The organism is Alcaligenes sp., from assembly GCF_050255915.1.
GTDB lineage: Bacteria > Pseudomonadota > Gammaproteobacteria > Burkholderiales > Burkholderiaceae_B > Alcaligenes > Alcaligenes aquatilis.
Genome location: NZ_JBFWIQ010000001.1, coordinates 124,089 through 239,431, shown reverse-complemented (window position 1 = coordinate 239,431; position 115,343 = coordinate 124,089). Strand labels below are relative to the sequence as shown.

Below are 115,343 nucleotides of genomic sequence, written 5' to 3'. Positions count from 1 at the left end.
ACAGGCAGGTGACCGTATCGCCATTTTTTTGGCGCAGGGGCTGGAAACCGCTCTAGCCCATTTGGCAACCTACAAGATTGGCGCTATTGCCATGCCCTTGTTCACCCTGTTCGGCACGGATGCGCTGCGCTATCGCCTGAATGACTCCGGCGCCAGCACCTTGATTACCGATCAACAAGGACTGGGGACGCTGCTGCCACTGCGTGAGCATCTGCCGCAACTCAAATATCTTTATCAAAGTGACAGCCAGCAGGATCAGGAACAGGCGCTGTCCCTGTGGCAAGCCATTGCCGCCCACCCGGAACCGGCACCACGCACCCTGAACACCCGAGCAGACGACCCCGCCGTGCTGATCTATACCTCTGGCACCACCGGCTCGGCCAAAGGCGCGCTGCATGCCCACCGTGTGCTGCTGGGGCACCTGCCGGGCGTGGAGATGTCGCACAACTTTCTGCCCACCGGCGAAGGCCTGATGTGGACCCCTGCCGATTGGGCCTGGATTGGCGGCCTGCTGGATGTACTGCTACCCGCCTGGCATCACGGCATTCCCGTACTGGCCTACCGCTTTCCCAAATTCGATGCCCAAGCCACCTGGAAGCTGATGTCTGAACACGGCGTCACGCATACCTTCCTGCCCCCCACCGCGCTGAAAATGCTGCGTCGCAGCCAATGGTCACGCGAGCAATGGCCCCTGAAGCTGCAATCCATTGCCAGTGGCGGGGAATCTTTGGGTGCGCAGCTACTGGATTGGGCAAAACAGGAACTGGGCATCACCATCAACGAGTTCTACGGACAAACCGAGTGCAATATGATCGTGTCCTCTTGCTCGGCCTGGTTTCCCGGTCAGGCCGGCAAAATCGGCAAGGCCGTACCCGGCCACAAAGTGGCCATTGTGGATGATCAGGGGCAGATTCAGAGAACCGGTGTTGAAGGCCATATTGCTGTTCAAGCTCCCGATCCGGTCATGTTTCTGGGCTATTGGCAAAAACCGGACGCCACCCGCGAAAAGTTTGTGGGAGACTGGCTGCTGACCGGCGATAAAGGCATGCAGGACGAGGACGGCTATATCCAGTTCGTAGGCCGGGATGATGATGTGATCACCAGCTCCGGCTACCGGATTGGCCCCGGCCCGATTGAAGATGGCCTGATGGGGCATTCCTCTGTGGCGATGGCAGCAGTCATAGGGGTGCCCGATCCGGAACGCACTGAAGTGGTGAAAGCCTTTATTGTGCTCAAAGAAGGGGTCGAACCCTCCCAAGCGCTGGTCAAAGAGATTCAGGAGCACATCAAGCGCCGGGTCGCGGCACATGAATACCCACGGCAGATTGAGTTTGTGGATGCCCTGCCCATGACCACCACGGGCAAAGTCATACGTCATGCTTTGCGCAAGTTAAGTCAGTAGCGATTCAGCTATCGCCCAACGAAGAGGTGGGATCAGCGCGGCAATCAGCCCAGATGCTGAACGTAGGAGTGTATGGTGCTTCAGTGAGCGCCATACTCCCATCGACCAAGTACAGAGCAAGGTTCAAGCACTGCTTGTCCGTGCAGCCCCCCATCACGCGGCACATGAGTAAACCCGTACGGATTGGAGCAATCTTGTTTTTGACTATCCCGGACAACAAAACACCCTAATCCTTAGATTTCTGTCCAAGGATTAGGGTGTTGTCATACGGAGACGGTAATTCCGTACCAGGGTCTAGCTGGCTACCAGACTCCAGACAAAGCCCCATAAGACAGCTTTGCCTGCATCCGTCTGATTAACCGAAACGACCGGTAATGTAGTCTTCGGTTTCTTTGCGAGCCGGTTTCACGAAAATCTGGTCAGTTTCACCAAACTCCATCAGCTCGCCCAGATACATATAGGCGGTGTAATCCGAGCAACGTGCTGCTTGCTGCATGTTGTGGGTCACGATCACCACGGTGTAGTCCGCTTTCAGCTCAGCAATCAGCTCTTCGATCTTGGCGGTGGAAATCGGATCCAGCGCCGAGCAAGGCTCGTCCAGCAGCAGAACTTCAGGTTTGATCGCCACACCACGGGCAATACACAGACGCTGTTGCTGACCACCGGACAAGCCGTTACCGCTTTGGTGCAGCTTGTCTTTCACTTCATTCCACAGCGCGGCTTTGGACAGGGCCCATTCCACACGCTCGTCCATTTCACCTTTACTCAGGCGCTCGAACAAACGCACGCCAAAGGCCACGTTGTCGTAAATACTCATGGGAAACGGTGTCGGTTTCTGAAACACCATACCCACTTTGGCGCGGATCAAGGAAATGTCCTGCTTGGACGTCAGCAGGTTTTCATTGTCCAGCAGGATTTCACCCTCAGCACGTTGGCCGGGGTACAGCTCGTACATGCGGTTCAGCGTGCGCAGCAAGGTGGATTTACCGCAACCGGAAGGTCCGATAAAGGCCGTAACCTTCTTTTCCTTGATAGACATGTTCACATTGCGCAGGGCATGGAATTTGCCATAGAAGAAATTCAGGTTACGGATTTCAATCTTGGTCGATTCGTCGGAGGTAATAATTTGACTCATAGCGTTGGCCGACTAGGGCGCTCCGTGAAAACGTTATTTTTGGCGGAAAAGGCTGCGAGCCAGGATATTGATACCCAAGACCAGCAAGGTAATCAGCACCGCACCTGCCCAGGCCAGGCGGTTCCAGTCCTCAAAGGGGCTGGCAGCATATTGGAAAATCACCACAGGCAAGTTGGCCAGCGGCGCGTTCATGTTCAGGGACATGAACTGGTTGTTCAAGGCGGTGAACAACAAGGGAGCCGTTTCACCAGCAATACGAGCCACGGCCAGCAGAACACCCGTCACGATACCGGGCAAGGCTGCACGGTAGGAGATGGACATCACAATCTTCCACTTGGGGCAGCCCAATGCGGCCGCTGCTTCACGCAGGCCATTGGGGACCAACATCAGCATATTGTCGGTAGAACGCACGACCACCGGGATCACCAAAATGGCCAGAGCCAGCGCACCGGCCCAACCCGAATAGTGTCCCACCTGGGCCACATACACGGCGTAGATAAACAGACCAATAATGATGGACGGGGCCGACAGCAGCACGTCATTCAGAAAGCGGGTTGCTGGTGCCAGCCAGCCGCGCTGACCGTACTCGGCCAGATAGGTCCCGGCCAGAATGCCGATAGGCGTACCAATCAGGGTACCAACGCCCGCCATCATGACACTGCCAACGATGGCGTTCAACAAACCACCCTGGCCACCTGGAGGCGGTGTGCTTTCAAACAGCAAGGACCAGGCCATGGCACTACTGCCCTTTTCAATCAAGGTCCAGATGATCCAGAACAGCCAGAACAGGCCAAAGATCAAAGCAGCAAAAGACACCCCCAGCATCAGGCGGTTGAACACCTGCCTGCGTTTGTAGATCGGGTTGCTCAGACTAATTGCGGATTTTTTATCAAACATGGTAGGTGATCCTTAGCGCGACGTGCCTTCGTTCTTGGCCAGACGCAACAAGAGCAACTTGGAGATCGCCAATACAACCGTGGTGATCAGGAACAGGATCAGACCCAGCTCCAGCAAGGCGGATTTCTGCATGCCACCGGCCTCGTTAAACTCGTTGGCCAGGGCCGACGCAATCGAGTTCGACGGCGAGAACAGCGAACTGGGCAAGTTAAAGGAGTTACCAATCACAAAAGTGACGGCCATGGTTTCACCCAAGGCACGCCCCAAACCCAGCATGATCCCGCCAATGACCCCGTTCTTGGTGAAAGGCAGAACCACACGCCACATCACTTCCCAGGTCGTGCTGCCCAAACCGTAGGCAGACTCTTTGAGCATGGGAGGGACCAGCTCGAACACGTCGCGCATCACAGCCGTAATGAAGGGGATCACCATGATGGACAGAATCAGACCGGCGGTAAACACACCAATCCCGAAGGGAGGGCCCGCAAAGATCTGACCCAGCACGGGCACCCCATCAAAAAAGGAGATCAGGCTGGGCTGCACATAGCGCTGGAACAGGGGCACGAAAACAAACAAGCCCCACATACCGTAAATAATGGAGGGAATCGCGGCCAGCATTTCAATGGCCGTACCCAGAGGGCGACGCAGCCAGGCAGGCGAGAGCTCCGTCAGGAACATGGCAATCCCGAAAGAGACCGGCACTGCAATACAGAGCGCAATCAGCGAGGTGAGCAAGGTACCGGCAATGGGCACCAATGCGCCATATTCGTTATTGACCGGATCCCAGTTATTCGTCCAGAGAAAAGAGAAACCGTATTCGGCAATGGATTCCCGGCTTCCATAGATCAGGGAAATAGAGATGGCAGCCAGCAATATGAACACGAGAAACGCAAACGAGCGCGTCATGTTCTTGAAAATGCCGTCCATAAAGGCGTTCTGATTTGATTTCATGTAGACAGATGAAGGGTCAGGCCGGAATGGGACAAACGCACTGCAATCGATTTATGGATTCTGTAACAGCCAAGGCACGTTCAGGTCCAGCAAAACGATCGGGGCACGCGCGGTGCGTCCAAGACAAAACCGTAATTTTTACATAATAAAGACGGCACCACCTAGTGGTGGGCCGTCTCGCAAGATCAATTTACAACTGACCTGTATTTGAACACGAATCTTACTTCCAGACCGCAGCGCCGTCTTTGGACTTGATCTCAGCAGCCCAGACCGCTTTGATCTTGTCGGTCACGTCTTTAGGCAAAGCCACGTAATCGAGCTCTTCAGCAGATTTGGCACCGTTCTCGAAGGCCCAGTTAAAGAAGTTCAGCACTTCTTTACCGCTCTCAGGCTTGTCCTGCACCTTGTGCATCAAGATAAAGGTCGCTGCTGTGATAGGCCAGGATTGAGCACCAGGCTCTTCGGTCAAAATCACACCCATGCCAGGCGTACCCGCCCAGTCTGCGTTCGCAGCGGCGGCGGCAAAGCTTTCCTGACCTGGCTGGACGAACTGACCGTCCTTGTTCTTCAACTGAGTCCAGGACAGCTTGTTTTGCTTGGCGTAAGCGTACTCAACATAACCGATCGAGTTCTGCAGTTGACGGACGTAAGCGGCCACGCCTTCATTACCCTTGCCACCTTGACCAGTAGGCCACTTCACCGCCTTGCCTTCACCAACCTGGGATTTCCAGTCTGGAGACACTTTGGACAGGTAGTTGGTCCAACCAAAGGTGGTGCCCGAACCGTCGGAGCGGTGAACCACCACGATGTCCTTGTTAGGCAGGGTCAGCTCGGGGTTCAGCTCTTTGATCGCTGCGTCATCCCACTTGGTGATCTTGGCCAGGTAGATATCGCCCAGTACTTTACCGGACAGTTTCAGTTGGCCAGGCTCAATGCCTTCCACGTTGATCACAGGCACCACACCACCGATCACGGCGGGGAACTGCAAAAGGTTTTCTTTTTCCAGCGTCTCGACCTTCATTGGATCGTCCGAAGCGCCGAAATCCACGGTCTTGGCAATAATCTGCTGTTGACCACCACCCGAACCGATCGACTGGTAGTTAACACGGTTGTTCGTTTGTTTGGCGTATTCAGCCGCCCACTTGGCATAAATAGGGTAAGGGAACGACGCACCCGCACCGGTTACGTCTGCAGCTGTGGCAGTGGCCGCAAAAGCGCTGAACGCCAAAGCAATGCTTACCTTGTTGAATACACGTTTTAACATCGAGAAATCCTCTTGATGATAGTCAGATGACAGGCCCACCCTGTATGTGAAGACATAGTAAACAGGCTATGTGACATGTTCATGACAGTCTTATTTTTCACACACCACCGAGGCGCTGCATCAAATGCTGATGCAAATTGAACGGTGCACCACGACTTCGGATGCGATTATACGTACCATCCGGACTGGCTTTCCAGGACAACTGGTTATCCCGCAAGGCATAGGTAAAGGCTTCGGCAATGACCCGCCTTTTCAGGCTGCGATCCAGTACCGGCACTCCCAACTCCACCCGACGAAAGAAGTTGCGATCCATCCAGTCTGCCGAGGAGATAAAAACCTCTTCCTGGCCACCATTGTAGAAATAGAAAACACGCGAGTGTTCCAGAAAGCGCCCGATAATCGAACGAACCTGAATATTTTCCGATAGGCCCGGCACTCCGGCACGCAAGGCGCAAGCACCACGCACAATCAGATCCACCCTGACCCCGGCCTGGCTGGCATCGTACAAGGCCTGAATAATCTTGGGCTCGAGCAAGGAGTTCATCTTGGCCATGATCCGGGCCTTTTGACCCGCTAAAGCACGCTCGGTCTCGGCCTGAATCCGATCCATCATGCTGTCATGCAAAGTAAAGGGTGATTGCAATAGTTGCTTTAACGGTCGCCAGGCTCCCAGGCCCGTCAACATGGAAAACACCTTATCCATGTCCTCGCATACTTCCTGATTAGCAGTCAGCAGCCCGAAATCCGTATACAAGCGGGCCGTGCGTGGATGATAGTTACCAGTGCCCAAATGTCCATAACGGCGAATGACACCGGCTTCACGGCGCAGGACCAACACCATTTTCGCGTGAGTCTTGTGGCCAACCACCCCATAACTGACATGAGCGCCCACCTCTTCCAGCTTGGCCGCCCAGTTGATATTGGTCTGCTCATCAAAACGGGCCATCAGCTCGACAACGACCGTCACTTCCTTGCCAGCCCGCGCTGCCGACAAAAGAATATTCATCAACTCCGAATCCTCACCGGTGCGATAAATGGTCTGTTTGATACCCACCACCGCTGGATCGGCCGCCGCTGCACGCAAAAAGCTCAAGACCGGTTGAAAAGACTGATAAGGGTGATGCAGCAATTGGTCCTTGCGTGCAATCGTGTCAAAAAACTGAGCAGGTGATTCAAAGGACGAATCAAAAGGGGCAGGAATGGGGGCTCGGTAATCCGCAAACAGCAAGTCAGGGCGATCGGGAACATTGCACAACTGCATCAAACGCGACAAATTCACTGGGCCACTCACCCGATAGGTGTCGGGTGCCTCCAGCGAAAACTCACTTTGCAAAAAGCGTTCCAGACGCTCGGGCATGGAATGGTCGATTTCCAGACGGACAGCGGCACCAAAATTACGTTGAGACAACTCGCCTTGCAAGGCGGCACGCAAATTAGTGACCTCTTCCTCGTCCACAAACAAATCGCTGTTGCGGGTAACACGCCACTGGTAGCACCCCTTCACATCCATACCAGGGAACAACTCCTGCACGAAAACACTGATCAATGAGGTCAGTAGCATGTAACCCTGGGGAATGCCGGCAATATCGTCAGGTACCCGGATCACACGCGGCAAGGCACGCGGCGCCTGCACAATAGCAATCGTGCCGGTACGACCAAAAGCGTCCTCGCCACTGAGTTCAACAATGTAATTCAGGCTTTTGTTGTAGACACGAGGAAAAGGATGGGCCGGGTCCAGGCCAATGGGCGTGAGCAAAGGCATGACATCACGCATAAAGGTTTGGTACGCCCACTCCCGTTGAGCCTGCGTCCAGTGCGCCGTCAACAACAGCCCGATCCCTTCATCCATCAACTTGGGCAATACATCGGCCATCAAGAGCTCGTTCTGTCTATCGATCAACTGATGTGTCGCAGCCTGAACTTTGTCAAAAGCCTGTTGAGGCAAAAACCCATCATCTCCCACCTGATGAGGATTTTGCAAAATCTGTTCTTTCAGGCTGGAAATACGAATTTCAAAAAATTCGTCCAGATTAGAGCTAACAATACAGATATAGCGCAAACGTTCCAGCAAAGGCGTAGTGGAATTTTCGGCCATGGCCAGCACTCGCTCATTGAATTTGAGCAAGGACAACTCACGGTTTAGCAAGGTCGAATCGGGAGAAGGCAGCATGGTGAGATCGTTAAAAAGCCAAAAAAGAAGGATCGTGAGACTTTTACTACATGAATATTACAGTGCGATGACCTGGACGCATGGCTACCCCCCCTCACAAGCAGACAGAGCACTTGCACACATCACACCATCGCTGTGGCGAGGTTTTTGATCTAACTTTTCTTAATTTTGCGGTTTATGAAACAAAACCCATGATTAATGTCCTTATAATCGCACAGTAATCATCCCGAGCAATGCCTCATGGAACAACTTCTTGCCGCTGTGGACCTGGGCTCCAACAGCTTTCGTTTATCCATTGGACGAGTCGTTCAGCACAACGGTCATGCCCAGATCTACACCATTGACCGCCTTAATGAATCTGTCCGACTTGCCGCCGGCATGGGCCCGGACAAGTACATCAGTCCCGACGCCATTGAACGCGCTGTCGTCATCCTGAAACGCTTTAACGAACGTCTGGCCGGTTTTCACCCCAATCGCGTTCGTGCCGTGGCCACCAACACCTTTCGAGTGGCACGCAATTTAAGCGAGGTTTTGCCGGCTGCCGAGGCAGCCTTTGGCTTTCCCATCGAGGTCATCTCCGGCCACGAGGAAGCCCGTCTGATTTTCTCCGGCATCAGCAACGAACTGCCCCCCTCCCCCAACCGCCGCTTGATGATTGATATTGGTGGCGGTTCGACTGAAGTGATTATTGGCAAGGGCTTAAAACCCTTGCTGCTGTCCTCTTTGTACATGGGCTGTGTCAGCTATACCGACAAATTCTTTGCCGATGGCGTAATTACCGAAGAGCGCATGAACAATGCAATTCTGACCGCCCGTCGCGAGCTGGAGGGCATTACGCGCCAGTACCGCAAGACAGGCTGGCAAGAAGCCTATGGCTCCTCCGGTACCGCCAAGGGTCTGGTTGCTATCTTGCAAGAGAATGGCATGTCCAAAAAGGGCATTACCCTGGAAGGCATGGAGCTTTTGCGCAAACGCCTGGTACACGATGGCAAGGTAGACATGCGCAACCTGAGCGGTATCAAGCCTCATCGCGCGCCGGTGCTGGCAGCCGGTCTGGCCATTATGATGGCCGCCTTCCAGGAGCTGAAAATTCGCCAGATGTTGCCCGGTGAAGGCGCTTTGCGAGTAGGGGTGCTCTACGACATGCTGGGTCGAGAGTCCGAGCACGATCAGCGCGACCAGACGGTGCAGCAAATGATGAAACGCTATCAGGTCGATACGCGCCAGTCGCATCGTGTGCACGACGCTGCCATGCAGTTCTTCGGACAACTGAAGCTGCCCGACACGCCAGAGGTACAGGAGTTGCAACGTCAACTGGGTTGGGCCGCTGATCTGCACGAAGTAGGCCTGAGCATTGCCCATGCGGATTACCACAAGCACACCGCTTATGTGCTGGAACATGCCGATATGCCCGGCTTTTCCAATGACGATCAGATGTTGCTCAGCTTCCTTAGCCTGGGTCATCAAGGCAAGCTGGGCAAGCTCAAACGCTTTGAAAGCAATAACACCTGGTGGCTGACATTATTGAGCCTGCGCTTGGCGGTCATGTTGATGCGCCGCCGTGAAGACAGAGAAACCTTACCGCTAAGCCTGCGGACTCGTGGAAAAACCGTCCAGATTCAGCTGGACCATGAGTGGATGGCCAGCCATCCCCTGACCCAGGCCTCTTTGCTGGCCGAAGTACAGGCCTGGCAAAGTGATATCAATGATCTGAGCCTGGAGCTGGTCTGAACAGGACGCGCTAAGAGTGTAGAGGCTGGGTGGGCTGTCGAACAACAATACACCCGGCCTGTAGCTGCTCTGGCCCAGGCTGACAGACGCTCGGACGGGCGTGTGACTCACACTGACTGGCCAAGCAATAAATGGGCTGAGCGATACCCAGCAAAGCCACAAGCCAAGCCAAACCAAGCAGATCATCAAAACCTAAAAAACCCCCGAAAGTTGGATTGCTATCCAACTTTCGGGGGTTCTTTTTATTCACAGGCCCTATTCAGGCCCGACTTGATCCGGCCTGAGCAGTACGCAATCAGACCAGGCCAAAGTGGCGTTTATAGCGTTCGTCCATGGCCTCCAGATCCAGCAAGACAGGAAAGTCTGCCGTATTGAAATCCGGATCCCAGGCTGGCGCTCCACAAATCGTGGCACCCAGCTTCAGGTAGCCTTTGATCAACGGCGGGATACGCGCTGGCAAATCGCTGTTCAGTCGTTCAACCGGATAGCGATTCAAAGGCTGCACATGCGGGATATGCTTGTTGTCCTGCATGGACTTTTGGGCCACACGCCAGACCTCGGCGGCTGTGACCCCATCATCGCGCAGGCTGACGCTGGCGCAACCCAGAAGGTAGCGATAACCACCGACACGCGTCAGAGCAGCAATACCGCCCCACAGCATCATGATGGCTGAACCAGTACGATAGTCGGGATGGATGCAGGAACGCCCCACTTCGACCATGCTGGGACGCAGCACATCCAGGGCACTGATATCAAACTCAGATTCCGAATAATAACCACCCGCTTTACTTGCGTTTTCAGGGGTCAGCAAGCGATAGGTCCCTACAACCCGGTTCTCCCCGGGCTCGGTAACCATGAAATGCTCGCACCAGGGGTCAAAGCGGTCTATATCCAGACCATTATGCTGGTCTGGAAAGACGGCGTTCATTTCCTGGGTGAAAACCTGAAAACGCAAGCGCTGAAGGCATTCGAGTTCTGCCTGGGTACGAGCCAGACGCAAGGCTAAGCCTCCAACAGTATGCCCTGCCCAAGTATTTCCCCAATCCACTTCAGTACGTTCGCGCTCAAGATTTAGCATCGTGATGACTCCAAACACTTTTATGCATCATGCACAAACAATGTTTCAGGTATTTGATAGCCACATTACTATTTCATTAAATCCACTGCAAGCAAGGTATCAATACCGGCTTGAGCCAGATCGGCTTGCTCGGCCTCTACCATCAAGCGCAGCTTGGGTTCAGTCCCCGATGCGCGAATAAGCACCCGGCCACGGTCACCCAACATTTTCTCCACGTCACGGGTTGCCTGTTGCAAACCTGCATGGTTTTTCCAGTCCTGGCCCGGCTGCAACGGCACGTTGACCATAATTTGTGGGTACATCTTCAAGCCTTCCGTCAGTTCTGGCAGGCTTTTACCGCTATGGCACAGGGCGGTCAGCACTTGCAGGGCGGCAATAATGCCGTCGCCTGTCGTGTGCCAATCCAGGCACAGCAGGTGACCCGAGCTTTCACCACCAAAGACCCAGCCTTTTTGCTGCATCAATTCCAGCACGTAGCGATCACCCACTTTGGCACGCGCAAATTCCACGCCCAATTCCTGCATTTTCTTCTCAAAGCCCAGGTTGGTCATCAAGGTGCCAACCACGCCTTTGACAGGCTGAGACTGCAGATGATCCGCAACAATTAGATACAATAGTTCGTCGCCATTGTAGATGCGTCCCTGGGCATCAACCATTTGCAGGCGGTCCGCATCCCCATCCAGAGCGATACCCAAATCGGCACTGTGCTTGCGCACTTCCTCAGCCAACTTCTCCGGATAGGTCGCACCGACTTCCTGATTGATGTTGAAACCATCAGGCTGAACACCCACGGCAATGACCTCTGCACCCAGCTCACGGAACACATGTGGGGCAATATTGTAGGCAGCGCCATGAGCCGCATCCACCACGATCTTGAGCCCATTCAGGTTCAGGTCGTTCGGGAAGGCACTCTTGCAAAACTCAATGTAACGACCAGCCGAGTCGGCCAGGCGACGGGCACGGCCCAGGGACTCAGACTTCACCCAATGCATGGGCTGGTCAATGGCCTGCTCAATTTTCAGCTCAATCTCGTCAGGCAGCTTGGTGCCCTGTGCGGAGAAAAACTTGATACCGTTGTCGTAATACGGGTTGTGCGAGGCAGAGATCACGATACCGGCCGTCAGGCGCAAGGTACGCGTCAGATATGCCACAGCAGGCGTAGGCACAGGGCCAGCCAGCAACACGTCAATCCCCGCAGCCGACAAGCCGGCTTCCAGCGCCGATTCCAGCATATAGCCGGAAATACGGGTGTCCTTGCCAATCACTACGGTAGGACGGCCCGTTCCTTCATATTGGGCAGCCAGAACTTGACCGGCAGCGTACCCTAAGCGCAGGGCGAATTCGGGGTTAATGGTCGGGCCACCTACTTCACCACGGACACCATCGGTGCCGAAATATTTACGATCGCTCATTCAGAGACTCCACATTCAACCGCGTTCCACACATCCAGCGCTTCGCGCGTGGCGGCGACATCATGGACGCGCACAATTTTTGCTCCCCGTGCCACACAGGCAAGGGCTGCCGATAGACTGCCAATCAAACGCTCACTGGCGGGTTTTCCCGTGACATGGCCAATCATGGATTTACGCGACAAACCAATAAGCCAGGGGTAACCGGGCACTGCCGCCTGCTGCAAATCCCGTAGTAACTGATAGTTATGTGCCGCTGTTTTACCGAAGCCAAAACCGGGATCCAGCATGATACGCTCGGATTGAATGCCTGCGCTGACTATGGCCTCACATCGTTGTTGCAAAAAATGACGTACATCAACGACCACGTTGTCATAGTGAACCTGTTCTTGCATGGTTTTGGGCTCGCCTTGCATATGCATGATACACAGGCCGCAATCGGAGTCCTTGACCGCTTCTATGGCGCCGGGCATGCGCAAAGCATAAATGTCATTGATCATGTCCGCGCCGGCCGCCAGGCTGGCACGCATGACGTCGGGCTTGAATGTATCCACCGACAAGGCCACACCACTGTCGCGCAAGCCTTCAATCAGAGGAATAACGCGCTCGAGCTCTTGTTCCAGGGAAACGGGTTCGGCACCAGGGCGAGTCGATTCGCCACCAATGTCCAGAATGTCTGCGCCCTCGGCGATTAACTGACGGGCGTGGTCCAGCGCCCGAGGCAAGTCATTATGAGCATTGCCGTCATAAAAGGAGTCTGGGGTGACATTCACAATCCCCATAACCAAAGGGCGCTCCAGCCCAAACTGGAAGCGCCCACAAGACCACTCAGGGTAATTCATGAAATAGGCTTGGCCTACGTAAGTTAAGCAACTGGCGTTGTCGCCGCGGCACCCTCGTCATCGGCTGGTTTAGGACCAGCGGCTGGCGGCGTAGAACCGTCGGAGGAATTGCTGTCATTGCTGTTGGGCACATGAGGAGCCCGTGGTGGCAAACCTTTCATGATGTCGTCGATCTGGTCGGCATCAATGGTTTCCCACTCCAGCAAGGCCTTGGCCATAGCATGCATCTTGTCGCTATTGTCCTCGATCAGCTTGCGGGCAACGGCGTACTGCTCGTCGATAATCTTGCGAATCTCGGAGTCCACTTTCTGCATGGTGGCTTCGGACACGTGCGTTGTCTTGGTAACGCTGCGGCCCAGAAAGACCTCGCCTTCATTCTCGGCGTAGACAACTGGACCCAGGGAGTCTGTCATGCCGTAGCGAGTCACGATGTCACGAGCAATTTGCGTTGCACGTTCAAAGTCGTTCGATGCGCCTGTGGTCATCTGATTCATGAACACTTCTTCAGCGATACGGCCACCGAACAGAACCGCAATCATGTTCAGCAAGCGCTCTTTGTCCATGCTGTAGCGATCGCCTTCGGGCAATTGCATGGTGACACCCAAAGCACGACCACGAGGGATGATAGTGACTTTGTGAACCGGATCCGTCTTGGGCAGCATGCAAGCTACCAAGGCGTGACCGGCTTCGTGGTAAGCAGTGTTGCGACGCTCTTCCTCGGGCATGATCATGGTGCGGCGTTCTGCACCCATGATGATCTTGTCCTTGGCACGCTCAAAGTCTTGCATATCCACAGTGCGACCATTACGACGCGCTGCGAACAAGGCAGCTTCGTTAACCAGGTTGGCCAGATCAGCGCCAGAGAAACCCGGTGTACCACGAGCCAGCACCACGGCGTCCACGTTGGAGGCCAAAGGCACTTTGCGCATGTGTACTTTCAAAATCTGCTCGCGACCACGAATGTCAGGCAAGCCAACAACGACTTGACGGTCGAAACGGCCAGGACGCAGCAAAGCGGGATCCAGTACGTCAGGACGGTTGGTAGCAGCAATAACCAATACCCCTTGGCCGGTTTCAAAACCGTCCATTTCGACCAGCAACTGGTTCAGGGTCTGTTCGCGTTCGTCGTTACCACCGCCCAGACCTGCGCCACGCTGACGGCCCACAGCATCGATTTCGTCGATAAAGATGATGCAAGGCGATTGCTTCTTGGCTGTCTCGAACATGTCACGCACACGCGATGCGCCCACACCTACAAACATTTCCACGAAGTCAGAACCGGAAATACTGAAGAAAGGCACTTTGGCCTCGCCTGCAATGGCACGTGCCAGCAAGGTTTTACCAGTACCAGGCGAACCGACCATCAAGATGCCACGCGGGATACGACCACCCAGACGCTGGAAGCGGGTGGGATCACGCAGAAAATCCACCAGCTCCTGCACATCTTCCTTGGCTTCATCGCAGCCAGCCACATCCGCAAAAGTAACAGGATTGGTATTTTCGTCCAGCAAGCGCGCACGCGATTTGCCAAAACTGAATGCCCCACCCTTACCACCACCTTGCATCTGACGCATGAAGAACACCCAAACGCCAATCAAAAGCAGCATGGGGAACCAGGAGATGAACAGACTGGTCAGAAAAGAGGGCTCTTCGCGGGCTTTGCCCGATACCTGCACACCGGATTTCACCAGCTCAGGCACCATCCACAGGTCACCGGGGGACGTCAGCGTGTAGCTGCGGCCAGAGTCCGGCGTGACATGCAGGGTATCGCCCTGAATATCTACCTTGCTGATGCGACCAGAACGGGCATCATTCATGAATTGCGTATAAGTGACGCCATCAGTGGCTGGTGGCCGGCCGTCAAACTGCTTGAAAACAGTAAACAGCACCAGCGCAATAACCATCCAGATCACGACTTTGGAAAACGAATTGTTCAAAGCCAATCTCCTGCGATTGCGATAACTTGCCAAATACGCTTACACGTACCTGAACAAGCGCCATACATAGTTCATTCTACCCGATTCGAAGGCCAGCAAGTCATAAATTACCTGCCCTTCAAGCCTCGGGCAACGAGAAAGGTTTCGGCGGATTTATCGCGCGAAGCCTTGGGTTTACGCTCGACGACTCTGACAAAATTCTGCTTGAAAGATTCCACGATCTGGGAAAACCCGCTGCCATGGAAGGCTTTGACGATCAGCACACCTTCATCGGTCAGATGCTGCAGGGCAAATTCCTGTGCCAGCTCGCATAAATGCTGGATGCGGGCGGAATCGGCCGATGCCACACCCGACAAGTTGGGGGCCATATCTGAAATCACAAGGTCTACGGCTGCACCCTTCAAGGAATCTTGCAATTGCTCCAGTACCGAGTCCTCGCGAAAATCGCCTTGCATGAACTCTACCCCGGCAATTGGTTCCATTTCCAATATATCCAGTGCGATAATGCGACCATTAAGCACGCCACCGGGGCCGACCATGCGCTCACGTATCAGTTGCGACCAACTGCCCGGTGTAGACCCCAAGTCCACCACCACCTTGCCCTGAACCTGAATCTTCTCCAGATCCAATATTTCACTGAGTTTGAAGGCCGCGCGCGCGCGATACCCCTTTTGTTGCGCCAATTTGACGTAAGGGTCATTTATATGCTGCTGAACCCACTCTTTAGAGAATTTTTTCTTGGCCATTCCCGTACAATCTCTTTATGCCAAAACTCAACCTTACACCTCATGAGCGCAGCGAACTTCGTGCTGCTGCTCACGCTCTGCGCCCAGTTGTCCTGATTGGAGACAATGGCCTGACCGACGCCGTGATCAAAGAGATCACCGTCCACCTGCAGGCCCACCAGCTCATCAAGATCCGTGTGGCCGGTGATGACCGTCAGGCTCGTCTGACCATGTTAGAACAAATCTGCGATGCGCTCGATGCTGCCCCTATTCATCATCTGGGCAAAATCCTGACCATCTACAGACCCAATATTGAACGCCCCCCTGTTTTGGGAGCGCCTGTAGAAAAACCAACCCGTGCGGTGCGTAAACCCTCGGAGCCCTACACGCCCAAGAAACTGGCCGCTTCCGGTGTCCAGCGGACTCGCGGCACAGAGCGTGCCCGCCGTGCAGAAATGAAAGCTGAACGCAGCAGCACCCAGGAGAAAAAAGCCTCGGCCGCACCGCGCAGCGTTCAAAAGTTCTCGACGGGCAAACCGGCTGCTACGCCTCGTAGCAATACCAACCGTCCTGGCAGTGCCATGTCCTTGCGGGCTGGCGCACGTCGCGGACTGGGTGGTTCGGGCAAACGCTAAACTGCCGTAAATTATAAGGCCCCCGCACGATGTACAGGGGCCTTTCTTTTGCGCGCTTGACGGAGCAGCAGAACAAGCCTGCTGCTCAAGGCAAGATCACACGTAGTTGACCGTCAGAATTTCGTATTCACGAATACCGGCTGGCGCCTTGACCTCGACCACATCCCCTTCTGTCTTGCCAATCAAGGCACGAGCCACAGGACTGGAAATGGAGATCTTGTTGGCGCGAATGTCGGCCTCCACATCGCCGACGATCTGGTAAGTCACGGTATTGCCGGACTCCAGGTCCTCGATCTCGACGGTTGCACCAAACACGATGCGGCCATCAGCTTCCAGCGTGGCCGGTTCGATAATCTGGGCATTGGACAAAGTGCCTTCCAGCTCGGCAATGCGGCCTTCGATAAAGCCCTGACGCTCACGCGCAGCATCGTACTCGGCGTTTTCGGACAAATCGCCTTGTGCTCGCGCCTCGGCGATAGCGTTAATTACATCTGGGCGTTCCACCGTCTTGAGGCGGTGTAATTCAACTTGCAAACGTTGTGCGCCCTGCGCAGTCAATGGGATCGCAGACATAGTATTCCTGCTTAACAAGTAAAAGACGCTCCGTAGCGGGAGCGCCTGGAAGATAGGGGGATAACGATGATGGGACAAACAATCAAACAGGTTGAATCGGCCGACTTGAAAGTCCTGCTGACCCTACAGCGCACATTCAAACACACTGCTCAAGCCAAACCTGCCGGCTGCCCCAATATGGCTTTTCCGACACAGTGAAATTCTGTGGCAGAAAAAAACCCCGCGAAGAACCGGGGTGTGAGAGCTATTGTCGGCAAACTGCCTGAAAATAGCAAGCCCCTGGAACTCCTGTGCATAAAAACAGAAGTCGGCAGGGGCGGCTGTTTACAACAAGCTGCCGCACAGCAACTGGCGAAGGAACAATCCCCTTGTCCAGCCCGAGCCAGCATGGATCAGCATTGGAACGACTACACCATGTTCTGGCGACGGCCTCGCAGCAAAGCGTGCAGCAAAATAGCACCAAAGGTGGCACAACCGATACCATCCAGACGGATAACACCGAACTGCAAGGAGAAGTTACCAGCCCCCAGAATCAAGGTGACGGCCGCGACCAGCAAATTACGGTTGTCGCTGAAATCCACCTGATTCACCACCCAGATACGCGCACCAGCAATGGTAATCAAACCAAATACGACGATGGACATGCCACCGAGCACAGGGCCGGGGATGGACTGGATGACGGCGCCGAACTTGGGTGAGAAGCCCAGGAAAATGGCGATCACCGCCGCAAAGGCAAACACCAGCGTGGAGTAGATGCGGGTAGCGGCCATCACGCCGATATTTTCAGCATAGGTTGTCACACCGGTACCACCTACCGAGCCAGACAGCATGGTGGCCACGCCATCACCCACAAAGGCACGACCCAGATAGCCATCCAGATCCTGGCCGGTCATGGCACTAACCGCCTTGATGTGCCCCAGGTTCTCGGCCACCAGAATAATGGCGACCGGCACAATCACCGTCATGGCGTGGGCCTGGAATACAGGGGCGGAAAAACTGGGCAGCCCCAACCAGGCGGCTTGAGCAACAGGAGCAAAGTTGATCGCCGTGCCGTAGCCCATCACATTGGTAAATACCCAATACAGCACGCAGGCCAAAGCCAGACCCACCAGAATCAACAGGCGCTGGGCAAGCCCACGGGTATAGACCGCAATACCACCCACACACAACACGGTCATCAAGGCCATCATGGAATCAAAAGTGCCGCTCCCCATGGCGCCCTTGGCAGCGATGGGTGCCAGATTCAGGCCAATCACCGCCACGATCGATCCGGTGACAACAGGAGGCATCCAGTGGTTGATCAAACGCGCTGCGCCACCCTGAGTGCGGGCATTGAATACCCAGACCAGAACACCGATCAAGGTGTAGACCAGACCGCAGATAATAATGGCCCCCAAGGCCACGCCAATATTGGGATTGGGGCCACTGCCGGCATAGCCGGTAACGGCAATCACACCACCGATAAATGCAAAGCTGGAACCCAGGTAGCTGGGAACCCGGCCACCGACAAACACAAAGAAAATCAGCGTACCAATACCGGACATCAAGATGGCCAGATTGGGATCAAAGCCCATCAACAAGGGGGCCAGAATGGTGGAGCCAAACATGGCCACCACGTGCTGAGCACCCATGGCAATGTTTTGCGGCGTGGCCAAACACTCGTCGGGCTGCACGACCGCACCGGGTTCGCTGCCGGACACACGGCGCCAACGCGGAAAGTAAGACTGAGACATAGAGGGTTCCAGAGAAGGAAGAAAGAAATACAGCGCAATTCGTTATACGTTGGCCCAGCACACCTGCAATAGACTGGCCGATTCGTTGAGGCATGATTTTAAACGTGAAAGCCCCAACAAGGCACCTGAAAATAAGGCGGTAAGCGGTAAACCCCAACATAGAGCTGGCAGGTGAACATGCCCAAACGCCTTTGAGCCTCGATGTTCGTGTTATATGCGATATATACCCAGTCTATCTGCCTGCGCTTGACTGGCCCATTACAATAGACAATCAGCCTGCCTTTGGCAGTCCGATTCCCTAGCAGAGTGATTACGCCAGCATGAGTACGTCTATTTGTCTGATCCGCCACGGTGAAACCGCCTGGAATGCCGTACGCCGTTTACAAGGCTGGCAGGATATAGAACTGAACGAGACCGGCCGCGAACAGGCCCGTGCCCTGCAAAACTACTTGAGCTCCCCGGCGTTTCACCTGCCTGTGGACGCCGTCATCAGCAGTGATCTACAACGCGCCTCGGAGACGGCGGCGATTGCCTGTCAGCACTGGGAGATTGAAATTCAGCAAATCCGGGGGCTGCGCGAGCGCGGCTTTGGCACACTGGAAGGCCAGGCCTGGGATGCAGTAGGCCGCCATGGCCCGGATCAGCCCGATGATAGCGTCGATATCGACTACGCCGTGGAAGGGGGCGAATCGCTACGCCAGTTTCAGACTCGGGTACTGAGGTGTTTTGAAGGACTGGCCCAGGCGCATGCTGGCAAGAGCCTGCTGGTGTTTGCACATGGTGGCGTTATTGATATGGTCTGGCGCAAGCTGAACCAGCAGGCACTCGGTGCCAAGCGTACTCACGCAATTCTGAATACCAGCCTGAATTTCTTCAACATTGATGCAGACTTAAACTGGAGCTGTACCTTGTGGGGCCAGTTGCCGCATCTGGACACGGCACTGGACGAGCAAACCTAAGCCATGCATCGCCATGATCAGGCTGGTATCTGCAGATCGGATCAGCTGCAGCGTTCGATAAACCAGCCTGAGACTTGTGCGGAGTCCTGTCCGCCTGACTCACCTCATCAGTTCCTGACAGTGTCTCCAGCGCCACGCCCGCAAGCTTTATCCTTACGATAGCGACGGCCCTATACCAAGAAGAGCCACAGGCACTCTTGCGGTTGCGGTTGCGGTTGCGGTTGCGGTTGCGGTTGCGGTTGCGGTTGCGGTTGCGGTTGCGGTTGCGGTTGCGGCCAGAAGCATAGCCACGCTGAAGCCAACAAGGACTTCAAAAATCAGCTACAGGGGCAATGATCAACTTTTTTTATTAAGTCGCGGCTTGCGCGGTGCCTGACGAGCCAGACGGTCATACAGCCAATTAGGCAAAAGACGCATCAGGCGCGAGACAACTCCCATCTGCCACGGAATGACTCGATAGGATACGCCCTGCTCGATGGTCTTGCGGGCTTTGCGGGCAAAGTCCTCAGCAGGCATCAAAAACGGCATGGAGTAAGGATTATGCGCCGTCATGGCCGTGCGGATATAGCCGGGAGTAATGGTGACAACAGAAACACCGTACAGCGACAGCTCTAGCCGCAGGCTCTCGCAATAGGCAATCACCGCCGCCTTGGAACTGCTATAAGCCCCCGCGCCGGGCAAGCCCCGTATACCTGCCACACTGGCAACCCCCACCAACGAGCCCTTGCCCGCCGCTTTCATGGTGCCGATAAAGGGTTCAAAGGTCGCCACCATGGCCAGCAGATTCGTATCCACAATGGCTTTGAAAACCGCGAAATCCTCGGCTTCCTCCGTCAAGGTGCCCGCGCTGATCCCCGCACTGGCAATAACCACATCAATCTTTTGCCCAGTGAACTGTAAAAAGTCCTGAGCGGCCAGATGCAAAGCGTCCCTGTCACGCACATCCGCCACATAAATACGGTGCTCTCCGGGCAAGCTGTCGGCCAGCGCCTGGAGTTCTTCCTGACGTCTCCCCAGCAAACCCAGGCAGGCACCTTGAGCCGCGTACTCCTGGGCCAGCGCTTTACCTAAACCGCTGCTGGCACCCGTGATAAAGACCGTTTTCATCTCTGGCTGCGCCCGATTATTACAGGAAGATCAAAGCAGCAATACCCAGCACCAGCAGCCATTTAAGAATGTAGTACAGGGTTTCGTTCTTTTTCTTGATGGCCTTGCCGAAACGACGTACCGCGTAGACTGTACCAAAAATACGGTTGATACCGCCGGTACGGTCGCCTTCCTGGTTCGGAGCGGCAGCAGCACGCAATAAGAAGCCACCCACGGCGTGGTTTATGGCTTGTGCCCAGCGATAACGCATGGGACGTTCTACGTCCGCAAACAAAATAATACGGTTCTGATCCGTTTTGTTTTCCGCGTAGTGAATAAAGGTTTCATCAAACACCACGGCTTCACCGTCACGCCAGTGATATCTCTGGCCGTCCACTTCGATATAGCAATCCGGGCTATTGGGCGTCATCAAGCCCATATGAAAGCGCAGCGAACCCGCGTAAGGGTCGCGGTGGCGCGGCAAACGGGCTCCCGGCGGCAAAGAGGTGAACATCGCTGCCTTGATCGACGGAATATCCTTGAGCAGGCGAGTCGTCACCGGGCACAGCTCACGCGCCGAAGGGTGGTCGGCGTCATACCACTTCAGGTAAAAACGCGTCCAGCCGGTTTTGAAAAAAGAGTTAAAGCCCGCATCGTTGTACTTGTCAGAGGCCTTGATATGGCCTTCACCAAATAGCTGCTCGGCCTCGGCGCGGATTTCGTCGCAGTGCTCGAGCAACTTGTTTAGCTCGGGAAAGTGTTTCAAATCCAGATACGGCTCATTGGGCACTGCCGAAAAACCATACATGAAGACGTTCAAAGGGGCCGTGAACGTGGAATGGTCCAGCAACTGGCGGGAAAAGCGGTGCCTGACTCGACCCCTGAAGTGCACAATAACCGTGCACACAATGAACAAGGCAAGAATGAACCATTTCACGACATGATCTCCAAAGAAGAAAACTTCTGCGCTGTGCTGGCCTTGGCCTGCGTGCTGCCCCATGGCCTTGTCTGATACACGAATAAAAAAAGGCGCACCTTAACGGTGCGCCTTTCTGACATGGAGCGACTTAGTGTTTCGCCAGCAGAGCGTGCAGCTCTTGAAGCGCGTAAACCTTCAAGCCATCACCATGACGCAAATACTGCAGGCCTTGTACAGCCGCTACCGCACCAGCAATAGTGGTGTAGTAGGCCAGATTGGCAGCCAGCGCATGTGTACGGATTGTACGCGAATCAACGATCGCGTTGCGACGCTCTTCAACCGTATTGATGACCAGGGAAACCTCGCCGTTCTTGATCATGTCCACAATGTGCGGACGACCTTCGGTAACCTTGTTCACCACTTGAACAGCCAAACCGGCCTGTTCGATGGCGCTTGCAGTACCACGGGTGGCGACAACCTTGAAGCCCAGCGAGATCAGGCCGCGAGCCACTTCCACCGCTTGCGGTTTATCCTGGGCGCGCACACTGATGAAGGCCAAGCCCCCTTCGGGCAGGGTCACGCTGGCAGCCATCTGCGACTTCACAAAGGCTTCAGCAAACGAGGTGCCCACACCCATGACTTCGCCGGTGGACTTCATTTCTGGTCCCAGAATCGTATCCACACCCGGGAACTTCACGAAGGGGAATACGGCCTCTTTCACGCTGTAGTAAGACGGCGTGACTTCTTCGGTAATACCCTGCTCGGCCAAAGTCTGACCTGCCATGGCACGAGCGGCAATCTTGGCCAGTTGCAAACCGGTTGCCTTGGACACGAACGGCACGGTACGCGAAGCACGTGGGTTCACCTCCAGCACGTAGACATCGCCGTCCTGAATGGCGAACTGCACGTTCATCAAGCCCTTCACATTCAAAGCCTTGGCCATGAGTGCGGTCTGACGCTTGATTTCAACCACGGTTTCGTCGCTGAGCGAGTAAGGAGGCAAGCTGCAAGCAGAGTCACCGGAGTGAACACCTGCCTGCTCGATGTGCTGCATCACACCGCCCACAAAGACGCGTTCGCCATCGGCCAGGCAGTCCACGTCCACTTCCGTGGCGTTGTTCAGGAAATGATCCAGCAGCACAGGCGAGTCATTGCTGACCTTGACCGCTTCGCGCATGTAGCGCTCCAGGTCTTGCTGTTCGTGCACGATTTCCATGGCACGGCCACCGAGCACGTAGCTTGGGCGTACCACCAGGGGGTAGCCAATTTCGGCAGCCAGAGCGATCGCTTCACCTTCGGTGCGAGCGGTACGGTTTGGCGGCTGACGCAAGCCCAGCTTGTTCAGCAGTTTCTGGAAACGCTCGCGGTCTTCAGCCACGTCAATGGACTCAGGGCTGGTACCGATGATCGGTACACCATTGGCTTCCAGAGCACGTGCCAGTTTCAAAGGCGTCTGGCCACCGTACTGAACGATGGTGCCCACTGGTTTTTCGATGTGGACGATTTCCAGGACGTCTTCCAGCGTCAGAGGCTCGAAGTACAGACGGTCGGAGGTGTCGTAGTCGGTCGACACGGTTTCAGGATTGCAGTTGACCATGATGGTTTCGTAACCATCTTCGCGCAATGCCAGCGCAGCGTGCACGCAGCAGTAGTCAAACTCGATACCCTGACCAATACGGTTAGGGCCACCACCCAGAACAATGATCTTCTTCTTGTCCGTAGGATTGGATTCGCACTCTTCCTCGTAGGTCGAGTACATATAAGCCGTATCGGTGGAGAATTCAGCCGCGCACGTATCCACGCGCTTGTAGACAGGGCGAACATTCAACTGGTGACGCAGCTTGCGCACTTCCGATTCCACGGTATCCAGCAAGAAAGCCAGACGGCGGTCGGAAAATCCACGGCGCTTCAGACCGAACAAGGTGTCACGGTCCAGATCGGCCAGCGTCTTTTGTTCCAGGGCCAGTTCGATGTCCACGATCTCTTTGATCTGGGCCAGGAACCAGGGGTCAATCTTGGTCAGGTTGTGAACTTCGTCCAGGCTCAGACCTTGAGCGAAAGCGTCACCCACGTACCAGATACGCTCTGGGCCAGGCTCGCCCAACTCGACCTGCAGTTTTTCGCGGTCGGTGGTTTTCTGGTTCAGACCATCCACACCCACTTCCAGACCACGCAGGGCTTTCTGGAAGGATTCCTGGAAAGTGCGGCCAATCGCCATCACTTCACCCACAGACTTCATTTGGGTGGTCAGACGCGAGTCGGCCTGAGGGAATTTTTCGAAGGCGAAACGTGGCACTTTGGTAACCACGTAGTCGATGGTGGGCTCGAACGAAGCGGGGGTCGCACCGCCGGTGATTTCATTGCGCAGCTCGTCCAGGGTGTAACCCACGGCCAGACGCGCAGCGATCTTGGCGATAGGGAAACCGGTGGCTTTGGAAGCCAGTGCCGAGGAACGGGACACACGCGGGTTCATTTCGATAACGATCATGCGGCCGTTATCGGGGTTCACTGCGAACTGCACGTTCGACCCACCCGTATCCACACCGATTTCGCGCAGTACGGCGATCGATGCATTACGCATGATCTGGTATTCGCGGTCGGTCAGGGTTTGGGCAGGAGCCACGGTGATGGAGTCACCGGTGTGCACACCCATGGGGTCCAGATTCTCAATGGAGCACACAATGATGCAGTTGTCGGCGCGGTCACGCACCACTTCCATTTCAAACTCTTTCCAGCCCAGCAGGGATTCTTCAATCAGCAGCTCGTTGGTGGGCGATGCTTCCAGACCACGGCGGCAGATCGTTTCAAACTCTTCCGGGTTGTAGGCAATACCACCACCCGTACCGCCCAGCGTAAAGCTGGGACGAATAACGACGGGGAAACCGGCTGTGCCGATTTCTTCAGCAATACGCTTTTGAACCGCCCAGGCCTCGTCCATGGAGTGAGCCACGCCGGACTTGGCGGACTCCAGACCAATGGAGGTCATGGCGTCTTTGAACTTCAGGCGGTCTTCAGCTTTTTCGATAGCGGCAGCATTAGCACCGATCAGCTCAACACCATATTTTTCCAGCACGCCATGCTTGGCCAGATCCAAAGCGCAGTTCAGCGCCGTTTGGCCGCCCATGGTAGGCAAGAGCGCATCAGGACGCTCTTTTTCAATGATCTTCTCGACAGCTTGCCAGGTGATGGGCTCGATGTAGGTGACATCAGCCGTATCTGGGTCCGTCATGATGGTGGCCGGGTTGCTGTTGACCAGCACAGTCCGGTAACCCTCGGCCTTCAGGGCTTTACATGCCTGGGCTCCCGAGTAGTCGAATTCGCAAGCCTGACCAATGATGATCGGGCCGGCGCCAATGATAAGAATGCTTTTTAAGTCTGAACGCTTTGGCATAGTGCGGTTTATTTATTGGCCTGGTGAGCAGCCATCAGGCTGATGAATTTGTCGAACAGCGAGGCAATATCGCGCGGGCCGGGAGTCGCTTCAGGGTGACCCTGGAAGCAAAACGCGGGGCGATCTGTCAACTCGAAGCCTTGCAGGCTCTGGTCGAACAAAGAAATGTGCGTGACCTTGGCATTGGCTGGCAAGGTGGCGGCATCGACCGCAAAGCCGTGATTCTGGCTGGTGATGAACACGCGGCCACTAGCCAGTTCCTGCACAGGATGGTTGGCACCGTGGTGACCGTTTTTCATCTTCAAGGTCTGTGCACCAACGGCCAGGCCCATGATCTGATGACCCAGGCAAATACCAAACACAGGCAGCTTGCGTTCCAGCAAGCCCTTGCAGGCTTCGATGGCGTAATCGCAAGGCTCTGGATCGCCAGGGCCGTTGGACAGGAACACACCATCGGGCTCGTAAGCCAGTACATCGACCAGTGGCGTTTGCGCCGGCACGACGGTCACTTTGCAGCCACGGTCTGCCATCAAACGCAAGATGTTGGCTTTTACGCCAAAGTCGTAGGCCACCACGTGGAAGCGGTCTGTTGCAGGCTTCCCAAAGCCTTGGCCCAGTTCCCACGAACCTTCGGTCCAATTGTAGGTTTGGTCGGTAGTAACCACTTTGGCCAGATCCTGACCTTTCAGGCCAGGGAAAGAGCGGGCCAGTTCCAGTGCTCGTTCGGCATCATCACCCACCAGAATGCAAGCACCCATGGAGCCTTTCTCACGCAAAATGCGAGTCAGCTTGCGGGTGTCGATACCGGAGATAGCCACAACGCCCTGATCTTTCAGGTAGTCGGGCAAGGACTGGGTGGAGCGGAAGTTGGACAGGCGGGCGGGACAATCGCGAATGACAAGCCCGGCAGCGTGGGCCTTGTTGGATTCGGAGTCCTCTGGATTGACACCGGTATTACCGATGTGCGGATAGGTAAGCGTAACAATTTGACCGCTGTAGCTTGGGTCTGTCAGGATTTCCTGATAGCCCGTCATGGCTGTATTGAAAACGATCTCAGCAACACAGTGCCCCTCGGCACCGATTGATACCCCTTTGAATAGGGTTCCATCCGCCAGGGCTAGGACGGCACTAGTGATAGTGCGGGACTCCTCAGGAAATAAAGACGGCAGCACGTTAAAAACCCCGGATTCTGAAATTAATATTAAACCTTCTAATTATATGCTCAAACGAGGTTTTTCCGGTAGTTTATCGGTAGTAACACTGAAACCAGGCACGAAAACTTGGAAAATCGACTACAGTAATCGATTGGTTTGATGGCTTTGCGATGGACTAGTAACAGACATGACTACTCAGCTTGACTCTCTGCGCCAGTGCACAACCGTAGTGGCCGACACAGGCGATTTTGAAGCGATGCGCGCGTATCGCCCTACCGATGCAACAACCAATCCTTCCCTGATTTTAAAGGCTGTCCAGCAGGCGGCCTATCGGCCTTTGCTTGACCGTGTCATCACCGACCACCCTCATGCCAGCCTGGCTGAAACCAGCGATCTGCTGCTGGTCGCCTTTGGTCGACAAATTCTGGATATTGTGCCGGGCCGCGTCTCTACCGAAGTCGATGCCCGCCTGTCCTTTGATGCCCTGGCCAGCGTCGAGCGCGCCCGCCATATCATCCAGCATTACGAAAAAGCCGGTATCGCCCGCGAACGCGTGCTGATCAAACTAGCCAGCACCTGGGAAGGCATCCAAGCTGCCCGTACATTGCAGGCCGAAGGCATCAACTGCAACCTGACCCTCTTGTTCTGCCTGCCGCAAGCCATTGCCTGCGCCCAGGCCAAAGTCACCCTGATCTCGCCCTTTGTGGGCCGCATCTACGACTGGTTCAAGAAAACTGCCGGCCAGGAATGGGACGAGAGCGCCAACCAGGGCGAGAACGACCCCGGTGTGCGCTCGGTACGCAGCATTTACGAATACTACAAAACCTATGACATCCCCACAGAGATCATGGGTGCCAGCTTTCGCAATGTCGGCCAGATCAAGGCGCTGGCCGGTTGCGATCTACTGACCATCAGCCCCGAACTGCTGGGCCAGTTGGATGCAGCCCAAGGCGAGGTCCCGGCCATGCTGGATGTGGCGCGTGCCAAGGCGGTTGCCCCTGAATGGCGTGCCAGCAACGAAATCACCTTCCGCACCGACCTGAACCAGGACGCGATGGCCACTGAAAAGCTGGCCGAAGGCATCCGTCAGTTCACCGCGGACGGTATCAAACTGGATGCCCTGATTCAACAGGCGCGCCAGCAGGCCTGACAAGCCGCCAGGTCCGATTCAGTAAAACAGGCCGCCTATCTTGCGGCCTGTTTTACTACCTATTAAGCATCTAATCGTTTGCTGGCCTTCTCTTTGCTGGGAATGAACGGACAAAAAAAACCGGCTCCTGTTTCAGGAGCCGGTTTTCTTAATACTTGAGCCAAGCAGCAATCAGAGCTTTTCCGTACCGCCACCTTGTGGCCGCCAAGCCAGCAGGCGGTCTTCAAACACACTGACCAGACCGTCCAGGATCAGCGCAAAGACGGTCAGCACCACAATACCGGCGAACACCGTATTCACATCCAGCGTGCCCTCTGCCTGCAGGATCAGATAACCGACCCCACTGGCTGAGCCCAGGTATTCACCCACCACGGCCCCCACAAAGGCCAGACCGACCGAGGTGTGCAAGCTGGAAAATACCCAGCTAGTGGCCGAAGGAATGTAGACATGGCGCAGCAGTTGACGACGGCTGGCACCCAGCATGCGGGCATTGTCCAGCAGTGTGGTGCTGACTTCACGCACACCTTGGTACACGTTGAAGAACACGATAAAGAACACCAGCGTCACCGCCAGAGCTACTTTGGACCAGATACCCAGACCGAACCACATGCCGAAAATCGGCGCCAGAATGACGCGCGGCATGGAGTTGGCAGCGGTCAGATACGGGTCCAGCAAGGCCGCCGCACGGGGCGAGAGCCCCAGCCACAGACCGCAAGCCAGACCAGCAATCGTACCAATGGCAAAAGCCAGCAGGGTTTCGCTCAAGGTCACGCCCAGGTGCAGGTAAATATCACCGTTGGTGACAAACCAGGCCCAGATCACCTTGACCACTTCCAGTGGCTGCCCAAAGAAGAAGGCCACTTTGGGGTCCAGCGTGAAGAAATGCCAGGCGGCCAGAATGACGATGAGCAGCGAGATTTGCCAGCCGCGCAGGGCCAGCTTGGATTGAGTAATAGATTTAGACATATCAGGCACGCTTTTGCTGGGCATAACCCTTCAGGACCTCATCACGCAAGACGGCCCAGATTGCCGCATGCAATTCGACAAAACGGGGGTCGTTGCGCACTTCGGCCACGTCACGAGGGCGTGGAAGATCGACATGAAATTCGCCGATGGGATGCGTGCCCGGCCCAGCCGACAAAACCACCACCCGATCGCTCATGGCAATGGCTTCGTCCAGGTCGTGAGTAATGAACAGCACGGCTTTACGCTGTGCCATCCAGATCTCCAGCACTTCATTTTCCATCAATTGACGGGTCTGAATGTCCAGCGCCGAGAACGGCTCGTCCATCAGAATGATGTCGGGATCACGAATCAGGGTCTGGGCCAGCATGACGCGTTTGCGCATGCCACCCGACATTTGATGCGGATAACGATCCTCGAAACCACCCAGCCCAACTCGCTTGAGCCACTCCTGGGCACGGGCGCGAGCCTGATCCTGCGGGACACCGGCAAACTCCAGACCGGCCATCACGTTGGATTCGGCACTGCGCCAGGGCATCAGTGCTTCGCCCTGGAACATGTAGCCAGCACGCTCGTTCACCCCTTGCAGGGGTTTGCCAAACACTCGGACTTCGCCCGACGAAGGGCTCAGCAAGCCCGCCCCTACATTCAGGAGCGTGGACTTGCCGCAGCCCGTTGGGCCTACAACCGACACAAACTCGCCTGGGGCAATACTCAGGCTGGCGTCACGAACCGCTGTGTACGTACCTTTGCCATCCCGGGAGGCAAAAACACAGCTGATGTTATCTAAAGAAAGTGCTGCCTCAGACATTGGGGTACTTCTTGTTGGCATTGTCAGCAAATTCATTGGTGTAGATTTTGCTGATATCAATCTTGGATGCGTCCAGATTCGGCACAAAAGCGGCCAGTGCATTCAAGGCGGTAGCAGGACCATCAGCATCTACCAAGCCGTTGGGCGAGAGTGCTTCTTTGTTGGCATCCAGACATTGCTTGTACAGTTCCACGTCACCGAGCAGATAGGTTGCGGGCACGGTCTTGGCAATGGTTTCGGCATCATTGGCCTGAATCCATTTGTCGGCGCGCACGATGGCGTTGGCCAGAGCCTGGGCCGTGTTCGGGTTCTGGGTGATGAAATCTTCAGAAGCGTACAAGCAGGCCGAAGGCATATTGCCACCAAAAATAGCCTTGGTATCGGCAAGGGTACGAGTGTCAGCAATAACACGCACTTCGTTTTCTTTAAGCAAGGTGCCGATCACCGGATCCAGATTGGCCATGGCATCAATCTGGCCCGTACGCATGGCAGTGACGGCACCGGCGCCCGCGCCTACACCGATAAAGGCCACATCCGACGGTTTCAGACCGTTTTGCTCCAGATAAAAGTTGACCATCATATTGGTCGAGGAACCCGGTGCGGTCACACCAATTTTCTTGCCTTTCAGATCGGCTGGCGACGTATAGTCAGCCATCGTCTTGTTGGACACCGCCAACACAATAGCCGGCGCACGCCCCTGCTGCACAAAAGCGCGGTACATCTGCCCTTTGGACTGCAGGTTGATGGTGTGTTCAAAGGCGCCCGACACCACATCGGCACTACCGCCGACGACGGCTTGCAAAGCTTTGGAGCCACCAGCAAAGTCCGCCACTTTGACCTTGAGACCTTCGTCTTCAAAATAACCATTGATCTCGGCAATGGACAATGGCAGATAGTAGATCAGCGCCTTGCCACCGACGGCAATGGTCAGATTTTTTTTCTCGATTTCTTGCGCACGGCCCAGCGATGGCAATGACAGCGCCAAACCCGATGCTCCAACCAGTTTGAGCGCATGACGACGAGTCAGTTTCATGGCAATCCCCTTCTTGTTGTTGGTCATTAATTATTTAGGTTTGATACTTATACTAAAAAACAAAAGGGGGGTATCCCCCCCTTGTCCACCAAGCGGTCAAACCCGATTACGTGGCGCGACGCTCCATCAAGGCCCAGGCAATGGTGCTGGGGTCTACGTACTCCAGCTCGCTGCCGGCTGGCACACCGCGGGCCAGTCGAGTCACTTTCAAACCTTGGCTAGTGAGCATTTCCGCCAGATGATGGGCGGTGGTTTCGCCCTCTGCGGTGAAATTGGTCGCTAGAATCACTTCCTGCACTTGGCCATCACTGGCTCGCTCTAGCAAGCGGTCAAATTGCAAGGCATCCGGCCCTATGCCTTCCAGTGGCGTCAAACGCCCCATCAGCACATAGTAAAGGCCTCGATAGCCATGCGTAGCCTCGATCATGTTTTGATCGGCAGGTGTTTCCACCACACACAACAACGCCGGATCACGGCGGGGATTGGCACAGGTTTCACAAATAGCTTGGACTGTAAAACCATTGCAGCGCTGACAGTGCTGCAGTGCCGTCGTGGCATGTTCAAGAGCCCGGCTTAATTGGTCGGCACCTACCAAGTCATGTTGCAACAAATGGTAGGCCATGCGGCGAGCGCTACGCTCACCCACACCGGGCAGCCGACGCAGAGCCTGGATCAGAGCCCGAAGCGGTTCGGGCTCTGCGATCTGCGGTTCGTTCATTAGAACGGAAGCTTCATACCGGGAGGCAGTGGCAGGCCAGCGGTGACACCCGCCATTTTTTCCTGCGAAGTGGCCTCGGCTTTGCGCTGTGCATCGTTAAAAGCAGCAGCAATCAAATCTTCCAGCATCTCTTTTTCGTCTTCCAGCAGGCTGGGGTCGATAGAGACACGGCGCACATCGTGGCGGCAGTTCATGATGACCTTGACCAGACCACCACCGGAAACGCCCTCGACCTCGATATCGGCCAAGGCTTCCTGGGCCTTTTTCATGTTTTCCTGCATTTGCTGCGCCTGGCGCATCAAGCCGGCAATCTGACCTTTCATCATGGTTTGGTTTTCCTGATTGATAGAAATTGACAATGGGCCATTCAGGCGGCCCGAACCAAAGGAGTGGCCTTGATTGACCCGGCTTTGACGCTGCCGTCAAAGTCCTGGATCAGGCTCAAGACAAAGGGATCCTGGGCAACCTGCTCTTCGGCCTGTCGCTGACGCTCGGCCAGCTTGGCCTGCTCCACGGCATGCGCGGTAGCATCGCCTGTATCCCCGTATTCGATCACCAACTGAATGGACTGGGCAAAATATTCCGATAGAACAGTGCGCAAGCGCGCTTTGCCCTGACTGCCTTCAGTAGCCTTGATTTTGGCACGCAGGTGGATTTCCTGGCCTTTCACGCCCAGCCATTCGCTCTGGCGGGCCAGTTCGGCGGCCCAGCCGCTTAAGGGCAAGCTGGTTGCCACGTCGGGCCAGGTTTCCGGTTTCATGCCGCCCAGTCGCACGGTGCGCGGGTTGTCCGAACCGCTCTGCGGCACGGGCAGGCCCAGTTCGGTGTCGGGCATGAAGCGATCAGACATGGACACAGACGGTACATCGCCGTCTTCTTCGGCACGAGCCGCGTCCATATCCAAAGGCTGGTAATTCTCGAATTCTTCGTCCATGCCCTCGGACAACCAGGCGGGCTCCTCCGGGCCGTCCTGGGTAGAGGCGGCTGGCGGCGCTTCTTCTGCCACCGGGTCTACTCGGGCGGCAGCCTGGGCTTGAGACGACATCAGGGGCTGAGCACTGCTCTTGCCCTGGGCTTTGGAGGGTTCTGCAGCGGGATCGGCAGAGGAGTCTGCCTGGTCTGCGGAAGTGGACTCAACGGCGGGCGGAGCGGATGGCGTTGATGGCACTTGGGCGGCTTGAACAGCGCTACTGTCAGCAACTGCGGTCGCCGCTTCTTGAGGCGAACTGGTCGCGGAACCGGCTTCAACGCTTGCGTCCGCTGGGGCAGATTCTGAAGTGTCATAGCTGACCCCTGCGCCGGCAGGCTCGGGAGCATCTTCCCAGGCCGGAACAAAATCGTCGTCAACAGGGATGGATTCTGCGACAGGCGCCGCTTGAGCTGCGGCAACATCAACGGCCGGGGCGGCTGCGGTGGCAGAGGCCTGTGCCTGCTCAGATGCGGCCTGTGGATCAATCGCAGGCTGGGGGGTTTGTGTTGCCTGTACTGCTTGTGCCGTTTGCCTTCTCTGTTCTGTTTGCGCCCCCTGCTCAACTTGCTGTGTAGACGCAGCAGAAGCGGCGGCATCAACAGGGGTTGCAGAAGCAGCCGGTACCGACGCAGCCTCTGAAGCAGCGGGAGCTTTCGCAGGAGCGGGAGCAGCCTGAGCGGCACCAGCAGTATCAGACCCCGAAGGCCCTGCTGGCGGTGGCACATACGCCGAGACGGGCTCGGGCAGCAAGGCCAGCATGCGCAAGCACGCCATCACAAAACCGGCGTACTCATCCGGAGCCAAAGACAGCTCCTGACGACTGTGCACCGCGACCGAATAAAACAACTGCACATGATCAGGCGAGAGTGTGGGTGCCAATTGCCGCACCGCCTCTGCCAACGGATCATCATCTGAAATCGTGCCAGGGATACGCTGCTCGATAGCGATACGGGACAACAAGGTTGCCAAATCCGCCAGAGCACCCGAATAAGACAGGCCACGCATGGCCAGATCATCGGCCACACCCATAATGGCCTGCGCATCGTAAGCGACCAGCGCTTGCAGCAATTGCGCCAGGTGGCGTTGATCAATGGTGCCCAGCATGGCTTGCACAGCCTGGGCGCTGAGATCACCCGCGCTATAAGCAATGGCCTGATCGCTAAGCGACAAGGCATCTCGCATGGAGCCATCGGCTGCCTGCGCCAGCAGACGCAAGGCAGGCAACTCGAACTGCATTTCTTCCTGGGTCAGAATGTCCTGCAGGTGGCCCACAATCGCAGGCACGGTCATCTGCTTCAAATTGAATTGCAGACAGCGCGACAAAACGGTGACCGGAATTTTTTGTGGGTCTGTGGTCGCCAGAATGAATTTGACGTGCGCTGGCGGTTCTTCCAGCGTCTTGAGCATGGCGTTGAAGGCGTGCCCGGTCAGCATGTGAACTTCGTCAATCATGTAGACCTTATAGCGGCCCGAGCTGGGGGCGTAGACCGCCTGTTCCAGCAGCTGGGTCATCTCTTCCACACCCCGGTTGGAGGCGGCGTCCAGCTCTACATAATCAATAAAGCGGCCAGCATCAATCTCGGTACACGCGCGGCAAACGCCACAGGGCTTGGAGGTGATGCCGGTTTCGCAGTTCAGCGACTTGGCCAGAATACGCGACAAGGTGGTCTTGCCCACGCCGCGTGTGCCCGTAAACAACCAGGCATGGTGCAGGCGCTGGGTATCCAGGGCGTGCGTCAGAGCGCGCACCACGTGATCCTGACCAACCAGGGTGTCAAAGGAGCGAGGGCGCCACTTGCGGGCCAGAACGAGATAGGTCATGCGAATTCCGGACGGCGTGAACCATCAATACAAATAAGCGAAAGGAAAAGTGTACCGGATTCGGTGCTGAAGGGAAGCAGATAGACCGGGCGCGCATAACCCGATAAGCAAATGAAGTGGCGAGCCTGACTCCGGCACTGATTCTGCACGGCTGTGGCTGCTTCGTTCCCGACCTGACCAGATTCACCGCCGAACCATGCGGAGGGGCCCGCCGACAAGTAGTGTAGCATTAATACGGCAGCCAAAGATCGGCTCTCGGGAAATAAAGCGCCGCCCGCGCCGGTCGCCCATCCAGAGCCTGCACCTGCTCACAATACCGCTGCAATTGCGGTGCGTAGCGCTCCAACATACGCGCTGCAAAATCATCCTGACTTTCATGCTCGGCGGGCCGCCCCGTCTTGTAATCCACCACCAGCCAGTGATCTTCCTGGGAAATCGCCAAGTCGATAATCGATACCCGACCACTGACATCCAGCAAGGACCACTCCCGGTAGGCGCGGCTGACACCCAGCAACCAGCGACCACGCTCGGTCTGCACGGTTGCGGCAATGGCCTCAAACAAGGACTGGGCAGCCTCATCCAGGTAGGCGGCAGGCACCCCGGCCCTCAGCAACTGGCGACGCATGACGACGCGACCTTGCTGCAAACGCTCTACCGGCCACTGGTCCAAACCTTCACGACCCAGCTTTTCCAGCCAGTCGTGGGCAACCGTCCCAATGGCTTTTTCATGAGTCGTATCCAGGGACCACTGCCAGCTTTGATACTGTGGGCTGGCGGTCTGCAATTGCTCGGGTGGCGCAGCAGGCAAGCTCACCACGCGCTGCAACAATGCCGCAGAACCTTGCCCCGACTCCTCTTGCTGCCTGCCCTGCTCGGCTTGCCAAACCGGCGCCTGTGGCTGCTCCAGGACAGGCCAGACACGGCTTAACAAGGAGCGGCCATCCGGCTCGCGCAGACCCTTGTCCTGGGTGATGCTCAGCTCCGCAAACAAGTGCAACTCCTGACGGGCACGCGTCAGGGCCACGTATAAAAGACGGTGGCTTTCCTGCTCGGCTCGGATACGTTCCCGCGCTGCCAGAAACTGCGACACCGGATCGCGTTGCTCGCTGCCCTTATGGCTGATCGGCCCCAGAATCAGGCGCTCGGCGCTGTGTTCCAGACGAATCAAGGGCTCGGAATCGGCTGCCGACTGCTTGTGCAAGCCAAACAAGATAACAGTTTCAAACTCCAGGCCCTTGGACTTGTGAATCGTCATCACCTCCACGGCCTTGCCCGTCCCTTGCGGGGTGGCATACAAAGACTCCACGCGGGCCTGCAATTGCTGCTGATCGGGCGGCCCATAAGGGCACAGCTCTTCGAGCAGACGCAAGACTTGCTCTGCATCCGCCTGATCTGCCAAGCCTGGATAGACTTGCGGCCCGCCCAAGCGCGTCCAGCATTCCTGCACCCAGGCTGCAAAAGGCATCAAGCCGCTGCGATTACCTTTATCCAGCAAGATCTGGCAAGCGAACAGCAGCCGGTCGCGCTCATTCGCATCCCAATCTTCAAAATCCTGATTGTGTGTGAAGAACTCCAGCCTGGCGGCCGGAGCTTCTCCGCCACCATCCGGGGGCGCCTGTGGCGCCATAGTCATCTTGCCTCGCTTGACCTCGCCGTCAACGGCGAGGTTCGCTCTCAGGCTCGTGGTCAGCTCGGCCAGGGTCTGCGTGGGATGCAAAGCGCACAAACGATGCAGACTCTCCAAACGCAGGCCGATCAATGGCGAGCGCAACACGGACAGCCAAGCCAGTCGATCTGCCGGGTGAGCCAAGGCACGGACCAATTGCACCAAATCCGCCACCACAGGGCGCTGCTGCAAGGGCTCCAGCTCTACCGCTCGGCACGGTATGCCCTGCTCGCCCAGCTTGCGCACCAAACCCTGCAAGTGCGAACGTGCTCGCACTAGAATTGCCACCGGATGCTCACTGTCCTGATAACGTTCCAGAGCTTGAGCCGCGCATTGCACCGCCTCTTGCACCGCACGTTCCTGAGCCGCTTGCTGCGACGGCACGGCATCCTCTCCACGTGCCACCCGGAAATGCCAGGACGGATGAAACTGCACCGCCCACTCGGGAATATCAGGTTTGAAGGCAGTCGAGTGTTCATACGTGACCATGCCCAGATCCGGATCAGGTCGAGCCGGAAACAGTTGCGCCCCCACCCTATTCACCCACTCCACCAAACGCGGGTGCGAGCGGAAGTTATTGCTGAGATTGAGCGGCTCCAGCTCCACTTCACCTAAACGTCGCGCTTGCCAGACCTGCAGAAACAAACCCACTTCCGCCTTGCGGAAACGGTAAATGGACTGCATGGGGTCGCCCACCAGAAACAGGCTACGCCCATCACCCGGCTCCCAGCCACTGGTCAGGCGCTCCAGCAATTGCACCTGGGATTGGCTGGTGTCCTGAAATTCGTCCACCAGCAAATGACGTATGGACCTATCCATACGCAACAGCAGTTCGCCCGGCTCATCGGCATCGCCCAAGGCTTGCAGGGCACGTTGAGCAATCTCGGTGAAATCGACCTCGGCTTTCTCGGCAAAGCGCAGTTTCAATTGCGCCGCAGCCAGCCACAAGACCTGAATCAGATTGGACAGAACTTCTTGCTGCTGGGCGGAGTATTGTTCGGGCAGAAGGCGGGCACTGGCCAGGCGAGCAATCCAGGGCTCTGCCCCCAGACAATTGCTCAACCATTCAGTCAGAATTTCTTTTTGCGCTGTTTTTGGCGGAAAGCCGTTACGCACGGTCAGGCTTTTGCGCAGATCGCCTTTATCCGTCAGCAACAAGGCTGCCAGACCACGCCAGCGCGGCAAATCGTCCATAACCGGGGCCAGATTGTCGCCTTGCCAATCGGCCAGGGCCAGTACATCGCCGCTTTCCAGATTCGAGGCCGCAAAGCAGGCCAGGGGAGCCAAAGTCCGCGCCCAACCGGGTGGCAGTGAATCGCTTAGCTGCTGCAGTTGCTGCTCCACCACCTCGCGCAAGCTGTCTTGTAACAGCGCCACATCACCGCCCTGCCCCACGGCTGGCAGCCACTGATCGCGGCTGGCCAACATACCGGCCAACAGGGCTTGCGCCTGCAGCAAGTTGACATCCATATGCTCCAGAAAGCGCGCCACGCTAGGGACGCTTTCCGCCATTTCCAGCGTGGCCCAGGCCGCCGCTTCGTAATGCTCCTGTGCCTTATCAGTAATGGCCGGCACCCCGCCCAGCCCCGTAATCCAGGGCATGGCACGCACCAGGTGCGCACACAAGGAGTCAATGGTACGGATACTCAAGCGTGCCGGATAGGCCAGCAAATCCCACTGCTGTTCCTGATTGCGCTGCATGGCCGCGCGCGCCAGCTCCCAACTGCGTACGCGATAGGACTCGGCAGGCCGTTCCTGATTGGCAGCGGCCAGCTTCTCCAGCACTCGCGCATGCATTTCAGCCGCAGCTTTACGGGTGAAGGTAATGGCCACAATTTCTTCTGGCCGCTGCACGCGAGCCAGCAAAGCCAGAATTCGGTCGGTCAGCAGCTCTGTCTTGCCTGAACCGGCAGGGGCTTGGACCAGAAAGGAGGACTCGGGGTCCAGTGCCCGTGCACGGGCGGGGCTATCGCTAGGGACAGTCAGCATGACACCTCTCCTCCATTGTCTTGGAGGTCTTCCTGGAACAAACGTAAAAAGGGCAAAACATCGCAGTACAGCAAATCGTTGCGGTTCCAGATCTGGTTGGCGGCCTGCCCTTGCAGGAACTCATCCGCCAGACCTTCCACCGCCTGTTTCCACTGCGCGATTTGTGCGGTCCACTGCTGGGCACTTTCCAATTCGGTCAGGCCCTCAATATCCATGCCGGGCGCGGCCAAACCACTTAAGCCCACCTGACGAGCATGCAAGCGCACAAAAGCCAAGCCACTGACGGTTCGACCTTCATCCTGCAAGGCCGCGGCATAAAACGGCAATTGCAGATTCACAGGTCTGGGCCGCAGCCAATCTTTATCGGGTCTGAGTTCGCCTATGCCAGTTTTGTAGTCCATCAGCAACTGTTCACCATCGGCCAGATCATCCAGACGATCCAGACGCAGGCTCAAACGCAGCAAGCCACGGCTCCAGCTCAACTCCTGTTCCGTCGCGCCCAAGGCAAACGGCGGACGCTGGGCTTCCTGATGCGCGTATTGGCTCAAAACAGCCAGACCCCGCTCCATTTCCAGGCTGCGCAGCACCGGGCCGTAATCGGCCAGCTCTTCCTGAGCGGCCTGATCAATACACACTTGCACCACGTCCAACAGCGAGTCCTCGCCAATCAGTTCGTGCAAGCTGTCCTGATCCTTCACACGCAGCCAGAACAGTTCGACGGCGCGGTGCAGAAACACCCCGCGTGTATTCATATCACCTACACGGGCGTAATCAGGCAAGGCCTGACCATGCAAACGAAACTTCACAAAAGCCCACAAAGGATTGCGGGCCTGCGTATCCAGCACGCTGATTCCGCCGCGTATGCGCTCTTCCAGCTTCAAACTGGGGCCTTGCTCGTCCAGCAAGGCTTCCTGTGCGACGGCCTGCTCTGCCTGCACCGCCCAAGGCATTTCAAGCACAGGCCAATGAGCAATCAAGGGGCTGGGTCTGAGCTCTTGCTCCCCCTGATTCAAAGGCGCACTGAGCAAGACCTGGTTGCCACAGCGCAGCAAGGCGCTCAACATCCAGCGCGCCCACTCCAGCTCCCGCTCTGGCGTACTGCGCGGGGCTTGCACCCGGCGCAGCACTTGGGCGGGGATCAGGGGATTCGGTTTGACGGCAGCGGGCAAAATATCATCGGTCAGGCCCAGCACCCATACGGCATCCCAACGCCCGCCTTCCGCCTCCAGAAAGCCCAGCACATCCAGACGGGAGCGCGGATCACGCTGTGGCTGGAACAGATTTTCACGGGCCATGCGCGCCAGAGCACTTTGCGCCTTCAAGGCACTGATACGGCCCAAGACAGGGGCTTGCTGCGCCAGTTGCAGCAGCAGGGCCTCCAAAGCTTCCAAGGTTTGAAACTGGGCGCTATCCAAACGATTGGTTCCGGGAAAACCCAAAGCCTCCAGGCATTGACGCATCACTGAAGCCCAGGTATCCACCCCTTGAGCGCCGGCCGACACGGACTCGAAGCGCTCCACCGCCTTGGCCCAGGCCAGGGCCAGTTCGGGCGTATGAAAACTGAGCATGTCGGCAAATTTTTTACGGCTCACTTGCGTGATGCGGTTGTCGCGCCAGGCCTTGTCAATGCGGGCACGGCCGCCCGCTTCAGACTGTTCCGCCTGACACGCTCCCAAACGCAGGGCTTGGCCCAGCATGGCCGGCTCGGCCTGCCCCTTGGTCGCCAGGGTAAACAGGGCTTTCAACCAGGCCAGGGCTGCTTCAACCACGGGCCACTCGGCCAAGGATCGGGCCGCTGCCACGTTATAGGGCAAGGCGCCTTGATCCGTGTGCATGGCTTGCCGCAAGAGGCGATGCACCAGCGGCAGTTGCGTTTCCAACTGCGCCGCCACAATGGCTACCGTGCGATCCGGGTCCTCATCCAATTGACGACGCGCCCATTGCACCGCCAGGCGCCATTCCGTATCCGCATCCTGCGCCTGCACCCGATGAACTTCCGTGGCCTGCGCCTCTTCGTGCTGCAACTGCAGAATCTCCACTCCCATATTCTGCAAACCCATTAAAAGGCTTTGCAGACGCGGCGAGTATTCATGAAAACCATGCAGCACCATATAGCGATGACGCATGTGCAAGGCGCCGGCCTGCACCGCTTTCAGCACGCGCTCGGCAGCCAGATTCGCGTCATCCAGATCCGCCTGCTCCAGGCTTTGCCGGTAGTGAGAGCGCCATTGCATGAAGCGTTCAAAATCTATGCTGGCCTCGCCGGGTTTGAGCTCAATATTCCATTCATCCAGCAGGGTATCGGCTTCACAGGCCAGACGCGCTGCCTGGCCGACATCCAGGAAGTAGCCCTCTTCCTCGCACTGCTCGATGCTGTGTTCCCAGCGCTGCAAGGCGGCGAAGCGATCCATCTGGTGCGCAGCCGGTTGCCATTGCTCGGAAAAGCAGAGCTGATCGCTGGCCTGTGCCAGCCACGCCCCCAAGGGCACGATTTCCGGCACGGCGACCGTCCCGCCCGCTCCAGCCAGACGGGCCGACAAATGTCCCAGCAGGCGGCGCGCGTAGCGCTTGTTCACGGTTAACACAACCGTTTCGGCACTATTAAGCTCCTGCAATTGAGCCATGGAAACAGCAGGGGTGTCGTACATAGAGAAAACCAGTTAAGGTTGCAAGGAAACAGAATGGCCAGCAACGCTGATCCGGCCATTGTACCGGCGCTCTATCCCTAGATTGTTCACGCCCTTACACTTATCGCCATGTCTAGTTCAAACACCCCCAATACCGAATTAACCGGCAGCCTGTCGCTGCGTACTGGCGAGCATACCTGGGGTAGCGCCCGCCGTATGGCCTTGCTGGCGGCGATCGCCGAGCAGGGGTCGATCTCTGCCGCCGCCCGCCATATTGGCATCAGCTACAAAGCGGCCTGGGACGCCATCGACATCATGAACAATATGGCGGGCGAGCCTCTGGTGCTGCGTAGCACCGGCGGCCATCGTGGTGGCGGCGCCACTCTGACGCCCAAGGCCATCGAACTGCTAGAGCTGTACCAAACCTACGACCGGCTACATCAACGCTTCATGAGCCGTATTGGTCGTTTAATGCCTTCCGTGGCTACTCAGATGGAGTTACTCCAAACCATGATCATGCAAACTTCGGCTCGCAACCAATTGCCCGGTATCGTTACCACGATCAAGACCGGTGCCGTCAACGACGAAATTCATGTGGATATTGGCCAGGGCCAAACCGTTGTTGCCTCCATTACGCGGGAAAGCACGGAAAACCTGGGCCTGCGTGAAGGGCAAAAAGTTCTGGCCTTTCTGAAAGCATCGTCAATCATGATTGGCACGGGCGACACCCGCAATTCGCTGTCCGCACGCAATCAATTACCCGGCACGATTACCGATGTCATCACCGGTGCCGTCAATGCAGAAGTCCGTCTGGAGCTGCCACAAGGCCTGACAGTGACCGCCAGCATCACCCTGGACAGCACCCAGCGTTTGCATCTGGAAGCGGGCCAATCCGCCTATGCTCTGTTCAAGGCATCCAGCGTAATGATTGCTACGCTTTAAGGGCTTCCAGATCCGCGCTGCGACAACACTCCAAGACGCGTCCGTCGCGAATGCGATAGACCTCTTGGGCCAGGACTCTGGCATCTTCAGGATCGTGCGTAATCAAGATCGTGGGAATATCGATCTGGCTTTGCAACTGGGCCAGTTCAGCCCGCAAACGAACACGCAAATCCTGATCCAGAGCCGCCAAAGGCTCATCCAACAAGAGCAACTGAGGCTCAATCGCCAAGGCTCGCGCCAAAGCACAGCGTTGCTTTTGCCCGCCCGACAACTGGGCGGGGTAGCTACTTAATACCGACTCCAATTCAAACGCGTCTACCCAACGCTGGGCAGCCGCAGGCATGGCCCGCACGGAGCGGTTGAACAAGCCCCTGTTCAGACCAAAGCAAATATTCTGTGCGGCGGTCAGATGTGGGAATAGGCCGTAGTCCTGAAACAGGTACGCCACCCGACGCTCGCGCGGCTTCAGGTTGATGCCTTTTGCAGAATCAAAGTAGACCTGATCGCCAATCTGAATGCGGCCATGATCGGGCCGCAGCAAGCCCGCCACGCTTTGCACCGTCAAGGACTTGCCCGAGCCTGATGGCCCATACAACGCAATATGACGAGCCTCGGTTTGAATCTGAATGTTCAATTCAAAATGACGAGCCTCGCTAACTACGGTGCGTTGAATCTGTACCTTCAGGCTCATTGCATCCCTCTTTTACGGCGTACGTGACGGGGTGACAAAGCACGGGTACTCCACAAAACCAGCACACAGGTAATCGAAATAATAGCAACCAGCACTAAAGCCTGCTGATCTTCCCCTGCCTGCACCGCCTCGTAAATGGCGATGGACATGGTTTGGGTACGCCCCGGTATGCTGCCCGCAATCATCAAGGTTGCACCGAACTCGCCCAAGGCACGGGCAAACGCCAGCAAAACCCCGGCCATAATGCCACGCGCCGCCAAAGGCAGGCTGACACGAAAGAAGATGGCCAAGGGCCTTAAACCCAACACACTGGCGGCATCTTCTAATCGTGGGTCCACATCTTCAAAAGCCGCACGCGCTGCCTTCAATATCATGGGAAAGGCCACGACTGTGGCGGCAATCACCGCACCCTGCCAAGTAAAGATCAGCTCTATCCCCATACTGGAGAGCCATTGCCCTACGGCACTACGCCGACCCAATAGAACCAGCAGGTAATAGCCGATAACCGTAGGCGGCAAGACCATGGGCAAGGTCAGGATGGAATCAAGCAGGTCACACCAACGCGACTGCCAGCGCGACAGTGCATAGGCAATGCCTATGCCCAATACACAAGCGAACAAGGTCGCCCAGCCGGCGACCTTGAGCGATAAGCCGAGGGGAATCCAAAATGAAGTCATCCGGCGATCAACATCCTATCAAGGCTTGGCAAAACCGTATTTTGCCAGCACTTGCTGCCCGGATTCAGACATGACGAAATCTTGAAAGGCCTGAGCCTTGTCACTACGGCCTTCACGCTGCACCAGAGCGATGGGGTAAGTGACAGGTTCAGTCGTCTTGAGCACCTCCAGCACGTGCACCTTGTCTTTCATGATGGCCGCGTCAGTCGCAAACACAAAACCGGCTTCCACCTCACCACGGGCGACGTAATCGAGCACCTGGCGTACATTCTGGCCCAGGATTTCTCGCTGTTTCACGGCATCCCACTGACCCGCTTTTTCCAGGGCAGCCTGGGTATAGCGGCCCACCGGCACCACGGCCGGGTTACCCAAAGCCACGCGTTTGACATCTGCTTTGTCCAGATCACCCACGTTTGTCACATTGGCAGGGTTGTCGCTTGGCACAATCAGTACCACCTGATTCTGCACAAAATTCTTGCGGGTAGCGGGGTCCACGACCTGGGCTTCTTCCGCCTTGTTCATGGCCTTTTGGTCTGCCGAGGCAAACACATCGACAGGAGCGCCGTTGACGATTTGCTGCAGCACGACATCCGATGCAGCGAAACTGGTCAGCACTTTGGTGCCGGGATGCTCTGCCTCAAACTGGCCAGCCAGTTCCTTGAAGGCATTGGTCAGGCTGGCAGCGGCGGCCACCACCAATTCATCGGCTTGCGCAGTGCCTTGCAAAAACAGGGATAAGGCAGCGACCGATACGACTCGTTTGAACATTGTTTTCTCCTCCAGGACGGGTGTAACGAATGAGTATAATCAGGAAATATATATAGGTATATAGCGTATATCTACCCATCTGCTGAATGAAGCTCATCACCCCGGAGTGATAGCATGATGGCTTTCCTGCTTCATTCCGGCTCCCAAAGGCTCGCTGACAGCCACGCTTTCCGAATTTTTCATCCCCATGACGCAAGCCAGTCTGATTTCCGATTTCATCACCATGCTCTGGTTGCAGGACGGCTTGTCCGCCAACACGCAGCAAGCGTATCGGCAAGATCTGGAGCGCCTGAAGGAGTGGGCTCAGCAAGAGCGCGAAGGCAAAGCGCTGGAGCAACTGCAAGCCAGCGATTTGCGCGAATGGATGGCCAGCCAGGCCGGTCAAAGCAAGGCCAGCACGGCCAACCGCAGGCTGGCCACCTTGCGTCGCTTTTACGATTGGACGGTGCAAGAAGGCATGCGGCAGGACGACCCCTGCCTGGAACTGAGCAGCGCCCGACAAGCCCCGCGTGTCCCGCATACCTTGTCTGAAGAACAGGTAGAGCGCCTGCTGGCCGCACCGGACATACATAATCCCTTGGGGCTGCGTGACCGCTGCATGCTGGAAACCCTGTATGCCAGCGGTTTACGCGTCACCGAACTGACCGAGTTGCCTTTGCAAAATCTGAGCCTGAGCGATGGCGTGCTACGCATAGACCAAGGCAAGGGTGGCAAAGACAGGCTGGTGCCTCTGGGGCAGGAAGCCTTGCACTGGATTGAACGCTATATGCAGCAATCCCGCCCTGCCTTGCTGGGCCAGCGTCGCAGCGATTTTGTATTTATTACCGGGCGCGGCACCTGCATGAGCCGCCAGTCCTTTTGGTTGATCGTCAAGAAATATGCGCTGCAAGCCGGAATTCTGGCCCCCTTGTCCCCGCACGTTTTACGTCACGCTTTCGCCACCCATTTGCTCAATCACGGGGCCGACCTGCGCGTGGTACAGATGCTTTTGGGCCACGCCGACATTTCCACAACCCAGATTTATACTCATGTGGCACGTGAGCGCTTGAAAGCCTTGCACGCAGCCCATCATCCACGCGCCTGAGCGCACTACCAAGATATGGCTAAAGAAAAACACGTCAGCGAAACACCGGCCACGCAGTGGCTACGTAAAAATGGCATTTCCTTTACCGAACATAGCTACAACTATGTCGATCATGGCGGAGCCATGGAAGCAGCAGCCCAACTAGGTCTGGACCTGCACCGGGTGGCCAAGACCCTGATCATGGAAGATGAAAGCGCCAAGCCCTTGGTCATCGTGATGCACGGCGACCGAGAAGTCTCTACCAAGAATCTGGCTCGTCAAACGGGCGCAAAGAAAATCGCCCCCTGCAAGCCAGAGGTGGCCCAACGCCATTCGGGCTATATGGTCGGTGGCACCTCGCCTTTTGCCACCCGCAAAGCCATGCCTGTGTGGCTGGAAGAAGAACTGCTGGAGTTCGACACGATTTACATCAATGGTGGCCGACGCGGTTATTTGCTGGGTATCAATCCCCAGGTTCTGATCGACAAGCTAGGCGCACGCCCGGTACAGGCCGGCCTGGAAAAAGGCTGACCCCACTTAGCAGCAGGTATAAAAAAGACGGCGCTGTCAGCCCGTCTTTTTTTATATTCCGCGCTTGCTTGAACCATCAAACGCCGCAATAAACAGCCTAGTTCTGCTCCCTGCACTTCCTGCCACGCACGGCCACCACCACCACCACCACCACCACCACCACCACCACCACCACCTCCTCCTCCTCCTCCCGCAACTGGAACTGGAGCTGGAACTGGAACTGGATAGCCGCGCACTGCAACACTGTCCGCCCAGTCGCTTTTCACCAGACAAGGTGATTGCACCGCTTTGACATTTCGCCAGATAATTCAAATCTGAATAGTAAGAGGGGACCCCATGTTTCAATCCTTGCGCCAGCCCGCCGTAATGACGGTGACTTTGGCAGCGGCTGGCATCCTGATGGTTACCATGGGGATACGCCAATCCTTTGGCCTGTTCGTCGGCCCGATTGATAAGGCAAGCGGCATGGGCATTATGTCCATCAGCTTTGCCATGGCCGTGGGCCAGCTTACCTGGGGGGCGATCCAGCCTATTGCCGGTGCCTGCTCCGACCGCTGGGGCCCGGACCGGGTTCTGATCGCGGGCCTGCTGATTCTGGCATTGGGCTGTGCGGTGACTCCCTTTATAGGCACAGGCCTGGGACTGACCTTGACCTTGGGCCTACTGGCCAGCGTTGGCTCGGGTGCGGCCAGCTTCTCTACCTTGATTGGCGCGGCCGCCCAACGAATTCCTGAGCACGCACGCGGCCAGGCCTCTGGCCTGATCAATGCCGGCGGCTCCTTCGGACAGTTCGTCTTTGCTCCCGTCGTGCAAAAGCTGATCGGTTGGGTGGGCTGGATGTCGACCTTTTGGGTTCTGGCTCTGACCGCCCTGCTAACCCTGCCCCTGATCCGCAAACTAAGTCCTGGCAGCAAGGCCCAAAAGACAGCCGCCGCCCCCCGCCCCGCTCCTGTTAGCAGCGGTCCGGGACTGGCCGAGACATTGAAAAACGCCATGACAGATCGCAGCTACTTGCTGCTGAGCCTGGGCTTTTTCACCTGCGGTTTTCACATTGCCTTTCTAGTCACCCACTTGCCGGGGGAAATCGACCTGTGCGGGCTGCCACCTTCGGTAGCAAGCTGGTCGCTGGCCCTGATCGGCCTGGCCAATATCTTTGGCAGTATCGCCGCCGGTTCCTGCATTGCCCGCTGGCGCAGCAAATATGTGCTGGCACTAATGTATGCCTCGCGCGCCGTGCTGATCCTGTGGTACTTGATGATGCCTAAAACCGATCTGGTGTTTTACATCTTTGCCATCGGCCTGGGTCTGACCTGGCTGGCGACCGTGCCGCCTACTGCCAATATCGTCGCCAAGCTGTTTGGCACACGTTATCTGGCCACCCTGTTTGGCTTGGCCTTGTTCTCGCACCAGATCGGCGGCTTTTTGGGAGCGTGGCTGGGCGGTATTGCCTTGACTCGTTTTGGCGACTACAGCTGGATGTGGTGGGCCGATATTGTGCTGGCCGTACTGGCTGCCATTGTCAATCTGCCGATACGCGAAGCCAAGATCAAGATGCAGACGGCTTAGGCGACTCAAGATTAAAACCCTGCTAAACCCCAGCAAAAACTGCAGTCCCAAAAAGAACGCTTTTTAACGGCCCCTTCATCAAAAAGACCCGCCATCATTGGCGGGTCTTTTATTGGCGTACACATACGTCCTCTTTGCACCGGAGCAATACGTCGCCCCACAACAGAGTTCTTAGAACATGGTGTTGCTATTGGCAGCCTGCTCCGGCACGGCCTGAATCACATCCCAGTGCTCCACGATCTTGCCGTCTTGCACCCGGAAAATATCAATCACGGCCTGTCCGCGATCGGCCTTGCCATTGGTCGAATGCACATGCAGATAGACCAGATCCCCGTCTGTGGCACTGCGCACAATCCGCGCACGAGACTGCGGGTTCTCTTTGAAATAGCCACTAAAGTAGCCCACAAAAGGTGCCTTCCCGTCCGGCACTTCCGGGTTGTGCTGGATATAGTCCTCGGCCACCACTGTCGCCGCTTCCTGCACCTGATGCTTGTTAAAGAAGCTATCGTAAAAATTGACCACTAGCGTGCGATTGCTTTCTTCCTGAACCACATCACGAGTCGGCGAATTGGCAGCCAACGCTGCATTTGTGCTCAACAAGAAAGAGCCCGCCAATAAAACTGGAGATACCCATCGGATTGCACCTTTCATCAGCCCCACTCCTTGATCAATAACCTACGGTAAAGCGCTGGCGCGAATGGGCAGGATGTTCAATCTCGTCCACCAAAGCGATGGCGTAATCCTCATAAGAAATCTTGCTGCCTTGGTCGGAGACCAAAAGACTGTCTTGGCCCACACGGAATTTGCCCGTGCGCTGACCTGGGCCGAATTCAGCCGAGGGCGACAAGAAAGTCCAATTCAGCTCTTTTTCCTGACGTAGCTGATCCAGAAAGGCAATCCCCCCCAAGGCTTCGGTACGATACGCATCCGGAAATGCGGGCTGATCAATCAATCGCTGACCGGGAGCCACTTCAAGACTGGCCGCACCACCCACCACCAGATAACGCGGCACACCAGCCGCGCGAACTGCCGTGATCAGCTTGGAAGGATCCGACGAGGCGAAACGAACGGCGCTAATCGCCACATCGTGCCCTTTCAACAACGCAATCAAACCGTCCAGATCATTGACATCACCCTGAACCGACGTGACATTGGGCAGGCTGGCAATTTTTTCAGGATGGCGAGCAATCGCTGTCACTGTATGACCACGATCAGAGAGTTCTTTCAAAAGGCGCGAACCGACTTCGCCAGAAGCACCTATCAATGCAATACGAGACATAACCGCTCCTTGTGTGCTCAAATAAAGACCTGGTCTATAAAGTAGACCATTAAGTGTGATGCTAGACAGTTTTTTGACAGTCCACAAGAAGTCACGCCGGCCATACTAGGTCACACGGAAGTGACTATTGAACACAGGAGAGCAAGTCGCCATGTCCTCATCAAGCGCCACTACACAGGCTTTCAGCCTGATACAGGAAGAGTTCGAGCAACCCTGCCCCATCCGGGATGTGCTGGACCGAATTGGCGATCAATGGAGTCTGCTGATCCTGGAGTCCCTGGCACCGGGCACGCTGCGCTTTAACGAACTAAGTCGGGAAATCGGCGATATTTCCCGTCAGATGCTCTCGCGCACACTCAAGCGCCTGGAAACGGATGGGTTTGTACAACGAACCTTGTACGCAGAAGTGCCGCCACGCGTGGAATACACACTGACCGAACTGGGGCAGTCCTTTCTGGTGCCCATGCGGGAACTGGTGAAGTGGGCAGACACTCATCATGCGCGTATCTGTCAGGCACGCCGGGAATCCAAATCGGGTTAACAGTAGCCGGATGCACCCGGCGGCGCATTACGCCCCACCTCCTGTATTCACCAACCCCGTTTGCAAGCAAGGCCTGAACGAACGGTCCTACCCTGCCCCGAATGCCAGTGCCCGCCCTAAACCTAAGCCGGAGGGGACGACGCCTTGTCAGCCCCAGGTCGACAACAAAAAAGCCGCATTACGCGGCTTTTTCTATCTACGGGAGCCAAGGCCTCAAGCCGCACTGGCTGGCAAGCCAAACACCCGGTCAAAGGTCCAGCTAAAGATAAAGGAGTAGATCAAGAAGAACACCAGAATGGCCACTTCCATCCGCAGCGCTTCCATCAAGCCAACCTGATACCACCACATATACAAAGGCACGATGGCAATCACCAGGCCAGCCTCAAAACTGACGGCATGCACGCTACGGCGCAACAGGCTGCGGCCTTTGACCGTTTGGCGAGACTCCCAATACTCAAAAGCGGTGTTGAACACGTAGTTCCAAACAATCGCAATCACCGAGATCGCGACGGCAATAGGTGCAGATTCAGAGGCCTTTCCACCGGCAAAATACGCCAGCAGGAAAGAAGAAAAAACAATGGCAAAAAACTCAAACAAACCCACGTAAAAAGCGCGGCGTTTCCAACCTTGGAGTGTCATGGCTAAGCTGCTTATGCGCACGCCCCTCAGCCCCAAGATCAAGGAGCCAAGAGAACAGTGCGATTAAAAATACGATGGCGGGCCCAGCAGGAATCGAACCTGCAATCTTCCCTTAGGAGGGGAAAGTTATATCCATTTAACTATGGGCCCGGCGGGCTTTCTGTGGAGTGGGCCCAAGCAGGCCAGACGCCACATACACGGCAGGAATTCAGGCTTTACAACATATAAGGGCAGATCCGACGCCTTTTCTTGTCTGCAAAAAACCGGGTGTTTTCCTGCCTGCTGCTACTGAAAGTGCTACAGCAAAAAGGCGGTTCAACCTACCTGTCCTGCCTCTGTGCGCTTGTCAGAAAAGCAGCCGCAAAGTGTACCAGCTAGACCGCAGAGGTGAAAGGTTTGAAACAGCTTCACAAAGCGGCCCCAAGATACGCCAGACAAGCCTAAAAGCATCCAGACCACGAATGACTCCGTAGTCCAAAAACCGCCTCAGCCCCCAGTCTGGAAAGGTTTTCCCTGCCTTGCCGCTTACTGAAAAAACCCAAGCCCCGCCCACAACGCCATTTTCAGCCCTTTTTAGGACAAACCCCAATCTAAATATGTTGTTAATATATTTATAAAATATTAAGATCGATCCCATACTCTGCCCCTGGCCGTCGGCCTCTGACAGAGCTGGACTATAAAAAAACCACTGGAGACAAACATGAATTCCAAACTTGTTGCATCCACCTTGGCTGGCCTGTTTTTACTAAGCGGCATAGCCTCGACACAGGCAGCCGAAATTAGCTGGCGCGTCCCGACTTCGGTTCCCGAAGGCTCCCCGTTTTATCAGAATTTTCTGGAGCGTTTTGCAAAGAACGTGAAACTCATGACGGGGGACCGTGTCGAGATTCAGCCCTTTGGAGCCGGAGTAATCGTTCCCGCCCTTAAAGTCTTTGAAGCGGTAGAAACAGGCGTGGTAGAAGCGGGCCACTCCACCTCCAGCTATCTGGTCAACCAGGACCCAGCCAATGCCATTTTTGCAGGGTATCCCGGCGGCATGGGGCCCGATGCCTATCGCGTCTGGCTCTATGAAGGCGGCGGCAAGGAAAAGCTGCAGGAACTACGTTCCAAAAATGGCCTGAAAACCATGATTGTGGGGCTGGGCTCCACCGAAGTGCTGGCGCACTCCAATACCCCAATCCGAACCGCTGAAGACCTGAAAGGGCTGAAGTACCGAACCTCCGGCGCCTGGGCCGATGTGATGAAAGACTATTTCGCTGCGGTACCCACGGTTGTGCCTCCTGGTGATACCTACACCTTGCTGCAACGCAAAGGGGTCGATGCCGTGGAATGGGCAACTCCTTCTTCCAATACCCCAGAAGGTTTTCATCAGGCGGCCAAATACATCGTCGTACCGGGTGTGCACCAGCCTACTTTTATGTGGGAAGTCGTCCTCAAGCAGGAAACCTGGGACAAGGTGCCCGCCGATCTGCAGCCACTCATTGAGGCCGCCGCTGAGCTGACCACGCATCAATCGCTGGACTACTTCTATAACGCCGACATCAAGGCCATGGAGAAGTATCGCCAGGGACGCAACGAAGTCATCACCCTGGATCCGGCCTTCATCAAACAATTGGCCGAGGCTGGCAATGACTGGGTACACAAGAAAGCCGAGGCCCAGGCGCAGTCCGGCAACGACTACATGAAAAATCTGCTGGCGGACTACGATGGTTTTCTGACTCGTTGGCGCAGCGAGAGCAATTACCTGATCCGCGACTAAGTCCTACTTTCTGAAGGAGAGCTGCCATGCTGCAGCCTATTTCAAAACTGATCGACTTTGTTGCCCTTGTCAGTGCCAGGTTGGCGCAGTTGGCTGCAGCCATCCTGGTCACGGCCATGGTGTGGGAAGTCTTTGCCCGCTACGTGCTGCATGCGCCAACAGTCTGGGCCTTCGATATCGCGTACATGATGAACGGAGCCATTTTTCTGCTGGGCATGGCCTGGGTCATGCGTCAGAACGAACACATCAGCATTGATGTGGTTCGCAAGCACTTACCCAAGTCCTTTGCCCGTATTTCAGATGTAGTCCTGTACTTGCTGGTGCTGTTTCCCCTGTTTGCCGTATTGAGCAAAGTTGGCATCAACAAAGCCTGGATGGCCTGGAAGCTGAACGAAGTTGAAATGGTCAGCCCCTGGGCCCCCATGATGTGGCCGTTCTACGCCTGCATTGCCATTGGTCTGGTCGCCTTCACCTTGCAACTGCTGGCGCATGGCTTGCGCTGCGCGGTCAACGGGCAAAGCCATACTGAGGTCGAGGTGAACCCATGAACTTATGGATTGCCGGACTGATGTTTCCCGCTCTGTTTCTGCTGGTTTTTCAGGGCATGCCCGTGGCGTTTGCACTGATCCTGCCGGCTTTTCTGGCGGGTTGGTACGCCTTTGGCCCCATGGTCTTTGATCAGATGTACGGTGCTCTGTATGGAGCGGCCACCAACCATATCCTGTCAGCGATTCCCATGTTTGTGCTGATGGGGGCGCTGCTGGAGCGTTCAGGTATTGCTGCCCGCCTGTTTCGCACCATGCAATTATGGCTAGGTGGTCTGCCAGGCGGGCTGGCCATTGCCACTATCGCCATGGCCGCCACCTTTGCCGCCGCAGCCGGTGTGGTGGGGGCGGTAGAGATCATGGTGGGGCTGATGGCCATCCCGGCCATGAAACGCTTTCGCTACAACAACTCCCTGATCGCCGGCACGATCTGCGCCGGCGGGTCGCTGGGCACCATGATCCCTCCGTCGGTGGTCGCAGTCGTCTACGCCTCCCTGGCACAGGTTCCGGTGGGAGAGTTATTTGCTGCCATGCTCTTTCCGGGCCTGTTGATGACCACGCTGTTTGTGGGCTACATCCTGATCGCCACCACGCTCAAACCGGAGCTGGGGCCTCGGGCGGACGACGAGGATATGCGCCGACCATTGGGTGAAAAAATCAGTATTACGATGCGTGGTCTGGTTCCCATGATGCTGCTGATCATCGCCGTTCTGGGCTCCTTGATGAAAGGGATTGCATCGCCCACCGAGGCCGCTGCCCTGGGCGCGGCAGCCGCCGCTGTCCTGTGCATTTTCTACCGTCAGTTCAACTGGGACGTTTTCAGTGGCGCATTACGGATTACGGTACGCATTACCGCGATGATCATGCTGATTGTGGCCGGGGGCACCATGTTTACCGGCGCCTTCGCTGCCAATGGCGGCGCCAAGCTGGTACACATGCTGACCAGTGATCTGGGCCTGGGCAGCACCGGTACGATCATTCTGTTTCTGGGTATCGTATTTTTGCTGGGCTTTGTGCTGGACTGGACTGCCAACGTCCTGATTTGCGTGCCGCTGTTCCTGCCCTTTATTGTGGCAACAGGACTGGACCCCTTGTGGTTTGGCGTGATGGTGATTGTCGTTATTCAAACCAGCTATCTGACACCGCCCCTGGCCTCATCCATTTTCTACCTCTTGTCCATTGCCCCCAAAGACATGACATACGGACAAGTTTGTCGAGGTGTAATGCCGTTTGTTCTTGCTCAGTTACTGACCTTGCTGATCGTGGCGCTGTTTCCCGCGATTGCAACCTGGTTACCCCAGCAAGTCTCCGGCTTTTAACGTCATTTTTTGTATTGGAGTCTCTGTGAGTAGCGCCCCTGCCCCTTCTTCTCGTGCCGCTGAAACCGCTTACCAAGCGATTGAGCAGTTAATTGCCACACTCAAACTGGAGCCTGGTCAGGCCATTGTGGAAAGTGATCTGGTGGAAATGACAGGTTTGGGGCGCACCCCCTTGCGTGAAGCCCTGATGCGCATGGTCGCCCTGGGATTGATCGAGCAGCAGCCCCGCCGTGGTCTGCGTGTCAGTGAAATCCGTGTGGCTGAACACTTGACCCTGATTGAAACGCGCCGGGTTCTGGAGCGCCTGATTGTGCAGGGCGCTGCCCGCTGGGCAAGCCCGGCGCAGCGCAGCGCCTTGCTCGGCCACGCCCAGGCCATGGTCGATGCCGCCAACGCCAAGGATATCGACGCCTATATGCTGGCCGATCAGCATTTGGACGAAGTCATCCACCAGGCCTGTCGCAACACCTTTGCTGTGCAAGCGGTCACGCCCATGATCGTTCAGTGCAGACGATTCTGGTACGCCTATCAATACGAAGGCGACCTGGAAGCCGGCGCCCAAGCTCATTTCACACTGGCTGAAGGCATCCAGGCTGGAAACCCCGACTTGGCCTTGCAAGGCTCTGAAACGCTAATGGCCTACCTTAGCGCCTTCACCCGCAAGGTCATTGAGTAAACCGATAGACCAACGACTAATAATCTGGAGACATCATGAATCTGAACGGAATTCTCGTTCCCATCGTTACCCCGTTTGACGCCAACAACCAACTAAATGAAGCTGCTCTGGAGCGCCTGGTCGAGTGCTTTATTGAAGCCGGCGTGGGTGGCATCGTGGCTTGTGGCACCACGGGCGAATACTACGCACTGAGCGCACAAGAGCGCCGCCGCGTGCTGGAGATTGTTGCCAACACCGGCCGTGGCCGTACAACACTGATTGCCGGCGTGAACTCCATGTCACCTGCCGAAGCCATCAGCCGAATCCGCGAAGCCGAGGAGTTGGGTTACGAAGCGCTGATGCTCTCCCCCACTCCTTACAGCCTGCCGGGCCAAAATGAAGTGGTGGCGTATTTCAAAGAAGTCGCCGCCGCCACCGAACTGCCTATCGTCATGTACAACTTCCCGGCACGCATCGGCATCCAGATCGAGCTTGAGTCCGTTTACGAACTGGCCAAGGTCAAGAACATTGTGGGTATCAAGGAGAGCAGCGGTAACTTCAGCCGGGTAGTGGCCATGGTCAATGCCAATCTGCCCGATTTTCAGGTGGTGTGTGGTTGTGATGACCAAGCCGCAGACTTCCTGTTCTGGGGCGTCCGTAGCTGGATCAGTGGCGGGGCCAATGTGTTTCCGGCCGAGCAGGTTCAAATGCTCAAAGCGGCAGAACAAGGAGACTGGGACAGCGTGCGCCGCATGATGGCCGCCATGCTGCCCGCCATTGCCGCCATGGAATCGGGTAACTACAACCAAAAAGCCAAACTGGGTTGCGTGCGTCACGGCATTGATGTCGGTTCGGTACGCCTGCCCCTGCTACCCGTCGACGCGCAGGAACGGGATGACTTCCTGGCACAAATCAACGCTTACCAAGTCGAACAGGAGGCTTGAATGTCTACACAGAAAGAGACGGTCTTTGAGTTGGCCCGCGCCGGCAAGCTGCACGCTTCCCATTTGATTCCTGGCCACCCAACCACGGCTGCGGGCTTGCTCGATAACATCAGCCCTATTGACCTGACCGTGATTGGCAAAATCGCCGCTGGCCAAGCCTCGGATGTGCAAGCGGCGGTCACTGCCGCACGCGCAAGTTTTGAATCCGGGCAATGGTCCGAGCTGTCTCCGGCTGACCGTAAGAAGATCATGCTCAAGTGGGTGGCCTTGTTGGAGCAACACGCCGAGGAACTGGCTGCGCTCGATTGTGTGGATGCAGGCAAACCCATTACCGAATGCCTGAACACCGATATGCCGGCCACCATCGACACCTTCAGTTGGTATGCGGAAGCAGCTGATAAATGCTTTGGCCGAATCTCCCCCACTGGCACAGAAGCACTGGGTTTGATCACCAAAGAACCCATTGGTGTGGTGGCCGCCGTATTGCCCTGGAACTTCCCGGCCCAGATGTACGCCTGGAAAGTGGCCCCAGCCCTAGTATGCGGCAACTCGGTGATTGTGAAACCATCCGAGCTGACCAGCCTCAGTGCCTATCGCATGACACAACTGGCGCATCAGGCAGGCATCCCGGAGGGGGCGCTCATTCTGATCACAGGCACAGGAGAAAAAGTAGGAGAACCGTTGGGACGACACGAGGACGTGGACATCGTGTCGTTTACCGGCTCCACCGAAGTGGGACGCCTGTTCCTGAAATACTCTGCGGAAAGCAATCTGAAAGAAGTCGTGCTGGAATGCGGCGGTAAAAGCCCTCAGGTCGTTTTTGAGGACGCCCTGCTGGACGAAGCGGTTCCCTCCATCTTGGCCGCCGCCTTCTGGAACATGAGCGAGAACTGCAGTTGCGGCTCCCGCCTGATCGTACACAGCAGCCTGAAAGACACACTGCTACACAAGCTCAAGCAGGGCTTGGACTCCTGGAAAGTGGGCTTGCCTACCGACCCGGATGTGTCTATCGGACCGATGGTCGAAAAAGCGCACTTTGAAAAAGTGGCCAGCTTTCTGCAGAACCCCGGTAAAAACGCCCAACTGGTCCATGGTGGGCGTGTCCACAGTGACTTGGGCAGTGGCTGGTATATCGAACCCACCATCTTCGATCACATCACCCCGCAAGACCGCCTGTTCCAGGAGGAAGTGTTCGGCCCCATCCTGGCCGTCACGACCTTCGAGACAGAGGAACAAGCCATCGCCTTGGCGAATGACACCCAATACGGCCTGGCCGCCTCCATCTACACACTGGATGTACGGCGCGCACAACGTGTCTCGCGCAAGATCAAAGCAGGCACCGTGTCGGTCAATGGTTTTTCCGAAGGGGATATCACCGCGCCCTTTGGTGGCTTCAAACTGTCCGGTTTTGGCGGCAAGGACAAGGGAATGGAAGCCCTGGATCAGTACCAGCAAACCAAGGCGATCTGGTATGTGAATCAGTAATCCGCTCCTTGCGCGGCTCAGGCAGCAATAAGCAGGCCGCTGTACACCGCCCCCCCAAACTTCTGGACATGAAAGCAGGGGGCGGTTCTTGTCCGTGAGCGGATCCGGCTTCTTGAGCCGGTATGACATCCTGCTTCCAGGTCTCGCCCGGCCCGCTCGGCATAGGGTGTTCACGATGTAACACTGGCCATCAGCCCGCAGCGGGCAAAACAACACTAGTAGAAAAAAGCCCCCCGCTCCAAAGGCACAGTCTTGTCGGTACACACCCGTTTCAGCTCCTGCGCGAACAACTTGTCCACCGGACGCTGCTGACCGGCCACCCGTGTAAAAAGCGCGATCGGTGACAGCCCCCATTCAAAGGAATACGGCACGATGGCCACCCCGGATACCCGTACCAGTTCCTCGGCAATTTCAGTGGGAACCACGGAGACGGCCCGGGAGTGATTCACGATCAACTCACCGATCAGCTTGGGTGAAGACGTTTCCACGCTGGGCACAGGCTCGGGCAAGCCCGCGCGTAAAAACAGGTTGGCCACCTGCCGCCGCATGGGCGTACTGCGCGGCCCCAGAATCCAGTCCAGATCCTGCAACTGCGACCAGTCCAGCTTGCGACGTCCCAGTCGGCCTGCCAGTTCCCGACTGGCAATCAGACGCGGTTGCTGCGCGTACAAGGCCTCATGGCGCAGCCCTTTCATATTCAGATCCGCAGAGCTGCGCGCCACCACGGCATCCAGGGCATGATCACGCAGTTGTTCCAGCAGGGTTTCCGTCAAACCTTCGGTAATGCTGACAGAAACCACCTGTCCCTGAGGGCGGGTCGCCCGCAAGGCCGTAGAAACCAGTTTGCCGGACACAAAAGGAATCACACCCAGACGCAAATGCGCTTGCCGCCCCATGCTGTGCGCCTGCAAATCCAGACTCAACAATTCCATGTCCTGGACCATCGCCCGAGCGCGTGAAATCACGATCTGACCTTGGGGTGTTGCCTCCATGCCACGGGAGGAGCGCAAAAACAGCGGCGTGCCAAAAACTTGTTCCACCTCGGCCAGGGCCTGGGTCACCGCAGGCTGGCTCATCGCCATTAAATCCGCCACTTTGGTCAGCGAACCCAAGCGTTCGATCTCGATCAGCAAGGCCAAGTGGCGCAGCTTGAGTCGTTGCACCAAGCGATGCGCGATTTCGTTTGATTCCAAGCCCTTACCTCTATCCATAAGCATTTACTAATAGGGTAATAATAAGCCCTAATACCCGGGCCTGTTTAATTATCTACACTTGTTGAAAACCGGCAGTGACGCACTATTCGCCACGCCTTCCCTGGATTTCACCAAACCCCTGTTTGGCGCCTGAACAAAAGGACACGCAATGAGTTCACCTGTAGATCGACAAGCCGCCCTGGATTACCACGAGTTCCCCATTCCCGGCAAAGTCACTATTGCCGCGACCAAACCTTTGGTCAGCCAGCGTGACCTGGGCCTGGCCTATTCCCCAGGTGTTGCTGCCGCCTGCGAAGAAATCGTGGTTGACCCACAAAATGCCTTCCGCTACACCGGCCGTGGCAACCTGGTGGGCGTGATCTCCAACGGTACTGCCGTGCTGGGCCTGGGCAATATCGGTGCCTTGGCCTCCAAGCCCGTGATGGAAGGCAAGGCCGTTTTATTCAAGAAGTTTGCTGGCCTGGATGTCTTTGATATCGAAATCAACGAAACCGATCCCGACAAACTGGTGGACATCATCGCCGGCCTGGAGCCTACCTTCGGGGGCATCAACCTGGAAGATATCAAGGCACCCGAGTGTTTTGAGGTTGAGCGCAAGCTGCGCGAGCGCATGAACATCCCTGTCTTTCACGACGACCAGCACGGTACCGCCATCTGCGTGTCGGCAGCGTTTCTGAACGGCCTGAAAGTTGTCGGCAAAGACATCAAGAAGATCAAAGTCGTGACCTCCGGTGCCGGTGCGGCCGCTTTGGCGTGCCTGGACCTGATGGTGGACATGGGTCTGCCCGAAGAAAACGTCTGGGTAACGGACATTGATGGTGTGGTCTACAAAGGCCGCCCTGGCCACCAAGTGCCCGAGCTGGCTCGTTTCGCCAAAGAAACCGAGGCCCGCAAGCTGGCGGACGTCATCGAAAACGCCGATGTGTTCCTGGGCCTGTCCGCCGGCGGTGTGCTGAAAGCTGAAATGCTGCAAAAGATGGCAGACCGTCCTTTTGTGATGGCGCTGGCTAACCCCACCCCCGAAATCCTGCCTGAAGTGGCCAAAGCCGCCCGCGACGACGTGATCATGGCAACTGGCCGTTCGGACTTCCCGAACCAGGTCAACAACGTGCTGTGCTTCCCCTACATCTTTCGCGGTGCGCTGGATGTGGGCGCCACCACGATTACCCGTGGCATGGAAAAAGCGGCTGCCCGCGCCATTGCTGCTCTGGCCGAAGAAGAGCAAGACGAAGCAGTAGCCGCAGCCTACGGTGGTTATGGACTGAGTTTTGGCCCCGAGTACCTGATTCCCAAACCCTTTGATCCCCGTCTGATCGTGCGTATCGCCCCCGCCGTGGCCCAGGCGGCCATGGAAGAAGGCGTGGCAACCCGCCCTATCGCCGATCTGGAAGGCTACATTGCCAAGTTGCAACAGTTTGTCTACCACTCCGGCGCATTCATGAAGCCCGTTTTTGCCATCGCCAAGCAACTGGTGCGCGAAGGCGGCAAGGCTCGCATCGTCTTTACCGAGGGCGAAGAGGAGCGTGTGCTGCGTGCCGTACAAGTGATTGTGGATGAGAAATTGGCTCACCCGATTCTGGTGGGCCGCCCTGCCGTACTGCTGTCCCGCATCAAGAAATTCGGTCTGCGCCTGCGTTTGGGCGTGGATGTGGAAGTGACTAATCCGGAATCAGACGACCGCTTCCACCAGTACTGGACCACCTATTGGGAAAAAATGTGCCGTCGCGGGATCAGCAAGGAAATGGCTCGCGTGGAAATGCGTCGCCGCCTGACGCTGATTGGCGCCACCATGGTGCACCTGGGCGATGCCGATGGCATGATTTGCGGCACAATCGGCTCCTACCACAACCACCTGCGCTACATCGACGAGATGATCGGTCGCAAGCCCGACTCCAGCGTGTACGCCGCCATGAACATCCTGCTCCTGGGCGAGCGCACACTTGCCCTGACCGATACGCACGTCAACGACGACCCGAATGCGCAGGAAATTGCGGAATACACGATTGAAGCGGCCCGCATGTTGAGCACGCTGAGTCTGGAACCCAAGGTAGCCCTGCTGTCGCGCTCTAACTTCGGTTCGGATTCAGCCGCCTCCGGCCCCAAGATGCGCGAAGCGCTCAAGCTGATTCACGAACAGGCACCGGACCTGCAAGTAGAAGGCGAAATGCACGCCGACTGCGCGCTGGACGAGGCCCTGCGTAGCCGCACCTTGCCTAACTCTTCGCTGACAGGCTCTGCCAACCTGCTGGTCTGCCCGAACGTGGATGCCGGCAATATCAGCTACAACCTGCTCAAAACCGCCGCCGGCAGCAACGTCGCCATTGGCCCCTTCCTGATGGGTGCCAATGCTCCTGTGCATATTCTGACTTACAGCTCGACCGTACGCCGCATCATCAACATGACAGCCCTGACCGTGCTGCAAGCCAATCGTGGCTAAGCCTTAGGGCTGACATAAAAAACCGGCCTGCACAGGCCGGTTTTTTTATTACTACCTCTGATTCAAACCTTATTCCAGCTTGATATTGCCTTTCTTGACCACGTCGTGGGCCCAGTCGTACTGCTCTTTGATTTCCTTGGCGAACTCTTCAGGCGAATTACCCGAAGGTGTTGCTCCCTGCTTTTCCAGGGCAGCAATAATTTCAGGCTTTTTCAAAGCCTCAACAGCGGCTGCATGCAACTTGGCAACAATTTCAGGAGGCGTACCCTTAGGGGCCAGCAGACCATACCAGGCTGGACTATTTAGCTGCGGGTAACCTTCCTCAGCCAGGGTCGGCACATCTTTGAGCGCAGGCAGACGTTCGGGCCAGGCAATCGCCAAGGCGCGTAAATTACCAGCCTGAATCTGAGCCATGGAGGAAGGCAAGTTATCAAACATGGCGTTGATCTGGCCACCAACGGCATCGGTCACAGCAGGACCGGAGCCCCGGTAAGGCACATGGACGATGTCTGTGCCGGTTGCCAGCTTGAAGGCTTCACCAAACAAGTGCAACACCGAGCATGTCCCGGAGCTGCCATAAGAATATTTACCGGGATTCGCTTTCAACTGCTGCACGAACTCTTTGAAGTTTTGTGCCGGAAATTTGGGATTGACCTCGATCACGTTGGGCAGGTTGGCAAAGTTGCTGACCGGCAAAAAGTCTTTCAAGGGATCATAGGGCAGATCATTGGGACGGCAGGCGGGGTTCACGGCCAAGGTCGAGACAGTCGCGATCGACAAGGTGTAGCCGTCAGGTTTAGCGCGAGCCGCCTCTGCCGCTCCAATAGCGCCACCGGCACCACCCTTGTTTTCTATCACCATGGATTGACCCAACACTTCGCTCATGCCCTTGGTCACAATACGCGCCACAATATCGGTGGAGCCACCGGGCGCAAACGGAACAATGACGCGAATCGCCTGATTAGGGTAATCCGCTTGAGCGTGCGCGACATTGGCCGTGCCGATCATGGACAAACTTGCACAAAGGGATAGCAGTGCAAATTTCTTGGGAAACTTCTCTATCATGGGAACATCTCCTCTTTCGTCTTTTTGTAGATCCATCCCCTGGGTAAGGGGAACCAAACAATAATAGCGCAGCTAATCCCCAACCATTGTTAATTGTGAAAGCAGATACTTACAGGGGATATACCTATATCTGCCTTTAACGACCGTCATTATGACCACCATTTTTCCGCTGATCCTGCCCGATTTTCTGTTGATTGCACTGGGGGCTTTGTTGCTGCGCCGCTTCCATTTCGGTCGGGATTTTTTCCAGGGTGCCGAAAAACTAGTCTATTACGTGCTGTTTCCTGCACTGCTGTTTGATTCCATTACCCGTATCCCCCTCAATTTGGCTGACACGTGGCCTCTATTAGTGGCTGCCGCTGTTTTAATTTCTGTCGGCACCTTACTGGCCTGGCTGGCCCTGCCTATTTTGAAACCCGAACTTTTGCAGCATGCGGCCCTGACCCAATGTGCATTTCGCTTCAATACCTATTTAGGGATGTCCCTGGCCAGCGCGATTGCTGGCCCACCGGGAGTGGCGGTCATGGCCTTGCTGGTAGGTTTTTCGGTTCCCATGGCCAATATGGTGGCCGTCACCGTGCTGGCGCGTGGGCAACAAGGCCGCATCGCAATCGAACTGCTTAAAAATCCCCTGATCCTGTCTACCGTAGCGGCATTGGCCTGGAATCTGGCTGGTTTGTCCGTACCAGGCCCGGTTCAATTGGCCTTTAGCCGCTTGGGGGCCTGCGCCTTGGGGATTGGTTTACTGTGTGTCGGTGCCGCCCTATCGCTGCAAGGCTCGCGCCGGGCGGGCGCACTGATCAGCTGGATCACGGCCATCAAACTGCTGGCTTTGCCCCTGGCTGCCTTGGCAACTGCCTGGGTGTTGGATATGAGCCCACTGGAGCGCCAGATGTTACTGGTGTTTGCCGCTCTGCCTACGGCCTCTTCTGCCCACGTCCTGGCTGCCCGTATGGGGGCCGATAGCCGCATGGTCGCGCTAACCATGTCGATCGGCACTATACTAGCGGGCTTGACCATTCCGCTGTGGTTATCCCTTGCTACCTGATCCTCGCCTATGAATCCGCATGCGTTGACCCTGTCCTTGCCTGACGAGGACGCCACCACCGCCTTGGCCGAGCGACTTGCTCCCTTGCTTAGCGGTCAGGTGCCTGGCGTACCCCTGGGGGGCCGAATTCACCTTCATGGTGATCTGGGCGCCGGTAAAACCCACTTCGTTCGCGCCCTGTTACGAGCCTGCGGTGTTACCGGTCGTATCAAAAGCCCCAGCTACGCTTTACTTGAAAGTTATAAAGTTTCTAGCTTATACTTCTATCATCTTGATTTCTATAGATTTAGCGATCCACGAGAATGGGTCGATGCAGGTTTTCGCGATATTTTGCAAGACAATGCCGTTGTGCTGATCGAATGGCCCGAAAAAGCAGGGGATTTATTGCCCGAGCCCGATCTGGATTTACACCTGGATTATTGCGGTGACGGTCGTTTGGCCACTCTGGATGCACACAGCGCCAAAGGAACGCTATGGATTACGACACTCGCCCCCAGCCTGCAGAAGTAGCCCCCGCCGGCAAGGCCCGTCGCCGATTCGTCGCCACGGCCACTACCCTGTTCCTGCTTCCTGTCATCCCGCGACTGGCGAACGCCAGCACCATCGTGGCCGTCCGTACCTGGCCGGCTGACGAATACACCCGCGTCACCCTTGAAATGGATAGCGAGCTCAAGGCCGAGCACTTCACGCTGGAAAATCCCCATCGCATGGTGGTGGACATCCAGGGACTGACCATGAACCGCACTATCGAGGAGCTGGTTTCCAAAGTCCGTCCTAACGATCCCTATATTCGCTCGGTGCGTGTGGGCCAGAACCGGCCCGACGTCGTGCGTCTGGTATTGGATCTGAAACAGCCCATCGCCCCCCAGATCTTTACACTCAAGCCCGTTGGTGAATACAAGTACCGTCTGGTTCTGGACTTGTACCCGCGCGTGGCCCAGGACCCGCTACTGGCCCTGCAAATTCAGGACGACGATGACCCCTTGGCTTCCGTGCTGGAAAGCCTGGCTCAAAATTCGCCTGACGCTCCAGTGCCAACTGTCCGAGGGCAATCCCTGCCACCCGCTGTGGCACGGACTCCCCCACCCGTCAGCACCCCGCCCCGCGCTCCTTCGCCGGCGGCAACACCTGGCACACCCAATCGTCCTTTGTTGATTGCACTGGACCCCGGTCATGGCGGAGAGGATCCCGGTGCCATTGGTCCGGGTGGTACGCGCGAGAAAGATGTGGTGCTAAACATCGCTCGACGTTTGAAGCGCCTGATTGATGCGCAGCCCAATATGCGTACGTATTTGACGCGGGATTCAGACTTTTTCGTCCCGCTGCAAGTACGTGTGCAAAAAGCTCGACGGGTAAAGGCGGATCTGTTTATCAGTATTCACGCAGATGCCTGGATCAAACCTAGCGCGCGTGGCTCGTCCGTGTACGCTTTGTCTCAAAACGGGGCAACCAGCTCGGCGGCCCGTTGGCTGGCAAAAAAAGAGAATGATGCCGACTTGATCGGCGGTCTGAACCTGGGTTCCCATAACCGGCAGGTCGCGCAAATTTTGCTGGACCTGTCTACGGCTGCCCAGATCAACGATTCGGTAAAAGTGGGCTCGCGTCTACTGGGCGAGATCGGCAAGATCAACCGCCTGCATAAACGTCGTGTCGAGCGCGCCGGTTTTGCTGTGTTGAAAGCCCCCGATATTCCTTCAATTCTGATTGAAACGGCATTTATCAGTAATCCGGAAGAAGAACGTCTGCTGCGTAGTTCCTCGCATCAGGACAAGATCGCCCAGGCTATTTTGACGGGCATTCGAGGCTATTTTGCCGAATTCCCGGCATTGGCCAGCCGCAGTTGAACCGTAAAGCCCCACACAAAAAGCGCACCAGATTTCTGCTGCGCTTTTTTTGATCTTTGGCAATGCCCACCAGCGTAAACTCATTTCATCAGGCCCCGTAGTCGCTACACTAGCCGTATTTCTTTTTACGGCGCCGTTACGTGAAAACAGGTTAACCAGTACTCATTTCCAAGAGATAGTCGATGAGACAAACAAGGGCTCTATCCACTTTCTTTCGCCGTTCCAACAAAGCCTCATTGTGCCTGTACAGTCCGGCTCCTTACCCGTCTCCCCTGCCCTTCATCCCAGGCCAGGGTAGTCCGCGCGCCTGTCGCGAATCACCTCCCTGATCGGCTCACCCTGCAGCCATGTGCTGGTCGGCTCAACGACCAGGCACACACACCCTGCCATGTCCTCCGAGCGTTCTTGCATTGGCTTCAAACGACAAGGAAAAAATCATGAAATCCCCCCCCTGCCTGCTTATTGTGTACCTATGCCTGTCCCTGATAGCCGGGCCAGCCCGTGCTGATGACGACTGCGATGTCCCAGTACAGCAATGGCAAAGCCGGGATGCGGCCCTGGAGCATGCCGCTCGTCTGGGCTGGCAGGTGCAACGCCTGAAAATTGACGACGGCTGCTATGAAATTCGCGGCCGGGATGCTCAAGGCCGTTCGTTCAAAGCCAAGCTTGACCCGCAAACGCTACGCATCGTGAAAATGAAAGTGCGCGAGGGTCACGACAAGCCGGAGCGCGAACGTGAGCGCGAAAGGAATCACTGAAGCCTGCACTTGGCCGCCGTCCTTCCTGCCCTCAACCCTGAAGTTGTTTCCCTTTGATCACACCGGAGAACCATCATGTCCAAGCGTTTTCTTCTCACCACCCTGGCTGCAGCCTGTACCGTGGCCCTGCCCTCTTTAGCGCAGGGCCGTACCGTGGCACTTTCCACTACCCTCAAAGACTACGGCGGTGACGGGGCCTATTTGGCCGTCTACCTGACCGATGCCCAGGGCGCGTATGTACGCACACTGTGGGTCGCCGGCGGCAAAGCCAAATACTACAAGCATCTGGCAGACTGGAATCGCTTGTCCGCCAGCGATGGCCAACGCCTGCAAGGAGTAACCGGCGCCAGCGTCGGTGCCGGGCGCACTCTGGAGGTGACAGCAGAACTGGAGGATGCCCTGATTGACGCCGGCTACGAGCTCCGTGTCGATGCCGCCGCCGAAGACATGCGGGATAGCCCATCGGAAATCCGTGTTCCCCTGACTGCCGCCAACGCGGGCTCGCCACAGACAGGCAAACAATATATTCAATCCCTGACCTATCAGTTGCAGTAAGGAACCTACATGATCTGGCGATTCGTCCATCGATGGCTGGGACTGGTAGCAGGCACCCTCGCGCTGGTACTGGCCATCACAGGCACGATGTTGGCACTTGAGCCCTTGCGCAACGCCCTGCAGGCCGCTCCCACCGAGTCCGACCTGCCGCTTGCCACACTGGTGGAGCGCGTAAAGAGCACTGTCCCTGGCGCAGAAGAAATTCGTCATCTGCCATCAGGCATCTTCGTGGTCTATGCGTTTGAGAACGGACAAGCCCGGGCCATACGTGTGGACCCGGCAGACGGCAAAATCCTGGGAGACTACCAGGCCTCCCTGCTGCCGCGTTGGGTCAAAAACCTGCATCGCACTTTCTTGATGGACGACCCAGGACGCATTACAGCAGCCATGGTTGCTCTGGCCATGTTGACCCTGTCTGTGTCCGGACTGGTGTTGCTGCTGCGTCGAATGGGTGGCTGGCGGGGACTTACCGGGCCCGTGCGTGGCACCCTCCCCCAACGCCTGCATGTACTGAGCGGCAGGGTCATTTTATTGATCCTGGCCCTGTCCTCAGCCACGGCCCTTTACATGAGCGCCAGCACGTTCGAGCTGATCACGCTAAGTCCGAGCACGGAGCCCGAAGTGAGCTCGCAAGCCACCGGACAGCCGCCGCTTCCACCGGGCCAGATCGACCTGTTGCAGACTTTACGTGTGCAGGATCTGCAACGGCTCAATCTACCAACACATGAGGACCCTCAAGACACTTGGCGCGTTCTCACTGTTCAGGGCCAAGGCTGGGCGGACCAGTACCAAGGTCAGACCTTGGCCTGGGAGCCGTCGACCCTGGCACAACGCCTCTACGACTGGATCTTGCTCTTGCATACCGGAGATGGAGCCTGGCTGTGGGCCATTTTTCTTGGCCTATCGGCAGCGTGCATACCCTTGTTCTGGTACACAGGTATCCTAATGTGGTGGCAAGTGCGCCGCAGCCGTCCCACGCTTAAAGGCAATAGCCCACTGGCCCAGGCCGACAGTCTGATTTTTGTCGCCAGTGAGGGCGGCAGTACCTGGGGGTTTGCGCAAGCGCTGCACGACGCACTCAAAGCCATGGGTCGTCAGGTACATACCACCACGCTGGAGAACTGGCGAGTACCACCAACGGCCCGCCAGGTATATATCCTGGCCGCCACTTACGGTGAAGGCCAGCCGCCCGCCCACGCACAAAAAGCACTCAAACAGATCGCCAGCCAGCCGCCCACTGACGCTCAAGTCGCGGTTTTAGGGTTTGGGGATAGACAGTTTCCTGACTTTTGCGGATTTGCCAACACGCTCGAGCACGCCTTGCGGGAGCGGGGATGGAAACCTTTGCTGGCGCTAGAGCGTATTCATCAGCAATCTCCCCAGGAGTTTGCTCGCTGGGGACGAAGCCTTTCTGACGCGCTGGGGCAAGCTGTGCCGCTTGCCTACCAGCCTCGTTTGCCGCGCATGGCAACCCTGACACTGCTGTCACGCCAGGACTTTCCCGGTGCTACGGGTCAGCCCGCCGTCATCCTGCGCTTTGCGCTGCCCGACCAGCCAGTGCCCCGCTTCGCAGCCGGAGACCTGCTGGGCGTTCTTCCTCCCGGCGAACAGTCAGTCCCACGCTACTACTCACTGGCCTCAGGCAAACAGGATGGGTTCGTGGAAATCTGTGTGCGATACACAAGCGGTGGTGTTTGCTCTCCGTATTTGCATCGCCTGCAGATCGGAGATCAGATTCAAGCCTTCATCCGGCCCAACCCCGGCTTCACGCTGACCGGCTCCCGAAGCCCGGTGGTGTTGATTGGCGCGGGCACCGGGGTGGCTCCGTTGGCCGGTTTCATTCGCGACAATAGGCGACATCGTCCCATGTACCTGTATTACGGTACTCGTGATTCCAAACAGGATTATTATTTTGAGAAGGAGCTCAAAGACTGGCAGACCCAAGGCCATCTACACCAATTGCACACAAGCTTCTCCCGAATGCCTGATGGTGGCGGTTATGTACAGAACGCCGTACAGCGTGACGCCCAACAGATCCGCACCCTTCTGGAAAAAGGCGCGCTTGTGCGTGTTTGTGGCAGCCGCCCCATGGCTCAGGCAATCAGACAAGAACTGGACACTATTCTGATGGATATGGGCAAGAACCTGGCCTGGCTCAAGGAGAACGGGCGCTATGCCGAAGACCTCTTCTGACGTTCGACGCCTGACACTGAACGGCCCAACCATGGGCACGCGCTGGTCCGCCCTTGTGGAAACGACCGATGCCGTGGAGGTAGCAGACCTGCAACAAGCGCTGGCAGAGGCCGTTCACCAAGTGGATCGGCAAATGTCCCCGTGGCTGCCCGACAGCGAGCTAAATCGGCTCAACCGGACCCCTCCCGGTACATGGCTGGACCTGCCCCCAGAAATACTTGAGGTGTTAGCCTATGCCCTGGAGATCAATCGTCGCAGCCAGGGCGCTTTTGACCCTGGCCTGGGGGACCTGGTAGATGCCTGGGGTTTTGGCCCCGCCCGACATGAGCCCGATGCTGCCGCCATCCGTCGTGCCGCTCAAGCAGGTTCTACCCCCGCTTACGAAACACTGGAACTGGATATGGCCGCCGGCCGCGCCATTAAACACGCTCCCCTACAGCTAGACCTGTGCGGGATCGCCAAAGGCTATGCGGTAGACCGTATGGCCCTGGTGCTGCGTCAGCACGGCCTTGATCACGCCTTGCTGGCCCTGGACGGAGAACTTCGCGCCCTGAACAGCCAGTGTCAAGGCCAGCCTTGGGCGGTAGCGGTCGAATACCCCCAGGATGGACGGCGCTCCACTCACAGCGTGGTTGAACTGGATAATCTGTCCATCGCCACCTCGGGCGATTATCGGCGCTTTTTACAGCTCGGTGATATCCGAGTCGCACACACCATGGATAGCAGGCATCGCGCACCTGTGCGCAACGATATCGCGTCCGTAACTGTTCTGGCGCCAGACTGCATGCGGGCCGATGCCTGGGCCACCGCCTTGCTGGTCAGCGGCAGCGATGGCATGGCCTTGGCACAACGCATGGGCATAGAAGCGCTTTGGCTACTGCGTCGTGACAATCGTTTGACCACCGTTGGCCTGGGGCGGTTTAGCGAAGCGCCAGCATCGCCAGCAAAGGCATGATGAAAAACGGGACGCCTTAGCGTCCCGTTTTCGCACGGCCCAGTCGTATCAGGCAGCGGACTCGACAGCCTATAAAGCGGCATCACCCTTGCTTTTACGTTTGAAGATCTTCCACAAGGCCCCAGCTACAACAGGCACCGCAGCAGCCGCAATACCAATCAGCACGATGGTATTCAAATGCGCCTTGATGAAAGGCACATTGCCAAAAAAGTAGCCCAGCGTAATCAAGCTGCAAATCCATAAAACCGCGCCTGTCATGTTGTACATCTGAAAGCGCCAGGCATTCATGTGCCCCACTCCCGCCACAAAAGGCGCGAAGGTACGGAACAGAGGCAGGAAGCGGGAAATGACGATGGTCTTGCCACCATGCTTTTCATAGAAAGCATGGGTTTTGACCAGCGCACGGCGATCCAGGAATCGGGATTCCTGGGTAAAGACTTTCGGGCCTATATACCGCCCCACGTGATAGTTCACGGTATTGCCCAGCACAGCCGCCACGATCAGCAGGCCACCGAGCATCACCGGGTCCAGCATGCCCGAGGCACCGAAGGCTCCGGCAATAAACAGCAAAGAGTCGCCCGGCAGGAAAGGCAGAACCACAAGCCCGGTCTCGCCAAATATAATCAAGAACAGAACAAGATAAATCCAGGCCCCATACTGCTCGACCCACACCCCCAGGTATTGGTCAATATGAAGGATCATGCTGAGTAAATCGGGCATAGTTCCACGCCAAAATAACAATCCAGCCAGCCCAATACTGACCAGACCGACACCATAGATCAAGCGGTTAAAATAAGCCGCTACCGTTTGAAACCCGTTGAACGTGTATGGTTCAACCCTGAATACACACAAGGCCAGCCGCCCTATGTCATCAAGACGCCGTATTATCCCACTCCCTGACTTGCTTGTAAGCCAAATTGCAGCCGGTGAGGTTATCGAGCGCCCGGCATCTGTCCTGAAGGAACTGCTGGAAAACGCCATTGACGCCGGTGCCAGTGCCATCGAAATTCGTCTGGACGGCGGCGGTATCCGCCGCATCTCTGTCAGCGACGATGGTCACGGCATCACGCAAGAAGAATTGCCCTTGGCGCTGCTGCAACATGCCACCAGCAAGATTCGCTCGCTCGAAGAGTTGGAGTCTGTGGCGTCCATGGGCTTTCGGGGTGAGGCCCTGCCCTCGATTGCCTCGGTCGCCCGTCTGACAATCAATTCGCGCACCCAGGACGACCCACACGCCTGGGAGTACTCGCTAGGCCAAAGTGAACCTCAACCGGCCTCTGGGCAGATCGGCACGCATGTGGATGTACGCCAGCTCTTTGACGAGATCCCCGCCCGTCGCAAGTTTCTGCGTACGGAAGGCACGGAGTACGGCCATTGCGTGACTGCGCTGGAGCGCATTGCCCTGGCACAGCCACAAATCGCTTTTCGCCTGTTTCACAATGACAAACCCCAGCGCCACTGGCGCAGTGGCACGCTAGAGCAGCGCCTGCTGGATATCTTGGGCAAAGAGTTTATTGAGCAAAGCCTGCCCGTCGCCCAGGAACAAGGCCTGATCAGCTTGCGTGGTCTGGTGATTCACCCTGCCCACGCTCGCCCAAGTGGAGACAAGCAGTTCCTGTTTGTGAATGGCCGCTTTGTGCGCGATCGTACTGTGTCTCATGCCATACGCAGTGCGTATGCCGATGTGCTGCATGGGGATCGCCAACCCGCCTATGCCCTGTTTCTGGACATTGCCCCCTCCACACTGGATGTAAACGTACACCCGGCCAAGCACGAAGTCCGCTTCCGTGACAGTGGTGCCGTGTACCGCTTTGTGCTGCAATCCGTAGGACAAACCTTGGCGCAAGGCAGTATGGCCGGTGAAACGCCTATTGCCGCCATGCCTTTGCCTGAAGGTGCCACCCAGCCCCAAGCGCCAGATACACCCTACCCTTCCCCCGTTCCTGGCGCAGCAGGCGGCTCCTATACCAGCGGCGAACCCGCCATGCCATATAGCCATCCGGCTCGCCAAGGCTGGCAATCCAGTTTCAGCCTGCGCGAGCCATCTGGCGGCGGCAATGTGGACTGGAAAAGCATGTACCGCCCGATTGAGCCTGTTTCCAGCAACACCCCCGTCACCGACTATCAAAGCGACACGGATAGCGCGACCGACGAATTTCCCTTGGGCATGGCGCTGGGCCAATTGCACGGTATCTACATTCTGTCGGAAACCCGTCAAGGCATGATTCTGGTGGACATGCACGCCGCCCACGAACGTGTGGTCTACGAACAGTTAAAGCAGGCGCTGGATGGTCGTGAGCTACCTCGCCAAGACTTGCTGGTCCCCGTGGTCTTTGGCTGCTCGGAAAGCGATATCGCTTTACTGGATGAGCATCAGGAGACCCTGGCCGAGCTGGGTCTGAGCATGAGCCCGGCAGGCCCCACCACGATGGCCGTGCGCGCCGTCCCTGCCCTCCTGGCGCAAGGCGATATCGAATCCCTGGCCCGTGCCGTGCTGCGCGACCTGGCCCAGGTAGGCTCGTCACGCCATCTGGATGAACAGCGCAACGAACTGCTCTCGACCATGGCCTGCCATGGTGCGGTACGTGCCAATCGCCGCCTGAGCATTCCCGAGATGAACGCTTTGCTTCGCAAGATGGAACAAACTGATCGGGCCGACTTGTGCAATCACGGCCGCCCCACCTGGTTCCAATGGAAGCTCAGCGAGCTGGACAAACTTTTTATGCGTGGACAATGAACGATTTACCCATTCTGTGCCTGGCCGGCCCGACAGCCAGCGGCAAAAGCGCAAGCACGCACACCTTGGCGCAACACTGGCCAATTGAAGTGATTGTGATGGACTCGGCCACGATTTATCGTGACATGGATATTGGCACCGCCAAGCCCAGCGCCGAAGAACAAGCGGCCATTCCCCACCACTTGCTGGATATTCGCGACCCAGTTGAAAGTTATTCGGCGGCGGAATTCGCCACCGATGCCACCCGACTGATTCAGGAGATTCAGGCACGCGGGCATTATCCCGTCCTATGTGGCGGCACCATGCTGTATTACAAAGCCTTGCGTGAGGGCTTGAACGACTTGCCACAGGCCGACCCTGCCATTCGCCAGCAACTGGATGAACGCGCCCAGGAAATTGGCTGGCCCGGCATGCACGCGGAACTGACCCGCATCGACCCGGTAACAGCCGCCCGATTGGCTCCACGCGATAGCCAGCGCATCCAGCGTGCGCTGGAGATTTTCCATATCAGCGGCAAGACCATGAGCGACTGGCTCAAGGACAAGGCCCAGCCTCAAGAAGGCAGCCATCGGTACGTCACCCTGAGCCTGGAACCGGAAGACCGATCCTGGCTGCATAAACGTATTGCGGTTCGCTATCAAGACATGATCAAACAAGGGCTGCTGCAGGAAGTGGAGAAGCTTTATCAGCGCCCTGACTTGCATCCCGGCCTGCCCTCTATTCGCTGTGTGGGCTATCGGCAACTGTGGTCATATCTGGACGGCGAAGTCAGCCTGGACCTGGCCATTGAACAGGCGATTGCCGCGACTCGCCAACTGGCCAAACGCCAATTGACCTGGCTGCGATCCGAACCCGAGCGTCTGCAATTCAACTGCCAGAACCCGCAAGCTGCCGAGCAGATTGTGCAAGCGACGCGCCAGATCTGGCCAGCTTGATACTCAGATAACAGCCTCGTTTTTACGAACAGTCCCTGGCAGCCGGATAGTATCCAACTGCCAGGGACTGTTCAAAAAGACCGCTTTTTTTATCCAAACTCCGTTTTTACACCGAAGCGCCGTTCAGCTTGGGCTGGATTTGAGTGCGCATCGCCAGGTACTGGAACGCACCGCCCAACAAGGCACCAATCAACCAACCATAACCGGCCATATTCGCCAGTGCGGGTACCCACACCGTCGCCACCGAGAACACGGCTGCCAGGAAAAAGGCGGTCATGGCGCGCTTGTTCCAGCCATTCTGAAAGTAGTAAGTACCACTTTCTTTCAGGGAGAACAGATCCGACACCACCACCCGCTGTCTGCGAATCAAGTAAAAGTCCACAATCATGATGCCGTACAAGGGAGCCAGCAAGGCGCCCAAGGTATCCACAAAGCCGGTAATCCCGATGGCGCTGATCAGCGGCAGCCACAGAGCACCGATAAAGAAAGCAATGACAGCAGTCAGAATGCCGCCCATCTTTGCGGAGATCAGCTCGGGCTTCAGATTGGCCAGGTCAAAAGCAGGCGGAATGAAGTTCGCCACCAGGTTGATACCGACGGTGGCGGCAAAGAAGGTCAAAGCCGCAATGACCGTCAGAACCAGGCTATCGACACGATCCACAATATCGGTGGGGTTGGTCAAGGTTTCACCAAACAGCACAGCCGTACCAGCGGTAATGAACAAGGCCAGGAAGGAGAACACGGCTAGACTGACGGGCAAGCCCATGAAGTTACCGATACGCATGCTGCGCTCGTCTTTCACAAAACGCGAGAAGTCACCGTAATTGATCACGACAGCGGCAAAGTACGCCACCATGGTCCCCACCACCGCACCAAAGGCCATCAAGGGGCCGCCTTCATAAGTGCCCTTACCGGCAAAAATCTCGCCTACTTTATCAAGCAGACCGCTGCCTGCCTTGTACCAAATCACCGCCAGCAGCGCGAACATCACCAGGTACACCAAGGGACCTGCCCAATTCAGGAAGCGCGTAATCCACTTCATGCCCATCAGAAAAATACCCAGTTGCAAGACACAGACCACGATGTAAGACAACCAGCCCACCCAATCCAGCCCCAGGAACAGAGCACCTCCGGGGTGGCCGAGCAAGGCATTGAACAACAAAGCCAAGGCGGTAGAGGCAAAGTAGGTCTGCACGCCGTACCAGAAGATAGCCACAATCCCGCGTACCAGGGCAGGAAACTTGGCGCCCTTCACCCCCATGCTGATACGGGCGATCACAGGATAGGGAACGCCATACAACACGCTGGGTTTACCGCTCAGGTTCACCAGGCCCATCACAATAAAACCGGCCAGCAAGATACCGGCAAACACGGCCCAGCCATTGAGCCCATAAGAAATAAACAAGGTGGCGGCCAGGGTATAGCCAAACAGACTTTGAATATCGTTGGACCAGACGTTGAAAATCTCGAACCAGCCCCACAAGCGTTTTTGTCGCGGCAAAGGCGCCAGATCCTCGTTATGCAAGGATGGATGCGGGTCTTTCAAGGATAAATCGCTATGCTCCATTTTTCTTCCCCTCAGAAATTGCTTCTAACATTTCAGCTAATATTTCTATGCTCTTGCCGCTACTGTAGGAGCCTTGCTGGCCGGGGAACATTATGGAATGTACGAGTAATACTTAAATTCGGATTAGCTCGAAAAACAGCATAATTACTTTCATATAAACCTTATTTGAAAATCAAATACACCAGATTCGATGCGCTAATACAGCGGGCTTCGGGAGCAGACGCAGAAATAAAAAAAGCCAGCTCATTGAGCTGGCTTTTCTATTCACGGAAAGATCCGAGGGTTTCAGACCACTTCAGTCTGCGCCTGACCTTCCTGACGTTCCAGGATTTCGCCCAGTTGGTAGACGGTTTCGCCTTGCTCGGACAAGGTGGCGCTGATGGCCTCTGCCTTGTCTGCAGGAACGATGATGATCATGCCAATACCACAGTTGAACACGCGGTACATTTCTTCGTCGGCCACGTTACCGTTGCTTTGCAACCACTGGAACAAGGCAGGCATGGTCCAGGAATCGCGCTTCAGGCGGGCAGTCAGGTGCTTTTGCAGAATGCGTGGCACGTTCTCCAGCAAGCCGCCGCCCGTGATGTGAGCCAGGCCCTTGATGTCTGCACCGTGGGCAGCCAAGGCGGCCAGCACGGATTTCACGTAAATGCGGGTGGGCTCCATGACCACGTCAGCCAAAGGACGGCCATCCAGCTCGTCGGTAGGCTTGGCATTGGCGTGCTTGAGAATCTTGCGAATCAAAGAGTAACCATTGGAGTGAGCACCGCTGGAAGCCAGGCCCAGAACCACGTCACCGGGGACAATGGACTTGCCGTCGATAATGCGCGATTTTTCCACCGCACCCACCGCAAAACCGGCCAGGTCGTATTCGCCTTCGGGGTACATGCCGGGCATCTCTGCCGTTTCGCCACCAATCAGGGCGCAAGCGGACAGTTCACAACCTTTGGCAATGCCACCCACCACTTGAGCCGCCGTATCGACCGACAGCTTGCCGCAGGCAAAATAATCCAGAAAGTACAAGGGTTCTGCGCCCTGGACTAGAATGTCGTTGACACTCATGGCCACCAGGTCTATACCCACAGTGTCGTGGCGCTGCCAGTCAAATGCCAGGCGTAGTTTGGTACCAACACCGTCGGTGCCGGACACCAGAACGGGCTCTTTAAGGTGGGTAGGCACTTCAAACAAAGCGCCAAAGCCTCCGATTCCAGCCATGACGCCTGCACGCATGGTTTTGGCAGCCAGTGGTTTAATACGATCGACCAGGGCATCGCCCGCGTCGATATCCACGCCTGCATCGCGGTAGGTCAAGGAAACAGAAGTAGTGTTTTTCATGGGAAAAGCCGTGGGATATGTGAAAATTGCGAGTTGGACGAAATTGTACGACACATGACCGAGCAACTGATTCTGGATATATCTCCAGCACCGCCTGCCTCTTTGGACAACTTTGTTGCCGGAGCGAATCAGGCTGCGTTGCAGGCTCTGCGTCAGTGCAGTCCAGGACGCGCGGTTTACCTGTGGGGACCGCCCGGCGCAGGTCGAACACATCTGCTGCGGGCGATGGCCAGTCAAGACGACAGCCGCTATTTTAGTTCAGATACTCCCTCCCAGCCCATCTTTGACATCGCCACGGATGACAAAGCCCCTCCCAGCCTCTTGGCCATCGACGATATCGAACGTTTTGACAAGCACGGACAGGCTGCCGTATTTGCACTGTACAATCGCTGGCGCGAGTCGGCCACCCGGCCCGACGCCTTCACGCTGCTGGTCTCCGGCGACCGGGCACCCAAAACCATGTCAGTACGCGAGGACTTGCGAACACGACTGGGCTGGGACCTGGTATTCAGACTGGAATACCTCTCGGACGCCCACCGGGCCGAAGCCATGCAACAGCGGGCCGCTGCCCGTGGGCTGCAACTGCAAGCGGAAGTGCTCAGTTGGATACTGACTCACTACGATCGCGATATGAACCGCTTGAGCGCACTGATCGATGCGCTGGACAACTATTCACTGGTAAAGAAACGCCCCATCACTTTACCCCTGCTCAAAGAACTTCTGGCCAACAGCCAGACCCAATCTTCTAGTTGAGTCATGACTGCTTCTTCTTTTATTGCCCTGTTTGATCTGGACCACACTCTGCTTCCTTTAGATAGCGATTACCAGTGGGCTGACTTCCTGGCCCGTACTGGCCGCGTCGGTGACCCCGCCGAAGCCATCCGTCTGAATGAAGACCTGATGGAACGCTATAACCAGGGATTATTGACGGCCGAAGAATCGGCCGAATTCATGTTGGGCCTGCTCACCAACGCCAGCCAGGAAGAGTTGCTGGCCTGGCAAGACGAATTCATGCAGGCCGTGATCCTGCCCTCGATCAGCCCCGCTGCCCGCGAGCTGCTGGCCCAGCATCAGGACCAGGGCCATCTGGTAGCGATTGTGACGGCCACCAACGAATTTGTGACGCGTCCCATTGCCGCTGCACTGGACGTAGACCACTTGATCGCCACTACCCCTGAAATGAAAGATGGCCGCTACACCGGCAAGATCAGCGGTGTGCCCAGCTTTCAGGCTGGCAAGATTACCCGTGTGGAGCAATGGCTCCAAACCATGGGCAAATCTCTGGCTGACTTCGAGCGCAGCTGGTTCTACAGCGATTCGCCCAATGATCTGCCCCTGATGGAAGTGGTGACCGACCCTGTGGCGACCAACCCCAGCGACAAGCTGCGCGCCGTGGCGACCGAACGTAATTGGCTCGTCATCGATTTGTTCGCTGACATGATGGACAGCAAATCGTAAAATCAGACGCATGCTCAAGCGAACAATAAAAACATTTGTCGACCGGCTGCTCAAACCAGCCAAAAGCGCGCGTCCCAAAGGGCCGCGCCGCTACACACGTGAAGAACATGGCATAGACCGGCGTCTGGTCTCACGTCATGCCATCAAAGTGTGCGAAGTGCTGAACCACGAAGGCTATCAAGCCTATGTCGTGGGCGGCGCGGTGCGCGATTTGCTGGTGGGCCTGGAACCCAAGGACTTTGACGTGGCCACCAACGCCACGCCCGAGCAAATCCGCCCCCTGTTCCGTCGCGCCCGCATTATTGGCCGCCGCTTCCGCCTGGTTCACGTGGTGTTTGGCCAGGAAATTATCGAAACCTCGACCTTCCGGGCTGACGATAGCGGCAAGCAGACCGACGAACATGGCCGGATCCTGCGAGACAACGAGTACGGCACCATCGAAGACGATGCTGCCCGCCGTGATTTCACGCTGAACGCGCTTTACTACGATCCTCTGACCGAAACCGTCATCGACTACCACAACGGGGTGGCCGATCTGAAAGACCGTCAGGTACGTATTATTGGTGATGCGCAAACCCGCTATCGTGAAGACCCGGTCCGCATGCTACGCGCCGTGCGCTTCGCTTCCAAGCTGGATGCCACTATCGAACCCACGACCGACGCGCCGATTCGTTCCTTGTCGCGCCTGATCGAGAACGTGCCCGAGTCCCGCCTGGCTGACGAAACCCTCAAGCTGCTGAACTGCGGCCACGCCATGGATTGCATCCAGCGCCTGCAAGCCTTGGGCCTGCACAGCAAGCTCTTGCCCATGGTGGAGCCGGTGCAGCGCCTGCCCGGTGGCTCGGAATTTCTGGATATGGCCCTGGCCCGTACCGATACCCGCGTTCGCGCCGGTAAATCGGTCAGCCCCAGCTTTATCTATGCCTGCCTGCTCTGGAAGCTGGTCAAGCAGGAGTGGGACCGACGCAGCGCTCAGGACATGCATCCCCAGCAAGCCTTGCTGGAAGCCGCCGACCTCATCCTGGAAAAACAAAGCCGCATCATGCCGATTCAAAAGCGCTTCCAGTCGGATATGCGCGAAATCTGGTTCATGCAGCCCCGTTTTGAACGCATCGCCAATCGCGCCATCTGGCGCATGACGGAACAACCTCGTTTCCGTGCCGCTGTGGACTTTTTACAACTACGCGCCGAAGCCAAAGAGATCGATAGCGTACAGGCACAATGGTGGATGGATCTGGCTGATGCGGGCGATGAAGAGCGCAGCGCCATGATCGCCGTGCGCAAACCTGCTGGCACCGCCGCCACTGGCTCGCGCAGTGGTCAGCGCCGCACACGTCGTCGCCGCTCCAATGCCAAGCGCAGCAACTCAGCAGGCGCAAACGAGTCGTGATCCCAGGCAACACCACCGTTTTTGTGGCTATGGGCGCAAATCTGGGTGAGGCACGGCAAACTCTGGAAACAGCAGCGGCTGAACTGGCCGCTACTGCTGGCATCCAGGATCTGACGCTGGCCCATTTCTACAGCACGGCTCCCGTCGATTCCAGTGGCCCGGATTACGTCAATACTGTCGTCCGCTTCACCTGCACCCTGGCGCCCGAGGCCTTGTTGGATCTTCTGCAAGCCATCGAGCACGAGCACGGCCGCACACGCCTGTACCGTAATGCACCCCGTACCCTGGATCTGGACTTGCTGCTTTACGGGCAAGAGCAGATCAATACGGAACGGTTGATCGTGCCACATCCCCGCATGCACGAGCGTGCCTTTGTGCTGGTTCCACTGGCCGATCTGGCTCCTGAACTTGAACTGGCCCAAGGCCACATAAGCACCCTGCTGGACTCGGTGAAAGACCAGGGCATCTGGCGCCTGGACTAATTGCACGCAGGATCAACTTGCCACCTTTTTGCGTCATCAATGCGTGACAAGGCTGCTAGTGACTGAAATAAGGGGTGACTACACCCCGGCCAGCTCCTTGGAGCGAGCAAGAAAGACTCCCTGCAAACGCTGTACAGGCCGCTGTCATCGACACCGGCCTATTAACGTTTTTTTTGCGCGCTAGGCGTCCAAGAGCTTGATCAGCGCGTCCTGATGATTGGATCGGGCTTCCAGCAGTTGCCGCCCTTCTTCGGTCAACATGGCAATCAAAGGAGCGGGAAAAGGGGAAGGCGTTTGCGTCGTTTGCGGGATGGCTTGGACTAATCCCAGCGACTGTAATTGTTCAAAAACGGCTTGTTTCTTGTGCCAGGGAGTTTGGCGTAAGCGCACGAGCTCAAGAGTGTTCCAAATAGTGGGGTTGAGCTGCGGAATAGTTGTGGAGCGCTGAAGTTGCGTCATACAAGGCCCTTAATTAAGACCACCCATACCGACATTGTGTGCCCATAAGGGGAGGTCAGCCAGAAAGCATCCCTATACCGTACAACATAACAATGTACAGAATATTTCAAGGAGTTCTGACAAACATCGTCGCAGTGCTGCTCCAAGTCACCAATAAGCAATAACCCGCGCTTGCGCCCTTGCTGGACCGGGAAAATCAGTCTGGGCCCTGTTTTTTCGCACAGCTTTTATGTCGCAAAATTATTCCGAACAGCAGCAAAAACACAACAAAAGAGGCCAGGCCAGCCAGCCCCAGATTTGCACTCAAGCCATAGGCGTCCACAAACTGCCCACCCAGCCAGGAGCCAAGCGCTATGCCGATATTGAAGACAGCCACGTACAACGCAGTGGCGACCTCAACAGCATTGGCTGCAGCCTTCATCATCCAGCTCATCAGCCCAACCGACACCCCGCCATAGGCCAGGCCCCAAAGCAGCAAAATCACACCTCCACTCAGCGGTGAACCACCCACTGTCAAGAAAAGCAAAGCAGTGATGCTTATACCCAACGCTATCGCCATCAAGCTGGCTTCAGTGCGTTGCGCCGCCGAAATCCCGATCAGGAAATTGCCCACAATCCCGGCCACACCATAAGCGAACAACAAGCCCCCTATCCATTCAGAGCCTATGCCGGAAACAGACAGCAAAAGAGGACGCACAAAGGTAAACGCGCTGAAATGCCCCGCAACCAGCATCAAGGTCAGCAGCAAGCCAAACCATAACCGCCGATTGCCAAATTGCTCGACGAACTGACGCCATGTGGTCGAGCACGACACGGACAGAGGAGGAATCACGGCCAGATGGAAGATCAGCACCGAAGCGCTCAGTAGCGCCATGCCGCCAAAGGCCCAGCGCCACCCAAGCAGATCGCCCATCAAGGCGCCTAAGGGCACGCCCAATACAGAAGCCGCGGCGACCCCACCGAAGATGATCGAGGTTGCCAACCCCACAGACTGAGCCGGAACCAGACGAGAGGCCAACCCCCCCGCAATGGCCCAGATCCCTCCCATGCAAAAGCCGACCAGTACAAGGGCAGCCAGCATCCAGACAATGCTGGGAGCCAGGGCAGACGCAATATTGGCCACCACCAACAAGGCCAGCAAACCGCACAGGATGCGTCGCCTATCCACGCCACCAGAAACCAACACCACCAGCGGCGCAAACAAAGCGGCCAATAAGGCAGGTAAGGAAATCAACAAACCAGCCGTCCCCGTAGAGGTCTGCAAGCTGTCTGCAATGGGGGTCAACAAACCTACGGGCAACATTTCTGTGGTGACCACTGAAAAGGTGGCCAAGCCAACAGCGCCAACCGCCAACCAGGACTGCCGCTTGCCGGGCTGCCCGGCCATGGATAGAGAAGGGGTATTCATCGCTAAATATTCAAGGAAAGAAGGCTAAACAGCGCAGGAACGAGCCGTTACAGGTTTGCGCAAACGTTGATGGCTGAACAAGGCAAGCAAGACGATCAAGGCAGCGGCATAGAGCGCGACCATAAAACCAGAACTAGCTCCGCCCTGATCCACCATCTGTCCCGAAGCGGCAGCCCCCATGGCCACACCAATATTCAGACCAGCCAGCAACCAGGTCATGCCCTCGGTTAATTGCTGCTCCGGCACCACACGCTCAACCAGCGACATGGCAACAATCATGGTGGGAGCGAAAAACAGACCAGCCAGCAAGACCGCCCCTGCCAACTGAGCCACGCTGGCCACCAGCCATAAAGGCAAGGTCGTGGCAGCGGTAGCCAAACCACCTACTAAAAGCAGACGATGCAAAGGAATATTCAGCTTCAAACCACCAAACACCAGACCCGCCACGCAAGAACCCAAGGCATAAGCCGATAGCACCAGACTGGCCGCCCCCGGCTGCCCCATCTGCTCGGCAAAAGCCACGCTGACAATATCCACGGTGCCCACGATCACCCCCATGGCGACCATCAACAGGGCCAATAGACGCACACTATTCAGACGCAGGACCGAAGGGCGACTGCCCTGCTCCTGCACTTGAATCGGTGGCTCAGTCCCCTTTTGGAGCAGCAGAGCCAACACACCCGCAATCAGTAATAGCGCAGCAGCCAGCACACCCGCTTGCGGAAACACCAGAACCGCCAAGCCCACCGACAAAGGCGGCCCGGCAATAAAGGTGACCTCATCCAGCACGGTTTCCAACGAATAAGCCGTTTGCAAGCGATCCTGGCCGCGATAAATCGCCGTCCAGCGGGCACGTACCATGGCCGACATGCTGGGCATGAAACCGGCCAGCACCGCGCCTGCAAACAAGATCCAATCAGGCGCTTGCCACCAGCTCGCCCCCAACAAGAGCAGCAGGCCCAGCACACTGATGGCTGTTGCCAGCGGCAGGACACGACTTTGCCCACGCTGGTCCACCCAACGGGACACCTGCGGCGACACCAGCGCATAGGTCAGGACAAAAGTGGCGGACACCGCCCCCGCCAAGGCATAGCTGCCCCGCAATTGCGACAGCATGGTGATGATTCCTATCCCTATCATGGGCAGCGGAATCCGGGCCAGCAGCCCGGCCAGGGCAAAACCCCGTGTGCCGGGCGCGGCAAAAAGTTCTCGATAAGGCTGAGCCATTACATTCTCCGTGGACGCCCGCTTGCCACGACACGGTGATGCGTCGACAATACATACAAGGCGTATGTTTAAAATGATATATACATACGCCGCGCATGTAAATATACATTCAGTCCGTATGTAAGGAGAAACTATGGCACGCCGTACCCGCGCCGAGATGGAAGAAACCCGCGCCACCCTGCTGGCCACCGCCCGCACTTTCTTTGCAGAGCGTGGTTATGCCGACACATCCATGGACGAATTGACGGCCCAAGCAGGTCTGACACGCGGCGCGCTCTACCATCACTTCGGCGACAAAAAAGGTTTGCTGGCGGCGGTGGTCGATCAGATCGATGCAGAAATGGATGAACGCCTGCAGGCTATTTCAAACAATGCCGAGGATGCCTGGGACGGGTTTGTACGCCGCTGCCATGCCTATCTGGAAATGGCACTGGAGCCGGAAATGCAGCGCATTGTCTTGTGTGATGCCAAAGCCGTACTGGGTGGCGCCTCACCCGAATCACATCAATATTGTGTCGGTTCCATGGAAAGCCTGATTCAGGCACTGATGGATCAAGACCGGATTGAACAGGCCGATCCCCACGCCCTGGCTTCCCTGATTTACGGCAGTCTGGCTGAAGCCGCATTCTGGATTGCCCAGGGAGAGGATGGCGATGCCCGCTTGGTGAAGGGGCTGGCAGCACTGGATTTGTTGCTGCGCGGCTTGCTGATCAAGTCCTGAACGGGTGATGCTCAAAGCAGCCAGAGTCCCGGCAAAGAGCAGGCCTGGGAGTATCTGCTTCTAGCGACAGGCAGATCAACAAATCGAATTCTGTTTTACGCGACTTCTTGAGCGGCGAGAAATATACGGTCCTGGCTTTTGCGGCGATGATGAGCCGTCCCAAAAGCCGAAACGTCCTGGCAAGCAAGTAAAGGCCACATAAACGCCAGCCATAAAAAAAACCCGCATTGAATGTTGTGCTGACACTGCTTTTACAAGCAGACCAGAAACACTCATGCGGGTTTTTCATCGACAAAGCCGGGAAGCCCAAGCTTCCCACTTCACGTCTTACACAGCGACCAAAGAGATCTCTGCAATACGCTTGCGCCACTCGGCCGGGCCAGTGTTGTGCACGGACACGCCTTGCGAATCCACGGCTACGGTCACAGGCATATCCTGAACCTCGAACTCGTAAATGGCTTCCATGCCCAGGTCTTCAAAAGCCACCACTTTCGCATTGCGAATGGCCTTGGATACCAGGTACGCAGAACCACCCACGGCCATCAGGTAAGCCGACTTGTGAGCACGAATGGCTTCAATCGCGGTTGGGCCACGCTCGGCCTTGCCGATCATGGAGATCAGGCCGGTTTTGGCCAGCATCATCTCGGTGAACTTGTCCATGCGAGTGGCGGTGGTTGGGCCTGCTGGACCCACGGCTTCGTCACGCACAGGATCAACCGGGCCCACGTAGTAAATCACGCGGTTGGTGAAGTCCACTGGCAGGGACTCGCCCTTTTCCAGCATGTCCTGAATACGCTTGTGAGCGGCGTCACGGCCCGTCAACATCTTGCCCGACAGCAGCAAGGTCTGACCTGGCGTCCAGGAAGCCACTTCTTCAGGGGTCAGCTCATCCAGATTCACCTGGCGGGACTTGTTGTAGTCCGGTGCCCAGTGAATGTCAGGCCAGGCCGACAGCGGTGGAGGTGCCAGCTCGGCTGGGCCATTGCCATCCAGCGAGAAATGCACGTGGCGGGTTGCCGCACAGTTGGGGATCATGGCCACAGGCTTGGAAGCGGCGTGGGTCGGGAAGGTGTTGATCTTCACATCCAGCACAGTCGTCAAACCACCCAGACCTTGAGCGCCAATACCCAAGGCATTGACCTTCTCGTAAAGCTCGATACGCAGCTCTTCCAGCTTGCTTTGCGGGCCGCGTTGCAGCAGCTCGTACATATCGATGTCTTCCATCAGGGCTTCTTTGGCCATCAGCATGGCTTTTTCGGCTGTGCCGCCAACGCCAATACCCAGCATGCCCGGAGGACACCAGCCAGCGCCCATCGTAGGAACGGTCTTGAGTACCCAATCAACCAGAGAATCGCTGGGGTTGAGCATCACGAACTTGCTCTTGTTTTCTGAACCACCACCCTTGGCTGCCACTTGAATGTCGACCTGATCCCCAGCGATCAGTTCGACATTCACAATACAGGGCGTGTTGTCGCGCGTGTTCTTGCGCGTGAACAAGGGGTCGTTCAGGATGGAGGCCCGCAGCGGATTATCCGGATTCAGATAACCGCGACGTACCCCCTCGTCACAGAGCTCCTGCAAGGAGCGCTTGGTATCAAAGCGCACACCCATGCCCACTTTCAGGAATACGTTCACCACCCCGGTGTCCTGACAGATGGGGCGGTGGCCCTCGGCACACATGCGCGAGTTGGTCAGGATCTGGGCGATGGCATCTTTGGCCGCCGGGTTCTGTTCGCGCTCGTAGGCGCGGGCCAGATGCTCCAGATAGTCGGTGGGATGGTAGTAACTGATGAACTGCACCGCATCAGCGATGGACTGAATCAGATCGTCTTCTTTGATCGTGGTCATGGTGGCGTCTATATAAAAAACGGAATAAACAAGGGGAAACTATTTGCCCTGCCAGACAGGCTCGCGCTTTTCAGCGAAGGCCGTCGCGCCTTCCTTGGCGTCTGCAGAGGTGAAGATGGCAGCGATACGAGGGCGTTGCAGATCAAACAGATCCGACTGACGCCAGTCGCGCGACTGGGAAATAATGCTCTTGGCAGTTTGCACAGCCAAAGGACCATTGGCAGCAATCTGCTCGGCCAGTGCCAGGGCCTGCTCAGTGGCTTTGCCTGGCTCGGCCAGACGGCTGACCAACCCAAGTTCTGCCATACGGGCCGCGGGGTACATCCCGCCGGTCAACACCATTTCCATGGCCATATGGTAAGGAACGCGGCTTGGCAAACGCACCATGCCGCCCGATCCAGGAACGATGCCGCGTTTCACTTCAGGCAGACCAAAGTTGGCGCTGTCGGCCGCAACAATCAGGTCGCAGGACAAGGCAATTTCAAAACCACCGGCCAGGCAGTAGCCTTCCACAGCGGCAATCAATGGCTTGGCAGGCGGGCGCTCGCAAATACCGGCAAAGCCGCGGTCGCCTACATAAGGGCGCTGCCCCGTCTTGGCAAAGGCTTTCAGATCCATACCGGCGCAGAACGTATTGTTAGCGCCGGTCAGCACGCCTACGGCAATGCTGGGGTCGGCATCAAACTCATCCAGAGCCTGAGCCAGCGCCTGCGCCGTTTCCAGGTTGATGGCATTGCGTGCCTCGGGACGGTTCAAGGTAATCAACAACACCTTGCCGATACGTTCAAGCGTGACAAGTTCACTCATGGACCTAGCCTCCTATAGACTGCTGCCCGGGATTGTGTTTCAAGATCGGGTCAGCAAATAAGCCGTATTTGGACAAACGCATATGATACGTCTAAAAACAACTTGACCGCCCGGTACACAGCGGCCTTGCCCATGGCCCGGACGGCCAAAATAGCCCATTGCGGGCGCTTTTCTGCTGCAAGGGCGCAGTTCACGCTAAAATAGAAAAATTTTGCAGCTTCTCGCTTTACTGGCCATTGCTCATGCTCACCTTTCAGCAAATCATACTTACGCTCCAGCAATACTGGGACAAGCACGGATGCGCTCTGCTTCAGCCCTACGACATGGAAGTCGGTGCCGGAACCTCTCATACGGCAACCTTTTTGCGGGCCATTGGTCCCGAACCCTGGCGCGCTGCCTATGTGCAGCCTTCGCGCCGCCCCAAAGACGGGCGCTACGGGGACAACCCCAACCGCCTGCAACACTATTACCAGTTTCAGGTCGTGCTCAAGCCCGCACCTGAAAACATTCTGGACTTGTATATCGGCTCGCTGGAAGCCTTGGGCATCAACCCCAAAGCGCACGACATCCGTTTTGTTGAAGACGACTGGGAAAACCCGACACTGGGCGCCTGGGGTCTGGGCTGGGAAGTCTGGCTCAATGGTATGGAAGTCACCCAGTTCACCTACTTCCAACAAGTAGGCGGTCTGGATTGCACGCCAACCACGGGCGAGATCACCTACGGTCTGGAGCGTCTGGCCATGTACTTGCAAGGCGTAGAAAGCGTCTACGATCTGGTCTGGACCGAAGGTCACAACGGCCAGCGCATTTACTACCGCGACGTGTTCCACCAGAACGAAGTCGAGCAATCCACCTACAACTTCGAGCACGCCAGCACCGATGTGCTGTTTGCGCATTTCAACGACTACGAAGCCGAAGCCAAGCGCATCATTGACGTGCCGCTGGCCCTGCCCGCTTACGAGCAAACGCTGAAAGCGGCCCATACCTTCAATATGCTCGATGCACGCGGCGCCATCAGTGTGACTGAGCGCGCTGCCTATATTGGCCGTATCCGCAATCTGTCCCGCGCTGTCGCACAGGCTTACTACGACTCCCGCGAACGCCTAGGTTTCCCCATGCTGAGCAACACATCCTCGGAGGCCAAGTAATGAACGCCTCCACGACACAGCCTTTGCTGATTGAACTGTTCACCGAAGAACTGCCCCCCAAAGCGCTGCAACAGCTAGGTCAGGCCTTTAGTGAAGGTCTGCAAAAAGTATTGGGCGAGCAAGCCCTGCTGGCACCGAACTGTGAAGTGCGTGCCTACGCGACGCCACGCCGCTTGGCTGCCTGGTTCAGCGCTGCTTACCAGCAAGCTGAAGACCAGCCTTACACCGAAAAACTGATGCCCGCCCATATTGGCCTGGATGCCAACGGCGAGATCGCCCCGGCTCTGGCCAAACGCCTGGCTGCCAAAGGTCTGGAACATCTGAAAGCCAGCGACCTGCTGCGCGAATCCGATGGCAAGCAGGATTACCTGTACGCCAGCGGCATAGCCACCGGCGCGGCGCTGAAAGACGGCCTGCAAGAAGCCCTGGAATGGTCCATTACCCACCTGCCCATCCCTAAAGTGATGCGCTACCAGTTGGCCGATGGTGTCAGCAGCGTGCGCTTTGTGCGCCCTGCCCACGGTCTGGTCGCCCTGTGGGGTTCGGACATCGTTCCCGTCAGCGCCCTGGGTCTGCAAGCCGGTCGTCAAACACACGGCCACCGCTTCATGTGCGATGCCCCCTTCGACATCCGTGATGCCGATAGCTGGGCCACCCAAGTCCAGGAACAAGGCTGGGTCGTTCCGTCCTTCGAGACACGCCGCGAACAGATTCGCACCGACCTGGAAGCTGAAGCCAAACGCCTGAACTCCACCTTGGGCGACGATCCCGAAGTGGAAGCGTTGCTGAACGAAGTCACCGCTCTGGTCGAATACCCCACCGTGTACGTGGGCCAGTTCGACGAGCAATTCCTGCAAGTGCCTTCCGAGTGCCTGATTCTGACCATGCGTCTGAATCAAAAGTATTTCCCACTGTTTGACCCCGCCACCCAAAAACTGACCAATCGCTTTTTGATCGTCAGCAATATGAAGGTGGACGATCCCAGCAACATCATTGAAGGTAACGAGCGCGTGGTTCGCCCCCGTCTGGCGGACGCCCAGTTCTTCTTTGAAACTGATCGCAAACAGACTCTGGCCGAGCGTGTTCCTACACTGGCTGGCAGCGTGTACCACAACAAGCTGGGTTCACAACTGGACCGTATCGAACGCTTGCAGTCCGTCGCTGGCTACATCGCCAAGCAGTTGGGTGCCAATGAAGAGCACGCCCGTCGTGCCGCGCTTCTGGCCAAGGCGGACTTGAACTCCAATATGGTGGGCGAATTCCCCGAACTGCAAGGTGTGATGGGTGCTTACTACGCCCAAGGCGATGGCGAGCCCGAGGACATCGTGCTGGCGATTCGTGAGCAATACCGTCACCGTCTGGACCAGCCAGTCACAGAAGCCAGCCTGACCCAGGCCATTCTGTTCCTGGCCGAGCGCGCCGAGGTTCTGGTCGGTATCTGGGGCATTGGTCTGGCTCCTACAGGTGAACGCGACCCCTACGCCCTGCGCCGCGCGGCTCTGGGCCTGATCAGCGCCTACGAACAGCTACAAGCCGGTGCCCAGTTGAAGGCCAATAGCCTGAATCTGGATACGCTGCTGAACACCACGGCATCCTTCTTCAAGGACGGTGCCCTGGCTGCTGACACGGTAGACGCGGTTCAAACCTTCATTTACGAACGCTACCGTAACCAGCTCAGCAACGATTACGAGCGCAGCGTGGTAGATGCCGTGCTGGCCCTGCGCCCACCGCTGGAACAGGTTCACGCCCGTATCCAAGCTTGCGCCTCCTTCGCCCAACGCCCTGAAGCCGAGAGTCTGGCTGCCGCCAACAAGCGTGTCAGCAATCTGCTCAAGAAAGCCGAAGGTGAACTGGCCACGCTGGACGACAAACTGCTGGTCGAACCTGCCGAGCGCGAGCTGGCTGCCAAGATTGAGCAATTGCAGCCTGTTGCTCAGGCCCAATTTGAAGCCGGCGAGTTTGACGCGTCCCTGGCCACCCTGGCTCAGGCCCGTGGTGCTGTGGATACCTTCTTCCAGGACGTCATGGTCATGGCAGAAGATCCAGCCGTCCGTGCCAACCGTCTGGCCTTGCTGGCCAAGCTGCACGCACTGATGAACCAGGTTGCTGATCTTTCCAGGCTAGCTAACTAGTGAAACTTGCCATCATTGATCGGGACGGTGTCATCAACCATGACAGCGATGCCTTTATCAAAAGCCCACAAGAGTGGGAAGCCATTCCAGGCAGTCTGGAGGCCTTGGCACGCCTGACCGAAAACGGCTGGAAGGTGGTCATTGCCACCAACCAGTCCGGTCTGGCGCGTGGTTTGTTCTCCATGACCACGCTAAACGCCATCCATGCCAAGATGCGCCGCGAACTGGCCTTGCTGGGTGGTTTTATCGACGCCATCTTTATTTGCCCGCACGGCCCTGATGATGGCTGCACCTGTCGCAAACCAGCCCCTGGCATGTTTCACGATATCGCACACCGCTATGAAGTGAACCTGAAAACCGTACCCTCGGTGGGCGATTCCTTGCGCGATCTGCAGGCGGCCAGCCAAGCCGGTTGTGCTCCCTGGTTGGTTCAGACTGGCAAAGGCATGCGTACTCTAGAGAAAGGCGGCTTGCCCGACGGCACGCGCGTCGAGGCCGATCTGGCCGCTGTTGTCGACAAATGGCTCCACGGAAACTGATATGGGCATTATCCGCGCTTCACTCTATCAACTCTTTTTGTTGATTACCGTCATCCCCTATGCCTTTGTCAGCCTGCTGATGGCACCGCTGCCACTGGATATACGCTACCGCGTAACCACCGGCTGGCCGCGTCTGGCGGTCTGGGGTGCCCGCACGATTTTGGGCATACGCTGGCAGACCAAGGGCTGGGAAAACCTGCCCGATGGCAAGGCCATCATCCTGTCTAAGCACCAATCAGCCTGGGAAACATTGTTCTTTCCGTCCTACATGCCGCGACAGGTGTGTTTTGTTTACAAGCGCGAGCTACACAAAGTCCCCTTCTTCGGTTGGGGATTGGCCTTGTTGCGCATGATCCCGATTGATCGCGCCAAAGGCCGGGATGCCTTTGAACAAGTCATCAAGGTCGGGCAGCAGCGCATTGACGAGGGCCGCTGGCCCCTCTTGTTCCCGGAAGGGACTCGCACCGCCCCTGGCACAACAGGCCGCTACAAAATGGGGGGAGCCTTGCTGGCCACCCGTACCGGCACACCGGTCATCCCCGTCGCCCACAATGCGGGCGAATGCTGGCGTCGCAATGCCTTTATCAAGACGCCGGGCTTGGTTACTATCTCTTTTGGGCCTCCCATTGATCCCACCGGGCTGAGCCCTGAAGAAGTCAACCAACGCGTACAGACATGGATTGAAACCGAAATGCGCGTCTTGAACCCGGAACGCTATGACGGTCCCCCCGCAACTGGCTCTGTTTCCTGACACGGCCTTTCCCCACCCGGCGCAGCGGCAAGAAAAGCCGCCCGCTGGTTCTGCTTTGCCGCCCAACCAGGTCTTGACCATCCGGCCTGACACCTTGCCCGAAGGCGTTCAGTGGCAACAAGTCGAACTGGATGGCCACACCATTGGCTATCAACTCAAACGCTCTCGACGTCGCACCCTGGGTCTGACCATTAACGACAGTGGCCTGACCGTTGCCATGCCTTCCTGGGTAAAGCTCAGCCAGGCCGAACAAGTCCTGCACAGCAAAAGCGCCTGGATACTGCGCAAGCTGCGCGAATACCAACAGCGTCGCGAACAATTGGCCTTGCAAAGCCTGCAATGGGTTGATGGCGATACCCTGCCCTTTATGGGCGTACCCATTCGCCTTAGCCTGAACCCACAGATTCAACAAGTTCAGTTTGAAGGCCTGATCAGCCAAGCCCAACACGGCCAGCGCTTGTCCCTGCCCTTACCCGTCGATGCCGAGGCCCAGCGCGTTCAGGAGCTGACCCAAGCCTGGCTGCAAAAACAGGCCCGGCTCTGGTTTGAGCAGCGTCTGGCGCATTATCTGGAATTGTCAGGCCTGAGCGCCAGAAAACTGCGTCTGGCCGCCCCCGCCAAACGCTGGGGATCCTGCAACAGTGACGGCACGATCATGCTGAACTGGCGCCTGATACACTTTCACCCATCCATCATTGATTACGTCGTCGCTCACGAGGTCGCGCATCTGCAAGAGATGAATCACGGCCCACGTTTCTGGGCTTTAGTCGAATCGCTCTACCCTGATTTTGTCAATGCGCGCAATCAGTTACGACAATATGATCCAGTCACCCTGCCCCTGCTTTAGGGCCTGTTGACATTAAAAGGAGCCTCACATGAATATGCAAACACGCGCATGGCAAGACGCGAAGCACAGCCGTAGCGGGACTACGGCGAGCATTCGCAACGCAGGCAGGCGCCCGTTTGCATATTCACCCTTTCGGGCTGGCCGGTATTCAGACAGCATACGTTGTTGCCCATGCCTTGCGTGGAACCACCACGCGGCGGCCTGTGCGCCTAGCCTGCTGCCTGAATACCGGCCAGTGTGGGGCCTCCTTTTAATGTCAACAGGCCCTAAGGCAGGCTGAACTCTAGGAGCTCTACCTTATGCGTATCCTGCACACCATGCTGCGTGTCGGCAATCTGGACCGTTCTTTGGCCTTTTACACCGAAGTACTGGGCATGAAATTGCTGCGCCAGTCCGACTACCCGGACGGCCGCTTCACCCTGGCTTTTGTGGGCTATCAGGACGAGTCCGAAGCCGCCGTACTGGAGCTGACCCACAACTGGGACACCCCTTCCTACGATCTGGGTAATGGCTATGGCCACATCGCCCTGGAAGTGCCTGATGCCTACAAGGCCTGTGAGGACATCAAGGCGCGCGGCGGCAAGGTCGTACGCGAGGCCGGTCCCATGAAGCACGGCACCACCGTGATTGCGTTTGTGGAAGACCCGGACGGCTACAAGATTGAACTGATCCAGGCCAAAGGGCGCGTGGATTAAAAAACAGAACCGGCCGTAGCAGGCCGGTTTTTTTATGGCGCCCCTGGACACTCTACGACTGATGATTGCCTCCCTACGACTGCTTGTACTTACTACGCTCTAGGGCAGCCAGATACTACAGTCATCGCAAGGCCTTCTTCGCTCCACCTGCTGTTCACATTTGAAGACGGCTAATCCCCAGCGATCAAACTAGGTCCAAAACAAGGTTGATCGCTTCCCGATCAGGTGGTTTCAAGTTCAAAATCAGAGCCAAGCGACTCGAATCCTATTTTGCGACTATTTGTGCCAACACCCTTACATAGCGTAGCCGCTAAAACCCGCCTGGATTCTGCGACAATCTAGCTTGGCTTGTCCCTGCCCTGTTTACTGCCAACACTATGCTCAATACTCTTTGGCTGCTTTTCTTCCTGATCGCCGCCGTCAGCGGTTTTTACCAGTGGCTGGTCGGGGGCAATAGCGAAATTTTCGCGCAGATGGTGCGCAGCTTGTTCGATATGGCCGCCCTGTCCGTGCAACTGATGCTGCTGCTTTTTGGCACGCTCACCCTGTGGTTGGGTTTCTTGAAAATTGCCGAGAAAGCCGGGCTGATCGACACCTTGGCTCGCTGGCTGGGACCACTGTTCAGCCGCCTGATGCCTGGCGTGCCTGCAGGTCACCCCGCTTTGGGCTTGATCACCCTGAACTTCGCCGCCAATGGCCTGGGCCTGGACAATGCCGCCACGCCCATAGGTTTGCGGGCCATGAAGTCGCTGCAAACACTGAACCCGCATCCGGACACCGCCACCAACGCTCAGATCCTGTTTCTGGTGCTGAATGCCTCGTCACTGACGCTGATTCCCATCAGCATTTTCATGTACCGGGCCCAACAAGGCGCACCGGACCCCACGATGGTGTTTCTGCCCATTCTGCTGGCCACCACCGCCTCCTCGCTGGCCGGATTGCTTAGCGTGGCCCTGGTGCAGCGCCTGCGTCTGTTTGATCCGGTGCTGATGTTGTGGTTTGGGGTATTTGCGCTGATCCTGGGCTCTTTCATGGCCTTGCTAGCCACACTTAGCGCTGCGGCTATCCAATCGCTTTCTTCCTTGCTGGGTAACCTGACCCTGCTGTCCATTATCTGGCTGTTTCTGCTTATCGGATGGCGCTGCAAGGTGCCGCTCTATGAAACCTTTGTAGAAGGCGCCAAAGAGGGCTTTGGCGTCGCCAAGGACCTACTGCCTTATCTGGTTGCCATGTTGTGTGCAGTAGGCGTGCTGCGTAGCTCTGGCGCCCTGGATATCGTGCTGGACATGATCCGCTGGCTGGTCAACCTGATCGGGCTGGATACACGCTTTATTGATGCCCTGCCTACCGCCTTGGTCAAACCCTTCTCGGCCGGTGCCGCTCGCGCCTTGCTGATCGAAACCATGCAGCATCACGGTGTAGACAGCTTTCCCGCACTACTGGGCGCAACGGTGCAAGGCAGTACCGAAACCACGTTCTATGTGCTGGCCGTGTATTTTGGTGCGGTAGGCATACAACGTGCTCGCCACGCCGTTTCCTGCGCCTTGATTGCCGATCTGGCCGGCGTACTGGCCGCCATCGCCGTTTGTTATTGGTTCTTCGGCTAGGAGCCAAGGCTCAGCGTGAGAGTCAGAAGCATCGCCCCAGCAGACTCAGCCAAGAAGGATTGATTATCGCAGTAAGGTGTGGCCTTAACAGGGCCCACCATGAAAAACACCCCAAAACAGGATCAAGGTCCAATTTTTGGGGTGTCATTCATTAGGGAGTGTTGTGCATCTGGCGGCTTATAGAACGCCCTTATCCATCAGGTGATCGGCCAGCGCAATGTACTTTTCCAAGGACAAATCAGCAGGACGACTGGTCGGCGCAATTTCCAAGGCCTCCCAATCAATATGGGGTGTCCAGTCACCCAGACCACCTCGCAACATCTTGCGCTTTTGTGCAAACGCGCGGGCCACAACCTGGCTGAACACCTTTGCATCACGGGCCTGGGCACGGTCAGCGGGCAAAGGCACCATGCGCACCACGGCGGACACCACTCGCGGCGGTGGGTTGAAAGCCTCGGGCGGCACTTCAAAGAGCTTGGTCATGCGATAGCGTGCCTGCAACATCACCGACAATCGGCTGTAATCCGAGGAGCCGGGTTTGGCGACCATGCGGTCGATCACTTCCCGTTGCAGCATGAAATGCTGGTCCAGCACGGCATCGGCATAGTCCAGCAAATGAAACAGCAAAGGACTGGAAATGTTGTAAGGCAGGTTGCCCACAATACGCAGATTCGGGCCCAAGGCACCGAAATCCACGCTCAAGGCATCAGCCTCAATGATTTCCAGCTTGTTGGGCGAATAATGATGACGCAGGCGAGCCGCCAGATCGCGGTCAATCTCGACCACGCGCAAGCGCTCCAGCGCCTGCGTCAATGGTCGGGTCAGGGCCGACAGGCCCGGACCAATTTCCACCATATTATCGACAGGCCGAGGGCCAATCGCACGGATGATCTGGTCGATGATGGCCTCATCTTCCAGAAAGTTCTGTCCAAAGCGCTTGCGCGCCTGATGCTGGGCCATACCTGTCCTTAGCGACGGCGGGTGCTGGACTCGGGGTCCAAACGGTTATCAATGTAAGCACGGCCACGCAAGCTGTTCAGCCAGTCCTCAAAAGCAGGCTCGGCGCGCTGCTGGAACAGGGCCTGACGAGCCTGCATACGCTTGTACTCGTTTTCCATATTGCGGGTACGGCGCTCGATAACCTGGATCAAGTGCCAGCCAAACTGGGACTCGACCACGGCGGTATCGTTGCCAGGCTGCAACTTGTCCATGGCTTGCTCGAACGGAGGTACTGTCTCACCGGGCGAGAGCCAACCCAAATCACCACCTTGTGGCGCACTGCTGTCTTCCGAGTAACGCTTGGCCAGATCCTGGAAGGACTCACCGTTGCGTAAACGCACTTGCAATTGCTCAATACGTTGACGGGCCTGCTCGGAGGTCATGACCTTGGAGAGCTTGACCAGAATGTGGCGAGCATGCGTCTGAGTCACCATCATGGGACCCGATTGGGCCGATGTCGCACTGGCCACAGGCGAGGTATTGCTTGGCGCAGCGCCGCCACGCTCCAGCACCTTCAGAATGTGAAAACCTTGACCACTGCGGATCAGGTTGGAAACCTGGCCGGGAGCCAGGTTATGAACAGCTTGTGCGAACAAATCAGGCCAGTCGGACAGTGAACGGCTTCCCATCACACCGCCATTCAGGGCTTCCTGACCGTCCGAGTTGGACGCAGCCAAACCCGCAAAGTCTGCCCCCGAACGAGCTTGGGCCAACAGACCTTCAGCTTTGGTACGCAAACGGGCTTCTTCACTCGCGTTGGCGCCTTCAGGCACCCGCACCAGAATCTGCGCCAGAGCAACGGGCGCATTCTGGCTTTGTGCAGCGGACTGCCCCAAATTACCCAAACCCGCACCACCTTGAGAGCGCAGATAAATATCGATATCGGCATCCGTAATATTGATGCTGCTGTCGACCGCACGCATACGCAACTGATCCAGCAGAATTTCCTGCTTCAGATTGGCACGATACTGTTCCCAAGTAATGCCATTTTTTTCAATCTCGGCACGCAACTGGGCTTCAGTCATATTGTTGCGCGAGGAAATCATGCGTATGCCTTCATCCACCTGCTGAGGGCCGACAGAAATGCCCATGGCACGCGCTTCCTGCTGCTCCAGACGCTCGTTGATCAGACGTTGTAAAACCTGTTTACGCAAAACGTCTTGCTCAGGAGTCGGGATTTTTTGGCGTTTGAGCTGTTCCAGCACTTGAGCCGCTTCCAGATCAACTTGACGCAAGGTAATAACCTCGTCATTGACCACGGCAGCAATGCCGTCCACAAACTGGGAGGCGGCAGCCGGTGCTGCCTTGTTTGCAGCGGGCTTGGATTGCGCCTGAGCCATGTGAGCCGTACCCAGCCCCATGACGGCCATCAAAGCCAATGACAGGCTGCGGTTTTTCAAGCTGAAACGCATATTATTCATACCTCTCATGAATCATTTTTTCCTGTACGGGGTCCGAGATGGGTTCATAGCCGATCACGCGATCACGCAACATTTTGATAGGGTCGTTGCCAATGCCGCCCAAACCGGACAGCTCCAGCTGGAAGAACATGGCTTTATTGGTTTCCCTGGCCGAAACCGCATAGCGTTGCAGAACCACTCGCGCCGCCCAGCAGCAATCACCTTTGTACTCCAAGCCCAACACCGTCTGTGTACCACGGCTTTCCTGAATGGAGTAATCGTAACGCCCCACCGCATACAGCTTGTTGCTCAAGGGCCATTGGCCCGTCATGGAGACGTATTCCTTGCCACGATGATCTTCCTCGGTAGGCGTAAAAAAAGGATCCACAACCTGACGCGGGTCACGTTCATAACGATAGTTCACACCCAGTGTGGCCAGACGTTTGGGACGCCAACGAATACCGGAAGCCAGGCGGTTGCGGCGTTTTTCGTCAGGGTTAAATTGTGCATCGAAATTGACCGAGAACGTATTGGTCAAGGCGGCACTGGCACCGACCAGGTAGTCCGAACGGGTGCTGGTACGCGCCTTTTCATCGCCCAAGGTGACAGTTTGCTTATCAAAATACAAACGCTGAGCAGCCTGCAGAACCAGACGCTCGTAGCCGGTGTCGGCATCCAACCAACGGGAAGTCAAACCCACCGTCACCTGGTTCGCATTGGAAATACGGTCCCAACCACCCGAGAAGATGTTTTCGCTAAAGGCCTGGGCAAAGTTGAAACTGGCCAGACTGGTGTCGTACAAGGGCAGCGTAGACTGGTCGCGATAAGGCACATATAAATAGTACACACGCGGCTCTAGGGTCTGGATGGAGTCATTGCCAAACAAGGTGGTGTCGCGCTCGAAAGTCATGCCCGAATCAAGAGACAGAATGGGCAGCACGCGACTTTGCGTACGGGAGCGGTCTGCGAACCTGGCCATATTGGGGTCACCCACATACCAGTCCGTCTGGTATTGACTCATGTGCAAGCCCGCTTTCGGCGTGATATACCAGCCTGGGCGAACGACAGGGTAAGCCACCGTCGTATAGGACGAGAAACGCGTACCATCTGGAGCCAGACGGGTGCTGCGCATATTGTCGAACTCGCTCAGGTTACCGCTGTAAAACGGCAAGCGGAAACGGGTTGCGTAGTTATCGCTGACCACATCAAAGCCACCCCAGTTATAACGGGATGCTCCCAAATACCATTCAGGCAATTTGTCGTATTGTGGTTGGCGGTAACCGGTACTGGAGTCCTGTAAGGTCTGATAACGCGTTGCACTGACGTGGGAGCGAAAATACTTGGAACCGCCCCACCCCAGCGTCACTGTGCTGGCCAGATCCTGAATAGTCGAATCATTCAGGCCAAAACTGCTGAAATCACGAAAGTAATCGTCATCCGACACCCGGCGAATATCGGCATTCAGATAAAAGCTGGCTGGCAGACTCTGGCGATACTGCCCCATGAACAGCCAACGTTTATAACCCAGCTCGTTGTCATCAGGCAGGTAGTTACCCGTCAGCTCTCCGGAGAAGCTGTCACCCAAGTAACGGAATTCACCGCCCAGCATGGCACCGCGCTTGCTCATGAGGCGCGGCGTCAGGGTAGCATCGTAATTCGGCGCCAGATTCAAGTAATACGGCACGCTCAGGTCCAAACCACCGCGCGTAGTCATGCCGTAAGTAGGCAACAGAAAACCCGACTTGCGCTCTTTACGCAACGGGAAGGTCAAGTAGGGGGAGTACAACAGGGGGACCCCCTTGAAATACAGGACGCCATTACGCGCCACCCCTTCATTTTCCTTGGAATACAGGTCTACTTTGGACGACTGGATATACCAGGACGGCTCAGGACATGGGCAACCCGAATAATTCACGTCAGACAAACGCATATGATTAGAGCTGAGAATGTCAGCCTGCGTCGCCGTTCCCCTGCCACCCGTTGCACCCAGCCAGAACTCCGGCGATGACATGCGCCCGGTATCGGCATCCAGGTTGTAATCAAACTCCTGGCTGCGCACCAAAGCGCCGTCACGCATGATCAAGCCATTGCCACGGACTTGCACCTGGCCGGTTTTTTCCTGATAGTCGATCCGATCGCCTTTGACCACAGAGTCAATGCGCCGAACCTGAGCACCGCCTTCCAGACGCAACGTACCGTCCTGTAGCGTTTTCATCTGATCGCCTATTAAATAGACGGCCATGTCCTCTTCCTGGAGTTTGCGCACTTGCAAACCGGGGGACGTCTTTAAAGACGGACGCACGGACGACTCAGCCTGGGCGACCCCCATGCCTGTCATCATCAACACGATATACCACGCCGCAACTCGCACTAAGACTGCGCCTCCAGTTGTGTCCTGCCATTTGTTCGCACCAGATGAAAAACCCTGGCGACCCGGTATTATAGTTAAGCCTGCCGTTTAGCGGCACTGCTAAACACTAATCCGTTACGATCTTCTGCTTCCTTTATTTATGTCTGCTTCTATTTCTGCCGCTACCGACCCTCGTTTGCAGCAAGCAATCTCTTGGCTGAACACCCTGAAATCCCGCTTTGGGCTGGATATCGACAGCCTGCAAATGGCCTCCAGCGACGCCAGCTTTCGCCGTTACTTTCGCCTTCAGGCCCAGGACCGCAGCGTCGTTTTGATGGATGCCCCCCCCGCCACTGAAGACTGCAAACCCTTTATACACGTTACCGAACTGCTGGCACCTACTGGTATTCATGTGCCCGAGATCCTGGCGGCTGATACCGAGCAAGGTTTCTTGCTATTGAGCGACCTGGGCCAGGACAATTTCCAGACCGCCCTGAAAAACCCCTTGCCACAAAGCGAGCTGGACAAACTGTACCGCAGTACGCTGCTGACCCTGGTGAAATTGCAACAAGCGGACACCACGGGCTTGCCTGAGTACAACGAACAGCGCCTGCTAGAAGAGCTGCAAGTATTCCCCGAATGGTACATACAGAAGCACCGCCAGTTTGAGCTGAATGAAAAAGATCAGGCCATGTTGCGCAAGACCTTTGCCGAACTGGTTCAGGGCAATGTGCAAAGCGCTACTGTACTCGTGCACCGGGATTTCCACAGCCCTAATTTGATGATGCCCCTGCCCGGACAGACAGAGCCTGGCGTCATTGACTATCAGGATGCCTTGGCCGGCCCCATCACTTATGACATTGCCTCTTTAGTCATGGACGCGCGCGTAACCTGGACGGAGGAGCAGCAACTGGACTGGGCAATTCGCTATTGGCAAGCCGCCATGGAGGCCGGTCTGGATGTCCCCGCCGACTTCGCCGTCTTCCACCAGCAATACGAATGGATGGGCCTGCAACGCAATCTGCGTATTCTGGGTGTCTTTGCCCGCCTTTCTCTGCGTGACGGCAAACACCATTACCTGGATCACATGCCCCGCCTGCTCGGGTATGTACACCAAGTGGCCAGCCGCTACGAAAGCTTCAACGGTTTGCTGCGCCTCTTGAACCGTCTGGAAGGCCGCCAAACTGTTTTAGGCATGACGGTCTGATGCGCGCCATGATTCTGGCGGCGGGTCGAGGCGAGCGCATGCGTCCCTTAACCGACACCTGCCCCAAACCTCTGATTCCGGCCGGCGGCCAGCCACTGATCGTCTGGCATTTGCGTGCGCTGGCCAAAGCGGGCTTTCGTGACGTCATCATCAACCACGCCTGGTTGGGCGAGCAGATTGAATCTACCCTGGGGGACGGCAGCCAATGGGGGCTGCGCCTGAGTTACTCACCAGAAGAAACCGCCCTGGAAACGGCCGGTGGCATTGCCAGGGCACTGGATTTTTTCCAAGACCAGCCTTTCTTGTTAATGAATGGCGATATCTGGTGTGATTGGGATCCGGCACAGGCCTTTGCCATGGCCGAGCGCCTGCAAGCAGGCCCGGAGCAGGCCTGGTTGATCCTGACCCCCAACCCACCCCACCACCCCGAAGGCGACTTTGGCATGCAGGAAGGACAATTGCATCTATGCGCCAAAGCCTGTGCGGGAGCCCGTAGCGCCACCTTGAGCGGCATAGGAGTCTACAAGCCCGAACTCTTTGCGCACCTGCCTAAAGATCAGCCAGCCAAAGCCGCTCCTTTGTTACACGCCGCCATTGATCGCCATCAAGTACTAGGCAGCCTGCATCCAGGTTTCTGGATGGATGTGGGCACCCCCGAACGATTAAACCAGCTAAACCAACACTTGGAATCGTTAGCACCCTCACAGTAAACTGATCATTCGCAGTCTGGTTGGCAGACGTTTCCAAGCACAACAAAGGGCAACAAAGCCAACCAGTCCCGCCTCCTTAGCCCCAATGACGTCTATGCTAATGGGTTTTGTAATCAGGACTTGATTTGTCTCAAGTCCCTTGTCTGACAGGAACGTCTGTTCTCATGCTTGGTTCCTCCAAACGCACCGTATTCAAGCCCACCGCCTACGGCTCCAGCCGTCGAAAACGCCGTATTCCACGCTGGTTTGTCCTGCTGTTGACAGGCATTGCCCTGGGTGCGGGCGGTCTGCTGTTCTTGCAACAAAGTTATGGCCCCACGCGCCTGACCGTAGAGCAGTCCGAACAGTTGCACTATGATCTGAACAGTGCCAACGCCGAGAAGCAACGTTTGCAAACTCAGTTGAACCAGACCAGCCGCGAGCTGGAAGACGTCAGCCAAAACGAGGACAAACTTGGCAAACAGACCAGCGACCTGCAGGCCATGGTCACCAAACTGGAAAAAGACATTGCCCTGTTTGCTGATGCCATGCCGCCAGACCCGCGCGGGACCTCGCCCGGCATTCGCGCTGCCGAATTCACCATCAAGGAAGGCCAACTGAATCACTTTGTGCTGCTGATGCAAGACAAGGGCAAAGAAACCGAATTTAGCGGCACGATGGAACTGGTTGCAGCGGGTCGTTACAGCAATGGCCGCTCTGGCAATGTGGACCTGCCTGGCCAGACCGTCAGCGTAGGCCGTTATGCCTACATCAATGGCTCCGCCGAACTGCCCGCCGGCTTTACGCCGCGCCAGGTCACGATACGCATCAAGCCAGATGGCTCGAACCGCGTCGTGGCCACACGTACCATCTACGTCACTCCATCGAAATAACAACCCTTGCCCGTCTGTCACGTACAGGCAGGCAATGACAAAAAAGCCCTTCAGGTCCTTGGCTCCATCGCCAAAACCCTGAAGGGCTTTTTTATGCCCAACGATCCCGACAGACGCTTTAAGCTACATGCTGCAAAAAGTCTTTAAGGCGTTGGCTAGGAGGATCACTGAGCAGCTCGGCAGGCGGCCCATCATGCGCTACCCGGCCCTGATCAATAAAAATCAGACGGCTGCCCACACGACGCGCAAAATCCATCTCGTGGGTTACCACCACCATAGTCATGCCTTCCTCTGCCAGCAATTGCATGACCTTGAGCACCTCCTGGCGCAGCTCCGGGTCCAGCGCAGAGGTTGGCTCATCAAACAGCATCAACTTAGGCTTGATCGCCAATGCACGGGCGATAGCCACTCGCTGCTGCTGACCACCGGACAACTCATTCGGGTAATGATTGACGCGCTCGGCCAAGCCCACCTTGGCTAGCAGCTCCATCGCTTCCTTACGCGCCTGGGCGCGATCCATGCCCCGCGTATGCACGGGCCCGAACATGACATTTTCCAACGCACTCATCTGCGGAAACAGATTGAACTGCTGAAACACCATGCCAGCTTCCCGGCGCAGCTCCCGCACTTGGGCTGGCGTACCATTCACGCTCAAGCCATTGACCACAATGTCGCCCGCCTGAATGTCTTCCAGCTTGTTGATGCACCGTAAAAAAGTCGACTTCCCCGAACCCGAGGGGCCGACCACCACAACCACTTCGCCCTTATCAATCGTCAGACTGATATCGTCGAGCACGATATTGTCTCCAAAGCGCTTGGTTACCTGCTTGAACTCGACAATACTCATACAATCCTCATACGGTGTTCAATCAACTTCAGAGTCAGGGCAATCAGGCCAGTCAGGATCAGATAGATCACGGCAACCGCCCCCCAAATCTCCACCGAACGAAAGTTATTCGCAATAATCTCCTGACCCTGGCGAGTCAGTTCGGCCACACCGATCACAATAAACAGCGATGAATCCTTCAGGCTGATAATGCACTGGTTACCCATGGCCGGAATCATGCGGCGAAATGCCACGGGCCCAATGATGTGCCGCAAAATCTTGTAAAACGGCAAGCCCATCGCCTCGCCTGCCTCTTTCAGCCCCTTGGGCACCGATTGCAAGGCACCACGTACGATCTCGGAAATATAGGCTCCGGAATTGATCATCAAGGTAAAAATGGCGGCAGTCAGTCCATCAATGCGGATGTTGGCCAGCAGGGGCAGCGCAAAGTAGATAAACATTACCTGCACGACAATCGGCGTGCCGCGGATAAGCAGCACATAGACCTGGCACAGAAAGGACAGAACCAGCAGCAGATAGCGCCTGAAAAAAGCCAGCAAGAACAGGGCCATCAATGCCTGCAGCGAACTCCAGATCCAGGCCGGCACAAAGCTCAACCAATTACCTGTCAGCCAGGACAGGCCCTTGATCACAAAACCGAGCACAAACAGCCCCAGGATGAACCATGCTGCCCGGCGCCAAGTGACCGGCACCCGAACATAGGTGGTAATCACCCCGGTCAGAAAACCCAATACAGCGCCACCCATCAAACCCGACAGGGTAATGAGCAGCGTCATTTTTGTACCTTCCAGAAGGCTGGGTAAAGCCCCCCAGATAGCGTCCCATTCAAAAGTCACAGTGCTACCTTTGTCTTTGAATAAACGCTCGCAACAGAGCGTCAAAAAATAAAAGCGGTGATCCCGTTACGACACGCGATCACCGCCTGGCATGCGCTTGGCTCCGCGCTGTTTAATCAGGCTGCTTGCCAAACCATTTTTGGTAGATTTTGTCGTAAGTGCCGTCAGCACGAATGTCTTTCAGAGCCTGGTTCACAACCGGAACCAGTTCGCTGTTCTTGGGAAAGCCAATACCGTAGAAGTCACCACTTTTCACAGCGCCAGTGACCTTCACACGGTCCTTGCCGCCGGTCTGGGCGTAATACTGCACATTGGGGGTATCGTGCACCACGGCATCCACACGGCCTGTTGCCAGCTCCAGGAAGGCGTTGTCGATATTGGGAAACAGCTTGAGCTTGGCAGTGGGCACCGAACGCTGCATGAAGTCCACAGTGGCCGTACCGATCTTCACAGCCACCGTCTTGCCTTCCAGGTCGGCGGCGGTCTTGATGGCGGAGTTATCGGTGTTGACCAAAATAGCCAGACCGCTTTCGTAGTAAGGATCGGAGAAATCAATCACTTGCTTGCGGTCATCACGGATGGTGATCCCGGCCAGCGCGGCATCCAGATTGCGCGTTTGCAAACCTGGAATAATGCCGTTGAAATCCATGGGCTGGAAGCGGTAATTCAGATTGGCTTTTTTTGCGACCGCATCCCACAAGTCGATATCAAAGCCTGTGTACTTACCGTTCTGCTTGAACTCAAAAGGCACAAACGCCGTATCGGTTGCGACCACCAGCTCTTTGCCTTGTTGCGCCAAGGCCTGCCCAGCGGGCAAAGCCAAAGCCAGGGCCAAGCCGGCCATCAGGGTTTTCATTTTCTTATTGAACATCCGTTACTCCTCTGTAGGGACTGACCCACAATCAGCCAGTTCGATGTTTACCCAAGTCTGGTACAGGCTCATGACCTGGCCCAGCGTTGATCTATGCTACCCGAAGCAGCCCAACTCTTCGTATTTAATAGTTTTAAAAAAAGAAAAACCTCGGGAAATCCCGAGGTTTTTCAGACAATGAGCCGTATCAAAACTCACATTCAGAACGCAGGAACAATGGCCCCCTTGTATTTGTCTGCAATGAATTTCTTCACATCTTCGCTATGCAAAGCCTGGATCAGCTTGGCTACACGTGGGTCGTCCTTGGACTTGGCAGCCACCGCGATCAAATTGGCGTAAGGAGAGTCTGCACCTTCAATAGCCAAAGCATCCTTGGTGGGGTTCAGACCCGCTTCCAGCGCGTAGTTGGTGTTGATCAGAGCGATATCCACATCAGCCAGTACGCGCGGCAAGGTAGCAGCTTCCAGTTCCTTGAACTTCAGCTTCTTGGGGTTCTGGTCCACATCACGCGAGGTCGCCAGAATATTGGAAGGATCCTTCAGGGTCAGAACACCTGCTTTTTGCAGCAACAGCAAAGCACGAGCGCCATTGGACGGATCGTTAGGGATTGCCACCAGTGCGCCTTCTTTCAGCTCGTCCAGGCTCTTGATCTTGGTGGAGTAAGCACCAAAGGGCTCAACGTGAACCACGGCCACCGACACCAGATCGGTTTTGTGTTCTTTGTTGAAGGTATCCAGGTAAGGCTTGTGCTGGAAGAAGTTGGCATCGATATGGCCGTCAGCCACTTGCTGGTTGGGCTGCACGTAATCGGTGAACACCTTGATATCCAGGTTCACGCCTTCCTTGGCCAAAGCAGGCTTGACAAACTCCAGCAGCTCGGCGTGTGGCACAGGGGTAGCAGCAACCGACAAGGTCTCGGCGGCTTGGGCCACACTGGCCAGCAGAGCCGACACGGACAAGGCCAGAACGGGAACAAATTTCTTCAAAGACATGAGCGACTCCAGTTTCAGAAAGGCAAGACTATCACGATAGCTGCCAGAACTTATTTTCGGCTCAAACGAGCCACCATGGCGTCTCCAAACACCTGCAGGAGTTGCACCAGCACCACCAGAATAGTCACGGTAACCACCATGACATCCGTTTGATATCGTTGATAACCAAAGCGCAGGGCCAGGTCACCCAGACCACCACCGCCAATCACCCCGGACATGGCTGAATAGCCCACCAGTGCAATCGCAGTCACAATCAGGGCTGCCACAATGCCGGTCGTCGCTTCGGGCAATAAAGCCAGTAAAACCGTCTGACGAGAGTTGGCTCCCATGGCACGGCAGGCCTCATTCACACCAGGATCCAGTTCACGCAAAACATTTTCTACCAAGCGGGCAAAAAACGGCGCCGCACTCAAGACCAAAGGCGGAATCGCGCCCTGCACTCCCAAAGACGTACCGGCCAAAATGCGCGTCAAGGGAATAATGACGATCAAGAGAATCAGGAACGGCACGGAACGCAAAATGTTCACGATCAGGGACAAGCTCTGGTAGATCCAGGCATTGTCCAACATCTGCTTGCGGCTGGTCAGAAACAGCAGCACGCCTAATGGCAAACCAATAATTGCGGTAAAGCCCAGCGAAATACCTGTCATCAACAAGGTATCAATCGTGGCCTCACCAATCAGCGCCCAATCCAAGTTGCTAAAGTTCATGGCCGCAATACCTCAAATTGGACATTCAATTCAGTCAGCAAGGCATCCAGCCCTGCCTTAGCCTGCGCATCCCCTTGTACGGCCACAACCAGTTGGCCGTAAGGCTCGGTTTTGATGCGACCAATGGCCCCCTGCAATATGCTCACATTCAGCCCCAGTTGGCTGGTAATGCGGCTAATCAAAGGCTCGGTCGTGGCCACACCACGCACACTCAGGCGCATGACACTACCGGGCACACCCTCTGCCAATGCATGCCAGTCGTCAGCGTTCACGCCACTTTCGCTGAGCAGGGACTGCGTGGTGGGATGATGCGGATGCAGAAACACATCCAGCACTTCGCCACACTCTACAATCTGGCCGGCGTCAATCACCGCCACCCGGTCACAGACGGAGCGAATGACATCCATACCGTGGGTAATCAAGACAATCGTCAGCCCCAGTTCCTGATTGATCTCGCGCAGCAAGCGCAAGATGGACTGGGTAGTTTCTGGATCCAGCGCCGAGGTGGCTTCGTCACAGAGCAAAAGCTGCGGTCGATTAGCCAGGGCACGCGCAATACCGACACGCTGCTGCTGTCCGCCCGATAACTGACGGGGATACTTGTTGGCATGATCCTTCAAGCCCACTAGCTCCAACACTTCCAGAGCACGAGCGTGGCGTTGAACACGACCTACCCCTGCCAAGCGCAGAGGAAAGCAGACATTATCCAGAACCGTGCGGGAGTGAAGCAAATTAAAATGCTGGAACACCATGCCCACGCCTTGTCGGAAAGCGCGCAACTGCGCGCCCGAAAAACGTGTGATGTCCTGATCCTGTACCCAGACCTGGCCTGAACTGGGTTGCTCAAGCAGATTGAGCATGCGGATCAGCGTACTTTTCCCAGCACCCGAGCGACCAATAATACCGAAGACCTCTCCTTGGTGAATCTGCAAGGAAACGTCGTTCAAAGCATGAACGGTCCTGCCTGCCAAAGAATAGGTTTTTGAGATGTGTTCAAGACGAATCAAAATGAACTCAGCCTAGTTAGTCAGTCGAGTTATAAAAGCCTGAGCTGTAAGCGAAATTTACCATAAAGCAAATTTGACAATGACCAGATAGATATAACCCTTGGAAATATTGAAACCATACTGAGGGCTGCACTGTATAGCAAGATTTCCGACCGGCTAATGCGCGGACGTGACCTTGGCTGTGCAAGGCAAGCGCCCAAAGAAAAAGGCCGCTAAGCGCGGCCTTGTTTCTACGTTTCAGTGTAGTGGTGGGTCGTGCGCGACTCGAACGCGCGACCAACGGATTAAAAGTCCGCTGCTCTACCAACTGAGCTAACGACCCCCTACTGAAAGATGAAATTATGACCCGATTCCAAGGACTCGTCAAGCACTAAATGCAAAATAATCAGAAAAAAAGCATGTTTCTTCAAAAAAGATGAAAACAGGGCCTTGAGACGGGCCTGCCCCAGCCCTTTTCCCGGTTTCAGAAACAAAATCTGAACATCTGCCCAAAGGCATTGACTGCTGAAAATAGAAAATGCCTCCCGACACGGGGGCTAACCCCACTGCCGGAAGGCATTCAAAGACAATCAGGTTCGTCTAAGACTTAACGGGCACGAGAAATACGAACCTCGGCACCACGGCGTTTGACCTCCAGCCCTTCGGACGGCAGGATCTTCAATCCCTCCAGACCTTTGATGTAGCTGGAGCCTTGCATCTGCATGACGCGGATCTTGTTGCGCATCACAACCGGGCTGTGCTCGGGCATGCCAAACATCCAGACCTCATCAAGCAAGCGGGCCGAGTTAAATTCAGAGGTGTGCTTGACCACCGGTCCCAGACACAGCATATGTCCTTCGCGACCAAAGACCGGCAAACGATCCAGACCCACTGTCATTTTCACGGTCGTGCCACCCTCGTAGCGCCAACCGGTACTCAGATCCCACCAGGCATCGCCTTCAGGCAGATAGACCTCAACATCCTGCCCCGGCTGCAAGACAGGAGCCACCAGCAAGGCAGGGCCCAATAAATACTGGGTGTCCCACAAACGCGCCTGAGCATCTGCCGGGAAGCTTTGAGCCATAGAGCGCTGTACAGGCAAGCCGGTACGCACAGCGTCCTCAATAATGCCCAATACATAAGGCACCAGACGAAAACGCCACTCCAACCAATGGGCAACCTGAGCCTGCGTTTCTTCGTCAAACGCATCAGGCCGCAAAGCAGGAATACCTTGCAGGCTGAAATTCGCCGAGAAAACCGACATGGCCAGCCACCGCAGGTACAACTCTGGCGTCATTTCGCTGGTCGATGCTGCCGCATTGCCCCAACCATGAATCTGGATAGGCACGCCACTATTGCCGGTGGCCAGGGCTGACTTCAAGGATTCCGTCAGACCCGCCCAGGTATTTTCGACCTGAGGACCCAATTGCCAGGCAAAGCGCTGACAAGATGGACTCAGGTCGCGGCTGGCGACCACCCCTTCTTGCGGCGTCTTGTGACCAGCAACCGCGTCGAACAAGGCTTGACGTGCCAGCACAGGATAAATCGCACGCAACAAAGCGCCAGACTCGCCTCCCCGGCTGGTAACGGCATCAGGAATGTCAAAGCGGGCATTGCACAGCACGGCCCCCAGGCCATCGTCGACCATCTGACGCTGACGCTCGGTCCACATGCGAAATACGTCTTTGTGAGTCAGGTCCAGCAAGCCGTAATCGCGGCCACCGCTAAGCGCGTCGCCCGGGAATACATAGGCGCAGCCGTCATCATCATTGATGAGCAACCAGCCGCGATCTTCCCACTCCTCAAACAAGCTGGTGCCCGCCTGTACGCAGGGACGCGTCCAGGCAGCCAGTTGCAACTGATCATTATGCAAGGCAGAGAACGCCTCGCGGGGATCAGCCATGCGGGCGGCGTCCCACTCCAGCGTCGGTTTGTCCTGCTGGAAATCGTACGGCTCAGGAGGCGGCAAGACGGCCACATCCAGTGCAATACCCTGCTCGCGGCACTGATTGGCCAACTCACGCAAGGACGTTACGTCTTGCGCTTGAGCGCCATCCAGCCACAAGCCCATAGGCGTGACACCGGGTTGACCCGCACGGCCCGTCAATGCGGAGTACTGGTTGATGATTTCGCTGGGATCGCCCAGGAACAGGAAAAAATCCAGTTCGGCAGCGTGTACGCGAGCGCGGTACGCATCCAAATCCTGCTGGCCCAGATCGTGTTCCACCCGCTCGAAGGTATTGATGTACAGCCCCCAGCCTTGCGTGCTCCAGAGCAAAGGCAGGCTGCGATCATCCGGACGATCGGTATCGATCATTTCCTCGCGGCGGTCCAGCTCGCCCAAGGTTTCGCCCAGACCATACAAGGCATCTTCCTCGGCCAGGGCCAGATCCAGCTGCCAACAGCGGCTGGGCTCTTGCACCAGTGTCAGCGGTTGCGCCGCACTGCTCAAGAGCAGTTGATCGCCGCGCCGGACCTCGAAGCGCCAGGGATTGGACTGAATATGCAAGGCGACTTCGCCCTGCTCAATCCGCCAGCCGGAATCGGCTGTTTCCAGTTGAAATTCGCTGACCGCCTCATGGCGGGCCAGCAGCATATCGCCCAAAGCTTTGGCACGGGTACTGAGCTTTTCGTTATCGAGCCGGGCAAGCGGCATACAGCGGAAACGAAAAACACCCGGCGCATGAGCTTCGATGCGCAGCGCAAAATCGGTTTCGACAAAAGCGAAATCGGCCAAGGCCGGTTTCGTCGTCAACAAACTCAGATGATTAAACAATTGTGTCACGTCGTCAGAGTGGAGCGAACGGCACGATGCTGATCGCAGGGTCACGCTCAAGATTACTTAACAAGGCCACTATTTTGACGTATTTGCGCTACAAAGGAAAATGTTGCTTCAAATTTCGCCGAAATAATTCGAAAAACGGGCCTTAGCGAGGTATTAAAGCTTGCTCCAAACGCCGCTCCAAAGGAATAGGTTCCTCCAGACAATAAGCGGCAAACAAACTGGCTGCCAGCAGGCTCCAGCTCAAACCACGTGAGCCGTAAGCCGCAGCCATAAACAAACCGGGCTGGCCCGGCACAAAACCCATCACGGGCAAATGGTCACTTAAGGCACAACGCCAACCGGCCCAACCCTGTTCGGGTATCTCCCCCCTCACAGCAGGATTGGCCAGCATGGCAGAAACTTTTTCGATATTTTGCTGATGTCCCTGGTGGCTGACCTGGGCAGATTCACCAAAACGCTCGTAGGTGCTACCGATGACTTGCCCCTGCGGGTCAACAGGCAGGATATAGCCCTGGCCACTTAAAGTCACTCCACCTTGCGTCAACGCCTGCTCAACAGATAAATACGTCACCTGCCCGGCCAGACGCTGCATGGCTGCCAAGCGAGGCATGGGATGCGCCGCCAGCAGCTCGTCTGGCAACAGGCTCAGGCTTTGGGCCGCTGCCGCTATCACGACACGATTGCTGCTTTCCAGGCATTGTCCCCGCTGATTGCAGACATCCCACGCATTCGGCCCCTGGCCGGCTTGCAAGAACACATGCTCTGGAAGGCATTGAATCAAAGGGTGATCCAGCAGACAGGCGACCAGTGCACTGGGATCCACCACCATGCCTTGCGGGAAATACAGGCCACCGCCTTGCAAAGGCACTCCGGCCAAGGCCGAGCCCTGCTCGCGATCCAGCCATTGCACCCAGTCCTGATCCAAAGCCAAACGCGCCAACGCCTGCTGAATATCCGCATCGCTATTGCCCGCCTGACCAAATACCAGCGTCCCGACTCGGCGCGGGCGTGCCGCCTCTGGCAAGCCTTTCCAGCCTTGCCAGGCATGCAGCACAGCATTGCGGCTCAACCGGGCCAAGGGAGCATCATCCAGAGCGAATACCGGAGAGATGGCAGCCAGACGGTGACCTTGATGCGTGGCATCCAGGCCCCGGCTCAAGGCCGGATCACAAACCAGAACAGGCACACCTTTACGCGCCAGTTCCCAGGCACACGCCGCCCCCGCCAAACCAGCACCGATCACTACCACCCGCCCCTGTTGCGGCGGCAAGCTGCCGCGTCGTCCCAGATGGGGACGCAAGCGAGCGCGAATAGTGCACCACTTGCCCCCGGCACCGGGGACTTTTTCCACTTCAAACCCTACCGAGGCCAGATCACGTCGCACCTGCCCTGCACAGCACCAGGAAGCCGCTGTCGCCCCTGGCGCAGCCAGACGCACCAGTTGCCCCAGAACCGAACGCGACCACATGGCAGGATTGCCACGGGGAGCAAAACCATCCAGGTAAAACGCGTCGGCATGGCATTGCAGCTCGCGCATCATGGTTTCAGCTTGCCCAAAGGCCAGGGTCAGCGTGACCCGCCCCTCATCCAGCTCCAGCCTGTGTATACCCGGCACCAGTATGGGCCAGGCTGCCAGCAACTGCTGGGCTTGAGCCTGCAACTGCTCGGGCAAGCGAGCATACAGAGTCGCCAAATCGGCCTGGCGAAAGGGGTGAGCCTCTACCGAGACGAAATGCAGCCTCTGGCTGCGTTGCGGATCCTGACGCCAAGCCTGCCAGGTCGCCAGAAAGCTGGCTCCCAGTCCAAAGCCGGTTTCACAAATCGTGAATTGAGATCGCCCCCGCCAACGCTCGGGCAACCCATTGCCTTGCAGAAAAACCCGCCGGGCTTGGCCCAAGGGGCCATCTGCCGGGTGATAGCTATCCTGATACAGAGCACTGACAGGCACGTCGTGCTCATTGAATTCCAAATCGGCCGGGACCAAAGGCTCAAACGCAAAGGCAGCCATTAATTTTCCTGCCCATCACAACACTCACACACGCTCTAACCCCTTAAACTGGCCTTAATCAAACTGACACCAACAAACACGTACAATCAAAGGTCTTTCTTTCAGACTCTTCTTTTTAAAACCGGATTGCCATGCCATTGTCACGTTTACCGCTCAGCGCCTGCCTGGACGCTGCTGTTACTGCAGCCCATGCCGCCGCCGCTATTTTACAAGCCTATGCGTCGGACCGTAGCTCTCTGGTGATCAGCAACAAAATGCACAACGATCTGGTGTCACAAGCCGATCACGAAGCCGAACAGGCCTGCATCAGTGTGTTGATGGAACGCACTCCAGACATTGATATCGTGGCCGAAGAAAGCGGCGGTGTGAATACAGGCCGCCCCACCTGGTATATCGACCCGCTCGATGGCACCACCAATTTCTTGCACGGCATCCCGCACTATGCCGTTTCGGTCGCCCTGATTGCGCCTGCTGGCACCCAAATGGACAACGGCGTTCTAGCCCAGGACACCCCAGTCATTGCCGTGGTCTACGACCCCAATCGCGAAGAGCTGTTTACAGCCATGTACGGGGTGGGCGCCTGGTTAAATGGCAGCCGTATTCAAACATCCTCATCGAAAAAACTGGCGGATTCGGTATTGGCCACCGGCTTTCCATTTCGCGACTTTTCTTTTTCCGACCAGTACATGCCCAGCCTGAACGCCGCCATTACCGGCAGCCGTGGGGTACGTCGCATGGGTGCCGCCGCGCTGGATCTGGCCTGGGTCGCTTGCGGCCGTTACGACGGATACTGGGAAATGGGCTTGGCCCCCTGGGACGTTGCTGCGGGTACTTTGCTGGTGCGTGAAGCCAAGGGCGTGTGCCAGGACCTGTATCAGGAAGAGCCCTGGCCCGTCAGTGGCCACGTCTACGCAGGCAATGCCCACATTGCCGATGAATTGCTGGGCATGGTGCGCCCGTCGCTGACACAGCGTCCGACCAAACCCAAACCTTAACGCCTTATTCGGGGCCGGTTGCCACACTTCCTGCTCCGATCTTCATCACCCAATAAAAAAGCGAGCCATTTAAGACGGCTCGCTTTTTTCATGCAGATCAGGTTGCAGGCCAGGTTTGACGATTTGCTGAATAATCGCCCCCTCCTCCAAGCCGCCAAATCAAGCCTGCGCTTCAGGCTTGACTTGCTCGTCCCGCAGGACACGGCGCAAGATCTTGCCCACATTGCTCTTGGGCAGTTCATCACGGAACTCAATGATACGGGGACGCTTGTACGCCGTCAGGCGCTCTTTGCACCATTGCTTGATATCGGCTTCAGTCAGTGATGAATTACGTTTGACCACAAATAGCTTGATGCTTTCACCGCTATGCTCGCTGGGCACTCCGACCGCCGCCACTTCCAGCACATCGGGATGAGCCGCAACCACGTCCTCAATTTCGTTCGGATAAACGTTAAAGCCCGACACCAGAATCATGTCTTTCTTGCGATCCACCAGGCGAATTCGTCCCTGCTGATCCATGACACCAATATCACCCGTTTTCAGGAAACCATTAGGCGTAAAGACATTGGCGGTTTCCTCGGGCTGATTCCAGTAAGCCGACATTACCTGGGGCCCTTTGACGGCCAGCTCACCCTGCTCACCCATCGCCACTGGCTGGCCTTGCTCATCGAGCAAGAGCACATCGGTAGACGGCAAGGGAAAGCCAATCGTACCGCTGTACTCGCGCGAGTCCGTCGCATTGACCGCCACCACAGGCGAAGTTTCCGACAGGCCGTAGCCTTCTATCAAGGGGCAGCCTGTCACGGCCAGCCAGCGCTCGGCCACGGCCTTTTGCAAAGCGGCACCACCGGCCAGGCACAGCTTGAGTTGTGCAAACGGCAAAGTACGGAATTTTTCGTGATTCGCCAGCGCATTGAACAAGGTATTGACGGCGGGGACGACTTCGGGCGGATTGCGTTTCCAGGCCTTGTATACCGAATTCAGATCACGTGGATTCATCACCAGCACCATATGCATACCCGCATACATGGCGAACAAGCCACAAACGGTCAGCGCGAAGATGTGATACAGCGGCAAGGCCACCATCATGGTGTAGGCAGGGCCCTTGAAGTCACCCAAAGCGGGAAAGCCCACGGCCTCTACCTGTAAAACGTTGGCCATCAGATTGCGTTGGCTCAGCATGGCGCCTTTAGGGCGGCCCGTTGTACCACCCGTGTATTGCAGCAGCGCCAAATCATCCGGTTTGGCGGGCTGACGGCTCAGGCTCAATTTGCTGCCCCGATCCAGCACTGCTTCCAGACGCTGCGAACCGGGCAAAGAATAAGACGGCACCATACGTTTCAAATAACGCACGGCAAAATTCACCACACTGCCCTTAAGTCCCATCAGGTCGCCCACGGTGCTCACCACCACATGGGCGGGCTTCACATTCGCCGGAACCTGCTGGAGCACATGCGCAAAATTCTCCAGAATCACAATAACCTGGGCCTGACTATCGGCCAGTTGAAACTCAAGCTCACGTTCGGTGTATTGGGGGTTGGTATTGACGCCCACCATGCCCGCTCGCATCGTGCCCAGCAAGCAAATAAGGAAAGGCAGCCCATTGGGCAACATCAGCATGACACGGCTGCCACGCTCCAGGCCCTGGGCTTGCAACCAGGCGGCAAACGCATCTGCGCTGCGGTCCAGATGCTCGTAGGAAATGTCATGCCCCATAAAGGTCAGCGCAGTCCTGTCCTTATGCTTTTTCATGGCGGCATCCAGACAATCGATCAAGGTCTGCTCGGCGCCTAGCTGAATGTCATGGGGCACGGAGGCCGGATAATGCTCGAGCCAAGGTTTTTGCTGAGTATCCAAGGGCTTGTCACCTAATACGTGTTTATTTATGGTTAACTCTACTCTACTTTATTGTTCAAGCCCAAGGACAAGCCCGCATCATGAAGCTGTTTGATCCCATTTCCGCCTGGTCCCATGAAATTGCGGCCATCCGGCGTGATCTCCACACCTACCCCGAACTGGCTTTCGAGGAAACCCGGACGGCCGATCAGGTCGCGTCCTGGCTGGAGAAATGGGACATTCCGGTGCATCGCGGACTGGGTGGCACAGGTGTTGTTGGTATCTTGAAGGGCACCGGCGGCCAGGGCCCATCGGTGGGGCTGCGTGCCGATATGGACGCCCTGCCCATGCAGGAGCTGAACGAGTTTGAACACAAAAGCCGCCACGACGGCAAGATGCACGCCTGTGGACACGATGGACATACCGCCATGCTGCTGGGCGCAGCTCGCTACCTGTCCGAACACCGCGATTTTGCTGGCACTATTTATCTGATTTTTCAGCCTGCCGAAGAGGGCTTTGGTGGCGCGCGCGAGATGATCAAGGACGGCCTGTTCACGCTTTTCCCCATGCAAGCGGTGTTTGGCCTGCACAACTGGCCCGGTATGCCTGCCGGCACCTTCGGCGTTTTACCTGGCGCCATGATGGCCTCCAGCAATACCTTTGAAATTCGCATTGAAGGCAAAGGAGCCCATGGTGGCATGCCCCATCTGGGCGTGGACCCTATCATGGCGGCGGTGCAACTGGCGCAAAGCCTGCAAACCATCGTCAGCCGCAATGTGGATCCGCTAGAGCCTGTCGTGTTGAGCATTACCCAGATTCACGCAGGCTCTGCCGACAACGTCATTCCCAACGAGGCCGTCATGCGCGGCACGGTACGCACCTTTTCCACCGAAGCCCTGGATCTGGTCGAGACCCGTATGCGCGAACTGTGCGAACAAAGCTGTGCGGCCCAAGGCTGCAAGGCCGAGTTCGACTTTGACCGCCGCTACCCTCCCACCATCAATGATCCCGAACAAGCAGCCTTTTGCGCGCAAGTCATCCGGGAACTGGCCGGCCCCGACAAGCTGCGTCAGGACATCCGCCCTTCCATGGGTGCCGAAGACTTCTCCTTCATGTTGCAGGAAGTCCCAGGCTGCTATGTCTGGTTAGGCAATGGCGATGGCGATCATCGCAGCCCTGGTCACGGCATGGGTCCGTGCATGCTGCACAACGGCAGCTACGATTTCAACGACGCCCTGATCCCCATTGGTGCCAGCTACTGGGCCAAGCTGGCCCTGGACTGGCTGGCACAACATCATTGATGCTTTAACAAATGTTTCATAGCGGGGTTAAAGCTTGCCGTTACAATGGCAAGTTCTATTGTTGACGGCGTGCGCCCGCGCGCTACGGGCATCGGTCCCACCACCCTTTCCTCCTATACGGGAGTATTTGTGACTACTTCAAGCAACATCTCTTCGCTCCCGGACGGAGCCCCCACCCTGCGCGTCATGCCCATGCCCACCGACGCCAATATTCACGGCGATGTATTCGGTGGCTGGATCATGTCCCAGGTGGACATTGCCGGAGCAATTCCTGCAACACGACGTGCCCAAGGCCGGGTTGCCACGATTTCCGTCAATGCCTTCACCTTCAAACAGCCCGTGTTTGTGGGTGACTTGCTCAGCTTCTACACAGAAATCATCAAAACTGGCCGCACCTCCATTACGGTGTCGGTGGAAGTGTATGCAGAACGCAAACGCCTGCAACTGGAAACAGTCAAGGTAACGGAAGCCACGCTGACGTATGTGGCCACCGATGACGAGCGCCGCAGCCGCCCGCTGCCCCCTCTCTAAGCATTTGTGACAGGCAGGCCTATGCAGGAAAACCTGGTACACCCTACTTCGCCCAGTGACACTCCCAAGCCACGCCGCCTGGAGCCCGAGGACGCGCAGCAGGCACTTTACCGCCTGAAAAACATCCTCAAACGCCAAGAGGTGGTCGAGTCACTGGCTCAACGCCAGTTCGAGGACGACGACCGTTCCAACCTGCTTGAAGGCCTGATCCATCGCCAGCATGAAAGCGAGATCAAGGCCATCCTGAACGATCTGCATCCGGCCGACATTGCTTTCATTCTGGAGTCCTTGCCCGAGCTGGAACGCCAGGCCATTTGGCAACTGGTGGATGCCGAGCACGATGCTGACGTGCTGCTGGAAGTGGCGGACTGGGCCCGTGAGTCGCTGATTCGCTCCATGGATGCGGCAGACCTGATCGCCGCCGCCGGCAATATGGATGCCGACGAAATCGCCGATCTGGTGCCCGACCTGCCGCCCGATGTGGTGGCCGCCGTGCAGCGCGGCCTGACGGACGAAGAACGTGCGCAACTGATCGAAGCCATGGGCTACCCCGAAGATACGGTGGGTGCCATCATGGACTTTGACATGGTGCGCGTGCGCGAGGACGTGACCCTGGAAGTGGTCTTGCGTTACCTGCGTCGCCTGCAGGAACTGCCAGACCACACTGACCAGATCTTCGTGGTAGACCGTGCCGATAAACTGCAGGGAACCCTGTCGCTGACACGTCTGCTGGTCAGCGAACCCGAAACTCTGGTGTCCTCGGCCATGTCCACCGACTACCTGACTCTGAATCCATTGGACTCGGACTCGGATGCCGCCGGGGCATTTGAGCGCTATGACTTGGTGTCCGCCCCGGTGGTGGACGATATTGGCCGCCTGATTGGCCGAGTCACCATTGACGAGGTCGTGGACGTGCTGCAAGAGGACTCGGAAGAGCAGGCTCTGTCTCGCGCCGGTCTGCAAGAGGATGACATTTTCGCCCCCATCCGCACCGCTATCCGCAACCGGGCCCCCTGGCTACTGATCAACCTCTGTACGGCGGCCACGGCCTCTTTCATTGCCTCGCGCTTTGAGGACACCGTCAGCCACATTGTGATCCTGGCGTTCCTGATGTCGATTGTGGCCGGCATTGGCGGCAACTCCGGCAACCAGACCATGACCATGATTATTCGTGCCATTGCCACTGGCCGTGTCACCGGTTCCAACGTCATCCCACTGATCAAGCGCGAGCTGCTGGTGACCTTTCTGGTCGGGGTCTGTGGCAGTGCAGTAACCGCTTTCTTTGCCTGGTTTATCTCCGGCTCCATTGCCATTGCTGCGGTGATGATGGCCGCCATGATCGGCAATATGCTGATTGGGGCCGCACTGGGTGTACTAATCCCGATCCTGCGCGACCGCTTTGGCAATGACCCGGCCGTAGGTTCCTCGGTACTGCTGACCTTTGCAACAGACTCGCTGGGGTTTTTGCTGTTCCTGGGACTGGCGACGTTGTTTTTGCTGTAGGTGGCCAGCAGGCATGATTAGAAAAACCGGCTTCTGGCCGGTTTTTTTATCTGCCTCAAAGGGCATCGATCACGTCTTTTAATCTTTTAACACCAGGAAACTCGGAAATCCGAACACCGGGACGCCGGAACGCCGGACCGCCGGAACACCCAAGTATCGCGGCGTTGGCTCCTTGGCTCCTTGGCTCCTTGGCTCCTTGGCTCCTTGGCTCCTTGGCTCCTTGGCTCCTTGGCTCCTTGGCTCCTTGGCTCCTTGGCTCCTTGGCTCCTTGGCTCCTTGGCTCCTTGGCTCCTTGGCTC

Annotated in this window: 98 protein-coding genes, 2 tRNA genes and 1 other RNA gene (1 of these 101 only partly in view); 45 read left to right on the top strand and 56 right to left on the bottom strand. The window is 56.7% G+C overall.

The genetic code is table 11. The features are described 5' to 3' along the window. Nucleotides 1-1,402, top strand: partial view of an acyl-CoA synthetase gene (locus tag AB7E06_RS01055; RefSeq protein ID WP_094195844.1) — the 3' portion only. It extends 224 nt beyond the left edge of the window; 1,402 of the gene's 1,626 nt are visible here — the last part of the coding sequence; the start codon falls outside the window, past its left edge; the stop codon is at nucleotides 1,400-1,402. Between the two features lie 355 nt (nucleotides 1,403-1,757). Here the strand turns inward: AB7E06_RS01055 and pstB are convergent, their stop codons facing one another. The 5 genes from pstB to ppk1 all read right to left on the bottom strand — a co-directional run bounded on the left by pstB (nucleotide 1,758) and on the right by ppk1 (nucleotide 7,819). After that, nucleotides 1,758-2,537 (bottom strand): phosphate ABC transporter ATP-binding protein PstB, encoded by a 780-nt coding sequence (pstB, locus tag AB7E06_RS01050; RefSeq protein WP_009463840.1) that lies wholly within the window; start codon nucleotides 2,535-2,537, stop codon nucleotides 1,758-1,760. Nucleotides 2,538-2,570: 33 nt separating this feature from the next. Continuing rightward, nucleotides 2,571-3,434 (bottom strand): phosphate ABC transporter permease PstA, encoded by an 864-nt coding sequence (gene pstA, locus AB7E06_RS01045; protein WP_094195843.1) that lies wholly within the window; start codon nucleotides 3,432-3,434, stop codon nucleotides 2,571-2,573. Between the two features lie 12 nt (nucleotides 3,435-3,446). Beyond that, nucleotides 3,447-4,385, bottom strand: coding sequence for a phosphate ABC transporter permease subunit PstC (pstC, locus tag AB7E06_RS01040; protein ID WP_094195842.1), 939 nt, complete (start codon nucleotides 4,383-4,385; stop codon nucleotides 3,447-3,449). Nucleotides 4,386-4,605: 220 nt separating this feature from the next. Next, complete coding sequence (gene pstS, locus AB7E06_RS01035; RefSeq protein WP_108727991.1) at nucleotides 4,606-5,649, bottom strand: phosphate ABC transporter substrate-binding protein PstS; 1,044 nt, start codon at nucleotides 5,647-5,649, stop codon at nucleotides 4,606-4,608. A gap of 97 nt (nucleotides 5,650-5,746) precedes the next feature. Then, complete coding sequence (gene ppk1 / locus AB7E06_RS01030) at nucleotides 5,747-7,819, bottom strand: polyphosphate kinase 1 (RefSeq protein WP_094195840.1); 2,073 nt, start codon at nucleotides 7,817-7,819, stop codon at nucleotides 5,747-5,749. A 240-nt stretch (nucleotides 7,820-8,059) separates the two neighbouring features. Here ppk1 and AB7E06_RS01025 point away from each other — a divergent pair, with 240 nt between their 5' ends. Then, the gene (locus AB7E06_RS01025) at nucleotides 8,060-9,550 is read left to right on the top strand and encodes a Ppx/GppA phosphatase family protein (protein WP_094195839.1); all 1,491 of its coding nucleotides are present in this window, start codon (nucleotides 8,060-8,062) and stop codon (nucleotides 9,548-9,550) included. A 295-nt stretch (nucleotides 9,551-9,845) separates the two neighbouring features. On the opposite strand, the gene AB7E06_RS01020 is transcribed toward AB7E06_RS01025, so the two are convergent. The 5 genes from AB7E06_RS01020 to AB7E06_RS01000 all read right to left on the bottom strand — a co-directional run bounded on the left by AB7E06_RS01020 (nucleotide 9,846) and on the right by AB7E06_RS01000 (nucleotide 15,562). Further along, nucleotides 9,846-10,628 carry a GNAT family N-acetyltransferase gene (locus AB7E06_RS01020; protein ID WP_094195838.1) on the bottom strand — a complete coding sequence of 261 codons (783 nt, stop codon included), beginning with the start codon at nucleotides 10,626-10,628 and terminating at the stop codon, nucleotides 9,846-9,848. A 68-nt stretch (nucleotides 10,629-10,696) separates the two neighbouring features. Beyond that, nucleotides 10,697-12,040: a phosphoglucosamine mutase gene (gene glmM, locus AB7E06_RS01015; RefSeq protein WP_108727992.1), complete on the bottom strand. Its 1,344-nt coding sequence runs from the start codon at nucleotides 12,038-12,040 to the stop codon at nucleotides 10,697-10,699. Continuing rightward, on the bottom strand, nucleotides 12,037-12,879 hold the full coding sequence (folP, locus tag AB7E06_RS01010; RefSeq protein WP_162496907.1) for a dihydropteroate synthase: 843 nt from the start codon (nucleotides 12,877-12,879) through the stop codon (nucleotides 12,037-12,039). The genes glmM and folP overlap by 4 nt, the downstream gene beginning before the upstream one ends. Before the next feature lie 23 nt (nucleotides 12,880-12,902). Next, entirely contained in the window at nucleotides 12,903-14,816 is a 1,914-nt protein-coding gene (ftsH, locus tag AB7E06_RS01005) for an ATP-dependent zinc metalloprotease FtsH (protein ID WP_427954745.1), read from the bottom strand. Nucleotides 14,817-14,923: 107 nt separating this feature from the next. After that, complete coding sequence (locus tag AB7E06_RS01000; RefSeq protein WP_094195835.1) at nucleotides 14,924-15,562, bottom strand: RlmE family RNA methyltransferase; 639 nt, start codon at nucleotides 15,560-15,562, stop codon at nucleotides 14,924-14,926. 17 nt (nucleotides 15,563-15,579) lie between these two features. Between AB7E06_RS01000 and AB7E06_RS00995 the strand changes: the two genes are divergently transcribed. Beyond that, nucleotides 15,580-16,176, top strand: coding sequence for a YhbY family RNA-binding protein (locus tag AB7E06_RS00995; protein WP_427954742.1), 597 nt, complete (start codon nucleotides 15,580-15,582; stop codon nucleotides 16,174-16,176). A gap of 96 nt (nucleotides 16,177-16,272) precedes the next feature. On the opposite strand, the gene greA is transcribed toward AB7E06_RS00995, so the two are convergent. Both greA and AB7E06_RS00985 read right to left on the bottom strand, forming a co-directional pair. After that, complete coding sequence (gene greA, locus AB7E06_RS00990; protein WP_094195833.1) at nucleotides 16,273-16,749, bottom strand: transcription elongation factor GreA; 477 nt, start codon at nucleotides 16,747-16,749, stop codon at nucleotides 16,273-16,275. 407 nt (nucleotides 16,750-17,156) lie between these two features. Continuing rightward, complete coding sequence (locus AB7E06_RS00985; protein ID WP_094195832.1) at nucleotides 17,157-18,482, bottom strand: solute carrier family 23 protein; 1,326 nt, start codon at nucleotides 18,480-18,482, stop codon at nucleotides 17,157-17,159. 320 nt (nucleotides 18,483-18,802) lie between these two features. Here AB7E06_RS00985 and AB7E06_RS00980 point away from each other — a divergent pair, with 320 nt between their 5' ends. Beyond that, nucleotides 18,803-19,441: a histidine phosphatase family protein gene (locus AB7E06_RS00980; protein ID WP_427954740.1), complete on the top strand. Its 639-nt coding sequence runs from the start codon at nucleotides 18,803-18,805 to the stop codon at nucleotides 19,439-19,441. A 336-nt stretch (nucleotides 19,442-19,777) separates the two neighbouring features. On the opposite strand, the gene AB7E06_RS00975 is transcribed toward AB7E06_RS00980, so the two are convergent. The 4 genes from AB7E06_RS00975 to carA form a co-directional block, all read right to left on the bottom strand. Next, nucleotides 19,778-20,548, bottom strand: coding sequence for an SDR family oxidoreductase (locus tag AB7E06_RS00975; protein ID WP_427954738.1), 771 nt, complete (start codon nucleotides 20,546-20,548; stop codon nucleotides 19,778-19,780). Nucleotides 20,549-20,567: 19 nt separating this feature from the next. After that, nucleotides 20,568-21,464 (bottom strand): lipid A hydroxylase LpxO, encoded by an 897-nt coding sequence (lpxO, locus tag AB7E06_RS00970; protein WP_108728747.1) that lies wholly within the window; start codon nucleotides 21,462-21,464, stop codon nucleotides 20,568-20,570. Nucleotides 21,465-21,594: 130 nt separating this feature from the next. Beyond that, entirely contained in the window at nucleotides 21,595-24,837 is a 3,243-nt protein-coding gene (gene carB / locus AB7E06_RS00965; RefSeq protein WP_094195829.1) for a carbamoyl-phosphate synthase large subunit, read from the bottom strand. An 8-nt stretch (nucleotides 24,838-24,845) separates the two neighbouring features. Further along, nucleotides 24,846-26,009, bottom strand: a complete 1,164-nt coding sequence (carA, locus tag AB7E06_RS00960) for a glutamine-hydrolyzing carbamoyl-phosphate synthase small subunit (protein ID WP_427954735.1) — start codon at nucleotides 26,007-26,009, stop codon at nucleotides 24,846-24,848. Between the two features lie 169 nt (nucleotides 26,010-26,178). Between carA and tal the strand changes: the two genes are divergently transcribed. Next, entirely contained in the window at nucleotides 26,179-27,141 is a 963-nt protein-coding gene (gene tal / locus AB7E06_RS00955) for a transaldolase (RefSeq protein WP_125277006.1), read from the top strand. A 171-nt stretch (nucleotides 27,142-27,312) separates the two neighbouring features. Here tal and AB7E06_RS00950 read toward each other — a convergent pair whose 3' ends face one another. The 9 genes from AB7E06_RS00950 to AB7E06_RS00910 all read right to left on the bottom strand — a co-directional run bounded on the left by AB7E06_RS00950 (nucleotide 27,313) and on the right by AB7E06_RS00910 (nucleotide 39,760). Next, entirely contained in the window at nucleotides 27,313-28,107 is a 795-nt protein-coding gene (locus AB7E06_RS00950; RefSeq protein ID WP_094198271.1) for an ABC transporter permease, read from the bottom strand. Nucleotide 28,108: 1 nt separating this feature from the next. Next, the gene (locus AB7E06_RS00945) at nucleotides 28,109-28,915 is read right to left on the bottom strand and encodes an ABC transporter ATP-binding protein (protein ID WP_094195827.1); all 807 of its coding nucleotides are present in this window, start codon (nucleotides 28,913-28,915) and stop codon (nucleotides 28,109-28,111) included. Continuing rightward, nucleotides 28,908-29,948: an ABC transporter substrate-binding protein gene (locus AB7E06_RS00940; protein ID WP_125277007.1), complete on the bottom strand. Its 1,041-nt coding sequence runs from the start codon at nucleotides 29,946-29,948 to the stop codon at nucleotides 28,908-28,910. Before AB7E06_RS00940 ends, AB7E06_RS00945 begins: the two co-directional genes overlap by 8 nt. Nucleotides 29,949-30,054: 106 nt before the next feature. Beyond that, nucleotides 30,055-30,666 carry a recombination mediator RecR gene (recR, locus tag AB7E06_RS00935; RefSeq protein WP_094195826.1) on the bottom strand — a complete coding sequence of 204 codons (612 nt, stop codon included), beginning with the start codon at nucleotides 30,664-30,666 and terminating at the stop codon, nucleotides 30,055-30,057. Continuing rightward, on the bottom strand, nucleotides 30,666-30,992 hold the full coding sequence (locus AB7E06_RS00930) for a YbaB/EbfC family nucleoid-associated protein (protein ID WP_094195825.1): 327 nt from the start codon (nucleotides 30,990-30,992) through the stop codon (nucleotides 30,666-30,668). Before AB7E06_RS00930 ends, recR begins: the two co-directional genes overlap by 1 nt. Nucleotides 30,993-31,033: 41 nt before the next feature. Further along, the gene (dnaX, locus tag AB7E06_RS00925; RefSeq protein ID WP_094195824.1) at nucleotides 31,034-33,457 is read right to left on the bottom strand and encodes a DNA polymerase III subunit gamma/tau; all 2,424 of its coding nucleotides are present in this window, start codon (nucleotides 33,455-33,457) and stop codon (nucleotides 31,034-31,036) included. A gap of 115 nt (nucleotides 33,458-33,572) precedes the next feature. Continuing rightward, nucleotides 33,573-33,670, bottom strand: an RNA gene (ffs, locus tag AB7E06_RS00920) — signal recognition particle sRNA small type. A gap of 16 nt (nucleotides 33,671-33,686) precedes the next feature. Then, the gene (locus AB7E06_RS00915) at nucleotides 33,687-37,112 is read right to left on the bottom strand and encodes a UvrD-helicase domain-containing protein (RefSeq protein ID WP_094195823.1); all 3,426 of its coding nucleotides are present in this window, start codon (nucleotides 37,110-37,112) and stop codon (nucleotides 33,687-33,689) included. Next, on the bottom strand, nucleotides 37,106-39,760 hold the full coding sequence (locus AB7E06_RS00910; protein WP_094195822.1) for a hypothetical protein: 2,655 nt from the start codon (nucleotides 39,758-39,760) through the stop codon (nucleotides 37,106-37,108). The genes AB7E06_RS00915 and AB7E06_RS00910 overlap by 7 nt, the downstream gene beginning before the upstream one ends. A gap of 108 nt (nucleotides 39,761-39,868) precedes the next feature. Between AB7E06_RS00910 and AB7E06_RS00905 the strand changes: the two genes are divergently transcribed. Continuing rightward, nucleotides 39,869-40,681 carry a TOBE domain-containing protein gene (locus AB7E06_RS00905; RefSeq protein WP_094195821.1) on the top strand — a complete coding sequence of 271 codons (813 nt, stop codon included), beginning with the start codon at nucleotides 39,869-39,871 and terminating at the stop codon, nucleotides 40,679-40,681. Here the strand turns inward: AB7E06_RS00905 and AB7E06_RS00900 are convergent. The 3 genes from AB7E06_RS00900 to modA are packed head-to-tail and all read right to left on the bottom strand — an operon-like array spanning nucleotide 40,671 to nucleotide 42,817. Next, the gene (locus AB7E06_RS00900; protein ID WP_094195820.1) at nucleotides 40,671-41,372 is read right to left on the bottom strand and encodes a sulfate/molybdate ABC transporter ATP-binding protein; all 702 of its coding nucleotides are present in this window, start codon (nucleotides 41,370-41,372) and stop codon (nucleotides 40,671-40,673) included. The two genes, AB7E06_RS00905 and AB7E06_RS00900, sit on opposite strands and share 11 nt — an antisense overlap. Then, nucleotides 41,369-42,049: a molybdate ABC transporter permease subunit gene (gene modB, locus AB7E06_RS00895; protein ID WP_094195819.1), complete on the bottom strand. Its 681-nt coding sequence runs from the start codon at nucleotides 42,047-42,049 to the stop codon at nucleotides 41,369-41,371. The genes AB7E06_RS00900 and modB overlap by 4 nt, the downstream gene beginning before the upstream one ends. Before the next feature lie 18 nt (nucleotides 42,050-42,067). Further along, nucleotides 42,068-42,817, bottom strand: coding sequence for a molybdate ABC transporter substrate-binding protein (gene modA, locus AB7E06_RS00890; RefSeq protein ID WP_094195818.1), 750 nt, complete (start codon nucleotides 42,815-42,817; stop codon nucleotides 42,068-42,070). Between the two features lie 187 nt (nucleotides 42,818-43,004). Between modA and xerD the strand changes: the two genes are divergently transcribed. Together xerD and ybaK are read left to right on the top strand one after the other, a co-directional pair. Further along, nucleotides 43,005-43,901 (top strand): site-specific tyrosine recombinase XerD, encoded by an 897-nt coding sequence (gene xerD, locus AB7E06_RS00885; protein WP_108728002.1) that lies wholly within the window; start codon nucleotides 43,005-43,007, stop codon nucleotides 43,899-43,901. A gap of 15 nt (nucleotides 43,902-43,916) precedes the next feature. Continuing rightward, complete coding sequence (gene ybaK, locus AB7E06_RS00880) at nucleotides 43,917-44,411, top strand: Cys-tRNA(Pro) deacylase (RefSeq protein WP_094195816.1); 495 nt, start codon at nucleotides 43,917-43,919, stop codon at nucleotides 44,409-44,411. A 97-nt stretch (nucleotides 44,412-44,508) separates the two neighbouring features. Here ybaK and AB7E06_RS00875 read toward each other — a convergent pair whose 3' ends face one another. Beyond that, complete coding sequence (locus AB7E06_RS00875) at nucleotides 44,509-44,652, bottom strand: hypothetical protein (RefSeq protein ID WP_427954726.1); 144 nt, start codon at nucleotides 44,650-44,652, stop codon at nucleotides 44,509-44,511. A gap of 95 nt (nucleotides 44,653-44,747) precedes the next feature. Here AB7E06_RS00875 and AB7E06_RS00870 point away from each other — a divergent pair, with 95 nt between their 5' ends. Next, entirely contained in the window at nucleotides 44,748-45,977 is a 1,230-nt protein-coding gene (locus AB7E06_RS00870; RefSeq protein ID WP_125277012.1) for an MFS transporter, read from the top strand. A 171-nt stretch (nucleotides 45,978-46,148) separates the two neighbouring features. On the opposite strand, the gene AB7E06_RS00865 is transcribed toward AB7E06_RS00870, so the two are convergent. Further along, entirely contained in the window at nucleotides 46,149-46,628 is a 480-nt protein-coding gene (locus tag AB7E06_RS00865) for a nuclear transport factor 2 family protein (RefSeq protein ID WP_121738233.1), read from the bottom strand. A 16-nt stretch (nucleotides 46,629-46,644) separates the two neighbouring features. Continuing rightward, nucleotides 46,645-47,256 carry an NAD(P)-dependent oxidoreductase gene (locus AB7E06_RS00860; RefSeq protein WP_346549077.1) on the bottom strand — a complete coding sequence of 204 codons (612 nt, stop codon included), beginning with the start codon at nucleotides 47,254-47,256 and terminating at the stop codon, nucleotides 46,645-46,647. Between the two features lie 151 nt (nucleotides 47,257-47,407). On the opposite strand from AB7E06_RS00860, the gene AB7E06_RS00855 reads away from it, so the two are divergent. Beyond that, nucleotides 47,408-47,797 carry a winged helix-turn-helix transcriptional regulator gene (locus tag AB7E06_RS00855; RefSeq protein WP_427954723.1) on the top strand — a complete coding sequence of 130 codons (390 nt, stop codon included), beginning with the start codon at nucleotides 47,408-47,410 and terminating at the stop codon, nucleotides 47,795-47,797. Nucleotides 47,798-48,010: 213 nt separating this feature from the next. Here the strand turns inward: AB7E06_RS00855 and AB7E06_RS00850 are convergent, their stop codons facing one another. Together AB7E06_RS00850 and AB7E06_RS00845 are read right to left on the bottom strand one after the other, a co-directional pair. Then, nucleotides 48,011-48,436 carry a PACE efflux transporter gene (locus AB7E06_RS00850; RefSeq protein ID WP_427954721.1) on the bottom strand — a complete coding sequence of 142 codons (426 nt, stop codon included), beginning with the start codon at nucleotides 48,434-48,436 and terminating at the stop codon, nucleotides 48,011-48,013. Nucleotides 48,437-48,511: 75 nt separating this feature from the next. After that, nucleotides 48,512-48,586: transfer RNA gene (locus AB7E06_RS00845), tRNA-Arg, on the bottom strand. Between the two features lie 550 nt (nucleotides 48,587-49,136). Here AB7E06_RS00845 and dctP point away from each other — a divergent pair. From dctP to AB7E06_RS00815, 6 genes are read left to right on the top strand one after another with little or no spacing between them, the layout of a single operon-like run. After that, nucleotides 49,137-50,195, top strand: a complete 1,059-nt coding sequence (gene dctP / locus AB7E06_RS00840) for a TRAP transporter substrate-binding protein DctP (RefSeq protein WP_427954719.1) — start codon at nucleotides 49,137-49,139, stop codon at nucleotides 50,193-50,195. Nucleotides 50,196-50,221: 26 nt separating this feature from the next. Then, entirely contained in the window at nucleotides 50,222-50,743 is a 522-nt protein-coding gene (locus AB7E06_RS00835) for a TRAP transporter small permease subunit (RefSeq protein ID WP_249461279.1), read from the top strand. Then, the gene (locus tag AB7E06_RS00830) at nucleotides 50,740-52,059 is read left to right on the top strand and encodes a TRAP transporter large permease (RefSeq protein ID WP_094195808.1); all 1,320 of its coding nucleotides are present in this window, start codon (nucleotides 50,740-50,742) and stop codon (nucleotides 52,057-52,059) included. Before AB7E06_RS00835 ends, AB7E06_RS00830 begins: the two co-directional genes overlap by 4 nt. A gap of 25 nt (nucleotides 52,060-52,084) precedes the next feature. Continuing rightward, a complete protein-coding gene (locus tag AB7E06_RS00825) occupies nucleotides 52,085-52,735 on the top strand; it encodes a GntR family transcriptional regulator (protein WP_108728010.1) in 651 nt (216 codons plus the stop codon). Nucleotides 52,736-52,770: 35 nt separating this feature from the next. Continuing rightward, the gene (dapA, locus tag AB7E06_RS00820; protein ID WP_094195806.1) at nucleotides 52,771-53,658 is read left to right on the top strand and encodes a 4-hydroxy-tetrahydrodipicolinate synthase; all 888 of its coding nucleotides are present in this window, start codon (nucleotides 52,771-52,773) and stop codon (nucleotides 53,656-53,658) included. Beyond that, entirely contained in the window at nucleotides 53,659-55,143 is a 1,485-nt protein-coding gene (locus AB7E06_RS00815) for an aldehyde dehydrogenase (RefSeq protein WP_094195805.1), read from the top strand. It abuts the gene before it with no gap. 215 nt (nucleotides 55,144-55,358) lie between these two features. On the opposite strand, the gene AB7E06_RS00810 is transcribed toward AB7E06_RS00815, so the two are convergent. Further along, on the bottom strand, nucleotides 55,359-56,354 hold the full coding sequence (locus AB7E06_RS00810; RefSeq protein WP_094195804.1) for a LysR substrate-binding domain-containing protein: 996 nt from the start codon (nucleotides 56,352-56,354) through the stop codon (nucleotides 55,359-55,361). A 151-nt stretch (nucleotides 56,355-56,505) separates the two neighbouring features. Here AB7E06_RS00810 and AB7E06_RS00805 point away from each other — a divergent pair, with 151 nt between their 5' ends. Next, the gene (locus tag AB7E06_RS00805) at nucleotides 56,506-58,794 is read left to right on the top strand and encodes an NADP-dependent malic enzyme (protein ID WP_094195803.1); all 2,289 of its coding nucleotides are present in this window, start codon (nucleotides 56,506-56,508) and stop codon (nucleotides 58,792-58,794) included. 69 nt (nucleotides 58,795-58,863) lie between these two features. Here the strand turns inward: AB7E06_RS00805 and AB7E06_RS00800 are convergent, their stop codons facing one another. Next, a complete protein-coding gene (locus AB7E06_RS00800; protein WP_234354421.1) occupies nucleotides 58,864-59,802 on the bottom strand; it encodes a tripartite tricarboxylate transporter substrate binding protein BugE in 939 nt (312 codons plus the stop codon). Nucleotides 59,803-60,010: 208 nt separating this feature from the next. Between AB7E06_RS00800 and AB7E06_RS00795 the strand changes: the two genes are divergently transcribed. From AB7E06_RS00795 to AB7E06_RS00765, 7 genes are all read left to right on the top strand, one after another. Beyond that, entirely contained in the window at nucleotides 60,011-60,907 is an 897-nt protein-coding gene (locus AB7E06_RS00795) for an AEC family transporter (RefSeq protein ID WP_249461275.1), read from the top strand. A gap of 9 nt (nucleotides 60,908-60,916) precedes the next feature. Then, nucleotides 60,917-61,417, top strand: coding sequence for a tRNA (adenosine(37)-N6)-threonylcarbamoyltransferase complex ATPase subunit type 1 TsaE (gene tsaE / locus AB7E06_RS00790; RefSeq protein ID WP_094195800.1), 501 nt, complete (start codon nucleotides 60,917-60,919; stop codon nucleotides 61,415-61,417). Next, a complete protein-coding gene (locus tag AB7E06_RS00785; RefSeq protein WP_094195799.1) occupies nucleotides 61,381-62,751 on the top strand; it encodes an N-acetylmuramoyl-L-alanine amidase in 1,371 nt (456 codons plus the stop codon). The genes tsaE and AB7E06_RS00785 overlap by 37 nt, the downstream gene beginning before the upstream one ends. A gap of 437 nt (nucleotides 62,752-63,188) precedes the next feature. After that, nucleotides 63,189-63,509, top strand: coding sequence for a PepSY domain-containing protein (locus tag AB7E06_RS00780; protein ID WP_094195798.1), 321 nt, complete (start codon nucleotides 63,189-63,191; stop codon nucleotides 63,507-63,509). A 75-nt stretch (nucleotides 63,510-63,584) separates the two neighbouring features. Further along, complete coding sequence (locus AB7E06_RS00775; protein WP_094195797.1) at nucleotides 63,585-64,064, top strand: DUF2271 domain-containing protein; 480 nt, start codon at nucleotides 63,585-63,587, stop codon at nucleotides 64,062-64,064. A 9-nt stretch (nucleotides 64,065-64,073) separates the two neighbouring features. Further along, nucleotides 64,074-66,257, top strand: a complete 2,184-nt coding sequence (locus AB7E06_RS00770; protein ID WP_427954713.1) for a PepSY domain-containing protein — start codon at nucleotides 64,074-64,076, stop codon at nucleotides 66,255-66,257. Continuing rightward, a complete protein-coding gene (locus AB7E06_RS00765) occupies nucleotides 66,238-67,212 on the top strand; it encodes an FAD:protein FMN transferase (RefSeq protein WP_230019081.1) in 975 nt (324 codons plus the stop codon). Before AB7E06_RS00770 ends, AB7E06_RS00765 begins: the two co-directional genes overlap by 20 nt. A gap of 69 nt (nucleotides 67,213-67,281) precedes the next feature. On the opposite strand, the gene AB7E06_RS00760 is transcribed toward AB7E06_RS00765, so the two are convergent. Further along, nucleotides 67,282-67,932: a VTT domain-containing protein gene (locus AB7E06_RS00760; protein WP_094195794.1), complete on the bottom strand. Its 651-nt coding sequence runs from the start codon at nucleotides 67,930-67,932 to the stop codon at nucleotides 67,282-67,284. Between the two features lie 145 nt (nucleotides 67,933-68,077). Here AB7E06_RS00760 and mutL point away from each other — a divergent pair, with 145 nt between their 5' ends. Beyond that, nucleotides 68,078-69,949 (top strand): DNA mismatch repair endonuclease MutL, encoded by a 1,872-nt coding sequence (gene mutL, locus AB7E06_RS00755; protein WP_427954710.1) that lies wholly within the window; start codon nucleotides 68,078-68,080, stop codon nucleotides 69,947-69,949. After that, the gene (gene miaA, locus AB7E06_RS00750) at nucleotides 69,946-70,884 is read left to right on the top strand and encodes a tRNA (adenosine(37)-N6)-dimethylallyltransferase MiaA (RefSeq protein ID WP_427954708.1); all 939 of its coding nucleotides are present in this window, start codon (nucleotides 69,946-69,948) and stop codon (nucleotides 70,882-70,884) included. Before mutL ends, miaA begins: the two co-directional genes overlap by 4 nt. A gap of 106 nt (nucleotides 70,885-70,990) precedes the next feature. Here the strand turns inward: miaA and AB7E06_RS00745 are convergent, their stop codons facing one another. Both AB7E06_RS00745 and purM read right to left on the bottom strand, forming a co-directional pair. Then, entirely contained in the window at nucleotides 70,991-72,451 is a 1,461-nt protein-coding gene (locus AB7E06_RS00745) for an NCS1 family nucleobase:cation symporter-1 (protein ID WP_427954706.1), read from the bottom strand. Nucleotides 72,452-72,736: 285 nt separating this feature from the next. Next, nucleotides 72,737-73,786, bottom strand: a complete 1,050-nt coding sequence (gene purM / locus AB7E06_RS00740) for a phosphoribosylformylglycinamidine cyclo-ligase (protein WP_094195791.1) — start codon at nucleotides 73,784-73,786, stop codon at nucleotides 72,737-72,739. A 54-nt stretch (nucleotides 73,787-73,840) separates the two neighbouring features. Between purM and hda the strand changes: the two genes are divergently transcribed. Genes hda through folK form a run of 4 tightly spaced genes read left to right on the top strand, consistent with a single transcriptional unit; the run spans nucleotide 73,841 to nucleotide 77,116 of the window. Continuing rightward, nucleotides 73,841-74,539: a DnaA regulatory inactivator Hda gene (gene hda / locus AB7E06_RS00735; protein ID WP_094195790.1), complete on the top strand. Its 699-nt coding sequence runs from the start codon at nucleotides 73,841-73,843 to the stop codon at nucleotides 74,537-74,539. Between the two features lie 3 nt (nucleotides 74,540-74,542). Next, complete coding sequence (locus AB7E06_RS00730; RefSeq protein ID WP_094195789.1) at nucleotides 74,543-75,244, top strand: HAD family hydrolase; 702 nt, start codon at nucleotides 74,543-74,545, stop codon at nucleotides 75,242-75,244. 10 nt (nucleotides 75,245-75,254) lie between these two features. Further along, nucleotides 75,255-76,634, top strand: a complete 1,380-nt coding sequence (pcnB, locus tag AB7E06_RS00725; RefSeq protein ID WP_108728017.1) for a polynucleotide adenylyltransferase PcnB — start codon at nucleotides 75,255-75,257, stop codon at nucleotides 76,632-76,634. A gap of 29 nt (nucleotides 76,635-76,663) precedes the next feature. After that, on the top strand, nucleotides 76,664-77,116 hold the full coding sequence (gene folK, locus AB7E06_RS00720; RefSeq protein ID WP_230019187.1) for a 2-amino-4-hydroxy-6-hydroxymethyldihydropteridine diphosphokinase: 453 nt from the start codon (nucleotides 76,664-76,666) through the stop codon (nucleotides 77,114-77,116). Between the two features lie 180 nt (nucleotides 77,117-77,296). Here folK and AB7E06_RS00715 read toward each other — a convergent pair whose 3' ends face one another. The 3 genes from AB7E06_RS00715 to AB7E06_RS00705 form a co-directional block, all read right to left on the bottom strand. Next, nucleotides 77,297-77,575 carry a hypothetical protein gene (locus AB7E06_RS00715; protein ID WP_230019077.1) on the bottom strand — a complete coding sequence of 93 codons (279 nt, stop codon included), beginning with the start codon at nucleotides 77,573-77,575 and terminating at the stop codon, nucleotides 77,297-77,299. Between the two features lie 196 nt (nucleotides 77,576-77,771). Beyond that, complete coding sequence (locus AB7E06_RS00710; RefSeq protein ID WP_427954702.1) at nucleotides 77,772-78,983, bottom strand: MFS transporter; 1,212 nt, start codon at nucleotides 78,981-78,983, stop codon at nucleotides 77,772-77,774. 24 nt (nucleotides 78,984-79,007) lie between these two features. Then, the gene (locus AB7E06_RS00705; protein WP_264672467.1) at nucleotides 79,008-80,210 is read right to left on the bottom strand and encodes an MFS transporter; all 1,203 of its coding nucleotides are present in this window, start codon (nucleotides 80,208-80,210) and stop codon (nucleotides 79,008-79,010) included. A gap of 133 nt (nucleotides 80,211-80,343) precedes the next feature. Between AB7E06_RS00705 and AB7E06_RS00700 the strand changes: the two genes are divergently transcribed. Beyond that, the gene (locus AB7E06_RS00700) at nucleotides 80,344-80,931 is read left to right on the top strand and encodes a TetR/AcrR family transcriptional regulator (protein ID WP_125277024.1); all 588 of its coding nucleotides are present in this window, start codon (nucleotides 80,344-80,346) and stop codon (nucleotides 80,929-80,931) included. A gap of 327 nt (nucleotides 80,932-81,258) precedes the next feature. Here AB7E06_RS00700 and AB7E06_RS00695 read toward each other — a convergent pair whose 3' ends face one another. Together AB7E06_RS00695 and AB7E06_RS00690 are read right to left on the bottom strand one after the other, a co-directional pair. After that, nucleotides 81,259-82,779, bottom strand: coding sequence for a fumarate hydratase (locus tag AB7E06_RS00695; protein ID WP_042483647.1), 1,521 nt, complete (start codon nucleotides 82,777-82,779; stop codon nucleotides 81,259-81,261). A gap of 39 nt (nucleotides 82,780-82,818) precedes the next feature. Continuing rightward, nucleotides 82,819-83,586 carry a crotonase/enoyl-CoA hydratase family protein gene (locus AB7E06_RS00690; protein ID WP_094195784.1) on the bottom strand — a complete coding sequence of 256 codons (768 nt, stop codon included), beginning with the start codon at nucleotides 83,584-83,586 and terminating at the stop codon, nucleotides 82,819-82,821. Nucleotides 83,587-83,828: 242 nt separating this feature from the next. On the opposite strand from AB7E06_RS00690, the gene glyQ reads away from it, so the two are divergent. From glyQ to AB7E06_RS00655, 7 genes are all read left to right on the top strand, one after another. Beyond that, nucleotides 83,829-84,734 (top strand): glycine--tRNA ligase subunit alpha, encoded by a 906-nt coding sequence (gene glyQ, locus AB7E06_RS00685; RefSeq protein WP_094195782.1) that lies wholly within the window; start codon nucleotides 83,829-83,831, stop codon nucleotides 84,732-84,734. After that, nucleotides 84,734-86,866 (top strand): glycine--tRNA ligase subunit beta, encoded by a 2,133-nt coding sequence (gene glyS, locus AB7E06_RS00680; protein WP_125277025.1) that lies wholly within the window; start codon nucleotides 84,734-84,736, stop codon nucleotides 86,864-86,866. The genes glyQ and glyS overlap by 1 nt, the downstream gene beginning before the upstream one ends. Continuing rightward, nucleotides 86,866-87,405: a D-glycero-beta-D-manno-heptose 1,7-bisphosphate 7-phosphatase gene (gene gmhB / locus AB7E06_RS00675; RefSeq protein ID WP_094195780.1), complete on the top strand. Its 540-nt coding sequence runs from the start codon at nucleotides 86,866-86,868 to the stop codon at nucleotides 87,403-87,405. Before glyS ends, gmhB begins: the two co-directional genes overlap by 1 nt. A 1-nt stretch (nucleotide 87,406) precedes the next feature. After that, nucleotides 87,407-88,156 carry a lysophospholipid acyltransferase family protein gene (locus AB7E06_RS00670; RefSeq protein ID WP_094195779.1) on the top strand — a complete coding sequence of 250 codons (750 nt, stop codon included), beginning with the start codon at nucleotides 87,407-87,409 and terminating at the stop codon, nucleotides 88,154-88,156. Further along, nucleotides 88,122-89,003: a M48 family metallopeptidase gene (locus AB7E06_RS00665; RefSeq protein ID WP_125277026.1), complete on the top strand. Its 882-nt coding sequence runs from the start codon at nucleotides 88,122-88,124 to the stop codon at nucleotides 89,001-89,003. The genes AB7E06_RS00670 and AB7E06_RS00665 overlap by 35 nt, the downstream gene beginning before the upstream one ends. 299 nt (nucleotides 89,004-89,302) lie before the next feature. Continuing rightward, complete coding sequence (gene gloA / locus AB7E06_RS00660; RefSeq protein ID WP_003803488.1) at nucleotides 89,303-89,698, top strand: lactoylglutathione lyase; 396 nt, start codon at nucleotides 89,303-89,305, stop codon at nucleotides 89,696-89,698. Between the two features lie 377 nt (nucleotides 89,699-90,075). Then, the gene (locus tag AB7E06_RS00655) at nucleotides 90,076-91,305 is read left to right on the top strand and encodes a nucleoside recognition domain-containing protein (RefSeq protein ID WP_125277027.1); all 1,230 of its coding nucleotides are present in this window, start codon (nucleotides 90,076-90,078) and stop codon (nucleotides 91,303-91,305) included. 177 nt (nucleotides 91,306-91,482) lie between these two features. Here the strand turns inward: AB7E06_RS00655 and rsmA are convergent, their stop codons facing one another. Genes rsmA through AB7E06_RS00640 form a run of 3 tightly spaced genes read right to left on the bottom strand, consistent with a single transcriptional unit; the run spans nucleotide 91,483 to nucleotide 96,075 of the window. Continuing rightward, the gene (gene rsmA, locus AB7E06_RS00650; RefSeq protein ID WP_094195776.1) at nucleotides 91,483-92,265 is read right to left on the bottom strand and encodes a 16S rRNA (adenine(1518)-N(6)/adenine(1519)-N(6))-dimethyltransferase RsmA; all 783 of its coding nucleotides are present in this window, start codon (nucleotides 92,263-92,265) and stop codon (nucleotides 91,483-91,485) included. A gap of 8 nt (nucleotides 92,266-92,273) precedes the next feature. Next, on the bottom strand, nucleotides 92,274-93,725 hold the full coding sequence (locus tag AB7E06_RS00645; RefSeq protein ID WP_108728023.1) for a peptidylprolyl isomerase: 1,452 nt from the start codon (nucleotides 93,723-93,725) through the stop codon (nucleotides 92,274-92,276). Beyond that, nucleotides 93,718-96,075 carry an LPS-assembly protein LptD gene (locus AB7E06_RS00640; RefSeq protein ID WP_319802196.1) on the bottom strand — a complete coding sequence of 786 codons (2,358 nt, stop codon included), beginning with the start codon at nucleotides 96,073-96,075 and terminating at the stop codon, nucleotides 93,718-93,720. Before AB7E06_RS00640 ends, AB7E06_RS00645 begins: the two co-directional genes overlap by 8 nt. A 139-nt stretch (nucleotides 96,076-96,214) precedes the next feature. On the opposite strand from AB7E06_RS00640, the gene AB7E06_RS00635 reads away from it, so the two are divergent. From AB7E06_RS00635 to AB7E06_RS00625, 3 genes are all read left to right on the top strand, one after another. Then, nucleotides 96,215-97,261 (top strand): aminoglycoside phosphotransferase family protein, encoded by a 1,047-nt coding sequence (locus AB7E06_RS00635; RefSeq protein ID WP_108728024.1) that lies wholly within the window; start codon nucleotides 96,215-96,217, stop codon nucleotides 97,259-97,261. After that, complete coding sequence (gene murU / locus AB7E06_RS00630; protein ID WP_125277028.1) at nucleotides 97,261-97,971, top strand: N-acetylmuramate alpha-1-phosphate uridylyltransferase MurU; 711 nt, start codon at nucleotides 97,261-97,263, stop codon at nucleotides 97,969-97,971. The genes AB7E06_RS00635 and murU overlap by 1 nt, the downstream gene beginning before the upstream one ends. 164 nt (nucleotides 97,972-98,135) lie before the next feature. Next, nucleotides 98,136-98,843, top strand: a complete 708-nt coding sequence (locus tag AB7E06_RS00625; protein WP_125277029.1) for a hypothetical protein — start codon at nucleotides 98,136-98,138, stop codon at nucleotides 98,841-98,843. 118 nt (nucleotides 98,844-98,961) lie between these two features. On the opposite strand, the gene glnQ is transcribed toward AB7E06_RS00625, so the two are convergent. The 9 genes from glnQ to mnmC all read right to left on the bottom strand — a co-directional run bounded on the left by glnQ (nucleotide 98,962) and on the right by mnmC (nucleotide 108,878). Then, nucleotides 98,962-99,690 carry a glutamine ABC transporter ATP-binding protein GlnQ gene (glnQ, locus tag AB7E06_RS00620; RefSeq protein WP_094195771.1) on the bottom strand — a complete coding sequence of 243 codons (729 nt, stop codon included), beginning with the start codon at nucleotides 99,688-99,690 and terminating at the stop codon, nucleotides 98,962-98,964. After that, nucleotides 99,687-100,526: an ABC transporter permease subunit gene (locus AB7E06_RS00615; RefSeq protein ID WP_395013623.1), complete on the bottom strand. Its 840-nt coding sequence runs from the start codon at nucleotides 100,524-100,526 to the stop codon at nucleotides 99,687-99,689. The genes glnQ and AB7E06_RS00615 overlap by 4 nt, the downstream gene beginning before the upstream one ends. A 112-nt stretch (nucleotides 100,527-100,638) precedes the next feature. After that, nucleotides 100,639-101,370: a glutamine ABC transporter substrate-binding protein GlnH gene (gene glnH / locus AB7E06_RS00610; protein ID WP_395013717.1), complete on the bottom strand. Its 732-nt coding sequence runs from the start codon at nucleotides 101,368-101,370 to the stop codon at nucleotides 100,639-100,641. 227 nt (nucleotides 101,371-101,597) lie between these two features. Beyond that, the gene (locus AB7E06_RS00605) at nucleotides 101,598-102,389 is read right to left on the bottom strand and encodes a MetQ/NlpA family ABC transporter substrate-binding protein (protein WP_094195768.1); all 792 of its coding nucleotides are present in this window, start codon (nucleotides 102,387-102,389) and stop codon (nucleotides 101,598-101,600) included. 50 nt (nucleotides 102,390-102,439) lie between these two features. Next, the gene (locus tag AB7E06_RS00600; RefSeq protein WP_022983463.1) at nucleotides 102,440-103,099 is read right to left on the bottom strand and encodes a methionine ABC transporter permease; all 660 of its coding nucleotides are present in this window, start codon (nucleotides 103,097-103,099) and stop codon (nucleotides 102,440-102,442) included. Next, entirely contained in the window at nucleotides 103,096-104,106 is a 1,011-nt protein-coding gene (locus tag AB7E06_RS00595) for a methionine ABC transporter ATP-binding protein (protein ID WP_108728026.1), read from the bottom strand. Before AB7E06_RS00595 ends, AB7E06_RS00600 begins: the two co-directional genes overlap by 4 nt. A gap of 246 nt (nucleotides 104,107-104,352) precedes the next feature. Beyond that, a tRNA-Lys gene (locus AB7E06_RS00590) sits at nucleotides 104,353-104,428 on the bottom strand. Nucleotides 104,429-104,692: 264 nt separating this feature from the next. Beyond that, nucleotides 104,693-106,861, bottom strand: coding sequence for a glycoside hydrolase family 31 protein (locus tag AB7E06_RS00585; RefSeq protein ID WP_094198266.1), 2,169 nt, complete (start codon nucleotides 106,859-106,861; stop codon nucleotides 104,693-104,695). Nucleotides 106,862-107,012: 151 nt separating this feature from the next. Continuing rightward, nucleotides 107,013-108,878 (bottom strand): FAD-dependent 5-carboxymethylaminomethyl-2-thiouridine(34) oxidoreductase MnmC, encoded by a 1,866-nt coding sequence (mnmC, locus tag AB7E06_RS00580; protein WP_346549066.1) that lies wholly within the window; start codon nucleotides 108,876-108,878, stop codon nucleotides 107,013-107,015. A 131-nt stretch (nucleotides 108,879-109,009) separates the two neighbouring features. Here mnmC and AB7E06_RS00575 point away from each other — a divergent pair, with 131 nt between their 5' ends. Beyond that, nucleotides 109,010-109,873, top strand: coding sequence for an inositol monophosphatase family protein (locus tag AB7E06_RS00575; RefSeq protein ID WP_094195765.1), 864 nt, complete (start codon nucleotides 109,010-109,012; stop codon nucleotides 109,871-109,873). A 159-nt stretch (nucleotides 109,874-110,032) separates the two neighbouring features. On the opposite strand, the gene AB7E06_RS00570 is transcribed toward AB7E06_RS00575, so the two are convergent. Continuing rightward, nucleotides 110,033-111,730, bottom strand: a complete 1,698-nt coding sequence (locus AB7E06_RS00570; RefSeq protein WP_427954690.1) for an AMP-binding protein — start codon at nucleotides 111,728-111,730, stop codon at nucleotides 110,033-110,035. Nucleotides 111,731-111,810: 80 nt separating this feature from the next. Here AB7E06_RS00570 and AB7E06_RS00565 point away from each other — a divergent pair, with 80 nt between their 5' ends. The 3 genes from AB7E06_RS00565 (at nucleotide 111,811) to mgtE (ending at nucleotide 115,044) form a co-directional block, all read left to right on the top strand. Beyond that, complete coding sequence (locus tag AB7E06_RS00565; RefSeq protein ID WP_094195763.1) at nucleotides 111,811-113,010, top strand: M20 aminoacylase family protein; 1,200 nt, start codon at nucleotides 111,811-111,813, stop codon at nucleotides 113,008-113,010. Nucleotides 113,011-113,196: 186 nt separating this feature from the next. Then, nucleotides 113,197-113,541, top strand: a complete 345-nt coding sequence (locus tag AB7E06_RS00560) for an acyl-CoA thioesterase (protein WP_003803527.1) — start codon at nucleotides 113,197-113,199, stop codon at nucleotides 113,539-113,541. A 21-nt stretch (nucleotides 113,542-113,562) separates the two neighbouring features. Then, entirely contained in the window at nucleotides 113,563-115,044 is a 1,482-nt protein-coding gene (mgtE, locus tag AB7E06_RS00555; protein WP_125277032.1) for a magnesium transporter, read from the top strand. Nucleotides 115,045-115,343 lie beyond the last annotated feature (299 nt).

Bases quoted from the DNA above. Each gene is read 5' to 3' on its own strand.
- dapA (WP_094195806.1), top strand. From the start codon at position 52,771: ATGAATCTGAACGGAATTCTCGTTCCCATCGTTACCCCGTTTGACGCC.
- murU (WP_125277028.1), top strand. From the start codon at position 97,261: ATGCGCGCCATGATTCTGGCGGCGGGTCGAGGCGAGCGCATGCGTCCC.
- pcnB (WP_108728017.1), top strand. From the start codon at position 75,255: ATGCTCAAGCGAACAATAAAAACATTTGTCGACCGGCTGCTCAAACCA.
- xerD (WP_108728002.1), top strand. From the start codon at position 43,005: ATGACGCAAGCCAGTCTGATTTCCGATTTCATCACCATGCTCTGGTTG.
- glnQ (WP_094195771.1), bottom strand. From the start codon at position 99,690: ATGAGTATTGTCGAGTTCAAGCAGGTAACCAAGCGCTTTGGAGACAAT.
- AB7E06_RS00870 (WP_125277012.1), top strand. From the start codon at position 44,748: ATGTTTCAATCCTTGCGCCAGCCCGCCGTAATGACGGTGACTTTGGCA.
- AB7E06_RS00715 (WP_230019077.1), bottom strand. From the start codon at position 77,575: ATGACGCAACTTCAGCGCTCCACAACTATTCCGCAGCTCAACCCCACT.
- folP (WP_162496907.1), bottom strand. From the start codon at position 12,879: ATGAATTACCCTGAGTGGTCTTGTGGGCGCTTCCAGTTTGGGCTGGAG.
- AB7E06_RS00770 (WP_427954713.1), top strand. From the start codon at position 64,074: ATGATCTGGCGATTCGTCCATCGATGGCTGGGACTGGTAGCAGGCACC.
- AB7E06_RS00810 (WP_094195804.1), bottom strand. From the start codon at position 56,354: ATGGATAGAGGTAAGGGCTTGGAATCAAACGAAATCGCGCATCGCTTG.
- AB7E06_RS00855 (WP_427954723.1), top strand. From the start codon at position 47,408: ATGTCCTCATCAAGCGCCACTACACAGGCTTTCAGCCTGATACAGGAA.
- gloA (WP_003803488.1), top strand. From the start codon at position 89,303: ATGCGTATCCTGCACACCATGCTGCGTGTCGGCAATCTGGACCGTTCT.
- AB7E06_RS00835 (WP_249461279.1), top strand. From the start codon at position 50,222: ATGCTGCAGCCTATTTCAAAACTGATCGACTTTGTTGCCCTTGTCAGT.
- AB7E06_RS00565 (WP_094195763.1), top strand. From the start codon at position 111,811: ATGAAGCTGTTTGATCCCATTTCCGCCTGGTCCCATGAAATTGCGGCC.
- mutL (WP_427954710.1), top strand. From the start codon at position 68,078: ATGTCATCAAGACGCCGTATTATCCCACTCCCTGACTTGCTTGTAAGC.
- purM (WP_094195791.1), bottom strand. From the start codon at position 73,786: ATGAAAAACACTACTTCTGTTTCCTTGACCTACCGCGATGCAGGCGTG.
- AB7E06_RS00760 (WP_094195794.1), bottom strand. From the start codon at position 67,932: ATGCCCGATTTACTCAGCATGATCCTTCATATTGACCAATACCTGGGG.
- pstC (WP_094195842.1), bottom strand. From the start codon at position 4,385: ATGAAATCAAATCAGAACGCCTTTATGGACGGCATTTTCAAGAACATG.
- AB7E06_RS00600 (WP_022983463.1), bottom strand. From the start codon at position 103,099: ATGAACTTTAGCAACTTGGATTGGGCGCTGATTGGTGAGGCCACGATT.
- AB7E06_RS00665 (WP_125277026.1), top strand. From the start codon at position 88,122: ATGACGGTCCCCCCGCAACTGGCTCTGTTTCCTGACACGGCCTTTCCC.
- AB7E06_RS00945 (WP_094195827.1), bottom strand. From the start codon at position 28,915: ATGTCTGAGGCAGCACTTTCTTTAGATAACATCAGCTGTGTTTTTGCC.
- AB7E06_RS00560 (WP_003803527.1), top strand. From the start codon at position 113,197: ATGCCCATGCCCACCGACGCCAATATTCACGGCGATGTATTCGGTGGC.
- AB7E06_RS00950 (WP_094198271.1), bottom strand. From the start codon at position 28,107: ATGTCTAAATCTATTACTCAATCCAAGCTGGCCCTGCGCGGCTGGCAA.
- AB7E06_RS00975 (WP_427954738.1), bottom strand. From the start codon at position 20,548: ATGAAAACGGTCTTTATCACGGGTGCCAGCAGCGGTTTAGGTAAAGCG.
- AB7E06_RS00625 (WP_125277029.1), top strand. From the start codon at position 98,136: ATGCTTGGTTCCTCCAAACGCACCGTATTCAAGCCCACCGCCTACGGC.
- AB7E06_RS01020 (WP_094195838.1), bottom strand. From the start codon at position 10,628: ATGCTAAATCTTGAGCGCGAACGTACTGAAGTGGATTGGGGAAATACT.
- AB7E06_RS00860 (WP_346549077.1), bottom strand. From the start codon at position 47,256: ATGTCTCGTATTGCATTGATAGGTGCTTCTGGCGAAGTCGGTTCGCGC.
- AB7E06_RS00805 (WP_094195803.1), top strand. From the start codon at position 56,506: ATGAGTTCACCTGTAGATCGACAAGCCGCCCTGGATTACCACGAGTTC.
- AB7E06_RS00980 (WP_427954740.1), top strand. From the start codon at position 18,803: ATGAGTACGTCTATTTGTCTGATCCGCCACGGTGAAACCGCCTGGAAT.
- AB7E06_RS00830 (WP_094195808.1), top strand. From the start codon at position 50,740: ATGAACTTATGGATTGCCGGACTGATGTTTCCCGCTCTGTTTCTGCTG.
- dnaX (WP_094195824.1), bottom strand. From the start codon at position 33,457: ATGACCTATCTCGTTCTGGCCCGCAAGTGGCGCCCTCGCTCCTTTGAC.
- AB7E06_RS00710 (WP_427954702.1), bottom strand. From the start codon at position 78,983: ATGAATACCCCTTCTCTATCCATGGCCGGGCAGCCCGGCAAGCGGCAG.
- pstB (WP_009463840.1), bottom strand. From the start codon at position 2,537: ATGAGTCAAATTATTACCTCCGACGAATCGACCAAGATTGAAATCCGT.
- AB7E06_RS00700 (WP_125277024.1), top strand. From the start codon at position 80,344: ATGGCACGCCGTACCCGCGCCGAGATGGAAGAAACCCGCGCCACCCTG.
- AB7E06_RS00745 (WP_427954706.1), bottom strand. From the start codon at position 72,451: ATGGAGCATAGCGATTTATCCTTGAAAGACCCGCATCCATCCTTGCAT.
- AB7E06_RS00695 (WP_042483647.1), bottom strand. From the start codon at position 82,779: ATGACCACGATCAAAGAAGACGATCTGATTCAGTCCATCGCTGATGCG.
- AB7E06_RS00645 (WP_108728023.1), bottom strand. From the start codon at position 93,725: ATGAATAATATGCGTTTCAGCTTGAAAAACCGCAGCCTGTCATTGGCT.
- AB7E06_RS00800 (WP_234354421.1), bottom strand. From the start codon at position 59,802: ATGATCGGCACGGCCAATGTCGCGCACGCTCAAGCGGATTACCCTAAT.
- tal (WP_125277006.1), top strand. From the start codon at position 26,179: ATGACTACTCAGCTTGACTCTCTGCGCCAGTGCACAACCGTAGTGGCC.
- greA (WP_094195833.1), bottom strand. From the start codon at position 16,749: ATGTCTGCGATCCCATTGACTGCGCAGGGCGCACAACGTTTGCAAGTT.
- AB7E06_RS00850 (WP_427954721.1), bottom strand. From the start codon at position 48,436: ATGACACTCCAAGGTTGGAAACGCCGCGCTTTTTACGTGGGTTTGTTT.
- AB7E06_RS01000 (WP_094195835.1), bottom strand. From the start codon at position 15,562: ATGGCCAAGAAAAAATTCTCTAAAGAGTGGGTTCAGCAGCATATAAAT.
- tsaE (WP_094195800.1), top strand. From the start codon at position 60,917: ATGAATCCGCATGCGTTGACCCTGTCCTTGCCTGACGAGGACGCCACC.
- pstA (WP_094195843.1), bottom strand. From the start codon at position 3,434: ATGTTTGATAAAAAATCCGCAATTAGTCTGAGCAACCCGATCTACAAA.
- AB7E06_RS00605 (WP_094195768.1), bottom strand. From the start codon at position 102,389: ATGTCTTTGAAGAAATTTGTTCCCGTTCTGGCCTTGTCCGTGTCGGCT.
- AB7E06_RS00915 (WP_094195823.1), bottom strand. From the start codon at position 37,112: ATGCTGACTGTCCCTAGCGATAGCCCCGCCCGTGCACGGGCACTGGAC.
- dctP (WP_427954719.1), top strand. From the start codon at position 49,137: ATGAATTCCAAACTTGTTGCATCCACCTTGGCTGGCCTGTTTTTACTA.
- AB7E06_RS00635 (WP_108728024.1), top strand. From the start codon at position 96,215: ATGTCTGCTTCTATTTCTGCCGCTACCGACCCTCGTTTGCAGCAAGCA.
- mgtE (WP_125277032.1), top strand. From the start codon at position 113,563: ATGCAGGAAAACCTGGTACACCCTACTTCGCCCAGTGACACTCCCAAG.
- mnmC (WP_346549066.1), bottom strand. From the start codon at position 108,878: ATGGCTGCCTTTGCGTTTGAGCCTTTGGTCCCGGCCGATTTGGAATTC.
- AB7E06_RS00930 (WP_094195825.1), bottom strand. From the start codon at position 30,992: ATGATGAAAGGTCAGATTGCCGGCTTGATGCGCCAGGCGCAGCAAATG.
- AB7E06_RS00910 (WP_094195822.1), bottom strand. From the start codon at position 39,760: ATGTACGACACCCCTGCTGTTTCCATGGCTCAATTGCAGGAGCTTAAT.
- modB (WP_094195819.1), bottom strand. From the start codon at position 42,049: ATGACTTCATTTTGGATTCCCCTCGGCTTATCGCTCAAGGTCGCCGGC.
- glyQ (WP_094195782.1), top strand. From the start codon at position 83,829: ATGCTCACCTTTCAGCAAATCATACTTACGCTCCAGCAATACTGGGAC.
- folK (WP_230019187.1), top strand. From the start codon at position 76,664: ATGGGCGCAAATCTGGGTGAGGCACGGCAAACTCTGGAAACAGCAGCG.
- carB (WP_094195829.1), bottom strand. From the start codon at position 24,837: ATGCCAAAGCGTTCAGACTTAAAAAGCATTCTTATCATTGGCGCCGGC.
- AB7E06_RS00780 (WP_094195798.1), top strand. From the start codon at position 63,189: ATGAAATCCCCCCCCTGCCTGCTTATTGTGTACCTATGCCTGTCCCTG.
- AB7E06_RS00905 (WP_094195821.1), top strand. From the start codon at position 39,869: ATGTCTAGTTCAAACACCCCCAATACCGAATTAACCGGCAGCCTGTCG.
- AB7E06_RS00795 (WP_249461275.1), top strand. From the start codon at position 60,011: ATGACCACCATTTTTCCGCTGATCCTGCCCGATTTTCTGTTGATTGCA.
- AB7E06_RS00900 (WP_094195820.1), bottom strand. From the start codon at position 41,372: ATGAGCCTGAAGGTACAGATTCAACGCACCGTAGTTAGCGAGGCTCGT.
- AB7E06_RS00765 (WP_230019081.1), top strand. From the start codon at position 66,238: ATGCCGAAGACCTCTTCTGACGTTCGACGCCTGACACTGAACGGCCCA.
- AB7E06_RS00730 (WP_094195789.1), top strand. From the start codon at position 74,543: ATGACTGCTTCTTCTTTTATTGCCCTGTTTGATCTGGACCACACTCTG.
- AB7E06_RS00985 (WP_094195832.1), bottom strand. From the start codon at position 18,482: ATGTCTCAGTCTTACTTTCCGCGTTGGCGCCGTGTGTCCGGCAGCGAA.
- glmM (WP_108727992.1), bottom strand. From the start codon at position 12,040: ATGAGCGATCGTAAATATTTCGGCACCGATGGTGTCCGTGGTGAAGTA.
- AB7E06_RS00940 (WP_125277007.1), bottom strand. From the start codon at position 29,948: ATGAAACTGACTCGTCGTCATGCGCTCAAACTGGTTGGAGCATCGGGT.
- AB7E06_RS00690 (WP_094195784.1), bottom strand. From the start codon at position 83,586: ATGAGTGAACTTGTCACGCTTGAACGTATCGGCAAGGTGTTGTTGATT.
- AB7E06_RS00995 (WP_427954742.1), top strand. From the start codon at position 15,580: ATGCCAAAACTCAACCTTACACCTCATGAGCGCAGCGAACTTCGTGCT.
- glyS (WP_125277025.1), top strand. From the start codon at position 84,734: ATGAACGCCTCCACGACACAGCCTTTGCTGATTGAACTGTTCACCGAA.
- AB7E06_RS00575 (WP_094195765.1), top strand. From the start codon at position 109,010: ATGCCATTGTCACGTTTACCGCTCAGCGCCTGCCTGGACGCTGCTGTT.
- AB7E06_RS00865 (WP_121738233.1), bottom strand. From the start codon at position 46,628: ATGAAAGGTGCAATCCGATGGGTATCTCCAGTTTTATTGGCGGGCTCT.
- AB7E06_RS00775 (WP_094195797.1), top strand. From the start codon at position 63,585: ATGTCCAAGCGTTTTCTTCTCACCACCCTGGCTGCAGCCTGTACCGTG.
- AB7E06_RS00785 (WP_094195799.1), top strand. From the start codon at position 61,381: ATGGATTACGACACTCGCCCCCAGCCTGCAGAAGTAGCCCCCGCCGGC.
- hda (WP_094195790.1), top strand. From the start codon at position 73,841: ATGACCGAGCAACTGATTCTGGATATATCTCCAGCACCGCCTGCCTCT.
- pstS (WP_108727991.1), bottom strand. From the start codon at position 5,649: ATGTTAAAACGTGTATTCAACAAGGTAAGCATTGCTTTGGCGTTCAGC.
- AB7E06_RS00705 (WP_264672467.1), bottom strand. From the start codon at position 80,210: ATGGCTCAGCCTTATCGAGAACTTTTTGCCGCGCCCGGCACACGGGGT.
- AB7E06_RS00655 (WP_125277027.1), top strand. From the start codon at position 90,076: ATGCTCAATACTCTTTGGCTGCTTTTCTTCCTGATCGCCGCCGTCAGC.
- AB7E06_RS00815 (WP_094195805.1), top strand. From the start codon at position 53,659: ATGTCTACACAGAAAGAGACGGTCTTTGAGTTGGCCCGCGCCGGCAAG.
- modA (WP_094195818.1), bottom strand. From the start codon at position 42,817: ATGTTCAAACGAGTCGTATCGGTCGCTGCCTTATCCCTGTTTTTGCAA.
- rsmA (WP_094195776.1), bottom strand. From the start codon at position 92,265: ATGGCCCAGCATCAGGCGCGCAAGCGCTTTGGACAGAACTTTCTGGAA.
- ppk1 (WP_094195840.1), bottom strand. From the start codon at position 7,819: ATGCTGCCTTCTCCCGATTCGACCTTGCTAAACCGTGAGTTGTCCTTG.
- miaA (WP_427954708.1), top strand. From the start codon at position 69,946: ATGAACGATTTACCCATTCTGTGCCTGGCCGGCCCGACAGCCAGCGGC.
- ybaK (WP_094195816.1), top strand. From the start codon at position 43,917: ATGGCTAAAGAAAAACACGTCAGCGAAACACCGGCCACGCAGTGGCTA.
- AB7E06_RS00670 (WP_094195779.1), top strand. From the start codon at position 87,407: ATGGGCATTATCCGCGCTTCACTCTATCAACTCTTTTTGTTGATTACC.
- glnH (WP_395013717.1), bottom strand. From the start codon at position 101,370: ATGGCCGGCTTGGCCCTGGCTTTGGCTTTGCCCGCTGGGCAGGCCTTG.
- AB7E06_RS01025 (WP_094195839.1), top strand. From the start codon at position 8,060: ATGGAACAACTTCTTGCCGCTGTGGACCTGGGCTCCAACAGCTTTCGT.
- recR (WP_094195826.1), bottom strand. From the start codon at position 30,666: ATGAACGAACCGCAGATCGCAGAGCCCGAACCGCTTCGGGCTCTGATC.